The organism is Thetidibacter halocola, from assembly GCF_018224955.1.
GTDB classification, from domain to species: Bacteria; Pseudomonadota; Alphaproteobacteria; order Rhodobacterales; family Rhodobacteraceae; genus Thetidibacter; species Thetidibacter halocola.
Window position 1 is genome coordinate 113,208 of record NZ_JAGTUU010000005.1, and the last position, 110,597, is coordinate 223,804.

The window sequence follows — 110,597 nt, forward strand, 5'->3', positions numbered from 1 at the left end:
AAGAAACCGCTGCGCATGTGCGCTGGATCTTCGCCCGCTTCCTCGAGATCGGGTCGGGGACGGAACTGGCGCGCGAGGTCGCAAAGCGCGGCATCCGCACGCCGCGAGGCAACCGGATCGACAAGAAGTACCTCTACCGGATGCTGAACAACCGCGCCTATATCGGCGAGGCGGTCCACAAGGGCGAGAGCTATCCCGGCGAGCACGAGGCGATCATCGACCGCGAAACGTGGGGCCGGATCCACGCCATCCTGCAGGAGAGCCCGCGCAAGCGCGCTGCCCGCACCCGCTCCGAGACTCCCGCGCTCCTGAAGGGACTGCTCTTCGGGCCCGATGGTGCCGCGTTCTCACCGACCCATACGCGCAAGGGCAAAAGGCTCTACCGCTACTATGTCAGCCAGACCGTGCTGAAGCATGGCGCCGGGTCCTGTCCGGTCGGCCGCGTGCCAGCAGGCGAGATCGAGGCCGCAGTCATCGACCAACTCCGCGCCGTGTTCCGTCAGCCCGAGATCGTGGCGGGTACGTGGAAAGCGGTGCGCGCTCACGCCGACGACATCACCGAAGCCGATGCCCGCACCGCTCTGCAGCAGCTCGATCCGCTGTGGGACGAACTGTTCCCCGCCGAGCAGGCCCGCATCGTAGCGCTGCTTGTAGAGAGCGTTTACATCGGCAGCGACGGCCTGAACGTCCGCCTGCGCGTCGACGGGCTCAGCGGTCTGGCCCGCGAGGTGCTGGTCGGCGACATCGGAGAAGCTGCATGACACGCCGGGCTCCGATCCCCGAGACGGTCACGCTCCAAGTCCCTTTCCGCCTCGTGAAGCGAGGCGGGCGGAAGGAGATGCAGCTGCCGCAAGGCTCTACCCAGCCGCGGCGGACGGACAACACGCTGGTCAAGGCGCTGGCCCGTGCGTTCCGATGGAAGCGCATGCTGGAGTCGGGCGAGTTCGCCACCATCGCCGAACTGGCCGAGCGCGAGGGGATCGCACCGTCGTACATGACCCGCGTTTTGCGTCTGACCTTGCTCGCGCCCGACATCGTCGAGGCGATCCTGGACGGGCGACAGCCGGAGGCGATGACGCTGCAAGCGGTGATGACGGCCTTCTCAGTTGTGTGGCGTGAGCAGTCTGGCGAATCCGAACATCGCAGCGCTCCGCTCTTGTTTTCTAATCGGCAGCCGCGCCGCTGACCATCAGCACCTAACGGAAGCACTTCCGCACGTAGGGCTGGTACTGGAAGCGCCGAGGATATGCTTGCTACAGGAGTGACCCGGTCTGTGGCGCAGCTTTGCGACGCTTCTTGTCGAAAGCGGGGAGACGTCGCATTTCCTCTGAATGCAGCCACTCAACGGCTTCATCGAAGTCTTCGGTCCAGTGGTCAGAAGGCACTTGCGAGACAGGCTGCATGACCGCGATTAAACCAACGTCCTCGCGTCGCGGCAGTAGCCACTTCGCAACGGTATATACGAAATGGGACCAATCGCCCGAACTGGCATAGAGGTTGACCGCAAGAATGTCGAAGTTACCGAAGGCGTATGGCCGCGTTGACGCACCGTCGGAATCTTGCCCCGTACGAGTCTTCTGCACCTCGACGACCCATTGGGGTTGCCCGTTCGCGAACCTCTCCTTCGGCTGGCCGCGCTCGCGGCGCTGCATCTTGACCTGAACCGTCACTCTCGAACCGTTGTGCGAAAGGTCAGCGTCATAGGCGAGGTCGCCTACAATCGGGTTGGTAGTCCAGCCAGCGCGTTGAAGCCTTGGGACGACGATGCGGTGGAAAGCTCGATCTGCGATAACGCCCTTGACCCCGCGCTGCGTGAGGTCGCTACTCTGTGCGATGGCGTCTAAGATCACCTCTGCGGACGCATTCCACTCTCGCTCAAGAGGGTGGTTAACGCAGGAGGTTCTGAGGTGATCGAACACCTTTTGTTTCAGTTCTGGGTTCAGCTCATCGATGAGCTTCATGATTCTCTCGATCATATAGACTGTGGCCCCTTTCGAGCACTGCCTGTCAGATCGGAGCGGGTTTGCCTAGCCCCGCCGGACCCATCGCCTTGACTTTTACCGCGCGCGGTTGAAACAGTGTGGGTCCCAGCGTTCTACGGATGTTCTCATGACTGAAGCTTCGTCATCCCTCTTTTCAGCTCATCTGAGCGCCCCGACTACGCTGCTGCCCAGCTGGGATCCTGCCTATGAGACTGGACTCGGTGCCGCTTACATCGGCGACAGCTTGGAGGCTATGAAGACAATCCCCGACAACAGCGTGGATCTAGTCATTACCTCACCTCCGTACGCGCTCCATTCTAAGAAACCGTACGGTAACGTTGCAGCGTCGGAATACGTCGCTTGGTTCCTTCCTTTCGCGGCGGAGATTAGGCGGATTCTTAAGGACGATGGATCCTTCGTCCTCAATATCTCAGGAAGTTGGAACCGGGGCCATCCCACCCGCTCGATCAGTCAGTACAAACTTCTTATCGCGCTCGTAGAAGAAACGGGGTTTCACCTCGCTCAAGAGTCGTATTGGTATAACCCGGCAAAGATGCCGGTTCCCGCTGAGTGGGTCACGGTGCGCCGCATCCGCATCAAGGATGCCGTCGAACACATATGGTGGTTCGGCAAGACGGAATGGCCGAAAGCGAACAACCGTACAGTGCTAAAGCCCTACAGCAAGGACATGCTGCGTCTAAACGCCAGGGGACTGAAGGCCACTCGACGGCCTGGCGGTCATGCCATCAATGAGGGTTTCAGCAAGGTCGAGAGCGGCGGATCTATCCCGGCTAACGTCATTCAAGAGGCTCTTGAGAATCGCTTGCCCGATGATTTTCTGGTCTTCGGGAACAATAGCGCCAACGACAAATACACAAAGCGCTGCAAGGAAGCCGGCCTCACGATCCATCCGGCAAGGTTTCCCGCCGCGCTGCCGGAATTTTTCATCAAGCTGGTAACCGTGGAAGGCGACATCGTACTCGACCCCTTCGCTGGCTCAAATACAACGGGAGCCGTCTGCGAGAGACTGAGCCGCCGTTGGCTAGCATTCGATGAGGTCAAGAAATACGTTGAGGGCGGCAAGTTTCGTTTTGAGGCTTCAGAGCTGGCGCAGCGAGGTACCTAGGTGGATACGCCCTAGCGTCATTTAATGTTTGCCGCTCGCCAAGCACCCCACGCCTGCGGTACGGGGGGCTGGCACTGCTCCCTCAGATGTCCCATGCAGAGGCGCACCCGGAGAAACGGTCAAGCGGCCGCGTTCGCATCCTTCTCGGCCGTCTTGCAGTTGGCTTGGTGGTTTGCCAGCCAAACGACCTCCTTTGAGCGGCGGCCCGCCCGGGTAGTCTTGACGCTATCGAGCCGCTCAAACGGAAGCCAGTCCGCCCCCTCGTTTTCACAGACGATGACCTGTCCAGGGCGGCTCCGGCACCAGTTGGCGAGCTCGTTGTAGTCGATCTCTGCCGAACTGTAATGGTAATGCCTGCCAGCGGACTGATAGGGCGCATCTACAAACCAAGTAGCCTGCACTCCTCGTTTCTCGCAGGCCCTATAATCATCTTCGATAATGCGCCAGTGGCGAATAGCTTCGAGTTGGCTTGCAATGGTTGTTCGGACGCGCTCTCCCCAGAAGGAGCCCGGACGAATGCCGATGCGCATCCACTTGGAGGGGCTTCGTCGCGGCCGAGCGGCCGCTCTGTTTAGCCACAGGCCAACAAGCCATTTCGCTTCCTCGCAGATAAGGAGGTCGTCCACAGTGCCATCCAAGGGAACATCGGGGATCGCATGAATTTCGTCCGGCCTGACCCGCAAAAGAAACCGCCAAACCGCAGCGATCTGTGGATCACGCTCGCATAAGACTACCTTTCGGTCGGGATAGCGGAGGGAATAACCCGCTGAGCCGGCGAACGGCTCGAATATGGTGTCATGCTCTGGAGGCGGGTAATTCCGCACGGCGTCTCGCCATTTACCCCCATAGTATCCGAAGAACGGTCTAAGTCCCTGCGATCCCACTGCCCCTCCTGTCCCGCTTCGGCACTCTTCCGGTGCCTTCTCTACTAGCTTAGCTTGATGTCGCCGTGCGACTTGGGTACGCCCACCATTGTATCCTCATGCCTGCGTCTGACGGCAAGCGCAAGTGGCCTGCCCCGTCGGGTAGTCGGCGGGCAACCTCAATGCATGGTCGGCTGTAGAAGCTCCAAGGTGCACAGCTCTCATGCAGGTACTTGTTGAGCGGGTGGAGATCTCCGAACATGGTCTCTACATTCAGCTGCGCGGCTAGCGATAGCCCGACCAATCCGTTTCGGGGCTAATCGTGGCAACGACTGGACATGTTGCGACCGGCACTTCTTATCTTTCCAACAGCTATTTGGGCGCGCTGGGACAGACGCCCTAAGCAGCAGACTTTCGATTTCGGGTCCACCTCAATCGAAAGCGACCAGGGTCGAACTGTTCCGCCACACGAAAAGAAAAGATAGGCCTGCAAGCAGCCCCGCGCTCAAACCCGGCGGCCGGCTGATCCGGGAATGGAATGGCGTGACCCATGTCGTCGATATCGTCGAAGGCGGGTTCCTCTGGAACGGGCAACGCCATGCCTCGTTGTCGCCGATTGCCCGCGCCATCACCGGCGCCCGCTGGTCCGGGCCCCGGTTCTTCGGTCTGAAGAGAACGGCATGACCATGAGCAAGCCGAAGATCCGTTGCGCCATCTATACGCGCAAATCCTCCGACGAGGGACTCGACCAGGACTTCAACTCGCTCGATGCCCAGCACGAGGCCTGCGCCGCCTATATCGCCAGCCAGCGGCATGAAGGCTGGATCGCGAACAAGGCCCGTTACGACGATGGGGGCATCTCGGGCGGAACGCTCGACCGGCCCGCCCTGCAAGAGCTTCTCGGCGATATCGATGCAGGCCATGTCCAGATGGTGGTGGTCTACAAGATCGACCGCCTGACCCGGTCGCTCGCCGACTTCGCGAAGCTGGTCGAGCGCCTCGATGCGGCCGGCTGTTCCTTCGTCTCGGTCACGCAGGCCTTCAACACGGCGTCCTCGATGGGGCGGCTGACCCTCAACGTGCTCCTCTCCTTCGCACAATTCGAGCGGGAGGTGACTGCCGAGCGCATCCGCGACAAGATCGCGGCCTCGAAGAAGAAAGGGCTCTGGATGGGGGGCGTGCCACCTCTGGGCTACGATCCGCATCCCGACCCGAAGATCCGCGGTCTCGTCGTCAACGGTCCGGAGGCGGAAACGGTGCGCGCGATCTTCGCGCTCTATAACGAGCTTGGCTGCCTGAATGCGGTGATGCTCCGGGCAGAGGAGATGGGGCTACGGTCAAAGCGGCATAGCTTCAAGTCCGGGCGGGTGCAGGGCGGCATTCCCTTCTCGCGTGGCCAGGTCTACGCGGTGCTTCGCAACCCGATCTACATCGGCAAGATCCGGCACAAGTCCCGGGTGTGGGATGGTCAGCATGCTCCCATCATCGACGAAGGGCTCTGGGGATCCGTTCAGACCAAGCTGCAAGCGGCAAGCGCACGACCCCGCCGTCGCGTGGCCGCCGTCGGTCAACAGAACCGGAACGGCCTGACCCCGCTTGCGGGCAAGCTTCGCGACGAAACCGGCGATCGGCTGACCCCGACACATACGAACCGGCATGGACGGCAGGTGCGGTACTACGTCTCGAACCGGCTCATCTCGGGCGGGACCGATCCACAAGGCTGGCGCTTGCCCGCCGCGGGGCTGGAGAACGCTTGCGCCGACGTGGTCGCAAGGCATCTGGCGGAACTTGCGGACATGCATCGGCTCTGCGTCACGCCCGACCTCCTGCGTGGCGATGCCATCCGAAACAAAGTGCAGGAACTGTCGACGCAGCTTTCGGCGGGCGCGCCCGACCTGCTCGGTCAGCTCGTCTTGGAAGGGCAAGTCCAGAAGGCGTGCATCGAGCTGACGCTGAATGCCACGGCGCTGGCAGAAACGCTCGGCATCCGCCCCGAGGAGATCGATCCTTCGGCCTTGTCGATCGAAGCTTCCTTCGCCATGCGTCGGCGTGGCGTGGAAGGCAAGATCGTCGTTGGTGATCGCGAACCACAACCCGATCGAACCCTGATCCGCGGCCTTTCGCGGGCGCATTCCTGGGTGGCCGACCTGCGCAACGGCAAACTTCTGAGCGAGATCGCCGCGACAACGGGGCATTCCGAATCCTACATCCGGACCCGCGCTCAGCTGGCGTTTCTCTCGCCCGCGATCCAAGGCGCGATCCTCGACGGGCGCCAGCCGCCGGACCTGACGCTCGAACGGATCATCCGAAAGCCGATCCCGCTCGACTGGCATGCGCAAGCGATGCTGTACGGGTTCCAGCCTGGACCTGCATATCGCTGATACACGCTGGCGCGTCCCTGTTTCTGCAGCGTGGATCCCTGATCTCGCCGGAAGAATTCCCTGTTATCGAAAACAGGGAATTCGTTCGTAACCCGCTGACATCACGAGTGGATTCACGCTCGAAACGCATAGGAGCAGCCAGAATCCGAGGGAATTCCCTGTAAATTCCCTGTTAACAGCAAAACGCGCCTCAACCGAAGCGCGTGATGCAGCCTCCGGAGACTGCGCTGGGAATTCCGACTAACAGGGGAAGGTGGGGGCGTCTCTCATGCACATGCCAGCTGCCAAACCCCGGGAAAGTCGGGAGAAAACAGGCAAATGTGCACTGGGATCGCAGAGACCGGGGTGGCTGGCGGAGAGGAAGGGATTCGAACCCTCGAGACGGTTCCCCGCCTACACACTTTCCAGGCGTGCGCCTTCGACCACTCGGCCACCTCTCCGACGCCGCGTGTAGCAAGGGTGGGTAGGGGGCTGCAAGCGGTTTTCCGTCTTCCGGCGATGCGCAAGAGCGCGCGGTCAGGTGATCGCTTCCAGCCGTTCCTTCGACAGGTCCCCGGGAACAATCGTCACCGGGATCGGCAGCGAGCCCGAGTTGCGGGTCAGCTGGGTGACCAGCGGTCCGGGACCCTTCTTGTCGGCGGCGGCGCCCAGGACCAGAACGCCGATATCGGGGTCGTCGCGGACCTGGGCCAGGATCTCGACCACCGGATCGCCTTCGCGGATAACCAGTTCGGGGTCGACTCCCTGCTTGTCGCGCATCCACTTGGCGAAGACCTCGAAATGGGCGTGGATGCGTTCTCGGGCCTCTTCGCGCATGACTTCGCCGACGCCGATCCAGTGGTTGAACTCGTCCGGCGGGATCACCGACAGGATCGCCACGCCGCCCCCCGTGTTCGAGGCCCGCATCGCGGCAAAGCGCATGGCGTTCAGGCATTCGCGGCTGTCGTCGAGCACGACGAGAAACTTGCGCATGTCTCACTCCCTCTGCATTGCGATCATGGCGAAGGGGCAGGGCGCTGGCAAGCGTCGGCGATCAGGGGTCGCGAAACCGGCACCGTGGCGCTGCCGGCCCGTGCTTTGCGGCGACGCAAGAGTTGGCGCCGGTGCCTCTGCTGATCCCTGTGCATCGTCGTTGGCGGGCCGACGGACATCGCGGCGCGGTCGCAGGCGACGCCGTCAAGGAGTCCAACGTCGGACGACGAAAAGGAACGGGATCAACAACACGAACGGAACGCCGATCGCCCGGAAGACTGCAGCAACCGTGTCGAACCGAATGTCCGGGACATAGAAAGTGACCCGCAGGGCGAGAGTGTTGCGGAGGCTGCGAACCGGATGGGTTGGCATTTAATCGGCGATCCTGACAATGATGCGGGCTTATCTGTTCAATATCTCAAAAAAATTGCACGTCGGTAGCGGTCTCGTGGTTGGGGCCCGTGTCACGCGCTGGCGGCCCAGTCCCAATACAGCTCGCGCACCCGCCGCGTCACCGGGCCGGCCTGGTAGGCGGTGTCCTCGAACCCGGTCACGGCGGTGACCTTGTTCATGTTGCCCGACAGGAAGACCTCGTCGGCATCCGCGAAGTCCTCGAAGGTCAGCACGGTTTCGTGCACCTCCATCCCGTCGGCGCGCATGTTCAGGATGTGCCGCGCGCGGGTGATCCCGGCCAGGAAGGTGCCGTTGGCGATGGGGGTAAAGACCACGCCGTCGCGCACCATGAAGACATTGGCCGTGGCGCTTTCGGCGACATTGCCCATGGCGTCGGCGACCAGCGCATTCTGAAAGCCTCGGGCGCGCACCTCGGCCAGCATCCGGGCGTTGTTCGGGTAAAGGCAGCCGGCCTTGGCATTGACCACCGCATCCTCCATCACCGGGCGGCGGAACCGCGTGCGGCCAAGCTTGACCGAGGCGGTGGTGGGGGCCATCGGGATTTCCTCAAGGCAGATGGCGAAACCGGTCTCGTCCTGCTGCGGGACGATGGCCGTCGCGTCGCCGTTGATCCCCCAGTACATCGGGCGGATGTAGACGGCGGCCTCCGTCGGGTAGGCTTTTAGCCCCTCGTGCACGATCTGCACCATGTCCTCGGTCGGGACGGTGGGCTTCAGCATCAGCGCCACAGCCGAGCGGTTGACCCGCGCGCAATGGGCGTCGAGATCGGGCGCCATGCCGTTCACTGCGCGCGCCCCGTCGAACACGCCCGAACCCAGCCATGCACCGTGATCGGCGGCCCGCATGACCGGCACGTCGCCGTCATGCCAGCGCCCGTCGAAATAGGTGCGGATGTTCTTGCCTGTCGCCATGTCGGGCCTCCCTCGCTCAGGGTGCAGGCTAGGGGCCTGGGCGGGCAAGGTCCAGAGGGGCAGGACGCTCTCGTTCAATCTTGCGCGAAACCGCCTTTTCATCTTCTCCTGGCGGCATGGCGTATGCGGTCTTCCTCCACAAAGCAGAATCGATCTATGACGACGAACCGGACGTCCGGTACGACTTTCCAAAGTCTTATCTGCGTACAGTCATGGCCTCGGTAGGCGACTGGATCGTGTATTACGAACCGGTCAAGGCGGGGCCTCGCGGCTATTTCGCGGTGGCGAAGGTGGTGCAGGTGATCCCGAAACCCAACGCGCCAGGGCGATTCCTGGCGCTGATCGAGCCGGGCAGTTACCTGGAATTCGACGAGACCGTGCCGCGTCTGAAGGACGGCAGACCGTGGGAAACCCTGCTTGCAGATGCCGAGGGCAATCCGGTGAAGGGCGGACGCCAGCAACTGGCGGTGCGCAGCCTGCCGCCGGCAGACTTCGCGGCCATCGTGAATGCTGGCCTGCCCGAGGATCTGATCGAGCGCGAGGCGCGACGGTTTGATCCTCGGGGACCAGAGATCGACGACCCGCCGGCCATCTTCCAACGTCCGGTGGTCGAACGACTGATGCGCCGCCCCTATCGCGATGTCGCCTTCCGCAGGCGCGTGCGCGAGGCCTATGACTATCGCTGCGCCATGTCCGGCATGCAATTGCGCAATGGTGGCGGGCGACCCGAGGTGCAGGCCGCCCATATTGTTCCGGTCGAGGAGCGCGGCAGCGACAAGGTCAGCAACGGTCTGGCGCTGTCCGGCACGCTGCACTGGATGTTCGACCGGGGGCTTCTGTCGGTGGCGATCCCTGACGCAGCGCAACCGTCGCGGATGCAGATCCTCGCATCCGAGAACAAGGTGCCGCGCGACGTGATGGACCGCCTTCTGTTGCCCGACCGTATTCTGCACCTGCCGAAGGACCGTCGCGACTGGCCCAGCCCCGCGGCGCTGAAATGGCACCGCGAGAACCGGTTCGGCATGGGCGATTACATGCCGCCCGTCTAGGTTATGCGGCCTCGGCCAGCAGCGCGTTCAGGTCGAGCGGCGCGTTCACCATCTTGAGGTTCCCCGCCGCGTCGCGTGGCCAGTCCTCGGGGGCGCGGTCGCGGTAAAGTTCGATGCCATTGCCGTCGGGATCCGAGAAATAGATCGCTTCGGACACGCCGTGATCGGCCGCGCCCTCGATCTCGACCCCATGTTCCAGCGCGGTGCGCAGCGCCTGCGCCAGCGCCTGGCGATGGGGATAGAGAAAGGCGGTGTGATACAGGCCCGTCGCGTTGCGCGGCGGGCGCGGGCCGCCGGCGCTTTCCCAGGTGTTGAGGCCGATGTGGTGATGATAGCCCCCGGCCGACAGGAAGGCCGCCTGCGGTCCGTAGCGCTGCATCACCTCCAGCCCCAGAACGTCGCGGTAGAAGGCGATGGCGCGGTCGAGGTCGGACACCTTCAGGTGAACATGGCCGATGCGGGTTTCGGGATGGGCTGTCATGGTCTGTTTCCTTTTGGCGAAGAATTAGCGTTGTGCGCCAGTGCGCATAAGTGGCGAAAGACGCGTAACCGCTCTGCGAAAATTCACTGGGGGGCCGAGGGGCTGTGGTGGCGGCTTTCGCATCCCGAAAAACCTGTAGGCGCCATGTGCCTTTCGCGACCCGCGCGGCGCGGATCGGAAACCGCCACGGCGCAAATCGCGCCTGCGTGGTCGGGTTTGATCTGTGGACGCCGCCCGCGCTGTGGTTAAAACTGAACTGCAACAGGGAGGCGCGCATGGGCGAGACGGTGCGGTTCATTCTCGACGGAGAGCAGGTCGAGGCCGAGATGGGCGTGACGATCTGGGAGGTCGCCAACGGACGCGGCCTGAAGATCCCGCATCTCTGCCACAAGCCCGCGCCGGGCTATCGCCCCGACGGCAACTGCCGCGCCTGCATGGTCGAGATCGAGGGCGAGCGGACGCTGGCCGCCTCCTGCATCCGCGAGCCGTCCGAGGGAATGGTGGTGCGCACCGCCAATCCCCGGGCCACGCAGGCCCGCCGCATGGTGATGGAACTGCTGCTGGCCGACCAGCCCGACCGCGAGGCGGCGCATGACCGGTCTAGCCACCTGTGGGACATGGCCGGGGCGCAGGGCGTCAGCGACAGCCGCTTTCCGGCGCTGGAGAAAGAGCGCATCCCGCTGCTCGACGACAGCCACGTGGCGATGCGCGTCAACCTCGACGCCTGCATCCAGTGCGGTCTTTGCGTGCGTGCCTGCCGCGAAGTGCAGGTGAACGACGTGATCGGCATGTCGGGCCGGGGGCATGACGCCTATCCGACCTTCGATCTCGCCGACCCGATGGGCGACAGCACCTGCGTCGCCTGCGGCGAATGCGTGCAGGCCTGCCCGACCGGCGCCCTGATGCCCGCGAGCGTTCTGGACGAAGCCCAGCAGGGCGACAGCCGGGACTACGACAGCGAGACGAAATCGGTCTGCCCGTTCTGCGGTGTCGGCTGCCAGGTGTCGGTCAAGGTCAAGGATGGCCGCGTCAAGCATGTCGAGGGGGTCAACGGCCCCGCCAACGAGGGGCGGCTCTGCGTCAAGGGGCGCTTCGGTTTCGACTATATCCACCACCCGCACCGCCTGACCGTGCCTCTGATCCGGCGCGAGGACGCGCCCGAGAAGGGGCTGAACGTCGATCCTTCGAACCCCTGGACGCATTTCCGCGAGGCGACCTGGGAAGAGGCGCTGGACCGCGCCGCGCATGGGCTGGCCGATCTGCGCAGCTTTTACGGCGGGACGTCCGTGGCGGGTTTCGGCAGCGCGAAATGCACCAACGAGGAAGCCTACCTGTTCCAGAAGTTCATCCGGCAGGGCTTTGGCCACAACAACGTCGACCATTGCACGCGGCTGTGCCACGCGTCGTCCGTCGCGGCGCTGATGGAGAACGTCGGTAGTGGCGCGGTCACGGCCAGCTTCAACGAGATCGAGAATGCCGACCTCGCCATCGTGATCGGCGCCAATCCGACCGAGAACCACCCCGTCGCCGCGACCTTCTTCAAGCAGTTCACGAAACGCGGCGGGCAACTGGTGGTGATGGATCCGCGCGGCCAGGCACTGAAGCGGCATGCGGCCTTCATGCTGCAATTCCGCCCCGGCACCGACGTGGCACTGCTGAACGCGATCATGAACGTGATCGTCGAGGAAAAGCTGTATGACCGGCAGTATATCGAGGGGTTCACCGAGGGCTTCTTCGAGTTCCGCGAGCATATCCGCGCCTTCACGCCGGAGCGCATGAACGAGCTTTGCGGCATTTCCGCCGAGACGATCCGCGCCGTGGCGCGGGCCTATGCCGGGGCGAGCCGGGCGATGATCTTCTGGGGCATGGGGGTCAGCCAGCACGTCCATGGCACCGACAATGCGCGCTGCCTGATTTCTCTGGCGCTGCTGTGCGGCCATGTCGGGCGGCCGGGAACCGGCCTGCACCCGCTGCGCGGCCAGAACAACGTGCAGGGCGCCTCGGACGCGGGGCTCATCCCGCACGTGATGCCGGATTACCAGAGCGTGACCGACCCCGAGGTGCGGGCGCTGTTCCGGCACATCTGGCGTGGCACCGAGATTTCCGAAAACCCCGGGCTGACGGTCGTCGAGATCATGGACCGCGTCTATCGCGGCGAGATCAAGGGCATGTACATCCTGGGCGAGAACCCGGCCATGTCCGACCCCGACGTGGAACATGCCCGCAAGGCGCTGGCGCAACTGGATCACCTGGTGGTGCAGGACATCTTCCTGACCGAGACCGCGAACTTCGCCGACGTGATCCTGCCGGCGAGCGCCTTCCCGGAAAAGCGTGGCACTGTGACCAATACCAACCGGCAAGTCCAGATGGCGCGCAAGGCGTTGGATGCGCCGGGGCAGGCGCGCGAGGATTGGGAGATCCTGGTGCAGATGGCACGGCGTGTCGGCCTCGACTGGGATTACGACGATCCCCGCGAGGTCTTCGACGAGATGAAGATGAGCATGCGCTCGCTGCATCACATCACCTGGAAGCGGCTGGCCACCGAAAGCGCCGTTGCCTATCCGTGTTCCGGCCCGGACGATCCGGGTCGGTCGGTGGTCTTTGCCGATGGCTTCCCGCGGCGGGCGGGACGGGCGCGGTTTGCCCCGGCGCGGGTGACGCCGCCGGCCGAGATGCCCGATGATCGCTTTCCCATGGTGCTGACAACGGGCCGGCAGCTCGAGCATTGGCACACCGGCAGCATGACGCGCCGGGCCAGCGTACTGGATGCGATGGAGCCCGAGGCCAATTGCTCGCTGCACCCTTCGACGCTGCGGAGCCTGGGGGTGGAGCCGGGGGGGCTGGTGCGGTTGACGACGCGGCGCGGGTCGCTGGTGGTGATGGCGCGGGCGGACCGCGCTGTGGCGCCGGACATGGTCTTTCTGCCCTTCGCCTATGTCGAGGCGGCGGCCAATATCCTGACCAACCCGGCGCTCGACCCGTTCGGCAAGATCCCCGAGTTCAAGTATTCCGCGGTGCGGGTCGAAAAGGCCGACGCCGCGCCGGTAGCGGCGGAGTGATCCAGCGGTGCGCGCCCTGCGGGCGCGCGCAGCCTGTCTCGGCTTCGGGCTGCGCCCTGTGCCTCGGGTGCTTCTGGCTGGCGTGACGTTTCTTGCGGACGGTCGATCCGTTGCTGGCGTGGTGGAGCGGGGGCTGCGCACGGTCGGGGGCAACCCCTTACCCCCGCGCTTCCCGGAGTTTGCCGGGCAAGATGAAGGGATGACGATGATTGCCGTGAACGAAGAGCGGTTCCTGAAGTCTCTGCACGACCTGCGCCGTTTCGGCGCGTCGGGCGTGGGCAAGGGCGTCGTGCGACCGGCCTATTCCGAGGCAGACATCGCAGCGCGCGACTGGCTGGCGGGTGTGATGCGCGCGGCGGGGCTGGAGGCCGTGTTCGATCCGATGGGGTCGCTGTTCGGCCTCGCGCCCGGGCGGTCCATCCTGCTGGGCTCGCACAGCGACAGCCAGCCCGAAGGCGGCTGGCTGGACGGGGCGCTGGGAGTGATGGCGGGGTTGGAGATTGCGCGCGCCGCCGCCGAGTCGGGCGGGCCGCCCGTGTCGGTCGTGTCCTTCCAGGACGAAGAGGGGCGGTTCGGCGTGACCACGGGCAGCGCGGTCTGGGGCGGGGTGCTGGCGCAGGCCGAGGCCGACGGGCTGACGGACCGGGCCGGCGTGACCCTGGGCGACGCGCGGGCCGCGATGGGCGCGCGGTTGGAGGCGCCGGTCGACCCGGCACGGTTCTCGGCCTATCTCGAGATGCATATCGAGCAGGGGCCGGTGCTGGATGGTGCGGGCGAGGCGCTGGGCGTGGTCGATGCCATCGTGGGCATCCGTGACCGGATGATCACCTTCACCGGGCAGCAGAACCACGCGGGCACCACGCCCATGCATCTGAGGCGCGATGCCTTCCAGGCGCTGTCGGCCTTCAATGCGCGCATCAACGAGCGGTTCCGCAACATCGTCACCCCGGCCACGGTATGGACCATCGGCCATGTCCGCCTGCATCCCGACGCGCATTCCATCGTGCCGGGGCGGGCGGCCTTTTCGATGCAGTGGCGGGACGGCGATGCCGACCGGCTGGCGCGGATGGAGGCGGTGATCCGCGAGACCGCCGAGGAGGTCGCGCGCGAGAGGGGCATGGGGCTGGAAATGGGGCCGATGCTGGGGATCGAGCCGGTGGCGATGGACGCGGGCCTCGTCGCCGCGCTGGAGGGCGCATGCCAGGCCGAGGCGCCGGGGCGCTGGCGGCGGATGCCGTCGGGTGCTTTGCACGACGCGTCGAACGTGGCGCGGCTGATGCCCTCGGCCATGCTCTTCGTGCCCTCGATCGGCGGGATCAGCCACGATTTCGCCGAGGATACCGCCGAGGTCGACCTTGTCATCGGGTTGCGGGCGCTGGCCCGGGCGGTGACGACGATTTGAGCGCTGCGACGGATGGGTGCGACAGGACGGGAGGGTGCCGATGGACCCGATGACGCTGGTCTACTACGCCGCGATCTGCGGCCTGTTGAGCCTGGCCGGTCCGCGCCTGGGCGGACGCTGGGCGCGGTTCGGGGTCGGTGTGCTGGTGGGCTTGGGCGCGGCGGCGGCGTTGCCCGCGATCAGGGCCGTTCTGGGATAAGGCGTCATTCCCAGGCGACGTCGCCGAGAAAGATGTAGCCCGCGCCGTAGATCGTCTTGATCAGGCGCGGGTTCTTCGGGTCCTCGCGCAGCTTTGTGCGCAGGCGCGAGATGCGCACGTCCATCGCCCGGTCGAAACTGTCACCTGCCGTGCCGCCCAGGGCCTCCTGCATGGCAGCGCGGGTGATCAGGCGGTTGGGGCGTTCCAGGAACAGGCGCAGCACCGCGCCTTCGGCCTGGCTGAAGGGGGTTTCCTGGCCCTCGGCATCTTCCAGCGCGAAACGGTCGAAATGCGCGGTCCAGCCGCCGAAACGGGCGGTGTCGCCGGTCGCCGCCGTCTGACGCGGCGCGCGCAGGCGGGCGCGGACGCGCGCCACCACTTCGGCCGGATCGAAGGGCTTGATGATATAGTCGTCTGCGCCCAGTTCCAGCCCGGTCACTCGGTCCTGAACCTGCGCCCGGCCCGAGATGATGATGACACTGGCGCCCTGTTGCAGCGCCAGGCGGTGAACCAGCGTCAGCCCGTCGCGATCGGGCAGGCCCAGGTCGACAAGGCAGAGGTCGGGCGTGGTGCGGCGCAGCGCAGCCTCGAAGTCGGAGGCCCGCCCGAAGGCGAGCGTGCGGAACCCGGCCTCCTGCAAGGCTTCGGCCAGCATCTCGCGGATGGCCGGTTCGTCGTCGAGGATGGTGACAAGCGCGCTCATGCCCTTGGTCTAAGGGATCGCGGCGGCTGCGGAAAGGGGCCGTATCCTGTGCCCGGGACCATGAAATGGGTGCTGGTTCACGCTGGCTGCGGTTCGAGGAAGGCGGCGAGACCCGCCACGTCGAAGGGTTTGGCCAGGACCGGACCCAGCGCCCGGGCCGCTGCATGATACGGGTGGTCCGGCGGCAGCGAGGTCATCAGCCGGACGGGCAGGGGGGCAAGGCGTTCGATCAGGCTCAACCCCGTTTCCTCGCCTTCAAGCATGATGTCGCTCAGTACCAGGGCCAGGTCGGGCAGACCTTCGGCCAGCAGGGCGGCCTCGGCGACCGAGGCGGCCTCGACGACGGCGAAACCGAGACCGGTCAGCATCTCGCGGATCGTCTCGCGCAGGTCGGCGCCATCCTCGACCAGCAGGACCAGCCCACCATTCGGTGTGCCGATGGCCCGGCGCAGCGGCAGACGCAGGGTCACCAGCGCGCCGCCCTCTGCCCCGTTTCGCAGGCGCATCGATCCGCCGGCGAGCTTGACCATGTCATAGACCATGGCCAGCCCCAGCCCCGAACCCTCGCCTCCCTTGGTGGTGAAGAACGGGTCCAGCGCGTGGGCCAGAGCGGTATCGGAAAAGCCCGGCCCGGTATCGTTCACCGCCAGCTCCAGCCAGGTGTCCTGCACCTCACGCGCGGCCAGGGTGATGGTGCCCTGCGCCCCGCAGGCGTCGCGGGCGTTCAGGACCAGGTTCAGCGCGGCATCCTGCAACAGGCCCGGGTCCAGCAGCAGCGGTCCGGTCGTGTCGTCCCGCAACCGCAGCGCGATCCCCTCGGGCAGCGAAGCCGAAGCCAGCACGGACAGGTCGCCGAGGAAGCGCGACAGGCGCAGCGGTTCGGGCTGCCAGCGGCGCGGGCCGGTGATGTCGGCGATCCGGTTCAGCAGTTGCCCGCCGCGCCGCGCCGCCTGCAATGTGGCCGAGATCAGCGGCTCGGCCTCGGGCGTCAGGGGCAGGCGGGCCAGTTTCGACTGCATCCCGAGGATGATCGTCAGCAGGTTCGCGAAATCATGTGCCAGCCCCGAGGTCAGTTGCGCCGCCATCTCGCGGCGCCGGGTTTGTTGCAGGGCGGCGCGGGTCTGGGTTTCCTCGGTCACGTCCTGGCTGAGGATGTAGACGCCGGGCTCGATCGGGTCGGGGGTAAAGGCCGCACGGATACGGCGCGACGACATCTCGTCGGTGAACTCGAAGGTGCTGGGGCGCCCGGCCTGCGCGGCCTCCAGGTGCGGGTGCACCCGGTCGTAGGCCTGCTCGCCCAGCGTCTCTGAGATGTGCAGCCCGACGATCTCGGTCGGGCGGCCCGGCATGACCGCTGCCAGGCGACGGTTCGAGAAGGTGTAGCGCCCCGCCGCGTCCACGCGGGCGATATGGGCTGGCATCATCTCGGCCGTGGTGCGGGTGCGGGCCTCCATCTCGGCCAGGCCGCGCTGCGCCTCGGTTAGGGCGGCGTTGGTGGCGGCGAGGGCGCGGTTCGTCCGGCTGAGTTCCTCGGAGCGGCGCAGCACCTCTTCTGACAGGGTTTCCGAGCGGGCACGCAGCAGCGCCTCCTGCGTCTTGACCGCCGTGATGTCGGTATAGACCGTCACCCAGCCGCCCTGCGGCAGCGGCGCGCCCTCGACGCTGATGACCCGGCCGTTGGCGCGGGTGCGTTCCATGTAATGCGGCTCGAAGGCGCGGGCGAGGTCGACGCGGCTGTGGACGAAGGCCTCGATATCGTCGATCTCGCCGTATTCGCCCCGCTGGGCGAGGTGACGGATGATCGCCTCGAAGGGCGCGCCGGGGGTGACCAGCGGATCGGGCAGGTCGAACATGCGCTGCATCGGGCGGTTGACCAGCACAAGCCGCAGGTCGCTGTCGAAGATCGACAGCGCCTGCTGGATCAGGTTCAGCCCGGCGGTGATGAGCGGATCGCGTGACATCGTCCCCAGCGGTAGCGCGTCGCATGGCGCGGGGCAAATCCCATCGACAGGACCTGCCCGGCGCGGCCTGTTACAATTGGTTACATTCCGGAAATGTTGCGGAAAAAGTTGACCGCAAGGTTGGGAATGGACCTAATGGGCCACAGAATCGCACAAGCGGTCGTGGCCGGAACAGGCCCAGAGGAGAGTGCTGGCGCAGGCCGGCGCGGGGAGGAATAGATTTGGAACCGAAGTCCGAGGGCACGGAAGGCCTGCGGTCGATTCCCGCCTTGCTGTTGCGGAACGCCGCCCAGTTCGGCGACGCACCCGCCTATCGCGAGAAGGAATTCGGCATCTGGCAATGTTGGAGCTGGAAGCGGACGGCCGACGAGGTCGAGGCGCTGGCGCTGGGTCTGCTGAATCTGGGCGTGAATCCGGGCGATCACATCGCCATCATTGGCCGCAACCGCCCGTCCCTGTATTACTCGATGGTCGCGGCGCAGTCCGTGGGCGCAATCCCCGTGCCGCTCTACCAGGATGCGGTGGCCGAGGAGATGGTCTACGTGCTGGCCCATTGCGGCGCGCGGTTCGTCATCGCCAGCGACCAGGAACAGGTCGACAAGGTCATCGAGATCCAGGACGACCTGCACCAGTTCGAGCACATGATCTATCTCGATCCGCGTGGCCTGCGGAAATACGATCATTCCCACCTGCACCAGTTCAGCCATATCCTGGACCAGGGCCGCGCCGCGCGCGACGAATTCCTGCCCGAGCTGGAACGGCGGCGCTCGGCGCTGACCTATGACGACACCTGCGTGATGCTCTATACCTCGGGCACCACGGGCAAGCCCAAGGGCGTGGTGCTGTCGAACCGAAACATCATCGAAAGCGCCCGGGCCGCGTCGGAATTCGACAAGCTCAAGCGCACCGACGAGGTGCTGGCCTACCTGCCGATGGCCTGGGTGGGCGATTTCATCTTTTCGATCGGCCAGAGCTACTGGACGGGCTTCTGCGTGAACTGCCCCGAAAGCGCCGACACGCTGCTGACCGACCTGCGCGAGATCGCGCCGACCTATTACTTTGCCCCGCCGCGGGTCTTCGAGACGCAGCTGACGCAGATCACCATCCGGATGGAGGATGCCAGCCCGCTGAAACAGCGCATGTTCCGTCATTTCATGGCCCATGCGCGCAAGGTCGGGCCGAAGATACTCGACGGGAAATCCGTGGGCCTGCTGGACCGGCTGAAATACGCGCTGGGCGAATTGCTGGTCTACGGGCCGCTCAAGAACGCGATGGGGTTCAGCCGCGTGCGGGTGGGCTATACCGCGGGCGAGGCGATCGGGCCGGAGATCTTCGATTTCTATCGCTCGCTAGGGATCAACCTGAAACAGCTCTACGGCCAGACCGAGGCATCGGTCTTCATCACCGTGCAGCCGGATGGCGAGGTGCGCAGCGATACGGTGGGGGTTCCGGCTCCTGGCGTCGAGATCCGCATCGCCGAGAATGGCGAGGTCTACTACCGCTCGCCGGGCGTTTTCGTCGAATACTACAAGAACCCGGAAAGCACGGCGGACACCAAGGATGCCGAGGGCTGGGTCGCCACCGGCGACGCAGGCTTCATCGAGGAATCGACCGGCCACCTGCGCATCATCGACCGGGCCAAGGACGTGGGCCAGATGGCCGACGGCAGCATGTTCGCGCCCAAGTATGTCGAGAACAAGCTGAAGTTCTATCCGAACATCCTCGAGGCGGTGGTCTTTGGTGCCGGGCGCGACCGCTGTGTGGCCTTCATCAACATCGACCTGACGGCGGTCGGCAATTGGGCCGAGCGCAACAACATCGCCTACGCGAGTTACCAGGAACTGGCGCAGCACCCGCAGGTGCTGGAGACGATCAAGCGGCATATCGAGGAGGTCAACGCCTCGGTCGCGCAGGACGAGATTCTGTCGGGCTGCCAGGTGCACCGCTTCCTCGTGCTGCACAAGGAACTGGATGCCGACGACGGCGAGATGACCCGCACGCGCAAGGTGCGCCGCAAGGTGATCGGCGAGAAGTTCCACGACTTGGTGGACGCGCTCTATGACGGGTCGGACAGCGTCTACACCGAGACCGAGGTGACCTACGAGGACGGCCGCAAGGGCAAGATCAAGGCGACGCTGAAGATCCTCGACGCAAAGGTCGTGCCGGTGACGGGCAGGATGGCGGCGGAATGACGGATCGTCGCTCGTTGCAGGCGCAACATCGCCCCGCCCGCCATCCCGCATGGTGCCTTTGCCGTTGGGTGGAGCATGGGGCGAACCGGCCCTCCGGCCGGGTTTTTTCCGGCAAGATGATGATGATGGGGGTTCGCGCGTGAAGGACACCGAAGGCTATGTTACCGCCGATGGCCGCCAGATCGGTGGCGTGCTGATGGAGATGCGGAACATCACGCTGAAATTCGGCGGGGTGACGGCGATCTCGGACATTTCCTTCGACATCCGCGAGGGAGAGATCCGGGCGATCATCGGGCCGAACGGCGCGGGCAAGTCCTCCATGCTGAACATCATCTCGGGCTTCTACACGCCGACCATCGGCGAGGTCTGGTACAAGGGCGCCAAACGGCCCCCGATGAAGCCCTACGAGGTGGCACGCATGGGCGTGGCGCGGACCTTTCAGAACATCGCGTTGTTCGAGGGCATGACGGTGCTGGACAACGTCATGACGGGGCGGCTGACGCATATGCATGCCGGTATCCTCAGCCAGGCGATCTGGTGGGGCAAGGCGCGTGACGAGGAGATCGCCAACCGCGAGAAGGTGGAGCGGGTGATCGACTTTCTCGAGATCCAGAACATCCGCAAGACGCCGGTGGGCCGTCTGCCCTACGGCTTGAAGAAGCGGGTCGAACTGGCCCGCGCGCTGGCGGCGGAACCGTCGATCCTGCTGCTGGACGAGCCGATGGCCGGCATGAACGTCGAGGAGAAGGAGGACATGAGCCGCTTCATCCTGGACGTGAACGACGAGTTCGGCACCACCATCGCGCTGATCGAACACGACATGGGCGTGGTCATGGACCTGTCCGACCGGGTCGTCGTGATGGATTACGGCAAGAAGATCGGCGACGGCACGCCCGAGGAGGTGCGCAACAACCAGGACGTGATCGACGCCTACCTGGGGGTGCCGCATTGAGACCTGAGACCGACAGTGTTCCGGACCAGACCCGGAACCGCCACGCCAGCCAGGAGGCCCCGGATCAGGTCCGGGGCGGGGAGCGCCAGACATGCTGAACGACATCTTCATCAAGCCCTTCGTGGACATGGTTTCCGCTCCCGATTTCCTGCTGCAGGTGCTGTGGGAGGGGCTGGTGTCCGGCATCCTTTATGCCCTGATCGCGCTGGGGTTCGTGCTGATCTTCCGGTCCTCGCGCATCTTCAACTTCGCGCAGGGGATCATGGTGGTGTTCGCCGCGCTGACGCTGGTCGGCCTGCATGCCTATGGAATCCCGGCATGGATCGCGGTGGCGATGACGCTGGGGGTGATGTTCGTCCTCGCCGTCAGCATCGAGCGGATCGTGCTGCGGCCGCTGGTGGGCCAGCCCGACATCATCCTGTTCATGGCGACCATCGGCATCACGCTGTTCCTGATCGGCGGTGGCGAGATCATCTTTGGCGGCGAGAACAAGCAGATGATCACCGCCGAACTGGGCATTCCCACCGGCGACACGGTGCTGGAACCCTGGGGCGGGCTGCTGATCCTGCAACATCTCGACATCACCGTGGTCGTGGTGGCGACGCTGCTGGTGGCCGCGCTGCTGGCCTTCCTGAACTACACGCGGATGGGCCGGGCGATCCGGGCGCTGGGCGACGATCACCAGGCGGCGCTGTCGGTGGGCATCAGCCTGCAGACGATCTGGGTGCTGGTCTGGTTCATCGCGGGCATCATCGCGCTGGTCACGGGCATCGCCTGGGGCGCGCGGGCGGGCGTCAGCTTCGCGCTGGAGGTGATCGCCTACAAGGCGCTGCCGGTTCTCATGCTGGGGGGCCTTGAAAGCATCACCGGCGCGATCATCGGAGGGTTGATGATCGGCATCCTCGAAAAGCTGTTCGAGATCTACTGGGGCCAGCCGCTAATGGGCGGCAACACCGAGACCTGGTTCGCCTTCGTGCTGGCGCTGGTGGTGCTCTTGTTCCGTCCGCAGGGGCTGTTCGGAGAGCGCATCATCGAAAGGGTCTGACGCCGGTCCGGGTTCCGGCCCGGCAAACGCTCCGGTCGGGCGTTTGAGGCGACAAGGGACGAAGCCCCGGGCAACCGGTTGTATGCAAGGAGAGTATAGGATGTCCAAGGTCGTTGCGGTTCTGAACGTCATCGCCTGGTCCGGGTTCTGGGCCTTCGGCTTTATCGCGCTGTCGGCCGACCCCTCGGCGCCGGGCCAGATGACCATCGCCGTGGTGATGGCGGCCCTCGGCGCGGCGATGGGGCTCTGGGCCTGGTTCTGGATCGTGCGGCATTCCGAGCGCACGGGTTATGCCAGCAAGAGCCGCAGCCGGCCCCGCTTTGACGCGGATACGGAACTGGATCGCGACCTGGCGGGCTGAGCCGGCAACAGGGCAGGGGCGCCCCGCAGAGGCAGCGCCGGGCAAGGGACAAGGGCCGCGCCGCAGGGCGGGCAAAGGGGAACGGAACGGATGCTTTACAGGACCGCAGGACAGTTCAAGACCAGTTACCAGGCGGACCAGGCGCTGTTCCCGATCCGGCAGGATGCCTTCCTGCTGGGGATCATCCTGATCCTTGCCTGGGTCGTCTTTCCGATGACGGCCAGCGAGTTCACCTTTCAGACGCTGCTGATCCCGATCCTGATCTATTCGCTGGCGGCGCTGGGGCTGAACATCCTCACCGGCTATGCCGGGCAACTCAGCCTTGGCACAGCGGCTTTCATGGGCGTGGGCGCCTATGCCTGCTACAAGATGATCACCATCATGCCCTGGATGAACCCGATCGTGGCTATCCTGCTGTCGGGCGTGTTCAGCGCGGGCATCGGCGTGGCCTTCGGCATCCCTAGCCTGCGCATAAAGGGCTTCTACCTGGCCATCGCGACGCTGGCGGCGCAGTTCTTCCTGGTCTGGCTGTTCGAGAAATGGGCCTGGCTCTACAACTACAACGCCTCTGGCGCGATCCAGGTGCCGAACCTCGAGATGTTCGGCACCTATGTGGCCGGCCCGCAGGCGTCGAGCATCGTGCAGTATTACGTCGTGCTGTTCATCGTCAGCCTGCTGACCATGCTCTGCATCAACCTGACGCGCGGCAACCTGGGCCGGACGTGGAAGGCGACGCGCGACATGGACATCGCCGCCGAACTGATCGGCATCAACCTGATGAAGTCGAAACTGACCGCCTTCGCGGTGTCGTCCTACATCGTGGGGGTGGCCGGGGCTCTCTTTGTCTTCATGTGGCGCGGCGCGGCGGAACCGAACCTGTTCGACATCCCGCTGTCCTTCCGCATCCTCTTCATCGCGATCATCGGCGGGCTGGGCTCGATCATGGGGAACTACCTGGGCGCGATCCTGATCGTGGGCCTGCCGGTGGTGCTGAACCTCTTGCCGGCAGCGCTGGGCATCCCGATCGACAGTGCCACGGTCGAGCATCTGAACATCATGATCGTGGGCAGCCTGATCGTGTTCTTCCTGATCGTCGAACCGCACGGTCTGGCGCAACTCTGGCGGCTGATCCGCGAGAAACTCATCATCTGGCCGTTCCCGCACTGAGGCGGGACCGGTCGCACGGCACTAAGTCATTCGAAGTGAACCAGTTCTCAGGGAGGAGAAAGACATGAAACACTTCACGAAACTTGCCATCGCGGCAGTGGTCGCGGGCGTCACCGCCGGCGCAGCCTTGGCACAGGAACTCTACACACCGAACCTCGCCTACCGGACCGGCCCCTTTGCCGCCACCGGCATTCCGCTGATGAACGGACAGGCGGACTACCTTGCGATGCTGAACGCGCGCGACGGTGGTATCGGCGGCATCCCGGTCAACGCTGAGGAATGCGAGACCGGCTATTCCACCGAGAAGGGCGTGGAATGCTATGAAAAGACCAAGGGCAAGGCGATCGTGACCCAGCCCTGGTCGACCGGCATCACCCTTCAGGTGCTGCCCAAGACCAATATCGACATGATCCCGATCCTGGCGCCCGGCTATGGTTTCAGCCCGATGATGGACGGCGCCACCTTCCAGTGGGCCTTCAACATGCCGGCGGGCTACTGGGATGCGGCCGACATGATCGTGCAGTATCTCGAAAGCCAGGGGTCGCTCGACGGCAAGAAGATCGCCTTCCTGCATCTCGACCATCCCTTCGGCAAGGAGCCTATCCCGGTTCTGGAACAGCTCGCTGCCGCCAAGGGCTTTTCGATGGTTCCGATCCCGGTCGGTCTGAAGGAAATGCAGAACCAGTCGGCCCAGTGGCTTCAGATCCGCCGCGAACGTCCCGACTATGTCGTGATGTGGGGCTGGGGCGCGATGAATGCCGGCGCCATCACCGAAGCCGTGAAGACCAAGTTCCCGATGGAGAACTTCGTAGGCGTCTGGTGGTCGGGGCATGACGCCGACCTGCGGATCGCGGGCGCCGACGCCAAGGGCTACAAGTCGATCTCGTGGTCCTTCCCGAACCAGGACGCGCCGGTCATGGCCGCGATCAAGGAACATGTCGTCGACAAGGGCCTGTCCAAGTCCGACGCGGAGGAAATGTCGGGCGTGTTCTACGGCCGCGGCATCGTGATCTCGGCCATCCTCGCCGAGGGTATCGCGACGGCACAGGCGCATTTCGGCACCGCCGAGATCAACGCCGAACAGCTGCGCTGGGGCCTCGAGAACATCAACATGACCGCCGAGCGCATCTCCGAACTGGGCCTCGACGGCATGGTTCCGCCCTTCTCGACCTCCTGCGCCGACCATACCGGCCACTCGGGCGGCTGGATGCTGGAATGGGACGGCGAGAAGTTCGTCAAGGTCTCCGACCTGCTGACCGCCAACGTGGACGGCTACAAGGCGCTGGCGCAGACGAACGCGGCCGAATACGCCTCGGCCAACGCGCCCTGGCCGGTCAATGAAAACTGCTCGGCGACCAACTGATCGCCGTGGCCCCACCGGCGGCGCGACCCGTCGCCGGTGGACCCCGCAATTCCGACAAGACAGACAGGGCGCGCACGCCCCTGAGGAGGATCGTTCATGCTGGACGCCGCACGGACCGACGAGGCCCTTCTCGAGGTCAACAACATCGAGGTCATCTACAACCACGTGATCCTCGTGCTGAAGGGCGTCAGCCTCGGGGTCCGCAAGGGTGGCATCACCGCGCTGCTGGGCGGCAACGGGGCGGGCAAGACCACCACGCTCAAGGCGATCTCGAACCTGCTGCATTCCGAACGCGGCGAGGTCACCAAGGGCAGCATCCTCTACAAGGGCGAGCGGGTGCAGGACCTGGACCCGGCGGCACTGGTCAAGCGCGGCGTGATCCAGGTGATGGAGGGGCGGCATTGCTTCTCTCACCTGACGGTCGAGGAAAACCTGCTGACCGGCGCCTATACCCGCCGCGACGGCAAGGGCGCCGTCGAGGCCGATCTCGAGATGGTCTACACCTATTTCCCGCGCCTCAAGGAGCGGCGAAAGTCGCAGTCGGGCTATACCTCGGGAGGTGAACAGCAGATGACGGCGATCGGCCGCGCACTGATGTCCCGGCCCGAGACCGTGCTGCTGGACGAACCCAGCATGGGCCTTGCGCCGCAGCTGGTGGAACAGATCTTCGAGATCGTGAAATCGGTGAACGAGAACGAGGGCGTCTCGTTCCTGCTGGCCGAACAGAACACCAACGTCGCGCTGCGCTACGCGCATCAGGGCTACATCCTGGAAAACGGCCGCGTCGTGATGGAAGGCAGCGCCGCCGACCTGCGCGAGAACCCGGACGTCAAGGAATTCTACCTCGGCATGTCCGACGAGGGGCGCAAGTCCTTCCGCGACGTGCGCAGCTATCGCCGCCGCAAGCGCTGGCTGGCGTGAGCATCCCGAACAGACCCATGTCCCCTTCATCTTGCCAGAAAAACTCCGGGGAGCGCGAGGGGCTGGCCCCTCGCCTCCGACGCCGGACATGCGCGCCGGCGTCAGGCTGTCTCGTGCCGCATCTCGTCGATCCGCTCGAGCGCCTCGGCGCGGGTGTTGCGGATGTTGGGACGGAAATCCTGGCTTTCGGCCCGGGCGCGGATCTCTGCCTCGGTCTCGGACCCGGGGGCGTAGCGGACAGAGCCCATGGAATGCGCAATGTTCAGCAGCTTGCCGCGATGGGCGTACTGAACCCAGGCGGCGGGCTCGATCCGGCAACCGTCATAGTTGATCAGAAAGAACCACTTGTCCGAACCGCTCGCGGCGACGCGCGCCTCGATATGGTCGTAGAAGTCGTTCACGTCGCGCGAGTGGACGAAGGTGAAGTCCGAGAAATCGACATCCATGATCCGCGCCGCGGGGTCGAACGCGATGCGCGGGGCGAAATCGGCCTGGGTGTAATTCGGCTGATGCTCGATGCGCTTCCGCCGCTTGCTGCCGAAGCCGGCGATCCGGTCCAGCGCGTCGTCGCGGTTGGTGAAGAGGTTGGGATCGAAGGCCTCGGTATCGGCGGCGCGTCGGATCTGTGCCGCGGTTTCGGGCGAGGCGTCATAGCGGACAGAGCCCATGGAATGCGCGAGGTTCAGCTGTTTGCCGCGATGGGCATAGGCGACCCAGGCCGAGGAATCGATCCGCATGTTGTGCAGGTTCACGAGAAAGAACCATTTCTCCTCGCCGGTCCGCGCGATGCGCTCCTCGATCCGGTCGTAGAACCGGTTGACCGTCGCCGAACTGTCGAAGCTGAAACCGGAAAAATCGGCTTCCATGATCTGGCGCTCCTCGTCGAAGTGGATGCGCGGATCGATGGTGGAATAAGGCATGGCGTCTCCTCCTGCTGGCCCAGGCTGACTCAACGTAAACGGGAGGCGGCGCGCCTTCCTTGTTCCAGATCAAATCCCCGATGCGCAGGCCGATGGAGGGTCGCATGACCACCTATTACGACGAGTTGGAAACCCGCAGCCAGGACGCGCGCGAGACCGCGCAGCTGGCGGCCCTGAACGCCCAGCTGGCGAAGACCGGCAAGGACCCGGTGCAGGACCTCGCCGCGCTGGCGGGCCTGCCCGTGCTGCGCAAGTCCGATCTCTCGGCCCGGCAGAAGGCGCAGCCGCCCTTCGGCGGGCTGCCCGTGTCGAACCTCGCCCATGTCTTCCAGTCGCCCGGGCCGATCTACGAGCCGGGCGGCGTGACGCATGACTGGTGGCGCATGGGGCGGTTCCTGAACGCCTGCGGCATCGGGCCGGGCGACATCGTGCAGAACTGCTTCGGCTATCACCTGACGCCGGCCGGGCACATCTTTGAATCCGGTGCGCGGGCGGTGGGCGCGGCGGTGCTGCCGGCCGGCACGGGCCAGACCGAACTGCAAGTGCGCGCGGCGGTCGACGTGGGTGTAACTGCCTGGGCCGGCACGCCGGATTACCTGAAGGTGATCCTCGAAAAGGCCGACGAGATGGGCGAGAGCCTCAAGATTACCCGAGCGGGCGTGGGCGGCGGCGCGCTGTTCCCCAGCTTGCGCCAGTATTACGCCGATCGCGGCATCACCTGTCTGCAATGCTACGCCACCGCCGACCTGGGCAACATCGCCTATGAGAGCCCGGCGATGGAGGGGATGATCCTCGACGAGCACGTGATCGTCGAGATCGTCACGCCCGGCACCGGCGACCCGGTGGCGGCAGGCGAGGTGGGCGAGGTCGTGGTGACGACGCTGAACCCCGATTACCCGCTGATCCGCTTCGCCACGGGCGACCTGTCGGCGATCCTGCCCGGCACCTCGCCCTGCGGCCGGACCAACACCCGCATCAAAGGCTGGATGGGCCGCGCCGACCAGACGACCAAGATCAAGGGCATGTTCGTCCGTCCCGAGCAGGTGGCGCAACTGGTCGCCCGCCATGTCGAGATCGCCCGCGCCCGCGTCATCGCCAGCCGCGACGGCGAGATGGACGTGATGACCGTGCGAATCGAGACCGAGGCGCACGATCCGGCCCGCTTCGAGGCCTCCGTCGCCGATGTGCTCAAGCTGAAGGGGCGCGTGGAACTGGTGCCGCCGGGCGGCCTGCCGCGCGACGGGCTGGTGATCGAGGACGCGCGGAAATACGATTGACTGGTTCCGCCGCGCTCTCGCGCGGCGACCAACCAAGGGGGGCTTTGCCCCCCTTGGAACCCCCTGGGATCTTTATGGCCAGAAGAAGCGCGGAGGCGTTTCCAGAGCCTGCGCCTCAGAGGCCCGGATAGATCGGAAAACGCTTGCAGAGCGCCTCGACCTCGGCCTTCACCTTGGCCTCGACGGCGGCATTGCCTTCCTCGCCATTGGCAGCGAGGCCATCCACGACTTCGATGATCCAGTCGCCGATCTGGCGGAACTCGGCCTCGCCGAAGCCGCGCGTGGTGCCGGCGGGCGAGCCCAGGCGGATGCCCGAGGTCACGGTGGGCTTTTCGGGATCGAAGGGCACGCCGTTCTTGTTGCAGGTGATATGCGCGCGGCCCAGCGCTTTTTCGGTGGCGTTGCCCTTGACGCCCTTGGGCCGCAGGTCGACCAGCAGGACATGGCAGTCGGTGCCGTGGGTGACGGTGTCCAGCCCACCCTTGTGCAACTGGTCGGCCAGCGCCTGCGCGTTGGCGATCACCTGCTTCTGGTAGGTCTTGAAGCCCGGTTGCAGCGCCTCGCCAAAGGCCACGGCCTTGGCGGCGATCACATGCATCAGCGGACCGCCCTGGATGCCCGGGAAGATGGCGCTGTTGAACTTCTTGGCCAGCGCCTCGTCATTGGTCAGGATCATGCCGCCGCGCGGGCCGCGCAGGGTCTTGTGCGTGGTCGTGGTGACCGCGTGGCAATGCGGGAAGGGCGAGGGGTAGACGCCCGCCGCGATCAGGCCCGCGAAATGCGCGACGTCGGCCAGCACGTAGGCGCCAACGCTGTCGGCGATCTCGCGGAACTTGGCAAAGTCGAGCTGGCGCGGGATGGCCGAGCCACCGGCGATGATGAGTTTCGGCTTGTGCTCGGTCGCGAGGCGCTGGACCTCGTCATAGTCGATCAGGTTGTCCTGCTTGCGCACGCCATACTGGATCGCGTTGAACCACTTGCCCGACTGGTTGGGCGCGGCGCCATGCGTCAGGTGGCCGCCGGCATCGAGGCTCATGCCGAGGATCGTGTCGCCCGGTTGCAGCAGCGCCTGGAATACGCCCTGGTTGGCCTGGCTGCCCGAGTTGGGCTGGACGTTGGCGAAGGAGCAGCCGAACAGCTTGCAGGCGCGCTCGATGGCGAGGTTTTCCGCCACGTCGACCCAGTCGCAGCCGCCATAGTAGCGGCGGCCCGGGTAGCCCTCGGCGTACTTGTTGGTCATCACAGAGCCCTGCGCCTCCATCACGGCGCGGCTGACGATGTTCTCTGACGCGATCAGTTCGATCTCGTCGCGCTGGCGGTGGAGTTCGCCGGTGATGGCGGCGAAAAGCTCGGGGTCGCGGTCAGCAAGGGTTTCGCTGAAGAAGCCGTCGTCGCGATGGGGGGCGTTCATGGCCGGTCCTCCTGTCAGGGTTCGGATTTGGCGTTCTGGTAACGGAAAGTGGCGCGCCGTCAAAGCCTGTAAAGCGACGCAGCGTGGATTTCGCGCGGCATTGCTGGTCCTTCGGGGAAACTTGTGGTTGTCTCGCGGGAACCGACCGCGATCAGGAAACAGGCCATGTCGCTTCGCATCGCTTTCTGCGCCTCCGAGGCGCCCATCGCGCAGTCCTCGCGCGAGGCCTTGACGCGGCTCTATGGCGATCACACGGTCGAGGGCGCGGACGTGATCGTCGCGCTGGGCGGAGACGGGTTCATGTTGCAGACCCTGCATCGGACGGAACAGAACCCCGCCCCGGTCTACGGCATGAACCGGGGCACCGTGGGTTTCCTGATGAACGAGTATTCCGAGCACGGGCTGGAAGAGCGGCTGCGCGCTGCCGAGGAAACCGTCATCAACCCGCTGGCGATGCACGCCACGCGCCGCGACGGCACGACGCACGAGGCGCTGGCGATCAACGAGGTCTCGCTGCTTCGCGCAGGACCGCAGGCGGCGCGGCTGCGGATCAGCGTGGATGGCAAGCTGCGAATGCCGGAACTGGTCTGCGACGGGGCGCTGGTGGCGACGCCGGCGGGATCCACCGCCTACAACTACTCGGCGCATGGGCCGATCCTGCCCATCGGGTCCGACGTTCTGGCACTGACGGCGATGGCGGCCTTCCGGCCCCGGCGCTGGCGCGGCGCGCTCTTGCCAAAGACGGCCCAAGTGACGTTCGAGGTACTGGACCCGGACAAGCGCCCGGTCATGGCCGAGGCCGACAGCCGGGCGGTGCGCGACGTGGTGCGCGTCGATATCCGGTCAGAGCCGCGCGTGGTGCACCGGGTCATGTTCGATCCTGGCCACGGGCTGGAAGAACGCCTGATCCGCGAGCAATTTGTCTAGCGTGGCATCTCGGCCCAGAGGCCCGACAGGCTGACGCGGGCCGCATGGTCGCGCCCGTAGGCCACCAGCGCTACAGACCGCACCGCGCCGGCCCGGGGCGTGCCCGGCAGCATCCGGCCCGAGGGGCGAAAGTCGCTCAGCTTCAGGGTGATCTCTGTCCAGTCGCGCGGCGCGGTGAAGCTGGCCTGGTAATATTGCCAGGGCAGCAGCGTCGCCGAGGTGCGCAGGTGCAGGTAATAGGCCTGGCCGTTGCCCTTGACGCGGATGCGCAGCGCCTCGGTGCCTTCGGGCAGGGCCAGCGCCTCGCGCCGGACCTGTATGAAGCCGCCGTTGTTGGCGGTGGAGACGTCACCGGTCAGCTTCAGGTGTCCGTCTTCGAACACCGCCTGCCCGGTCGAGACGCCGCCCATCACCCCGTCGGTGAAGAACCGCCATTGCCGTGCCTCTGCCGGGTCCGACAGGTCGGACAGGCGGAGCGGATCGGCGGAAAGCGGCATGGCGGTCAGCAGCATGAGGGCGAGGATGAGGCGTTTCATGCTGAGCATATAGGGCGGTTGGCACCGTTTCCGAGGGGCTGGACCGCGAATTGACCGCCGGTCGGGAAACCGGCGGCCGCGTGATCGGACGGGTTGGACCGTCAGGCGGGTTCCTTGGCGAAGCCCAGCGCCTTCAGCGCCTCGCGGATCTCGTCCAGGATTGCGGGATCGTCGATTGTCGCGGGCATCTTGAACGTCTCGCTGTCGGCGATCTTGACCATCGTCGCGCGCAGGATCTTGCCCGAGCGGGTCTTGGGCAGGCGGTCGACCACGCAGGCCAGCTTGAACGCCGCGACCGGGCCGATCTGCTGGCGCACCAGCTTGACGCATTCCGAGACGATCTCGTCATGCGGGCGGTTCACCCCCGAGGACAGGCAGAGAAAGCCCAGCGGCAGCTGGCCCTTCAGCTCGTCCGCGACGCCGATCACCGCGCATTCCGCGACATCGGGGTGCGAGGCCAGCACCTCTTCCATCGCGCCGGTGGACAGGCGGTGGCCCGCCACGTTGATGACGTCGTCGGTGCGCGCCATGATGTAGAGGTATCCGTCCTCGTCGATCATGCCGGCATCTCCCGTCTCGTAGTAGCCGGGGAAGTGCTCCAGGTAACTCTTGCGGAACCGGCCTTCGGCGTTCCACAGCGTCGGCAGCGTGCCCGGGGGCAGCGGCAGCTTGACCGCGATGGCGCCCAGTTCGCCCGGCTTCATCGGATGGCCCGCCTCGTCGAGGATCTTCACGTCATAACCCGGCATCGGCACCGAGGGGCTGCCCAGCTTGATCGGCAGTTCCTCGATCCCCAGCGGGTTCGCGGCGATGGCCCAGCCGGTTTCGGTCTGCCACCAATGGTCGATCACCGGAACCTTCAACTGGTCCTGTGCCCACTTGATCGTGTCGGGGTCGGCGCGCTCGCCGGCCAGGTAGACCGCGCGTAGGCCGGACAGGTCGGATTTCTTCAAGAACTCGCCCTTGGGGTCCTCGCGTTTCACCGCGCGGAAGGCGGTCGGCGCGGTGAAGAAGGACTTTACCTTGTGTTCCGAGATCACCCGCCAGAACGTGCCCGCATCGGGGGTGCCTACGGGCTTGCCCTCGAAGACGATGGTGGTGTTGCCGTGGATCAGCGGGCCGTAGCAGATGTAGGAATGGCCCACGACCCAGCCGACGTCGGATGCCGCCCAGAAGACCTCTCCCGGTTCGACATTGTAGATGTTCTTCATCGACCAGTTCAGCGCCACGAGGTGCCCGGCGGTGTGCCGCACGACGCCCTTGGGCTGGCCGGTGGTGCCGGAGGTGTAGAGGATGTAGGCCGGGTGGTTGCCCTCGACGGGCACGCATTCGGCGGGCTCGACCCCATACTGGAACCCGTGCCAGTTGTAGTCGCGCCCCTCGATCAGCTTGGCGACTTCCTGCTCGCGCTGGAAGATCACGGTAAACTCGGGTTTGTGCGTCGCCTGCTCGATGGCGCCGTCGAGCAGCGGCTTGTAATGCACCACGCGGCCCGGCTCCATCCCGCAGGAGGCGGCGATGATCGCCTTGGGTTTCGCATCGTCGATGCGGACGGCCAGTTCATGCGCCGCGAAACCGCCGAAGACCACCGAGTGCACTGCGCCAAGACGGGCGCAGGCCAGCATCGCCTCCAGCGCCTCGGGGATCATCGGCATGTAGATGATGACGCGGTCGCCCTTCTCGATGCCCTTGGCCCGCAGCGCGCCGGCAAGGTTGGCGACACGGTTGCGCAACTCGACATAGGAGATCTCGCGCTTGGTATGGGTGACCGGGCTGTCGTAGATGATCGCGGTCTGCTCGCCCCGGCCGTTTTCCACGTGCCGGTCTACGGCGTTCCAGCAGGTGTTCACCTTGGCGTCGGCGAACCATTCATACAGGTGGTCGCCACGGTCGAACAAAGCCTGCTTCGGGGCCTCGACCCAATCGATGCCCTTGGCCTGCTCCATCCAGAAGGTTTCGGGATCGGCCTTCCAGCCCGCGTATACGTCTTTATAGCCCATGCGTCGTCCTCCTCCGAGCGATTGCATCCGGGATACGGCTGCGGGGGCGCATCGGGCAAGCGGGTTGCGCAAACAGGCGACGGCATGCCGCAGAATCTTTGCAGAAAGCCGGAAAAAACTTTGCAAACTCCGCGAGAGTTTGCGGATCATGCGCGAAGTCGGCACCGGTTTGCCAAGCTGCAAAGTCCGCCTGCAAAATCCACAGCCTCCCCGAGTCGCCAAAAGGCTTCCGGTCAGGGGCCGACCCGCTGCCAGATGTGTTGCATGGGCATGGCTTTCGCGCTGTGCACCGGCATCAAACAATATACATGCCCGCGCAGGTTTCTGCGTGGACAGTTCTCAACATGGGTATCCGCAATGCGGACCACGCGGCCTTTCCGCGCGCCGGATAATCTGACGTGGATTTATCAACCCTATGGCTTTGGCTTTGCATTGCCGTAAATTCCATGGACGGGGACGCACGATGAATGTGGTCTTTTCAATCCGGAGGGTTTGGAAATCTCGCTGTCGGATCCTGAAATTATGGCCCAGATCATCGGGGCGTTAGCCGTCGTGGCCTCTCTGATCTTTGTCGGACTGGAAATCAGGCACAGCACGATCACATCGGGAGCCGCGACGCTCCAGGCGAGCGCTGCCTATTGGCAGGATTTCTTCGCGATGGCGGGCGGCCCCCTTATGGCAAGAGCTATGCCAAGGGGGCAGCGGGACGGGAAGATCTGACCGGCGAAGAATTTGGCCAGTTCTTCTTCTTGTGCCGGGCGATCTTCATGGGATGTGAGAACCAGCACTACCCATACCGCCAGCGAATGATCGATGCGGACGCCTACAGGGGCTACGCCGCCACCATCCGGGAACAGATCGCATCCCAGCCCGGCGTCCGCGCCATGTGGTCTGTCGTGCGTCACACTTGTGGCGCCGGGTTTCAGGCTTTTCTCGACCAACAGATTGCCGGGTTTCCGGTTCTGGAAGCCTGTTCCATGCGAGAGAAATGGGCTTCTGAAGTCACCGCGCAGAAAACCGACCAACCGTGACGACTCTGGACATGATCGGCTGATCGATCAGCCATGAAACCACTGTGGGCTCGAAATGGCCCTTGCCCGGCGGCTGGTTTCGAAGGCAGTGACGCGCGACCGGCAACACATCTCGTAAGGGGCTTGGGTCGGGGACCGACTCCTCGCAGATTGACCATCCCGTGGTATGATGGGGCACTGACCCGGAGCAACGATCCTTCGTCTTGCCGCTCAACCCGGGCTTCACGACATCTGGCCTCCGGTAGAAAGACTAACTCGTCGCGCTCTGCACAAGCGCGGGTCGAGGGCTCTCAGCGTGGCGGCCGTACCATTGTCGTGACGGGTGGGTGTCCGCCGACGTCGATCACATGGTCGCGGGTGAAACCGAAGCGCTCGTAGAACGGAATGTTTTCGGGCTTGGTCGACTCCAGATAGGCGAGCGTTCCATCCCGGTCGCAGATGTCGAGCCCGTATGCCATGAGCGCCGCGCCAATCCCTTGGCCCCGGGCGACCGGGTCGACGCCCATGAGGGGCAGGAACCAATGCGGTTCTTTCGGATGCGCACGATCGAATTCCGCGTAGACTTCGAACAGTTCCGGCTTGGCGTCGTCGGCGACGCTGCGCGCCAGCAGATCGTCCAGCGCGGATTCGTCAGGATGCGCGTCGGGAGGAACCCAAAGCGTCGCACCAGCATTGTCCAGCAGATGCGTCCCGCCTTGGTGAAGGCCCGGCGTTCCATAGATACGAACGTAGTCGGGGAAGTGCCTCAGATACTGTCCCAGATCCGGATAGAGATAACGGCAGACGGGATCGTCCACGAAGGCAACCGTCAGCAAGCTCACGACCTGGTCAAATTGGTCCACGCGTGCCGGATGAATGTCCATCTTGTCTTCCCGGTTCCGAAAGCAATTCCGCAGCTCTGTCGATAGCGCCGACCTCACGGCAAGGGTCGCACGGTCAGGGTGCTGGCGAAAAGCCCTTTTTCGGCGCGTTTCCCGAATTACCGTCCTGCGCTTCTGCGAAGCGGCGGTATTGTCTGTGTCATGCTGTCCGAGTCCCGCCCCACGAAGGGCAAGGGGCCAGGATCAAGGGTGCCTCGCCCGGTCGGTCATTGGCCGGTCAGCCGTAATGCGTGACCGGCGTGCCGGCGATCGCCGCCATGTTCAGCAGCCCGCGCGCGGTGATGGCAGGGGTCACGATATGGGCGCGGTTTCCCATGCCCATCAGGATCGGCCCAACCTCCAGCCCGCCGGCCTTCATCTTGAGGATGTTGCGCGTGGCCGAGGCGGCGTCGGCATGGCCAAAGATCAGCACGTTGGCCGAGCCTTTCATCCGGTTGCCGGGGAACAGGCGCTCGCGCAGGTCCGGGTCCAGCGCGGCGTCCACGTTCATCTCGCCTTCATAGCAGAAATCCCGTTCGGTCGAATCCAGCAGCGCGATGGCATCCCGCAGGCGCTGGCCGGAGCCCTCGGACTGGTTGCCGAACTGCGATTGCGAACAGAAGGCGATGTTGGGTTGCAGGCCGAAGCGGCGCACGTGGCGGGCGGCGCCGATGGCCGTTTGCGCCAGCTCGGCAGGCGTGGGCAGGCTGCGCACATGGGTGTCGGCGATGAACAGCGGCCCGTCCTCGAGGATCATCATGGACAGCGCGCCGTGCGGGTGCAGAGTCTCGGTGCCCAGGACCTGCGTGACGTAGTTCAGATGCCAGCGGAATTCGCCGAACGTACCGCAGATCAGGCTTTCCGCCTCGCCGCGATGCACCATCACCGCGCCGATGGCCGTGGAGTTGGTGCGCATGATCGCGCGGGCCAGGTCGGGCGTCACGCCGCGCCGGGCCATCAGGTGGTGATAGGTTTCCCAATAGTCGCGATAGCGGGGGTCGTTTTCCGGGTTCACGATCTCGAAATCGCGCACTGGCCGCACCGTCAGGCCGTAGCGTTCGCAGCGCGCCTCGATCACCTCGGGGCGGCCGATCAGGATCGGCTTTTCGGTGGTCTCCTCGAGAATCGCCTGCGCCGCGCGCAGCACGCGCTCGTCCTCGCCCTCGGCAAAGACGATGCGGCGGCTGGCGGTGGCGGCGGCCTCGAAGACCGGGCGCATCAGCAGCGCGGACTTGTAGACGCTGGCATCCAGCTTGCGCTTGTAGGCGGCCAGGTCATCCAGCGGGCGCATCGCCACGCCACTCTCCATCGCGGCCTTGGCCACGGCGGTCGAGACGACGCCAGACAGGCGCGGGTCGAAAGGTTTCGGGATCAGGTAGTCGACGCCGAAGGTCAGCTGCTCGCCGCGATAGGCAGCGGCGGCCTCGGCGCTGGTGGTGGCGCGGGCGAGGGCGGCGATCCCCTCGACACAGGCGATTTCCATCTCGTCGTTGATCGTGGTCGCGCCCACATCCAGCGCGCCCCGGAAGATGAAAGGGAAACACAGGACGTTGTTGACCTGGTTTGGATAGTCGCTGCGCCCGGTGGCGATGATCGCGTCGGGCGAGACGGCGCGCGCCTCGTCCGGCATGATTTCCGGCGTCGGGTTGGCCAGCGCAAAGATGATCGGCCGCGCCGCCATCTTCTGCACCATGGCCGGCGTCAGCACCCTTGGGCCCGACAGGCCCAGGAACAGGTCCGCCCCGTCCATCACGTCATCCAGAGTGCGCAGGTCAGAGGGCTGGGCAAAGGCCGCCTTCTGCGGGTTCATGTCCTCGGCGCGGCCCTCGTAGACCAGCCCGTGGATGTCGCACAGCCAGATGTTCTCGCGCTTGACGCCCAGCTTGACCAGCATGTTGAGGCAGGCGATGCCCGCCGCGCCGCCGCCCGTCGAGACCACCTTGATGTCGCCCCAGTCCTTGCCCGCGACATGCAGCGCGTTCATCGCCGCCGCGCCCACCACGATCGCCGTGCCGTGCTGGTCGTCGTGGAAGACGGGGATGTTCATTCGCTCCCGGCACAGCTTTTCGACGATGAAACAGTCCGGCGCCTTGATGTCCTCGAGGTTGATCGCGCCGAATGTAGGCTCCAGCGCGCAGACGATGTCGGCCAGCTTTTCCGGGTCGGCCTCGTTCACCTCGATGTCGAAGCAGTCGATATTGGCGAATTTCTTGAACAGGACGGCCTTGCCCTCCATCACCGGCTTGGATGCCAGCGCGCCGATGTTGCCCAGCCCCAGCACCGCGGTGCCGTTGGAGACCACCGCCACCAGGTTGCCCTTGGCGGTGTAGCGGGCGGCGTTCGCGGGGTCGGCCTTGATCTCGAGGCAGGCTTCGGCGACGCCGGGACTGTAGGCACGGCTGAGGTCGCGGCCGTTTGCCAGCGGCTTGGTCGCCCGGATCTCGAGTTTCCCGGGCTTGGGATATTCGTGGTAGAACAGGGCTGCCTGGCGAAGCGTCTCGTTGGTTGAATCGGACATGGGCGGGCTCCTCCCCTGAGATGGTTTAGTGTTAAACTAACCGTGGGGCAGGCGTCAGCCCCGGGGGCGGCTTAGCAGCTTGCAGGGAAATTTGAAAATACCAATTTGGCCGGGCCGGGCGCATGACGGCCATGCGCCCGGCGGCAGGGATCAGTCCGCGATCTCCTCGAGGGCGGCGATCCGGCGCGCTGCCTGACGCTCGGACAGGCTGCCGTCGAACGGTTCGCCAAGCCGCTCGGAAAGGGCGCGCAGGTGCTCTGCCTGAGCCTCGGTCATCCGGGCCTGCGGGTCGAAGGTCCGGCCCCGTGCGGGACCGTTGATGTCATACGCGGTTTTCATGTCAGTTCTCCTTTGGGATGAAAAACGCTGTGGACAGGTCCCGGGTTCCGCTTGCAATCGGGATGCCACCCTTCCAGATTGAAGGCCCGGAGAAAGAGGGAGCCGCCATGTCACTCAGGGATGCCGCCCGCGCGGTCCGCGAGAACGCCTATGTTCCCTACTCGCATTACAAGGTGGGGGCGGCGCTGCGCACGCCTTCGGGCAATGTCTATGTCGGCTGCAACGTCGAGAACGTGGCCTATCCCGAGGGCACCTGCGCCGAGGCCGGGGCCATCGCCGCGATGGTGGCCGCCGGCGAGACCGAGATCGCCGAGGCCTATGTCATCGCCGATGCCGAACACCCGGTGCCGCCCTGCGGCGGATGCCGGCAGAAACTGGCGGAATTCGCCCGCCGCGACGTGGTGGTGACGCTGGCCACTGTGGACGGGGCCGAACAGCCCGTGACCGTGGCCGAGTTGCTGCCCGGCGCCTTCTCGAAATCCCACATGGAGCGCGTGTGATGGACGCACGCAGCGTCATCGCCTGCCTGCGCAAGGGCGAGGAACCCTCGCCAGAGGCGCTGGCGTGGTTCGCGCGCGGCCTTGCCGACGGCACCGTCAGCGATGCGCAGGCGGGGGCGTTCGCCATGGGCGTCTGCCTGCGCGGATTGTCCGAGGAGGGGCGCGTGGCGCTGACGCTGGCGATGCGCGACTCGGGACATGTCATGGGCTGGGACCTGCCCGGGCCGGTGGTCGACAAGCATTCGACCGGCGGGGTGGGGGATTGCACCAGCCTCGTTCTGGCCCCGGCGCTGGCCGCCTGTGGCGTCTACGTGCCGATGATCTCGGGGCGCGGGCTTGGCCACACCGGCGGCACCCTCGACAAGCTCGATGCCATTCCCGGCTATGCCACGGCGGCCGACGAACGCCTGTTCCGCAAGGTGGTGGCGGATGCCGGCTGCGCCATCGTCGGGGCCAGCGCCCAGGTCGCGCCCGCAGACAAGCGGCTTTATGCGGTGCGCGACGTCAGCGCCACGGTTGAAAGCCTCGACCTGATCTGCGCCTCGATCCTCTCCAAGAAACTGGCGGCGGGTCTTCAGGCGCTGGTGCTGGACGTCAAGGTGGGCTCGGGCGCCTTCATGAAGACACCCGAAGATGCCCGCGCCCTGAGCCGCGCGATGGTGGACACGGCAAACGCGGCCGGGTGCAGGACCTCGGTCCTGATGACGGCGATGGACCAGCCGCTGGCCTCCAACCTGGGCAACACGCTCGAGGTCGATTCCGCCATGCGCGTGCTGACCGGCCTCGACACCGGGCCGCTGCACGAGTTGTCCGTGGCGCTGGGCGCCGAGGTGCTGGCCAATGCCGGGATCAAGGATGGCGAAAAGGCGCTGCGCGAGGCGATCTCGTCTGGCGCGGCGGCAGAGCGGTTCGGCAAGATGGTCTTTGGCCTGGGCGGCCCGCGCGACTTCGTCGAGCACTGGCGCCGCTTCCTGCCCGAGGCACCGGTCATCCGCGAGGTGCCTGCGCCGCGCGCCGGCATCGTGGGCCGGATCGACGGCGAGGCGCTGGGCCTTGCCGTGGTGCGTCTGGGTGGCGGGCGGCAGGTGGAAACCGACCGCATCGACCCGATGGTGGGTCTGTCCGAGGTGGTGCGGCTGGGCGACCGGCTGGACAAGGGCGCGCCGCTGGTGCGCATCCACGCGGCCCGCGTCGCGCAGGCCGACGAGGCCGAGCGCGCCGTCCTGGCCGCCATCGCCATCGGCGAGACCGAGGCGCATCCCGCACCGCTGGTGCTGGAAAGGATCGGCTGATGCGCGCCTTCCTGGTGGTGATGGATTCGGTGGGCATCGGCGGTGCCCCGGATGCTGGGGCGTTCTTCAACGCCGGCCGCCCGGACACCGGCGCGAACACGCTGGGTCATATCGCGATGGCCTGCGCCGAGGGTCGGGCCGAGGACAGGCGCAGCGGGCCGCTGGCCGTGCCGAACCTGGACCGGCTAGGCCTGTTCCACGCGCTTCACCTCGCAAGCGGCCTTGCCCCGTCTGGCCATGAGCCGGCCGCCACAACCGGGCGCTGGGGCGCGGCGACGGAGATCTCGCCGGGCAAGGACACGCCCTCGGGACACTGGGAACTGGCGGGGCTGCCCGTGCCCTGGGACTGGACCTATTTCCCCGACACCGTGCCCGCCTTTCCTGACGATCTGGTGGCGAAAGTCTGCGAAATCGCGGGGGTGGACGGCATCCTTGGCAATTGCCACGGCTCCGGAACGGTCATGATCGAGCAGTTCGGCGAAGAGCACCTGAAGACGGGTCGCCCAATCTGCTACACCTCTGCTGACAGCGTATTCCAGATCGCCGCCCACGAAGAGGCGTTCGGCCTCGATCGGTTGCTGACCCTGTGCCAGACGCTGGCGCCGCACCTGCACACGATGCGCGTGGGCCGGGTGATCGCGCGGCCCTTCGTGGGCCAGCCGGGCGGGTTCACCCGCACGACCAACCGGCACGACTACGCGATCAGGCCGCCCGCGCCGGTGCTGACCAACTGGGTGCAGGATGCCGGACGGCGCGTCTATGCGGTGGGCAAGATCGGCGACATCTTTTCGATGACCGGCATCGACGAGGTGCGCAAGGGCGACGATGCAACGCTGATGAGGCACCTTGCCGACCTGGTCGACACGGCTGAGGACGGCAGCCTGATCTTCGCCAATTTCGTCGAGTTCGACAGTCTTTACGGCCATCGCCGCAACATCGCGGGCTATGCGCGGCACCTCGAATGGTTCGATGCCGAACTGGGTCGCCTGCTGGCGCGCCTGCGCGCGGGCGACATGCTGCTGTTGACCGCCGATCATGGCAACGATCCAAGCTGGAGCGGCACCGACCACACGCGAGAACGCGTGCCGGTGCTGGTGGCGGGCCTCGGTGCCGGCTGCCTGGGGCTGGTGGCATTCACTGACGTGGCGGCGAGCATCGCCGCGCATCTGGGGGTGCCGGCGCAGGGGCCGGGACACTCCTTTCTGTAAGGGAAGCCGATGGACGAGGAACGACGCGAGCGGATCGCCGCGCTGGACGAAGAGCGGCTGGAGCAGATCGCAGCGCTGCCCAAGACCGAACTGCACCTGCATTTCGAGGGCGCCGCGCCGCCCGGCTTCATCCGCGGCCTGGCCAAGGAAAAGCATGTCGACCTGTCGGGCATCTTCAATCGCGACGGCTCCTACGCCTATCGGGATTTTGTGCATTTCCTGTCGGTCTATGAGGCCGCGACATCGGTCCTGAAAACGCCCGACGACTATGCGCGGCTGACCACCGCTGTCCTCGAGGAATGCGCGAAGAACGGTGTGATCTATGCCGAAACCTTCCTGTCGCCGGATTTCTGTGGCGGCGGTGACGTTCCCGCGTGGCGCGAATACCTGCATGCCATCCGCGAGGCTGCGGACGCGGCAGAGCGCGACATGGGGATTACCCTGCGCGGCGTCGTCACCTGCATCCGCCATTTTGGCCCGGACAAGGCGAAACGCGCCGCGCTGTGTGCCGCCGAGACGGCGGGCGACTGGCTTTGCGGTTTCGGCATGGCGGGGGACGAGAACAGGGGCGAGCAAAAGGATTTCGCATACAGTTTCGACATGGCGCGCGAGGCCGGGCTGGGCCTGACCAGCCATGCTTGCGAATGGCGCGGCGCCTCCGAGGCGCGCAACGCGATCCGCGACCTGGGCGTGTCCCGCATTGGCCATGGCGTGCGCGCCATCGCCGATCCCGCCACGGTCGAGATGATCGCCGAGGAGGGCATCACGCTGGAGGTCTGCCCCGGATCGAACGTCTTTCTTGGCGTCTTCCCGTCTCTGAAGGATCACCCGATCGAGCGGCTGCGCAAGGCGGGTGTCAAGGTCACGGTCAGCACAGACGACCCGCCCTTCTTCCACACGACGATGCGCAAGGAATACACCGACTTGGCCAAGACCTTCGGCTGGGACGAGGCGGATTTCCTTGAAATCAACCGCAATGCGATGCATGCGGCCTTCTGCGACGACGCCACGCGCGACGCCATCCTCAAACGCCTGGAGCCCGAGACATGACCGACACGCTCACCGTGGTGAACCACCCGCTCGTGCAGCACAAGTTGACCCACATGCGCCGCAAGGAAACGCCCACCGGCGATTTCCGCCGCCTGCTGCGCGAGATCAGCCTGCTCCTGGCGTACGAGGTCACGCGCGACCTGCCCGTGACGACCGAGCGGATCGAGACACCGATGGGCCCGATGGACGCCCCCGTCCTGGAGGGCAAGAAACTGGTGCTGGTGTCCATCCTGCGGGCGGGCAACGGGTTGCTGGATGGGATACTCGAACTGGTTCCTTCCGCGCGGGTGGGCTTCATCGGGCTGTACCGGGACGAAAAGACGCTGCAACCGGTGCAGTATTACTGCAAGCTGCCCTCCGATCTCGAGGATCGCGTGGTGATCGTCGTCGACCCGATGCTGGCGACGGGCAACAGCTCGGCCGCGGCGGTGGACCTGGTGAAAAAGGCGGGCGCCAAGGACATCCGATTTCTCTGCCTGCTGGCCGCGCCCGAGGGCGTCGCCCACATGGCTGAGGCGCATCCCGACGTGCCTGTGGTCACGGCCTCGCTGGATGACCACCTGAACGAGCATGGATACATCGTCCCGGGTCTAGGGGATGCGGGCGACCGGATGTTCGGCACAAAATAAGCGAAATCCCGGGGATCGCCTCGCTTTACACGCGAAAGTTCCTCGGGCATGCTGACCCTGCATCTGTGGGGGCAGACATGGCTTTGAAAACACGCGCGTTTGCCGCGCTTTACGTGACAGCGTTGATATCCGCAACCCAGCCAGCTTCGGCGCAGGGTTTTTCCGAGGTCCCGGCGAATTTCCCGCCCGCCTCGTACACCGGGTTGCAATTCGTCGACAACAACGGCTGCATCTTTGTCCGAGCCGGGTTTGATGGTAACGTGACCTGGGTGCCGCGGGTCAACCGTAGCCGCCAGCCGATCTGCGGGCAGACGCCGACCTTCGGGGCGGCCGCCGCGGCCGCTCCGGCGCCAGCGCCCACCCGGCCGGCGCAGGCCACTGCGCCCCAGCAGATCACGATCGCGCCAGAGGCCACCACAGCGCCGCGCCCCACCGCGACTGCGCAGGCCGCGCCCGCCCGGATCGAAGCCGCACCGCGCGTCATGCGCGCGCCTGCCTCGAAACCCGCAGCGGCCCCGCCGCCTCGGATCGTCGCCGAGGTTCCGGCGATCGCCCCCGTGGCGTCGCCTGGCCCGGCCTTTGCGCTGCATCCCTGCGCCAATGGCGGCACGGCGACCACGCGCACCTGGCGCAACCGCACGCTCGAGGTGCGCTGCCACCCGCAGGACACGCCCCATGCCACCATCGTCAAACGTGTTGTGATCGTCGGGAAGGAGGGGCTTGCGCCCGAGACCCGGATCATGCCGCGCCACGTCTATGAACAGCTGAATGTCGTCGAACCCTCGGTGCCCGAGGGCTATCGCCCGGCCTGGGACGACGACCGGCTGAACCCGCATCGCGCCCTGCAGACGGTCGAGGGCTATTACGCGACCCAGCACGTCTGGACCAACACGGTCCCGCGCGAAAGCGTCGTGACAGCCAGGCGCCACACCATCAAGGACCCGGTGACCGTTGGCCGCGTCACGGCGCATTCCGGCGGCACGACGGTCTCGACCCAGGGCGCCGCCCCGCGAGAGGCGGTCGTCTCGACCCGGTCGACCCCGAAGGCCGCAACGCGCTACGTGCTGGTCGGCGCCTTCACCACCGAGGCCAAGGCCCGGGCCGCCGCGCAACGGCTCCGCTCTGCGGGCTTGCCGGTGCGCTTTGCCAAGGGACGCGGCATGACGATGGTCCTGGTCGGGCCCTATGGCGATGCGGCGGCGGCGGAAGGCGGTCTGCGGGCGACGCATGCAACGGGTTACGTGCAGGCCACCCTGCGCTGACCGCACATCCATCGGCGACGGGGGCCGTCCCGGCGGGGCGGCCCGTTTCGAGTCAGGCGCCGCAGATGCCCTGCAACCGGACCCAGTCGGAATCCGTCAGCACCGGGCGGCTGCCCTCGGCGGCGCGCGGGTCTGCCTCGATCAGGGGCAGGGTGCTTTCGCCGGTGATGTCGCGCGCATAGGCATAGGGCGTGCTGCGCAACTCGGCCGCGGCGAAGGCGCGCAACAGGGTGTCGTGCGGCAGCTCAGTCTGCGGCAGGGTCAGCAGGCGCTCGGCATAGGCCTCGAGAGTGGCATCGGGCAGCGAACCCGTGGTCAGCAGCACGAGGCTGGCGCGCAGCCCGGCGAAATCCAGCAGTTCCGCCAGTGGATCGCGCTCTGCCGCGCGCAGCGCCTCGGCGACGATATAGCCCGCCACCACGTCGGGATCCTCGTGATCCTCGATGATCGCGCGGTCGAGCAGGATGAAGCGACCGGGCAGGTGCGCGCTCTGCCCGTCCCAGTCGCGCAGAACGACCAGCCGCCCCGCCGCATCCGGCCCCAGCAGGCGCCGCGCCAGTCGGTCCAGTGGCGCGCGGGCCTGCGGGTTGATGCAGGGCGCCCCGGTGACGCGTTGCAGGTGGCCGATCAGGGTCTGGCCGATCTCGGTCCGCTTGACCGCCGGCACCACCTTGACCGTGTAGCGCTCCAGCGCCTCCGGCAGCCAGAACACCGCCGCCCCGGCGAAGGCCGCCACGGCCAGCGCCGTCAGCGTCATGCGCAGCTTGCCGGGCCGGGGGCGGCGCCGGTCGATGGCGCGCAGCAGCCGGTCGATGCCCTCGATCATCTCGCGCTCGTTCTCGGCCAGCTCCAGGGTCTGGCCGGGGTCGGTGTCGGGATGGAAAATCGCGGGCACTTTCGGCCCAGTGGCGCGGCGCACCGCGCCCAGCGACCAGTGTGCCAGGATTTCGCCCTTGATGTCGCTGATCGTCAGCGTCGCATCGCCGAGCGAGACCACGACATCGCGGCGCTGCGCGTCGGGCGCGGCCCGCCACAGCCCCGATGCCTCGAGCCGGTCGAATTGGGTGAGTGCTGTCATCCGGGCTGCTCTGCCTCTGTCCGGGGGCACGGTATCATGCACGTTCCGGGCCGACAATCGCGCAGGCCTGTCCCCCTGTGCGGCGTCGCGCGCCAGCAGGCTGCACCAAGGTTTGCGCGTCAGGAAGGGAGATGGAGGCGGGTACCGGAATCGAACCGGTCTACACGGATTTGCAATCCGCTGCGTAACCTCTCCGCCAACCCGCCAGAGTGACGGCGTGATAAGGGCAACCGGTTGCGGCGTCAAGCGTCGATCCGGCAAGCCCGGGTGCCCGTGCCGCCCGGCGCGGCAGACCGACGCCCTGCGGGGAATTCCCGGTGCGGGACATTGCTCCCTCGAGAGGAATATGGCACACTCTGCCGAACAATTCTGAACGGACGAGTTTAGTATATGACTGACTTCGCCACGCGCCGCCGGATGATGGTGGATACGCAGGTCCGCCCCTCTGACGTCACCGAGTTCCCGATCATCGATGCGATGCTGACGGTGCCACGCGAGGCCTTCGTGCCCCGCGACCGGATCGAGGCGGCCTATGTCTCGGACAATGTGCCTTTGGGTGGTGGGCGCGTGCTGCTCGAGCCACGCAGCTTTGCCAAGATGCTGGACGCGCTGGACCTGTCCAACAACGACCTCGTCCTGCATGTCGGCGCGGGCCTGGGCTATGGCCCGGCCGTCATAGCCCGCATCGCCGAGGCCGTCGTCGCGCTGGAGGACGATGCCGAGAGGGTGGAAGAGGCGCAGGCCATCCTGACCGAACAGGGGTCGGACAACGTGATCCTGCACGAGGGCGCGCTTGCCGACGGGGTGGCCGAGCACGGCCCCTATGACGCGATCCTTGTCGAGGGCGGGGTCGAACAGGTTCCCGCCGGGTTGGTCGCGCAGCTCAAGGATGGCGGCCGCATCGCCTGCATCTTTATGGACAATGCGCTTGGCACGGTTAGGATCGGGCACAAGCTGGACGGTCGGATGAGCTGGCGTTTCGCGTTCAACGCGGGGGCGCCGGTCCTTCCCGGCTTCGAGAAGGCAAGGGAATTCGCGCTCTAGAACGGCGCGAGGAAAAACAGGGTCACGAGCAGAGAGGACCGGGCAGTGTTCAGCAGGATCAAGCGAGTGGGCGCCGTGCTGGGCGCCGTAACAATGTTGGCGGCTTTGCCCGCCAAGGCGGAAACGCTGGCCTCGGCGCTGGAAGGCGCCTACCAGACCAGCGGCCTTCTTGAACAGAACCGGGCGGTGCTGCGCGCCGCCGACGAGGATGTCGCCGGCGCCGTCGCGGCCCTGCGCCCCGTCCTAAGCTGGAGCGGTGACGTCACCCGCCAGTTCGGAACCTCTGGCGGGTCCAACAGCTTTGGCGTCTACAGCGTCCGGCAGTCGGCCACGACGACCGCCACGATCTCGCTGATCGCCAGCCTGACCGTGTTCGACGGCGGCAACCGCAAGCTGCGTCTCGACGCCGCGAAAGAGGCCGTACTGGCCACGCGCGCCGGGCTCGTCGCGGTCGAGCAGCAGATCCTCTTCCGTGCGGTCGAGGCCTTCATGGAAGTCCGCCGCGCGATCGAGACGGTGGCGCTGCGCGAGAACAACGTGCGCGTCATCCAGCAGGAACTGCGCGCCGCGCAGGATCGGTTCGAGGTGGGCGAAGTGACCCGCACCGATGTCGCCCTGGCCGAGGCCCGTCTGGCCGCCGCCCGCAGTGCGCTGTCCGGGGCGCAGGGCTCGCTGCTGATCGCGGTCGAGGAATACCGCGCCGCCGTCGGCCGCAAGCCCGGCCAGCTGGTCGCGCCCTCCAGGTTGCCGGCCATCCCGGCCAGCGTCGACGCCGCCAAGGGCGAGGCGCTGCGGCTGCATCCGACGATGGGACAGGCCCAGCGCCTGGTCACTGCGCGCGAACTGGGCATTCTGATCGCCGAGGCGCAGATGAGCCCGACGGTCACGCTGCGCGGCCAGTATGGCAACACCCAGAACTTCGGCGAGCGTGACTTCTCGCGGGGCGGGTCGCTGTCGCTGAACGCCGAGGGGCCGATCTATTCCGGCGGTGCCCGCCTCGCCGCCGTCCGCAAGGCGATGGCCGAGCGCGACCAGGCCCGCGCCAACCTGCATGTTACCCGCTTCCAGGTGGAACAGGACGTGGGCAATGCCTATGCGCGGCTCGAAGTGGCGCGCGCCAGCCGGGACGCGTTCGAATCGCAGGTCCGAGCCGCCACCGTCGCCTTCCGCGGCGTGCGCGAAGAGGCCAAGCTTGGCGCACGCACCACGCTGGACGTGCTGGATGCCGAACAGGAACTGCTGGATGCGCGTGCCAGCCTCGTTTCCTCTCAGGTGGACGAGACCATCGCGGCCTATGCCGTGCTTGCCTCGCTCGGCCGTCTGACCTCGGAACAGTTGGGGTTGAACGTGCCGCGTTACGATCCGGCCGAGTATTACAACCTGGTCAAGACCGCCCCGACCAAGCTGAGCCGCGAGGGCGAGCAATTGGACCGCGTCCTGCGCGCCCTGGGAAAACAATAGGATTGTCGCGGTCTGTTGTGGGATGAGTCCTGCTCGGCTACACTCTCGAACGAGGTGAGAGTGGAACAAGAACAATGTCAGATCCCGTGACCTATTCGGATATCGAGGATGTGCTGTCGTCCATTCGGCGACTGGTATCCGAGGATTCCCGGCCCAAGTCAGGCAAGCCTGCGCAAACTGAAAAGCTGGTGCTGACACCAGCGCTGCGAATCGGAAACGGTTCGCGGGATCGGAAGGATGCGGAGCCCGAAGCTACGGACAAGACCAGTGCCAGTGCCGACGATGCGGCCAATGTCGGTTCTCGGGATGCTACCCAGATCTTGGTCGGCGAAGCTCACCGTCTGCTGGCCGAGCATGTCGACGACCTTTGCGACACGCTGGTCTTCAGCAAGCGTGAGGGTCCGCAGCAGGCTGAGAGCAAACCGCTCAAGGAGGATGTTCGTCATCGGGAGTTCGATCCGTCCGAGGAAGACGACACAGACTCGGCCGAGCGGAACGGCGAAGACACTCTCGAGCGCAAGATCGCTGCGCTGGAGCGGCTGGTATCCGAGACCGATGACCGCGCCGAGTGGGACGCAGAACCAGAGCCGGCCAACCGTCGTGCCCTGTTCCAGCATAGCCCGCCGCCGGCGCTTGCCTGGCAGACCGCGACTTCCCGGACCGAGCATGCCGAGAAATCGGACAAGGCTGCGGTCGCGGCCCGCCCGCCGGGTGACGGCGGTGCGCGGCCACCGTCGATTGCACGCGAGGTGACCGAGGACAAAGGACAGGCGCATCTCGGTGGCCCGGAATCGCCGCAGCCTGTCGTGGCCACAGAAAAGCGCGATACGATGGACACCGGGCCGGCCACAGCCCCGGAACAGCGCGCAACGCCGACAAGCCGTCGGGACGACGCCGCGACGACGATTGCCCCCCCGGCGCATGACCGGAAAAAGGATGACAGCGCCATAGACCTTCTGGCGGAGGACGGGCTCCTGTCCATCGACGAAGAGGCGTTGCGCGAGATGGTGGCCGATATCGTACGCCAGGAATTGCAGGGCGCGCTGGGCGAGCGGATCACCCGTAACGTGCGCAAGCTGGTTCGCCGCGAGATCCACCGCGTCCTGGTCAGCAAGGATTTCGACTAGGCGCGCGCGGCCCTTTCGGAAGGCCCAAACAAAACGAAACGCGCCCCGAGGGGCGCGTTTCGCTGTGCACGGGGCAGACGTGTCAGGCGGCTTCGGCACGCTCCGCCGCAAGCGCGGCATTGCGGCGCTCGGATTCCTCGCGCGACAGCGCGACCGAAGTGCGCACACCCTTGGCAACGAATTCCATCAGGCCCTTGACCACGCGCTCGTTCGGGTCGATCCCGGCGCAGGTCAGAACCTCGCGCCCGTCGCGCGACCGTGCCCAGCGGGCGATCTGCTCGGGGCCGTTGCCGTATTTCTTGTCGTCGGCGATCGCATCGTCCAGGGCAGCCAGCACCACCGCCGCAAAAAGCTTGCGGGCGCGGTTGCCTTGCTCGGCATTGAAGGCGGTGCCGTCAACGAAATCTTTCATGGTTCGACCTTTGTTTTTTGGCTCTTGTGTTTTTTGGCGTAGCGCGGCTTATGACCTATTCGCGGCGATTCGGATACCCCGCTTCTGCATAGCTCCTATGCAATTTACGCAAATCTCTCTGCATCGCGGCGCGAGATGTCGTTGGCTTGCCAGCCCACCAGACGCCAGATATAGGGGGCGAGGATAATTCATCAACCTTTTGTCAAGGTTTTGACACATGCCCAAGATCAACGGGAACGAAATCCGTCCCGGCAACGTTCTCGAACATGATGGCCACCTCTGGGCGGCGGTCAAGGTCGACCACGTCAAGCCCGGCAAGGGCGGCGCCTTTGCCCAGGTCGAGATGCGAAACCTGCGCACCGGCTCGAAGCTGAACGAACGCTTTCGCAGCGTCGACAAGGTCGAAATGGTCAAACTGGAAATGAAGGACATGCAGTTCCTCTACGAGGAGTCCGGCCAGCTGATCTTCATGGATACCGTGACCTATGAGCAGGTCCAGCTGCCCGCAGATATCCTGGGCGAGCGTCGCCCCTTCCTCCAGGACGGCATGACCATCCACGTCGAATTCCACGAGGACGAAGCGTTGAACGCGTCCCTGCCGGCCAAGGTGACCTGCACCGTCGAGGACACGCAGCCGGTGGTGCGGGGCCAGACCGCGGCCAACAGCTTCAAGCCAGCGGTGCTCGACAATGGCCTGCGCATCTCGGTGCCGCCCTTCATCGCGCCTGGCGAGGCGATCATCGTGAACACCGAGACGATGGAGTATTCGGAACGCGCATAACCCGCGCGGCCGTGTCCACCCCCGTGCAACCGCCGGGGGTGCCATACCCAGATCAGCCTCCCGGCCCCAGGGCCAGGAGGCTTTTTTTCATGATTACCGAGGCAACCCAGACCGACATCCCGGCGCTGGCGGACATGCTGCGCGACCTCAACGCCTGTCATCTACCCCACGCGCCGCACCGGCTGCATGGCGACGGCGACCCCGCCGCGCTTGAAGGCTTCTTCAACGAGGCGATGGAGCGGGGGGCGCGGGTGCTGGTCTACCGCACCGAGGGCGTGGCGCGCGGCTACCTCATGTGGCTGGTGCAGGACCGCCCCGGGGATGCCGTCACCCGGCCGCTGCGGCGCGCGTTGCTCGACCACGTCTGGGTCGAGCCGGTCTGGCGCCGGCGCGGCCTTGCGGCTCGGCTGATCGCCCGGTTCGAGCAGGACAGCCGTGCGGCGGGCTGCACCGGCTGGATTGCGCATGTCTTTGCGGTCAACGCGGGCTCGCAGGCGCTGATGCGCGGGCAGGGCGCGGGATGCGTGACGGAAACCTTCGAGAAACGCTATCGCCGATAGGCGCGGGCCAGGCGTTCGGGGTCGGCGCCGGACAGGTAGCGCGTCAGCGTCCACAAGTTGCGCGCCCCGCGCCGCAGCCAGCCCTGCCGCCGGTATTTCGCGGCCGAGGTGATGGCTGTGGCCTCCAGCCTGCGCAACCGCCCGCGCAGCGCCCGCGCCAGCGCCACGTCCTCCATCAGGGGGATGTCGGCAAAGCCGCCTGCCGCGTCATAGGTCGCCCGGTCGATCAGCAGTCCCTGGTCGCCATAGGGCAGGCCGAACAGGCGCGCGCGCAGGTTGGCCCAGCCCGCCACCACGCTTGGCGCCAGCCCCCCGGCGTCGAAGCGCAGGCGAAAATACCACGCGCCCTGCCGCGACAGGGCCGCAAGCGCGGCCTCGCTCCACCCCTCGGCCAGCACGGTGTCGGCATGAAGCACCAGCAGCCACGCGCCCTGCGCCGCCTGCGCGCCGCGCCGCAACTGTCCCCCGCGCGAGGGCACGCCGGTGACGATCTCGGCCCCCGCTGCCTCGGCCAAAGCCCGCGTCCCGTCGGTCGATCCGCCGTCGCTGACGATGACCTCGCGGATCAGCCCGGCTGCCAGCCCCTCGCCCAGAGAGGCAAGGCACAGCGGCAGGCTGGCCTCTGCCTGAAGCGTCGGAATGACGACGGAGATTGGCGCGCGCATCGCGTCCCTGTTCGCTTGGATCGGTCGCCCCTATATGGCAGCTAGGGGCAAAAGGGGAGAGCCATGTCACCGACCGACCGAACGGTTTTTCAGATCACCGGCCCGGATGCCCGGCATTTCCTGCAGGGCCTCGTCACGAACGACGTCAACCGGCTGGACCGGGGCATGGTCTATGCCGCGATCCTGACGCCGCAGGGCAAGTACCTGGCGGACTTCTTCCTCGTCCCGCAGGGCGAGGCGATCCTGCTGGACGTGGCCAGCGACCTTGCACCGGGTCTGATGCAGCGGCTGGGATTATACAAGCTGCGCTCGAAGGTCGAGATATCGCAGACCGACCGCGTGGTGACGCGCGGCCTCGGCACGCCGCCCGAGGGCGCCTTTGCCGACCCGCGCCACCCGTCGCTGGGATGGCGCGGCTATGACGGCCAGCCGGGCGAGGCCGCGGACTGGGACGCGCTGCGCGTCGCGGCCTGCGTGCCCGAAACCGGGGTCGAACTGACGCAAGACACCTTCATCCTCGAGGCGGGGTTCGAACGCCTGAACGGCGTCGATTTCCGCAAGGGCTGTTATGTCGGGCAGGAAGTGACCGCCCGGATGAAACACAAGACCGAGCTGCGCAAGGGCTTCGTCACCGTGTCGGTCGAGGGCGCGGCGCCCATCGGCACCGAGATACTGACGGCGGACGGAAAGCCTGCCGGCACGCTCTATACTCAGGCGGGGGGGCAGGGCATCGCCTATCTGCGTTTCGACCGCGCCGAGGGTCCGATGCAGGCCGAGGGCGCACACGTGGCCCTGGGGTCCTGACCCGGCCCGCATTGCCGGATCAGGCCGGGGTGCGGGTCTCCATCATCTGCCGCGCGATGGCATCCGGCGCGACACCGGCCTTGTAGGCCTTGAACAGCGCCACGTGCCGGTATTCGTGGCGGATCCACTCCTCGAAGGCGATGGCCCCGTGGGCCAGCCGCGCCTCGTAGACGTCGAGGACGTAATCCTGCACGCCGGTCTTCGTGAACTTCAGGTGCAGGAATTTCAGGCCCAGCTGCTTGCGCGCCTCCTGCACCGGCACGTCGTCGAACACCATCTGGTACATGGCCGCGACAAAGCCGGCGCGGTCGGCGCCCGACTTGCAGTGGAACATCATCGGCCGTTCGGCGTCGCGCAGCGCCTCGAGCACCTCGAGGATGGCGTCGCGAGGGGCGGCATGCCGCGCCCAGAGCTTGGCATCGACCAGGGTCAGGCCCAGCGCCTCGACGCTTTCCTTCTCGAACTTGTAATGGGCGTGCTTGTCGGGCCCGCGCAGGTTGATCACCGTGCGGATTCCCATCGCCTTGTAGCGCTCGAAACGCGCATGGGTGGGCTGGTTCGAGCGCCAGACGCCAGGCGCCACCGGCCAGAAATTGGTCCACAGGATGCGCAGGAAGGCGTGGTCGAACAGGTGATAATGCACCTTCGCCCAGAACCGCCCCGAAGGCGTCTCGACATCCTTTCCCCAGCTGCGGCGGAAGCGCCGTTCGGCGTTTTCCATGCGGGTCCAGAGTTTTCCGAGCATGCGCGTCCCTTTTTCGCAGACCCGCGCCACATAGGCGCTGGCGCGTCCATGCGCAAGCGCGCGGGCGATTGACGCTGCGCGTGCGAAGGCTAGTGTGACGCGCGCCGCATCAGTCAGGAGCCCGCCGCATGACCCTCTCAAACGGTCGCCCGTATCTCGCCATTCCCGGCCCCTCGGTCATGCCCGAGCGCGTCTTGCAGGAAATGCATCGCGCCGCGCCGAACATCTACGAGGGCGCCCTGGTCGAGATGGTGGCCGGGATCGTGCCCGACCTGCGCTATGTCGCCCGGACCGAGGGGCACGTGGCCATGTATATCTGCAACGGCCATGGCGCGTGGGAGGCGGCATTGGCCAATACCGTCGCGCCGGGCGAGACGGTGCTGGTGCCGGCCTGTGGGCGCTTCGGGTTCGGCTGGGCAGACATGGCGGCGGGCATGGGGATCGAGACGCAGGTCATCGACCACGGCCGCCGCACCCCCATCGACCCCGAGCGCGTGCGCGCCGCGCTGCTGGCTGACAGCGGGCAGAAGATCAAGGCGATCCTCGCCGTGCACGTGGACACGTCCAGTTCCGTGCGATCCGACGTCGCGGCGCTGCGGGCCGTGCTGGACGAAACCGGGCATCCGGCGCTGCTGATGGCCGATTGCATCGCCTCGCTGGGTTGCGACCGTTTCGAGATGGATGCCTGGGGCGTCGACGTGATAATCACCGGCTCGCAGAAGGGGCTGATGGTGCCGCCCGGCATGGGCTTTGTTTTCTTCAACGACCGGGCCGATGCAGCGCGCCAGCGCCTGCCGCTGGTCTCGCGCTACTGGGACTGGAGCCCGCGCGCCCACCCCGAGATGTTCTACCAGTATTTCGGTGGCACGGCGCCCACGCATCACCTGTTTGGCCTGCGCGCGGCGCTGGACATGATCCGGGCCGAGGGGATCGAGGCGGTCTGGGCGCGTCACGCGGCGCTGGCCCGCACCGTCTGGGCCGCCGTCGAACATTGGGGACAGGACGGGCCGCTGCGCCTCAACATCGAGGATCCGGCCCATCGCAGCCACGCGGTCTCGACCCTGCGGGTCGGTGCGCCGCTGGGGGCGCGCCTGCGGGAATGGACGGATCGCAAGGCGGGCGTGACGCTGGGCATCGGCCTTGGGATGTCGGAACCCGAGGATCCGAAGGGCGAGGGCTATTTCCGCTTCGGCCATATGGGCCATGTGAACGGTCACATGATCCTCGGCCTTCTTGGCGTGGTCGAGGCGGGGCTTTGCGCGCTGGAGATCCCGCACCGGGCGGGTGGGGCATCCGCCGCGGCGGCGCGCCTGGCGGAACTGGCCTGAGCGACACTCAGACCGGGTCGGGATCGTCCGGCGACAGGTTGCAGCCCTGCGCGTCGGGCTTTCCGAACCGGTCCATGGCGGCCTCGCGCCGTGCGCGCACCGCCTCCAGCCGGGCTATCATGTGGTTGATTACGGCGCCCGCGACCAGCACGGCACCGATGCCGAGCCATGACCACAGGATGCCGAACATCCACAGCAGGTTGACGAAGATCAGGATGAGATTCGCGGTCGTGTAGTCCTCGACCCGCTGAGGATGACGGTTCTCCATCGCGTGCTCCCGCATTCGGTACGCAGACATTCAAAATAGCGCTTCAAGCGCCCCCGTGGGTCACTTTTGCGGCAACCGCTCAAGATTCGGTTAATGTCGGCTGATTTCAGCCGCGCGCGGCGGCCAGCGCCTTGGGTAGCGCCTCGGCCAGCACGGCGAGGTCCTCGGCCCGGCCGGCGCTGATGCGGATGCAGCGGTCCTGCGGCGCGACAAAGGGCATCCTGACAAAGACGCCCTCTTCGGCCAGCGCCGCCAGCACGCGGCGCGCGAACGCGCCGTCCCGCCCGCAATCCACCGCGACGAAATTCGTGGCCGAGGGCAGGGGCGTCAGCCCGTTCGCCTCGGCGATGCGGCCGATCCCGGCCTTGGCCTCGGCCACCAGCTGCTGGACCTCTTCCAGCCAGTCCTGGTCCTGCAACGCGGCCAGCGCCCCGGCATAGGCCACCCGGTTCATCGAGAAATGGTTGCGAATCTTGTCGAAGGCCTTGATGAAGCGCGCATTGCCAAAGGCATAGCCCACCCGCGCCCCGGCCATGCCGTAGCCCTTGGAAAAGGTGCGGAACCGGATCACGCGGTCATCCTCGATGTCGATCTCGGGGATGGCACCATGTGGCGCGAACTCGACATAGGCCTCGTCCAGCGCCAGCACGCAGCCCTCGGGCAGGTGGGCCAGCGCCTTCTCGATGGCGTGGCCCGAGTGCCACGATCCCATCGGGTTGTCGGGATTGGCCAGGTAGACCAGCTTGGCGTCCACCTCAGCCGCCTTGGCGAACAGCGCCCCGAGATCCTCGGCATCGTCACGATAGGGCACCTTGTGGAGCACGCCACCATAGCCCGCGACATGGTAGTTGAACGTGGGATAGGCCCCGTCCGAGGTCACCACCGCATCCCCCGGCGCCACCAGCAGCCGCACGGTATAGCCCAGCAGCCCGTCGATCCCTTCGCCCAGGACGATGTTCTGCGGCCCGCAGCCAAGGCTGACGGCCAGCGCATCCTTCAGCTCGGCATGGCTGGGATCGGCATATTTCCAGATCTCGGCCGCCTCGTCCTGCATCGCCGCCACGGCAAAGGGCGAGGGGCCAAAGACCGACTCGTTCGCCCCCAGCCGCGCCCGGAACTTTTTGCCGCGCGCGCGCTCCTGCACCTCGGGCCCGACGAAGGGCACGGTTTCGGGCAGGGATTCGATCAGGGCGGGATATCTGGGTCCGGTCATGGAGCGAGTTATGCCAGACCGGGCGAGGCGTTCAAGGGCCGTGCGCAGGCTTCTTCTGGCCGAAAATATCCCGGGGGAGTCCCCGCAGGCGACGGGGGCAGAGCCCGCCGCGCGCTTACCGCAGGAACCGCCGCCTGGCATCGCGCGCGATCTCGTAGCGTGTCTGCAAGTCCGCGATCTTCGACATCAGGCGCTTCTTGTCCTCTGCGCCGGTGGCCGCCTGCCACTCGGTCCGCGCCGCGTCCAGCGCGACCTTCAGCGCGATTTCCTGGGGCAGCGCGCCGGCCTCGGCCATGATGCGGAATCCCACCGCGTCGCCCGGATCGATCAGCGCATCGCCGGGACGATAGGGCAGCGGCTTGCCCTCGCCCTCGAGGCCGCGCAGCTTGCCTTCGGCCTCGGCCTTCCTGATCTGTGCTTCGGTCAAACGGGTCCAGTTCGGCATGCGCCGATCCTACCTTATCGCGCCAGAACCGGCGCAGTCCCGATCGTCGCAGGGTCCTGCAGCGCACGGATCACGTAATCCGCCACGTCCGCCCGGCTGATCATGCCCATGCGCCAGTCCTTCGGCTCTACCATGACGCGGTAATCGCCCGAGGCGCGGTTGTTGGTCAGGATCGTCGGGCGCACCAGTGTCCAGTCGAGGCGCGAGGCGCGGATGATCTCCTCCTGCCGCGTCTTGTCGCGGTAGGGTTTCGAAAAGATGATCCGGTGTCCGCACCGTTCCGGCCCGGACAGCGCGGCGCGGCTGTCACCCGCGCCGATCCCGGTGACGGCGATCAGCCGCCTTGGCCCGTTTTTCTCCATCAGGGGCACCAGCGCGGCGGTGGCGGTCGAGAACAGCGTCACGTCCTGCCACAACATCGCGACGCTTTCGCGGATGCCCAGGGTCATCACCACCGCATCGACCCCGTCGATGGCCTGCCGCAGCACGGCCGCGTCCGTCGCGTCGCCCGCGAGGGTCTCCAGCCTGTCTCGGGGTTCGATCCGCTCGACGTGGCGCGCCAGCGCCCGCACCGAATGGCCTGCCTCCAGCGCCGCATCCACCACCGCGCGTCCGATCCCGCGCGATGCGCCGATCACCAGTATCCTCATCGCCTACCCCCTTTGCCCGTTCCCGCCGATGGCGAAAGACACCCATAACCATAGCTTGACCCGACCGGGTGGACAGGCCAGTTTCCGCCCGAACAAAAAGAGCAGATGCATGGCCCGCAGTCCCGCCCCTTTCGCGCCCTTCGAGTGGATGATCGCCTGGCGCTACCTGCGCGCCCGCCGGGCCGAGGGCGGCGTCAGCGTGATGACCTGGATCAGCCTGATCGGAATCACGCTGGCGGTCTTCGCCCTGATCGCCACGCTGGCCGTGCGCTCGGGCTTCCGGGCGGAATTCGTCGACACGATCCTGGGCGCCAACGCGCACGCCACGGTCTATCACACCCAGCGCAGCGACGAGTCCGGGCGCAGCACCCGCACCCTGCCGGACCACGATGCCATGGCCGAGCGCGTCCGCGAAGTGCCGGGCGTGATCCGCGTGGCGCCGCTGGTCAAGGGACAGGTCATGGCCACCGCGAACGGCCGCAACGCGGGCGTCGAGGTCTTCGGCATCGCCGCAGACGACCTTGCCGCGATCCCCCGCGTCGCCGACCCCGAGACCGGCCGCGGCGAGATTGCCCGGTTCGGTGATGGCGTCGCCATCGGCTCGGGCGTGGCGATGGAACTGGGCGTGGGACTGGGCGACAGCGTCAAGCTGATCTCGCCCGACGGGGTGCGCACCGCCTTTGGCGTGAGCCCACGGGTGAAGGCCTACGAGGTGACGTATATCTTCACCGCCGGGCGCTATGACATCGACCGCACCCGCATCTACATGCCCTTTGCCGAGGCGCAGCTCTATTTCAACCGCGAGGGCGTGGCGGACGAACTCGAGGTCATCGTGACCGACCCAGAGGCGATCGAAGACCTCGTCCGCCCCATCGCCCAGGCGGCGGGCCCCGGTACGCTGATCTGGACCTGGCAGGATTCCTCCAGCGGGTTCCTGCGCGCGCTGGACATCGAGGACAACGTGATGTTCGTCATCCTCTCTGTGCTTGTGCTGATCGCCACGATGAACATCGTCTCGGGCCTGATCATGCTGGTCAAGAACAAGGGACGCGACATCGGCATCCTGCGCACCATGGGCCTGACCGAGGGCTCGGTCATGCGGGTCTTCTTCATCTGCGGGGCCTTTACCGGCATCCTCGGCACACTTGCCGGCGTGGTGCTGGGCTGCGTGTTTGCGATCTATATCGACCCGATCTTCGCCACGGTGAACTATCTCTCGGGCGGCGGGGTGTGGGATCCGTCGATCCGCGGCATCTATGCGCTGCCCGCGAAACTCCAGGCGGGTGACGTGCTGTCGGCAGTCATGCTGTCGCTGGGCCTGTCCTTTGTCGTCACTATATTTCCGGCCCGCCGCGCAGCGCGAATGAACCCGGTCGAGGCACTGCGCTATGAGTGATCCGATCCTCCGCCTCTCAGGCATCGAAAAGGTCTACAAGCGTGGAAAACCCGGCGAGGTGCAGGTGCTGCGCGGCGCGAGCCTCTCCATCGCACGGGGCGAGGTGGTGGCGCTGGTCGCGCCCTCGGGTGCGGGCAAGTCAACGCTGCTGCATATCGCGGGCCTGCTGGACCAGCCCGATGCAGGGACTGTCGAGATCGGCGGCGAGGCGATGCAGGATCGCTCCGACCGCCGCCGCACCGCCGTGCGGCGCGCCGATGTGGGCTTTGTCTACCAGTTTCACCACCTGCTGCCCGAGTTCACCGCGCTGGAGAACATCGTGCTGCCGCAGCTTGCCAACGGTGCGTCCAGGGCCGAGGCCGAGGCGAGGGCCAAGGGTCTGCTGGACAGCGTGGGTCTGTCGGATCGTGCCGATCACCGCCCCGCAGCCCTGTCGGGGGGCGAGCAGCAACGCGTCGCCTTCTGCCGGGCGATGGCCAACGCGCCGCGCCTGCTGCTGGCGGACGAGCCCACCGGCAACCTCGACCCCGAAACCTCCGAACGGGTCTTTGCCGTGCTGCTGGACCTCGTGCGCGACACCGGGCTTTCGGCGGTCATCGCCACACACAATCTCGAACTGGCCGCGCGGATGGACCGCCGGGTGCGGCTTGAAGCAGGGAAACTGCACCCGGTCTGAGTGGCTTTCCTACAGAACCCGCGACAGAAACGCCCGCGTCCGCGCCTCGCGCGGATGGCCCAGCACCTGTTCCGGTGGTCCCATCTCGACGATGCGCCCGCCGTCGAGGAAACAGACCCGGTCCGCGACCTCTCGCGCAAAGGCCATCTCGTGCGTTGCCAGCACCATCGTCATGCCCTCGTCGCGCAAGGAGCGAAGCACGTCCAGCACCTCGCCCACCAGTTCGGGGTCGAGCGCGCTGGTGATCTCGTCGAACAGCATGATCTGCGGCTGCATCGCCAACGCCCGGATGATCGCCACCCGCTGCTGTTGCCCGCCGGACAGCTGGTCTGGATAATGCTCCATCCGATCGGCAAGGCCGAAGCGCGAAAACAGCGCCTCGGCGCTAGGGCGGGCCTGCTCGCGGCTCTGGCCCCGGACCCGGCGGGGCGCCAGCAGCACGTTCTCGACCGCCGTCATGTGCGGAAAGAGGTTGTATTGCTGGAACACGATGCCGATGCGCTGGCGGATCGGCTGCGGGTCGAGGCCGGGCTCGGAAATGTCGACCCCCTCCAGCCATATCCGGCCGTCATCGACCGGCTCCAGCAGGTTCATCAGCCGCAAGAGCGTGGATTTGCCCGAGCCCGAGGCGCCGATCAGGCAGACCATCTCTCCGGCGCCGATCTCGAGATCGACACCCCGGATCACCGCGTTGCCGCCGAACGCCTTCTGCACCTGTTCCAGCCGCAGCAGGCTCATGTCCGGCGCCGCCTTTCGCGGTTCATCAGGTGATCGGCGTAGCGCGTGGCCGGGATGGTGATGGCGAGAAAGATCAGCGCCGCGCCGACATAGGGCGTGAAATTGGCCAGCAGGGACTTGTAGACGCCGGCCTGGCGAAAGATCTCGACCGGGCCGATGAAGGACAGCAGCGCCACGTCCTTTTGCAAGGCGATGAACAGGTTCATGTTGGCCGGCACCACCCGGCGCAGCGCCTGCGGCAGGATCACGTAGCGCATCGTGTCGGACTGGCTGAGGCCCAGCGACAGGGCGGCGGCGCGCTGGCTGTCATGCACCGATTCGATGCCGGACCGGATCACCTCGGCCACGTAGGCGGCATAAACGAGAATCAGCGCGAGGCTGCCCCAGAGATAGGGCGAGTTCCATGGTCGCGGCAGGCCGAGACCTGGAATGCCGAAGCCGATCAGGTAGATCACCAGGATCACCGGCAGGCCCCGGAAAATGTCGGTATAGACCACTGCCGCCAGCCGCAGCGGGTAGAGCGCGGGGCTGCGCAGGTCGCGCAGCAGCGCCACCAGCAGGCCCAGCGCGGCGATCAGCGGCGCGCACCAGGCGAAGATCGCCACGTCGAGCAGGAAGGCCTCGAGCAGGCCGGGGAAGGTGCGGGCGAAGACCTCGGGGTTGAAGAAGCTGCGCTTGACCGCCTCCCAGCCAGGCGCCATCGGGATCAGCACGATCAATGCCAGCAGCACGCCCGCCGTCGATGCGGCGGCGATGGTGCTGGCCCGGCGGCGTTGACGCGCCTCGAAGATCTGGCGTCTGGTCTGGGTCATGGCGTGGTCGGGGCAGGGGGGCGCTGCCCCCTCTGCTCCTGCGGAGCAGTCACCCCCGGGATGGTTGCCGCCAGAAGAAGGCCCGGTCACTGGATCAGCGGAACGCCGGTAGTGGCCTGAAGCCATTCGGCCTCGATCTCGGCCAGCTTGCCGCTTTCCGTCAGGCTTGCCAGCGCCGCGTCGACACAGGGCTTCAGCGCGCTGCCCTCTTCCATCAGCATGCCGAACTGGTCCGGGTTCTGGCTGCGCTCGGGCGGGAACTGCCCCAGGATGACGCCGCCATCGACCACGACTGCCGCGAGGTAGAGCGCGGTGGGCAGGTCGAAGAGCGCCGCGTCGATCTGGCCCGCCTGCATCGCGGCCGTCACGTCGGCATTGTCGCCGTAGAGCAACGGATCGCTTGCGGGCTGGATCAGCTCGGCCAGCATGGGCACGGCGGTGGTGTTGGCATCCGCCCCCCATTTCAGCGCGCGCAGGGACTCGATCGTGGGCGTGGCGCCCGCGTCGACCACTCCCTGGGTGGTGAGGACGGCCATCGCGGAGGTGTAGTAGGGGGCCGAGAAATCGACCATCTTCTCGCGGTCCTCGGTGATCGAATATTGCTGAAGGTTGAAATCGAAATCCTTGGCGCCGGGCTGGATCGCCTGGTCGAAGCTGGTGCGCACCCAGTCGACCTGGTCGGCGGCAAAGCCCATCTCGGCCGCCACGGCATAGGCAACCGCGGCCTCGAAGCCCTGGCCGCTTTCGGGGGCGTCGTCCATCACCCATGGGTAATAGGCGGGGTTGCCGGTGGCGACGGTCAGGCGGCCTTCGGTCAGGGTCTTGCCGGAGGCGCAGTCGTCCTGTGCGGCGGCGGGCAGGGCCAGCGCGATCAGCGCGGCGGTCGTGGTCCAGAGTTTCATCGGGGTCTCCCTGTCTCCTGTTCTGCGGCAAGGATTAAGGCCCGCGCACGGCTTGTCCAGAGTGCGCGCGCGTGGCTGGGCGTTCTGCCTGCCGCAGGTGGTCACGGGGCGGGCGGTCTGCGCGTCCGGGTGCCGTTCAAAGGTGGTCGACCAGGGCCATGCGCTGCGCCAACACGCCGACCTCGCCCAGCCAGCGTTTGACCAGTCGGGGATCGTCGCTGGCCGCCTGAACGCCGGCGGGCAGGGCGCGCTCCAGCACCGCCTCCACCGCCAGCGAGACCGGCACCGACACCAGCCGCGCCATGGCAGAGCCGCGCGCGTCGCCCCAGGCGTCCAGCACCCAGGTCTTGTGCCAGACAGACCGCCCGTCGCGCTCGGCCTTGAGCGAGACGCAAAGAACCACGCGGTCCGGCTCTCCGGGCGCATAGGCGTTGTCGCGCAGCAGGTCCGCCGCCATCTCTGCGAGTCGCGCGTCCGAGGCCTCGCCCACCTCTGCGAAGATGTCTTTCCACGCCTCGGCCCAGCCGTTCAGGCGCAGCGTGCCGCGCACGAAATCCGACACCTTCCAGTCGGGGCCAAAGCCGTATTGCGCCATGAAAGGGATCGAATCGCGGTTCGGATAGACCTCGAAGGTCTCTGGCGGGTCCAGCGGCGCGTCGTGGCGTGACAGCGCGTCCCACGGGCGAGACACCTGCAACTCGCTGAAATGCCGGATCGACCGCGAGGGCGAGCGCAGCGCCTTCAGCACGCCGACCGGCGCCCAGCTGAACTTGTAGCGAAAGGCGTTGGCCTGTTTCGGCACGCCGCCGCAATAGGAGGTAAAGCTGACCGTGTTGGCCTTGTCGAATTCGGGCGCGGCCTTGTAGGCGGCGACCAGGTCATGCGCCATCAGGTGGTCGATGCCGGGGTCGAGCCCGACCTCGTTTACCAGCCGCAGATCCGCCGCGCGCGCGGTGCTGTCCAGCGCGCGCATCTCGGGCGCGATATAGCTGCTGGATACGAAATGCGCGCCCTTGCCGATGGCCATTTCGGCCAGCGGAACGTGCCAGTCACCGGGCAGCATCGACACGATCACGTCGCCGGGATGCAGTGCCGCCCGCAGCGCCTCGGGGTCGAAGGCCCGGATGTCGGATGCCAGGTCGCCCACGGCCGCGCGGGCCTTGTCCACCGTCCGGTTCCAAACCGTGACGGAATGCCCATCCGCGATCAGCCGCCGGAGGCCCGGGACAGAGGACAGGCCGGTGCCACACCAATGGATCGTCATGCGTTCACCTCGGGTCTGTGTTGCAGGTAGGTCTGCTGCGCCCGGCCCCAGACTCCCGCATCCAGCGCGTCCAGCGCCTCCAGGTGCGGCAGCAACTGGGATGCGAAATCGTCCGACGATTCGCGGGGCAGCAGCGAGGGCAGGTTGTCGATCGCCATCACGTCCAGCGGCGGCGCACTGGCCACGCGTATCACCGGCGCGTCCCATGTGGTGACGCGGTCATAGACCGGCACCGGGTTGAAGGCGCTGTCGGGGTCGCAGGCGATGTCGCCGATGGCGGTCAGGCGGCGCGGGCGGACCCCCGCATCGGCGGGGACAAAGACCGGGCAGCCGGGCCGCGCCAGGATGCAGTTGAAGAACAGGTCATGCGCCAGAACCTCGGGGAAGGGGCCGCCATGCGCGGTCTCGGCCATGTCCCAGCCGGTCACGTCCACGCCGACCGCCCGGCACAGGTCGGCGGCACCGGTGCCGACGCGGCCCAGCGCGCCGATGACCAGCGCGTCGGGGCGATTCGGGCCCAGCGCGGCGGCCACGTCGGCGCGCATCGCCGCCGCATCCTCCCAGACCGTCACCGGTGGGCAGGTGCCGCCCGCCTGCTGCGCCGCCCAGGCCAGCACCGTGACCGCCGCCCCGGCATAGCCCGCCCAATAGCCGAAGGCCGCCACGCGCCGCCCGGCCTCGTCCACGAGGTATTCGAGGTCATAAAGCGTGCCACCGCCGGCCGCAAAGCGCCGCAGCAGGCGTTGTCCGGCGGGCTGCCCCTTGAAGGCATGGCCGAACATGATGTGCCGGTGGCGCAGCGGAGTCCCGTCCTCGGGCAGTTCCTTGAGGCCGAATACGATGGCGTCGCCGGGCGCGTCGCGCCACGATCCCTCAGACGCGATCGCTGCGCCTGCGTGGGCGAAATCGGCGGCGGGGACGATCCGGGTCGCGCTGTCCTCGACCGTCACGGCAAAGCCTTTGGCCACCAGCCGCGCCGCGCCCTCGGGGGTGATGCCGACGCGGCGTTCGTTCGGGCGGGATTCGGCCCGGACCCAGAGATGCACCATGATCCTGTCCTCCTGTCCTCCGGCCAGGCTAGCGCGCCGGGGCGTGGGCTTAAAGATGGCTGCGCGCGTGCTGCCGGTCCGGCGTGTCCAGATGCGGCAGAGCGTTGAACTGCGTCATCGCCAGCCCCGTCGGCAGCGGTTGCAGCCGGTGGACAGAGCTGTTCTCGATCGCAAGGCAGAGATGCGCCATCGTCTGCAGGTCGAGCCCCATGACCAACCGCATCGCCATGCCGATCAACCCGCCGCTTGTCACCACCAGCGCGCGACCCTGTCCGGCGGCGATCTCGCGGATCGCATCGTCGACGCGGCGTTCGAATGAGTCGAAGCTTTCCGGCACCCCGTCCAGCCGCCCCTCCTGCCAGTGGCGGAACAGCATCGGCAGGTGCGAGACGAATCCCTCGCGGTCGACGGGAACAGGGATGCCGTGCTGCTCGGCCATGGCCTGGGCCATGGTGAAATATTCCAGCTCGTTCAGGCGCTCGTCGCGCACCGGCTCGGCCGCGCAATCGGCGGCGATGGCCTCGGTGGTCTCCAGGTGCCGGCGCAGCGTGCCGGTATGAACGCGGGCAAAGACATCGCCGGCAGAACGGAAATACGCGCCCAGCCAGCGCGATTGCTGCCAGCCAAGATCGCTCAGCCGGTCATAGCCGCCCTCGTCTCGGGCAGCGGAATTGGCCTGGCCGTGGCGGACGAGTGTGACGAATGACATGGACAGCCTCCCTTGCGCCGGTCCGGCCCTTAGCGGGCGTCTGGGAAAAAGGAAACCGCCCACGGGTTCTTCTGGCTGCAAATATCCCGGGGAAAGGCCCGGACAGCGTCCGGGACGTGGGGGCAGGGCCCCCGTCGACGGCCCGCCTGGCAGACCGCCGGGTCAGGCGCGGCCTTGGCGCTCGGCATACATCCGGTATTCCTCGGCCTCGCGACGGGCCTCGCGCAGGCCGTCCATGGCGGCAGACAGTTCGGCCTCTGTCTGGGCCAACTGGTTGGTCAGTTCGGCCTCGCGCTGTTGCAGGTAGGTGATCGCCTGGTCGCGGGTTTCCTCGGCCTCGTGCAATTCCTGGCTCATCCGCTCGAGCTGGTCCATGTCGGCCTGGCTCACGCGGGTGAAGCGGTGGATCAGCCAGTGGGCGAACCAGCCCAGGCAGAACGCCACAAAAAGGATGATCGCCGTGGTGACGATGAATTCAGTTCTGTTCATCCCCGCTTCCTTCCTGCGCGTCCGCGATCCCTGGCGGTGCGCCTTCCACCTCTTCCAGTGTCGTCGCGCCTTCTTCCACCGGCTCGGGGCGCAGCAGGCGGAATTCGATTCGCCGGTTGGCCTCGCGCCCGTCCTCGGTGCCGTTGTCGGCGATGGGCTGGCTTTCCCCATACCCCTTTACGGCGTAGGACCGCACCGGCACAAGCCGCAACCGCAGCGCGTCGAGCACGGATTGCGCGCGTTCCTGGCTCAGCTGCTCGTTCATGACCTCGCGGCCCTGGCTGTCGGTGTGGCCACCGATCTCCAGCGGGATCTCGCCGCAGGTCTTCAGCAACTCGGCCAGTTCGTCGAGAATGTCCTTGGCCGAGGAGTCCAGCGTGGCCGATCCCGGCTCGAAGGTGATCTTGCGGTCGCCGACCACGGTGATGATGCGCCGTTCGCATTCCTCGGGAGAGGGCAGCCCCAGCGTGGGGTCCAGTTGTTCGACATAGATCACGTCGATGTCGAACTCGTTGCCCTCACCCAGCTTGTCGCTGAGCAGGCGGGTGATCTCGGCCTGCGCGTCCTGGAGCCCGGTCTTGCCGGTCACGGCGATTCGGTCGGGCGTGACCGTGACAGAGCCGTTGGCCAGCATCGCCAGAACCTCGATTCCGGCCAGCGTGCGCACCGGCCAGTCGCGGGGCAGCCCCTCGACGACCCGCGCCGCGGTATAGACCTCGGCCGAGCCGAACTGGGCGCGGGCGAGGCTGTCGGCGGTCTGGCGGGCGATCTCGGAGGACAGACGGCCGCGCAGTTGCACCGCGCCCTCGGGCGACAGGGTGGCGACGAATTCCGGCGGGCCTTCGGCGGTCTGTTCCGGCGGCTTGGGCAGCACGGCGGTCAGGGCGAAGACCTGCGGCAGGCCGGCCTCGATCTCGCCGACGATGCGGTCGAACAGCGCCTCGTCGGTGCCTTCGACCGCGATCAGAGAGATATCGGCGTTCGAGAAGGTGACAGACCCCTGTCCCAGTTCGGCCAGCTTGCCGATGACCAGGTCGGCGGCGTCGGCCCAGCGGCGCGACGGCACGCCCAGGCCCAGCGTGCAGGTGGCGTCGCCAGTCATTCCGGCGCGGGCCGCGGCGGCCAGGATGCGGTCGCGGCTTTCCTCGGTATCGGCGGAACAGGCGTCGAACCGCGCGCCCGCCTCGTCGATGACGAAGCGCAGCGTGAAGGGGGTAATGACCGGGCGCGGCGCCGACAGGTCCAGTTCCAGTGCGACGCCCGTGGGCACGCGGCGGCGCAGGTCGCTTTCCAGCCGGCGCTTGGCCTCTGCGCTTTCGGTCATGGCCTTGATCGCCACCCGGTCGGCGCTGACCGAGATCTTCGACCGGGGCAGGTCGCGCAACGCACCGGAGGCAAAGCGCAGCGCCGCCTCCCAGCCGTCGGGCACCTCGAAATCGGCGGTCTCCAGCAGGTCCGACAGCGTGCCTTGGCCAACCAGTCCACCCAGCGTGTCCAGCAGCGCGTCACGGTCGGACTGCGCCGGGATCAGTCCGATGACCGAAATCCCGGCATCGTTTCGCAGGATCTCGACCGAGAAGTCAGGCGCGGTCAGTTCGGCGCCCTCAAGGACCAGCATGTTGTCGATGACCCGCGCCGCATCCACCGCGCGCCCCGCTGCCGACAGCGCCTGAAAACGCGTGGCCTCGTCCGGCGCGGTGCCGATCAGAAAGACCTGAAGCCCGTTGGTGTCGACCTCGGCCCAGGTCAGGCCTTCCATGTCCAGTTCGGTCAGGACGGCGGTGCGCGAGGCGCTTTCGACCAGCTGGGCCGAGAAGTAGGCGGCGACGACACTCACGACTCCGGCCGCGGCGAAACTGCCGGCAATGGTGGCGATCGAAGACAGGCGCATGTCGGAAATCGGTCCCTGTGGCTCGGTCTGACCCAGATAAGCCCCGCAGCCCGTCGATGCAATCAGGCGAGAAGGGCGGCGGCGAAAAACAGCACGGGGATAAGCCCGGCGTCGCGGTTCGACCGGAACAGGCTCAGCAGGCGGTCATTGTCGTCCAGTTTCACGCTCCGCAACTGCCACATCATGTGCCAGCCCATCGCCCAGGGACCGCACAGCAGGATCACCAGTTGCAGGATCTCGCCCTCGGGCACGGCAGCCACGATGGCCACGCCCATCAGCGCGACCGTCGCCACCATGAACCGCGCCAGCCATTTCGGCGTGTCCTCTCCGAACAGCCGCGCGGTGGATTTGACGCCGATAAGGGCGTCGTCCTCCTTGTCCTGGTGGGCATAGATCGTGTCGTAGAACAGCGTCCAGGCCATGCCCGCCAGATACAGCACCACCGCCGGGCTTTCCAGTCGCCCGGAATGGGCCGTCCACGCCAGCAGCGCGCCCCAGTTGAACGCTATGCCCAGGAAGACCTGCGGCCACCAGGTGAACCGCTTGGCAAAGGGATAGATGGCGACCGGCAGCAGCGCCAGCACGCCCAGCCCGATGGCGGCCAGCGGGAAGGTGATGAGGATGCAGAAAGCGACCAGGCACTGGATCACCGCCCAGGCCAGCGCCTGTTTCACCGTCACCTGTCCCGACGGGATCGGCCGCGATGCGGTGCGCGCCACCGAGCCGTCGATGTCCCGGTCGGTGATGTCGTTCCAGGTGCAGCCCGCGCCGCGCATCAGCACCGCGCCGATGCCGCAGCCGACGAAGATCCACAGGTCGAACCAGCGGGCCTGCCCATCCGCCACCATCGACAGCAGCAGCCCCCACCAGCAGGGCAGCAGCAACAGCCACGTCCCGATAGGACGGTCGGCGCGCGACAGGCGCAGGTAGGGCCGCGTCCAGGCGGGCGCGCGGGTGTCGACCCAGTTGCCCTTGACCGCGTCGCGGACCTGTCCCTCGGCCTCTGGCGTCTGGTTCGTGCCGGTCATATGGTGCGCCCCATGTCTGCAAAGGTTCGCCTCTGTGTTACGCACCCTCTGGCCGAGGGACAAGCCGTCGCCCTGACGAAGGAGCAGGCGCATTACCTGTTTGGCGTGATGCGGTTGGGTTCGGGCGACCGCGTGGCGCTGTTCAACGGCCAGCATGGCGAGTGGCAGGCCGAGGTCGTGGAGGCCGGCAAGCGCGGCGGCGTGCTGGACTGCCGCGAGCAAAGCGCGCCGCAGGCGATGCCGCCCGACCTCTGGCTGATCTTTGCGCCGATCAAGAAGGCGCGCACCGATTTCATCGTCGAGAAGGCGACAGAGATGGGCGCGCGGCGCATCCTGCCGGTGCAGACCGACTTCACCAATGCCGAACGGATCCGGCAGGACCGTCTCCAGGCCCATGCCGTCGAGGCGGCAGAACAATGCGGCGGCACCTTTGTCCCCGAGGTCGCAGACCTGCAACGGCTCGACCGGCTGCTGGCGGACTGGCCCGAGGGGCGCAGGCTCATGTTCTGCGACGAGGCGCTGGTGGGCGAGGCGCGCGGCCTGCCCGACGCGCCCGGCCCCTGGGCCATCCTGATCGGTCCCGAGGGCGGCTTTTCCCCATCCGAGCGCGACCGCCTGCGCGCGCTGCCCTTGGCGCATCCGGTGGCGCTGGGCCCGCGCATCCTGCGCGCCGACACCGCCGCCGTCGCCGCGCTGACGCTGTGGCAGACCAAGCTGGGAGACTGGACATGATCCGCAAGGCCAATGCCGGTGACATCGGCGCCATCGCCGAATTCCTCGACCGCCATGTCGAAAGCTCGATGTTCCTGCTTGGCAACCTCGAGGCGCATGGCATGGACAATGTCAGCCATCCCAACGGCACCGCTTTCTTCCTGCGCGAGACCGGCGACGGGATCACCGGCGTCTTCGGCTGCACCAATGGCGGCATGCTGATCTGCCAGTTGCCCGGCCTGAACACGACAGAGGCGCAGACCTATGCCCACCTGCTGCAAGGCTACACGCTGCGGGGCATGACCGGGGACGCAGTCCAGGCGGGGCTGATCCTTGACGCGCTGCGCATCCCGCCAGAGGCCTGGGCGCTGAACCGGGTCGAGCCGCTTTATCGCCTGGCGCTTCCCGCAGACCTGCCCGAGGCCGAGACGCGCGCCGCCACTCCGGCCGACCAGCCCCTGCTGACCGACTGGTTCCGCGCCTACCTGCTCGAAACCGGCACCGCCGGGCCCGACACCGCAGACGCGATGGCAGAGGCGCGGGCAGGGGCGGCCATCGGCTCGGCCGATCTGCGGCTGCTGATCGAGAACGGCGCGCCGGTGGCCATGGCCGGGATCAACGCGCGGGCCGGCACGGCGGTGCAACTGGGCGCGGTCTTTGTTCCCGAAGACCTGCGCGGGCAGGGGCGCGGAGGACGGGCGACCGCGGGGCTGCTGGGCGACGCGGCGGGCGACGCCACGGTGGCGATCCTCTTTGCCGCCTCGCCCGCGGCGGCGTCCGTCTATGAACGGCTGGGATTCGAGCGGGTCGGCGATTACCGTGTCGCCCTGCTGCGGACCCCCCGCATGTTGGGCCCGCTGACGTGATCCGCCCCGAGGCCGCCACTGCTCTGGCCCGCTTCCGCGATGCGTTGATCGGCGCGGCAGTGCTGGCGCTGGGCCTGTACTGGAGCTTCTTCACCGGCGGCGGCGTGCTGCACTGGATCGGCTATGCCGTTGCGCTGGCGGGCGGTGCGCTGACCTTTGCCGGGCTGCAACGGGCGCGCTTTGCCGCCGGGAAGGGCGGGCCGGGCGTGGTGCAGGTGGTCGAGGGGCGCATCGCCTATTTCGGCCCGCACGGTGGCGGTATCGCCGACGTGCAATCGCTCAGCCGGCTGATCCTCGACCCGCGCGCCGACCCGCCGCACTGGATCCTGCACCGCCCGGGAGAGCCGCCACTGGCGATTCCCCTGACCGCCGAGGGGGCGGACGGGCTGTTCGACGCCTTCGCCACGCTGCCGGGCCTGCACACCGAGGCGATGCTACGCCACATGCAGGCGCGCGGCGGCGATCCCCTTACCGTCTGGCAGCGCGCCTCTGCGCGGGAAAGCACACCGCGCCTGCATTGACACGGACCAGGTTTCCGCCCATGCCTGCCCGCGTTGCGGCAGGAACCAGAGCGAGGCGCAGGCCCATGTCCATCCCCCAGTCCGGCGGCGGCCCGATCGAGCGGCACGAACAGTTGGCCGAGTATCTCGAATCCGGCTGCAAGCCCAAGGATCAATGGCGTATCGGCACCGAGCACGAGAAGTTCGGCTATTGCAAGGACACGCTGCGGCCGCTGCCCTATGACGGGCCGCGTTCGATCATGGCCGTTCTTTCGGGCCTGCGTGACCGCCACGGCTGGTCGCCGGTCGAAGAGGGCGGCAACCTGATCGGGCTGGTCAAGGGCGGGGCCAACATCAGTCTTGAGCCGGGCGGGCAGCTGGAACTGTCGGGCGCGCCGCTGGAAACCATCCACCAGACCTGCGACGAGGTGAACGAACACCTGCGCGAGGTCAAGGACATCGCCGACGAGATCGGGGTGGGCTTCATCGGGCTGGGGGCTGCGCCGATCTGGTCGCATGACGACATGCCGCTAATGCCCAAGGGCCGTTACAAGCTGATGGACGGCTACATGCAGACAGTCGGCACCGCCGGCACAACCATGATGCGCCGCACCTGCACCGTGCAGGTGAACCTCGATTTCGCGTCCGAGGCAGACATGGTGCAGAAGCTGCGCGTGGCGTTGGCGCTGCAACCGGTCGCCACCGCTTTGTTTTCGAACTCGCCCTTCTTCGAGGGCAAGCCGAACGGTCACAAATCGTGGCGTTCGCGCGTCTGGCGGCACCTCGACGATGCCCGCACCGGCATGCTGCCCTTCGTCTTCGACGAGGGCTTCGGCTTTGAATCCTGGGTGCAATACGTGCTCGATGTGCCGATGTATTTCGTCTATCGCGACGGCAAGTACATCAACGCGCTGGGCATGTCCTTCCGCGACTTCCTGAAAGGCCGGCTGCCGGCCCTGCCGGGCGAGACGCCGACCCTGTCGGACTGGGCGGATCACCTGACCACCGTCTTCCCCGAGGCGCGCATCAAGAAATACATCGAGATGCGCGGCGCCGATGGTGGCCCGTGGCGGCGCCTCTGCGCGCTGCCGGCCTACTGGGTCGGCCTGATGTACGACCAGACCGCGCTGGACGCGGCATGGGACCTGGTCAAGGGCTGGGACGCCGAGACGCGCGAGGCGCTGCGAGTCGCGGCATCGGTCGACGGGCTGCACGCGCGGGTGGGCGACATCTCCATGCTGGAGCTTGCGCGCGAGACGGTCGCCATCGCCAAGGAAGGGCTGCGGGCGCGGGCCAGGACCGGTCTGAACGGCATGGTTCCGGACGAGCGGCACTTCCTGCACGCGCTTGAGGAAAGCGTCGAAAGCGGCAAGGCCCCGGCGGACGAGTTGCTGGACCATTACAACGGCGACTGGAACGGCGACCTGACCCGGATCTATTCCGAATATTCCTACTGACGCGGGCGGGGCGCTGCCCCGCCTCTCAGGCTCTGCGCACCCGGATCAGGCGGACGGACCGGCTTCGGCCGCCTCGTCGATCCAGACCGCGAAATCGGTCAGCTGGTGCTGGCCGAAACTGTGCGTCAGCGGCACGTCCGCCGCATCCCGGCCCCGCGCGATCAACACGCGGCCGAACCGCGTGTCGTTGTTGCGCGGATCGAACACCCACCATTGGTTGCCCAGGTAGACCTCCATCCAGGCGGCGAAATCCATCGGCGCGTAGGGCGGCGGCTGACCAACGTCGCTGACATAGCCGGTGCAATAGCGCGTCGGGATGTTCAGGCTGCGGCACAGCGCGATGGCGAGATGGGTGAAGTCGCGGCAGACGCCGACCCGCTCGCGGAACGCTTCGGCGGCGGTGCGGGTGGGGCGCGAGTGTTCATAGCCAAAGCGCACATGGTTGTGCACGAAATCGCAGACCGCCTGCACGCGCTGCCAGCCGCTCATCGGCCCAGAGAAATTTTTCCACGCAAACTCGCCCAGCAACTCGGTTTCGCAATAGCGGCTGGGCAGCAGGTAGGACAGCACCTCGGCGGGCAGGTGTTCGACCGGGTGTTGCACGGCATCGGTTTGCACCGGATCCGACAGGCCCGCGTCCCGCAGGATGCCGTCGGTCGAGACGGTGAAAGCACCGGTCGGTGCCACGAGGCGCGTGCACCAGTTGCCGAACCCGTCGCGATAGCTTTCCAGCGGCACGGACGGGGTCGAGACCAGCAGGTCGGGCCGTTCGATATCGCTGGCGCGCGAGTGGTGCACGGTCAGCAGCAGGATCATCGGGGTCGGTTGCGGCAGGCTGTAGGACAACCGGCATCCAAGGTGCAGGCGCATGATCTTTCCCCCGTCGGGCCCGGTACTCGGGCCCTCTGGCCGACTTTATCAGGGCCATTCGGCAATGTCTTTGCCTGTCGGGGCTGATCGGATGGAAACGGCAGGCACATGGGCGCATATGCCTGCCGTTGCAGCGTTTCCGTTGGTCAGTAGCCGATGGCGCAGCCGTCCTTGCGCGGGTCTGACGCCCCTTCGAGGACGCCGTTCTCGTGGATCAGGATCGCCTGCGCGCCGCCGATCGGCCCGTCGGCGGTGACCACGTCATGCCCAAGGCCCGCCAGTTCGGCGCGCACCGCGTCGGAATAGCCGCGTTCCAGCTTCAACTGGCCTTTCTCGGCAAAGCTGCGCGGGGCGTCCAGCGCCGCCTGTGGGTCCATCCCGAAATCGGTCATGTTGGTGATGACGCGGGCATGGCCGTTGGGCTGGTACTGCCCTCCCATCACGCCGAAGGGCATGGTCACGCGGCCATTGTCGCGCAGGATGCCGGGGATGATCGTGTGCATCGGGCGCTTGCCGCCCTTCATCTCGTTCGGATGCCCCTCGGCCAGGGTAAAGCCCGCGCCGCGGTTCTGGAACAGCACGCCGAACTTGTCCGATGCGATCCCCGACCCGAAATCGTTGAACACCGAGTAGATCAGCGACACCGCCATGCGATCCTTGTCGACCACGGTGATGTAGATCGTTTCCTTGTGCACCGTCTCGGAGACCTCGGCGGGCGAGGCCATCGCACGTTTCGGGTCGATCAGCGCGGCCAGTTTCGCCGCCGTCTCGGGCGCCATCAGGTGATCGAGCCGCTTCATGTGGTCGGCATCCGACAGGAAGCGGTTGCGCGCGTCATAGGCCAGTTTCGCCGCCTCGGCCTCGATATGGGTGCGCTGCGCGCCGAACGGGTCCATCGCGGCTATGTCGAAATGCGACAGGATGCCCAGCAGCAGGATCGCCGTCACGCCCTGGCCGTTCGGCGGATGCTCGAGCAGTTCGCGACCCTTGTAGAAGCCGCCGATGGGTTCGCCGATGGTGGTCCGGTTGGCGGCGAAATCCTCCAGCGTATGCACGCCGCCCACCGCGTTCAGCGCCGCGACCATGTCCTCGGCGACCTCGCCGGTATAGAACCCGTCGCGGCCCTGGCTGGCGATCCGGCGCAGCACCTCGGCATTGCCGGGCAGGGCAAAGATCTCGCCCAGGTGGTAGGGCTGGCCGCCCCTGGTGTAGTGCTTGACGCCGTGGCCTTGCAGGTCGCCGTGGTATTCGGACCAGTCCCAGGCCACGCGCGACGCGACGGGAATGCCGTCCTCCATATAGCGGATCGCCGGGGCGAGGCTGTCGGCAAGGCCGAGGCGGCCCCAGTTTTCCGACATGGTGCAAAAGGCGTCAATGGCGCCGGGGATCGTCACCGCATGGGCCGAACGCGGCGGCACCACGTCATGGCCCGCGGCGCGCAGGTTGGCCGCGTCCGCCGCCGCCGGTGCGCGGCCCGAGCCGTTCACCGCGATGACCTCTTCGCTGCCCGCGGGCGAGATCAGGGCGAAACAGTCGCCGCCGATGCCGGTCATGGCCGGTTCGGCCAGGCCCAGGATCACCGCGCCGGCGATGGCCGCGTCGACGGCGTTGCCGCCGGCTTTCAGGATGTCCACGGCGGCGCCTGCTGCCAGCGGATGCGATGTGGCACATAGGCCGTTGGTGGCCAGCACGGCCGACCGGCCGGGCAGATGGAAATCGCGCATAGTTCTTGTCTCCCTCGCTGGAGCGCGAGCATAGACCGGGGCGAGGGGGCGTCAACGGGTGGCATGCAGGGGGATGCGGCTGGAACGTCGATGCCGAGGCGATTGGCCGGGTCGGTGGCGTGTCCTTGCCGTGGTGTCGCGGTGCGCGACATGCAAAGACCCCGGCACCGCGCTAGGGTGGGGGCTGATTGCGCGCGATGCCGGGGGAAGCCATATGCAGCTACAGGATCAGGGATAGACGGTGTTTGCGGCGAATCTGGGCGGCAATTCGGGTCTTTTGTTGGCGGAGTCCGATCCGGCGATCCGTCAGGCCGGATCCAGCGGTATCGTCAGCGAAAGATGGTTGCACCCGCCCTCGCGCCGGTAGTCCAGGTGCGAGACCAGCGTGTGGATCAGACCCCAGCCAAAGCCGCCCTCGGGCAGGGTTTCGGTTCGGATGCGATCAAGTGTGTCGGTGTCGCCCGGAGGGGTCCCGCCGGGCATCGGGGTGCCGTCATCCACCAGGTCGGCCTGCATCTGTGTGTCGCTCCAGCGCAGGTCGACGCGGATCATGCCATCATCGCGCCCGGCATAGGCGTGCTCGACGATGTTGTTCAACGCCTCGGCGATCACCAGTTCCCATGCACCGCCCCGCGCCGCCGGATGGCCAGCCTTGGCCAGGTGGCGCCGCAGGTCCAGTAGCACGGCCCTGTTGCCGCTCAGCGTGGCCTCCGCGACCAGCGTCAGGCTGGTGCTTCCGGGGTCCGTCGGATCGGAGGTCATGGCGCGCAAATCGGTCTCGTCCAGCCTCAGGCGTTCGGAACGGCGGTGTCGATCGTCCGGTGGATGGTGAAGATCGAGTCCATCCGTGTCATGCGAAAGACCTTGTCCACGTTCTCCGTCAGGCCGGCCAGTTCCAGCTTGCGTCCGGTCGGCATCAGCTTCATCGCGGCGACGATGGCCCCGAGCCCGCTGGAATCGACAAAGCCGACCCTGGACAGATCCAGCACCACGCGACCATCCGAGTCCGCGATGGCGGCCCGCATCTGGTCCTTGAATTCGATCGCGACGGCGGCGTCGATCCTGTCCACGTCGACCGTCACGATGGCGGCGCGTGTATCCTGTCGTGTCGTCAGCATTGTCAGTGTCTCTTGTCATGAGTTCCCGGTCATGGACCCTAGACGGGATTCCTTACCATCCGGTATGCAGGGATGGGGCATCGGAGGAACGGATCATGCGGAACATCTTCATCACCGGCGCGGCGCGGACTCCGATGGGCGGGTTCCAGGGCATCCTGTCGGATGTCAGCGCGGCACAACTGGGCGGAACGGCGATCCGCGCAGCGCTGTCGCAGGCGGGCCGCCCCGCGGTGGACGAGTTGCTCATGGGCTGCGTGCTGCCCGCGGGGCAGGGCCAGGCGCCGGCGCGACAGGCGGGGTTCGCCGCGGGCCTCGGCGAAGAGGTGCCGGCCACCACGCTGAACAAGATGTGCGGATCGGGCATGAAGGCGGCGATGATGGCCTTCGACCGGCTGGTGCTGGGCGATGCCACCACCATCGTCGCGGGCGGTATGGAGAGCATGACCAACGCCCCCTACATGCTGCCCAAGATGCGCGGCGGTGCGCGGATCGGCCATGCCCAGGTCGTGGACCACATGTTCCTCGACGGGCTCGAGGATGCCTATGACAAGGGCCGCCTGATGGGCACCTTCGCCGAGGATTGCGCCTCGGCCTTCCAGTTCACCCGCGAGGCGCAGGACCAGTATGCGTTGGCCTCGCTGTCGAACGCCTTGGAGGCGGAACGCTCCCGCGCCTTCGAGGACGAGATCGCACCCGTGACGATCCACGCCCGCAACGGCGAGGAAATCATCACCCGCGACGAACAGCCCGCCCGCGCCCGGCCCGAGAAGATCCCGATGCTGAAGCCAGCATTCCGCAAGGACGGCACGGTGACGGCGGCGAATTCCTCGTCGATCTCGGATGGCGCGGCGGCGCTGGTCCTGTCGACCGAGGCCAACAATGCCCGCGCCCGCATCCGCGGTCATGCAAGCCACGCGCAGGCGCCCAAGGATTTCCCGACCGCGCCCGTGCCTGCCGCCCGCAAACTGCTGGAGAAACTCGGCTGGAAGGCATCGGACGTGGACCTCTGGGAGGTGAACGAGGCCTTTGCCGTGGTGCCCATGGCCTTCATGAAGGAGATGGGCCTGCCGCGCGACGTGGTGAACGTGAACGGCGGCGCTTGCGCGCTGGGCCACCCGATCGGGGCCTCGGGGGCGCGGATCATGGTGACGCTGCTCAACGCGCTGGAAAAGCGCAAGCTGCGCCGGGGTATCGCCGCGATCTGCATCGGTGGCGGCGAGGGCACCGCTATCGCCATCGAGCGGATTTGATCGCCGCAAGAAATTCCATCGGGGTCGTGAAATTTTCCTTGGATTTTTCACGGCCCTGCCGCACGGTGAAAATCATCGCCCGTTTTTCACCGATTCCATGCAGCAGACCCGACTCACGCCCAGCACCCTCGGTGCCGACATCCGCGCCCTTCGGCGGGCGCGCGGGCTGACGCTGCAACAGCTTTCGGCCACGCTCGACCGCTCGGTTGGCTGGCTCAGCCAGGTCGAGCGCGACCTCTCGGAGCCCTCTCTGACCGACCTGCGCCACCTGGCGCGGGCGCTGGACGTGTCTGTAGCCATGCTGTCCTGCCACCACCCGCAAACCCCGCAGGAGGCCGGTCGCATCGTCCGCGCCGACGCCCGCCGCCCCATCGGCGCGCGGGTCCCGGGGCTGGTCGAGGAACTGCTCTCGCCCGACCTGACGGACGATTTCGAGGTGGTGCATTCCACCTTCGAGGCCCGCACGGCCCTGCCCGAGCCGGTGACGCGCCCGACGCAGGAACTGGCCTTCCTCGTCTCGGGCAAGATGGACATCGAGATCGGCGAGGACCGTTTCACCATCCGCCCCGGCGACAGTTTCCGCATTCGCGGAGAGCCGTTCCGCTGGGACAACCCCTACGACAAGCCTGCGGTCGCGATCTGGGTGATCGCCCCGCCGGTCTATTGAGGTCCGCATGGAACCGCGCGACAGACAGCCGATGCGGGGCAGCTGTGCCTGCGGACAGGTCCGCTTCACCGTCAGTGCCACGCCGACGGGCGCCTCCGTCTGCCATTGCGGCCAGTGCCGCAAGATGAGCGGCTTTGCCTGGTCCTCGGCGCAGGTGGCGCAAGCGGCGCTGACCATCGACGGACCGGTGCGCTGGATCACGCTGTCAGAGCGGGCGAACCGCGGCATCTGCCCCGGCTGCGGCGCCTTCCTCTTCTGGCAGGGGCAGGGCGAGGACGCCGTCAGCATCGCCCTCGGCGCCATCGACGGCCCCACCGGCGTGACGCTGCAAAAGCACATCTTCACCGCCGACAAGGGCGACTATTACGCGATCACGGACGGAGTGCCGCAGACATGATCCTGTTCACCCTGCTCGACCCGGCGACGCTGGCGGTCTTCATGGCGGCGGGTGTCGCGCTGAACGTGACGCCCGGGTCGGACGTGATGTTCGCCACCGCCTGCGGCGCCTCGCAGGGCTGGAAGGCGGGAATCGCCGCCGCCGCGGGCATCTCGACGGGCTGCCTCGTGCATGTTGCGCTGACCGCTGGGGGCATGGCGGCGGTGATGCAGGCCCATCCCGGCGTGCTGGATATCGTCAAGTGGATCGGCGCGGCCTACCTGGTCTGGCTGGCGGTCCGCCTCTGGAACGCCGACCCGGCCCGGACGCGGCGCGCGGCGCAAGGCCTGCGCGCGGCCTTCGCCAAGGGCGCGCTGACCAACGTCCTCAACCCCAAGGTGGCGCTGTTCATCCTCGCCTTCCTGCCGCAGTTCACCGATCCCGCGCGCGGCCCCGTGGCCGCGCAGATGGTCGTGCTCGGCCTGCTCTTCGCCGCCAGCGGCCTTGTCATCAACGGCGCCTACGGCGCGGCGGCGGGTGCGCTGGCCGCGCCCATGCGCCGCCACGCCCGTGCGCTCAACCGCTTCTCCGCCCTCGTCTTTGGCGGCCTCGCCGCCCGCCTCGTCATCGACTGAAAGGAACGCCCATGTCCGACCTGCCCAGCCACACCCGTGTCGTCATCATCGGCGGCGGCGCCGTCGGGGCCTCCTGCGCCTATCACATCGCCAAGGCAGGCTGGGACGTGGTCCTGCTGGAAAAGAACGAACTGACTGCCGGGTCGACCTGGCACGCGGCGGGCAACTGCCCCTCGTTCAGCACAAGCTGGGCGGTGATGAACATGCAGCGCTACTCGCTCGATCTCTACCGCCGCCTCGCGGACGAGGTGGATTACCCGATGAACTACCACGTGACCGGCTCGATCCGCCTTGGCCACAGCCGCGAACGCATCCAGGAATTCGAACGCGCCGTCAGCATGGGCCGCTACCAGGGCATGGACCTCGAGATGATGCAGGTCGGCGACCTCAAGTCCCGCTACCCGTTCCTCGAAACGCATGACCTCGCCGGTGCGCTCTACGACCCCGACGACGGCGACATCGACCCCGCCCAGCTGACCCAGGCGCTGGCCAAGGGCGCGCGCATGGCGGGTGCCCGGATCGAACGCTTCTGCCCCGCTACGGGCGTGTCCCGCGACAAGGGCGAGTGGGTGATCCACACCCCCAAGGGCGACATCCGCTGCGAGAAGGTGGTGAACGCCGCCGGCTACTACGCGCAGCGCGTCGGCGAGTGGTTCAAGCCCTTCGGCGGCCGCACCGTGCCGATGGCGGTCATGTCGCACCAGTATTTCCTGACCGAGGAAATCCCCGCCATCCGCGAATGGTGCGAAAGCACGGGCAACCGCAAGCTGCCCCTACTGCGCGATGTCGACAGCTCCTACTACCTGCGACAGGAAAAGTACGGCCTGAATCTCGGCCCGTATGAGCGCAACTGCAAGGCGCACTGGGTCACGCCCGACGATCCCATGCCCGAGGATTTCAGCTTTCAGCTCTATCCCGACGATCTCGAGAGGCTGGAATGGTACATCGAGGACGCCATGGCGCGCGTGCCGCTGCTGGGCGAGGGCGGGGTGGGCCGCAACATCAACGGCCCGATCCCCTACGCCCCCGACGGTCTGCCGCTGATCGGCCCGATGCCGGGTGTGCCCAACGCCTTCGAGGCCTGCGTCTTCACCTTCGGCATCACCCAGTCCGGCGGCGCGGGCAAGGTGCTGGCGGAATGGGTCACAGAGGGCTGCACCGAGTGGGACATGTGGGCGGTCGATCCGCGCCGCTACACCGACTACACCGACCCGCAATACTGCATCGACAAGGCGCTCGAGACTTACGGCCACGAATACGCGATGCATTTCCCCTGGCACCGCTGGCCCGCCGCCCCCGACCGCCGCACCTCGGCCCTGCATGACCGGCTCAAGGCGGCAGGCGCGCAATTCGGCGTCTACAACGGCTGGGAACGCGCCAACTGGTTCGCGCAACCGGGCGACGACACGTCCGAGGAGGCGACCCACACCTGGGACCGCTCCGGCCCCTTCCAGCCCCGCATCGAGGAGGAGTGCGCGGCGGTTCGCGACCACGCGGGCGTCCTCGCCATCTCCGGCTTCACCCGCCTGCGGGTGCAGGGCCCCGGCGCGCGCGCGCATGTCGATGGCCTCACCTGCTCGCGCCTACCGAAACCGGGCCGCGTCGGCCTCGCCTATTTCCCCGACACGCGCGGCCGCATCCTGACCGAGATGTCGGTGATCCCCTCCTCCGACGAGGACCTGCTGCTCATCACCGCCGCCGTGGCGCAATGGCATGACCGCGACGTGCTGACGACCGGCCTGCCCGAGGGCGTCACCGTCACCGACGAAAGCGCGGATTTCGACTGTCTTCTCGTGACCGGCCCGCAATCCCGCGCCATCCTCGCCCCGCTCACCGACGCTGACCTGTCCCTGCCATGGCTCTCGGTCCAGCAGGCGACGGTCGCGGGCAAGCCAGTCACGCTGATGCGCGTCTCCTTCGCGGGCGAACTCGGCTGGGAAATCCACTGCGCCGCCGCTGATGCCCCCGCGATCTGGGATGCGGTCACGGGCGCGGGCGCGAAACCCTTCGGCATGTTCGCCCTCAACGCCCTGCGCGTCGAAAAGGCCTACCGCGCGTGGAAAGGCGACCTCTCGACCGATTACACCCTGCTGCAAGGCGGGCTGGACCGCTTCATCGACTGGTCGAAACCCTTCCCCGGCAAGGCGGCGCTGGAACAGGAACGCGCCACCGGCCCGACCAAGCGCTTCGCCGTGCTGAGGGTCGAGGCAGGCCCCGCCGACACCCCCTACATGGCGACGATCCGGCAGGGCGACACCATCGTGGGCGAGGCCACGGCGGGCGCCTGGGGCTACCGCGTCGGCCACTCCGTCGCGCTGGCCATGATCCGCACCGACCTGACCGCGCCGGGCACAGAACTCGAGATCGACATCTTCGGCGAGCGCCGCCCTGCCACCGTGCTGGGCGATGGCCCGATCTGGGATGCGCAGAACGAAAGGATCAAGGCATGACCGCCGCTTCATCTTGCCAGTCAAACTCCGGGGGAGTCTGCCGCAGGCAGACGGGGGCAGAGCCCCCCTGCACGCGAGGCAACGCATGACCGCGATCACGCTTCTCGACGGCGGCATGGGCCAGGAACTGATCCGCCGCGCCGGTGATGCACCCACGCCGCTCTGGTCGACCCAGGTGATGATGGACCGCCCCGGCCTCGTGCAGCAGGTGCACGAGGATTACTTCGCCGCGGGCGCCACCGTCGCCACGACGAACACCTACGCCATCCACCGCGACCGTCTCCGCCGCGCCGGCATCGAGGACAGGTTCGAGGCCCTTCACCACGCTGCCCTGGCCGAGGCGCAGGCCGCCCGTGGTGATCGTGAAAACCTCAGGATCGCGGGCTCCATCGGCCCGCTCGCCGCCTCCTACCGGCCCGACATCCATCCCGCCCACGCCGACGCCGTCCCCCTCTATGCCGAGGTGGCGCAGATCCTCGCCCCCGGCGTCGATCTCTTCATCTGCGAAACCGTCGCCTCGCTCGCCCATGCCCGCGCCGCCCTCGAAGGGGCGCGCACCACGGGCAAACCCGTCTGGCTCGCCCTCACCCTCGACGACGAGGACGGCACCCGCCTGCGCTCGGGCGAGCCGGTCGACGAGGCGCTCGCCATCGCGCAGGACGGCGCCACGGCGATCCTCGCCAACTGCTCCGCGCCCGAGGCGATGCCCGCCGCCCTCATGCGCTTCGCCCGCACCACATTGCCCTTCGGCGCCTATGCCAACGGCTTCACCCGCATCACCAAGGAGTTCCTGCAGGACGCCCCCACCGTCGACGCGCTCCAGCCGCGCCGCGACATGGGTCCCGAGATCTACGCCTCCCACGTCATGGCCTGGGTCCAGATGGGCGCCACCATCGTCGGCGGCTGCTGCGAGACCGGCCCCGCCCATATCGCCGAGATCGCCCGCCGCCTGCGCGTCGCAGGATACACCATCACCTGACGGCCCCTTCATCTTGCCCGATAAACTCCGGGGTAGCCGCCCTGCAAGGGCGGCAGGGGCAGAGCCCCCGTGCCTCCCCAACCCAAGGATCGCACCGCCATGACGAATATCCCCACCCACGCCCGCGTCGTCATCATCGGTGGCGGCGTCGTCGGTTGCTCCGTCGCCTACCACCTGACCCAGCTCGGCTGGACCGACGTCGTCCTCCTGGAACGCAAGCGCCTGACCTCCGGCACCACCTGGCACGCGGCGGGCCTCATCGCGCAACTGCGCGCCACCGCCAACATGACGCGGCTCGCGAAATACAGCCAGGAACTCTACGGACGGCTCGAGGAGGAAACCGGCCTCGCCACCGGCTTCCGCCGCGTGGGCTCGATCACCGTCGCGCTGACCCAGGAACGGCACGAGGAACTGCGCCGCTCCGCCGCCATGGCCCGCGCCTTCGGGGTCGAGATCGACGAGATCGGCGTGTCCGAGATCGCGGCGAAATACCCCCATCTCAACACCGACGGCGTGGTGGGCGGCGTCTACCTGCCCAAGGACGGGCAGGGCGATCCGGGCAACATCGCGCTGGCCATGGCCAAGGGCGCACGGATGCGCGGCGCCGTGGTGGCCGAAGGGGTAAAAGTTACTAAAGCATTAAAAACAAACGACAAGTTGACAGCTGTCAATTGGCAGTCTGAGGATGGCAGCACCGGAACCATCGCCTGCGAACAGGTCGTCAACTGCGCCGGCATGTGGGGCCGCGAGGTGGGCACGATGTTGGGCGCCCCCGTGCCGCTTCAGGCCTGCGAGCATTTCTACATAGTGTCGGAACCCATCGCGGGCCTGACCTCTCTGCCCGTCCTGCGCGTGCCGGATGAGTGTGCCTATTACAAGGAAGACGCGGGCAAGCTGATGCTTGGCGCCTTCGAGCCGAAATCGAAACCCTGGGGCCTGCAGGGCATCCCCGAGGCTTTCGAATTCGACCAGCTTCCCGAGGATTTCGACCATTTCGAGCCGATCCTCGAAGCCGCCGTCAACCGCATGCCGATCCTCGGGCAGGCCGGCATCCACACCTTCTTCAACGGGCCCGAAAGCTTCACCCCCGACAACGCCTATTACCTCGGCCAGGCGCCAGGCATGGCGAATGTCTGGGTCGCCGCCGGGTTCAACTCGATCGGCATCCAGTCGGCGGGCGGCGCGGGCATGGCGCTGGCGCAATGGATGGACGCGGGCGAAAAGCCCTTCGACCTGGGCGACGTTGACATCGCCCGCGCGCAGCCCTTCCAGCGCAACCGCCGCTACTTGGCCCAACGCGTCAGCGAAACGCTGGGCCTGCTCTATGCCGACCACTTCCCCTACCGGCAAAAGGCCACCGCGCGCGGCATCCGCCGCTCGCCCTTCCACGCCCATCTCGAGGCGCGCGGCGCGGTCTTCGGTGAGCTTGCCGGATGGGAACGCGCCAACTGGTATGCGAATCCCGGCCAGGCGCGGGAGTACGAATATTCCTGGGGCCGCCAGAACTGGTTCGACAACCGCGCCGCCGAGCACAAGGCGCTGCGCGAAGGCGTCGGCATGTACGACATGTCCAGCTTCGGCAAGCTGCGGGTCGAGGGCCCGGATGCGATGGCCTTCCTCAACCGCGTCTGCGGCAACCAGGTGGACGTCGAACCGGGCCGCATCGTCTACACCCAGTTCCTCAACGCGAGGGGCGGGATCGAGGCCGACGTCACCGTCACCCGCCTGTCCGAGACCGCCTACCTCGTGATCACCCCCGCCGCCACGCGCCTCGCCGACGAGACTTGGCTGCGCCGCCACCTGGGCGAGGCGCGGGCCACGATCACCGACATGACCGCGTCCGAGGGCTGCCTCGCGGTCATGGGGCCAAAGGCGCGCGCGCTTCTGGCGCAGGTCACGCCCGACCCGTTGGACAACGACGCCTTCCCCTTCGGCACCGCCCGCGAGGTGGAACTCGGCATGGGCCTCGCCCGGCTGCACCGCGTCACCTATGTCGGCGAACTGGGATGGGAGGTCTATGTCTCGTCCGACATGGCGGGCCATGTCTTCGAGACCATCGCCGAGGCGGGGCAGGACCACGGCCTGACACTCTGCGGCATGCACGCGATGGACAGCTGCCGGTCGGAAAAGGCCTTCCGCCATTTCGGCCACGACATCACCTGCGAGGATCACGTGCTTGAGGCGGGCCTCGGCTTTGCAGTGAAGACCGACAAGCCGGATTTCATAGGCCGCGAGGCGGTGCTGCGCAAGCGCGAGGCGGGTCTCGATCGCCGCCTCGTCCAGTTCCTTCTGAACGATCCCGAACCGCTGCTGTATCACAACGAGCCGATCCTGCGTGACGGCCGGATCGTGGGGCACCTGTCGTCGGGCTCTTACGGCCACCACCTCGGCGGGGCGGTGGGCCTTGGCTATGTTCCCTGCAAGGGCGAAAGCGCCGAAGCGTTGCTGGCCTCGTCCTTCGAGATCGACGTGGCGGGTCGGCGCGTCGCGGCGACGGCCTCGCTCAAGCCGCTCTACGACCCGAAGTCGGACCGGGTGAAGGCGTAAGGGGAAGGGGGCTTTGCCCCCGTCCGCCTGCGGCGGACTCCCCCAGGATATTTGAAGCCAGAAGAAGCCGGCAGCCTTTCGCAGCTTCGTCTTGCCCGATTAACTCCGGGGGAGGCTCGCCGCAGGCGAGACGGGGGCAGAGCCCCCACCTTGTCCGCGACCGCAACCCATGCGAAACGCCGGGCATGATCACACCCTACGACCCGCCCAAAGGAGAGATTCCCGTCCTGCACGAGGACAGCGACCTGCTGATCGTCGACAAGCCGGCCGGGCTGCTGTCGGTGCCGGGCAAGGGCGAGGACCTGGCCGACTGTTTGCTCACCCGGCTCGAAAAGGCGTTCCCGACCGTGCGGCTGGTGCACCGGCTGGACCGCGACACGTCCGGCGTCATGGTCTTTGCCCTGACCGCCCATGCGCAGAAATCGCTGGGCCAGCAGTTCGAGGCGCGCAAGGTGCGCAAGACCTATCTCGCGCGTCTCAAGGGACGGCTGGAGCCGAAGACCGGCACGGTCGATCTGCCGTTGATCGTCGATTGGCCCAACCGGCCGCTGCAAAAGGTCTGCCACGAGACCGGCAGGCCCGCGCTGACCGACTGGAAGGTGATGAGCGCAAGCGACGACGAGACCCGCGTGCGGCTTTTCCCGAAAACCGGGCGCAGTCATCAGTTGCGGGTGCACATGCTGGCGCTGGGGCACCCGATCCTCGGCGACCCGCTTTACGCGGTCGAGACGGCAGGGCAGTATCCGCGCCTGATGCTGCATGCCGAGGAACTGCGGTTGAATCATCCCGAAAATGGACGCGGGATGACATTCCGCGCCAAGGCCCCCTTCTGAGGAGACGTCATGCCCGGACCATTCCTGCTGGGCGGCAAGGCCATCGCGCCCGGGGCGCGCGCCACGGTCGACCTGCCGGTTTCGGTCCTGTCGGATCACACCCCCGTCACGCTGTCGGCGCATGTGATCCACGGCCGCCGTTCGGGCCCGGTGATGTTCGTCTCGGCGGCGGTGCATGGCGACGAGGTGATCGGGGTCGAAATCGTCCGCCGCCTGTTGCGCGCCGCGCCGCTGAAACACCTCGCGGGCACGCTGATCGCGGTGCCGATCGTCAACGCCTTCGGCTTTCTCAACCAGTCGCGCTACCTGCCCGACCGGCGCGACCTGAACCGGTCGTTCCCCGGCCACAACGAGGGGTCGCTGGCGGCACGGCTGGCTGACCTGTTCCTGACTCAGATCGTGCTGCGCTGCGATATCGGGATCGACCTGCATTCGGCGGCTGTGGGCCGGACCAACCTGCCGCAGCTTCGCCTGACGCCTGGTAATGACCGGCTGCGGGCGCTGGGCGATGCCTTTGCCGCGCCGGTCACGATGGTGTCGCGGACGCGCGATGGCTCGCTGCGGCTGGTGGCGGAACGGGCGGGGGTCGACGTGCTGCTTTACGAGGCGGGCGAGGGCTTGCGCTTTGACGAGTTCGCGGCGCGCGCCGGGGTGGCGGGGATCCTGCGCGTGATGGCGCAGCTGGGCATGATCGCCGGGCGGGGGGTGCCGCGCCCGCGCGGGCCCTCTGTCCTGTGCGAGCGGTCGTCCTGGGCGCGTGCGCCCTCTGGCGGCCTGTTGCGGACGTTGCGCGCCACCGGCGACTGGGTCGAGCCGGGCACCGTGCTGGGCGTCATCTCGGACCCGTTCGGCGAGCGCGAGATCGAGATCCGTGCCGAGGCGGCGGGGATCGTTGTGGGCCGCACCAACCTGCCCGTGGTGAACGAGGGCGACGCGCTGTTCCATATCGGCGAACCGGCGATGCCGCGCGCCGCGCGGGCCGCCGTCGAAGGCTTCGAATCGCACCTGGACGCGCCGCCGCTTTTCGACGAGGACGAGATCATCTAGGCCGCGTCGCGTTCCATCGCAGCCGGGTCTTCGATCTGCCCTGGGCCGTCGGGCGTGCAGGGCATGACGCCGTCCCATGGACAGGTCTGTTCCGCTTTGCGCGACGCGCCGTGACGGCGCGCATTCGGTTGCGTCCCCCGCCGGTCCGGTGCAGGTTGCGCCGCGCAGCCCGGACAGGAGACGCCCATGCCCTTCACCATCGCCACCTGGAACATCAACTCTGTCCGCCTGCGCGCGCCCATCGTGCGCAAGCTGCTGGAGGAGGAGGCGCCCGACGTGCTCTGCCTCCAGGAGATCAAGACGCCGGTCGAGAAGATGCCGGATTTCTCCGACCTCGGCTACGGCCATGTCGTGGCGCGCGGGCAGAAGGGCTACAACGGCGTGGCGATCCTGTCGAAACTGCCGCTGGAGGACCTGGGAGACCGGGATTTCGCCGACCTGGGTCATGCCCGCCATGTCGCGGCGCGGCTGGAGAACGGCGTTGCGATCCACAATTTCTACGTTCCGGCGGGCGGCGATGAGCCGGACCGGGCGAAGAACGTGAAATTCGGGCAGAAACTGGATTACCTGACCGAAATGCGCGACTGGTTCCGGGACTCGCGCCCCGAAAAGGCGATCCTGGTGGGCGACCTGAACATCGCGCCGCGCGAGGATGACGTTTGGTCGCACAAGCAGCTGCTCAAGATCGTCTCGCACACGCCGATCGAGGTCGATCACCTGGGCGCGGTGCAGGAGGCCGGGTCTTGGGTGGACGTGACGCGCAAGGACATCCCCGAGGGACTGCTCTATTCCTGGTGGTCCTACCGGGCCAAGGACTGGGACGCGGCGGACAAGGGGCGGCGTCTGGACCACGTCTGGGCCTCGTCCGACATCGCCAGATCCGGGCATTCCAGCCGAGTCCTGCGCGATGCGCGCGGCTGGACGCAGCCCTCGGACCATGCGCCGGTGTTCGCGACGTTCGACCTGTAGGGGAAAGCGAGGCACGATCCCGCGGGGCGATGCGCCCTGTTGGGCCGGCACCGTTTCAGGATTGGCCAAAATGGGCTAGTCTGCCGGACGTCGCCGTCGATCCGGGGGATGCCATGCTGGCCCGTCTTGCGCTTCTGGCCTTCACGCTGTCCATGCTTCCGGCGCGCATTGCCGCCCCGGCAGACGTCGAAAGTTGGCTGGCCGAGGGTCAACCGCCGCTTGTCATCGCGCACCGCAGCGCCGAAATCGGCCGGTTGCCCGACAACACGCTGGCATGGATCGAGGCGGCCATCGCGCTCGGCGTCGACGCGCTGCATGTCAATCCGCAGCAGACGGCGGATGATGGCTATGTGCTGATGCATGACAACACGCTGAACCGGACGACCGATGTCGAGGCAGTTTTTCCCGACGGCCCGCCGGGCGGGCCGACGCGGCAACAGCGCGGCGGGCGCGATTACGTTCGCGACTACACCGCTGCGGACATCGCGCGCCTGCGGATCACCGACTCCGCTGGAGTCGTCCATCCAGTGCCGACGCTGCACGAGGCGCTGGATCTCGTCGGCGGGCGGGTCGTTGTGCAACTGGGGCTCAAGACCTACGAGGCAGAGAGCCTTGCCGAGGCGTTACGCGGGCGGGATCCCGACGGATTGTTGCTGATGGAACTCTATTCCGCGGGCAGCGACCAGAGCCGGCTGCGCGCGCTGGCCGACAGGACGGGGATCGGCGTTGCGGCGTCACTTTATCGCTCGCGGGATTACCTTGCGGATTTCGAGGCGCTTCATGCCCAGATAGGGCCTGCCTTGCGGATGGTTTCCGTGCGCTCGGCGGGTGTGACGCCGGCGTTCCTGGCCACCGTGTCGGAACGCGGGGTCCGTGTTGCCATCAGCGGTTGGGATGGCGGCGAGGATTCGGCGCTGGTCTACAAGGACGATCCGGGGCCATGGCGTGCCGCGCTGGCGCACGGGTTCTCGGCGCTGACCGACCAGCCAGAGCGTCTGCTGACCGCATTGGGACGGTGACGGCCGCTAGCCGTCCAGGCGCCGCGCCTCGTCCACCAGCATGACCGGGATGCCGTCGCGGATCGGAAAGGCGAGGCCGGCGGACTTGCTGACCAGTTCCTGACGCTCGGCGTCATACTGCAGGCTGCCATGCGTCACCGGGCAGACAAGCGCCTCGAGCATGTGTCGGTCGAACAGGGGGGCGGGGCTCATTGCATCACGTCCTCTTCGCCGCCGCGCAGGGCATATTCCAGCAGCGTGACCAGGGTCTCGCGCCGGGTCGACAGCGAGGGCGCCTCGAGCAGGGCTTGCTTGTCCTCGGCGTTGAAGTCGAGCAGCATCGAAAGCGAGTTGATCAGCAGCTCGTCATCCGCTTCCTGGAGGGTCTGCCAGTCGGCCGACAGCTCGCGGCTGGTGAAATAGCGGTCGAGCAGGCGCATGAACGGCTTGCGGTCAAAGGCCATGTCCCGTTCCGCGCCGTCGCGGTCGCGCTCGAACCCGTCCCAGCTGACGCGGGCGCGGCGGTAGGGGGTGAAGCCATCGATCTCGGCGACCATGCGAAAGCGCGAGATGCCGGTCAGCGTGATCATGTAGCGCCCGTCCTCGGTCTCTGACATCTGCGTGACGCGCCCGGCGCAGCCGATGCGATGCAGCGCCTTCTCGTCGCGACCAGGCACGCTTTGCGGCGCGATCATCCCGATCAGCCGCGTGTCGGTCTTGAGCGCGTCATCCAGCATCTGGAGGTAACGCGGCTCGAAGATGTGCAGCGGCAGGCGGGCGCGCGGCAAGAGCAGCGCACCCGGCAGCGGGAACAGGGGGATGGTGTCGGGCAGGTCGGTTAGCCGTGTCATGATTGGCCAGATAGCCCGCCGCGCCCGTCAGGCAAAGATCAGCGACGAGAGTTTGCGACGGCCGGCCAGAACGACCGGATCGTTCGGTTTCAGCGCGTCGAAGATCGTCATCAACTGGGTCTTGGCGGCGCCCTCGTTCCACTCGCGGTCGCGGCGGAACAGGTCCAGCAGGTGGTCCACAGCGCCCTTGGCGTCGCCCTTGGCATAAAGCGCGCGCGCCAGGTCGAAACGCGCCTGTTGGTTCGCGGGGTCGGCCTCGACCGCAGCGGTCAGCTCGGCGATGGGGCCGGCATCGGCGGCCTGCTGGGCCAGCACCAGCTGGGCATGGGCGGCGTCGATCTCGGCGGCCTTGGAAATCTCGGCGGGCGCGCCGTTCAGGATCGCCTCGGCCTGATCCAGCTCGCCCATTGCCACATGCGCGCGCACCAGGCCGCCATAGGCCTTGGCATTGGCCGGGTCCTCTTCGAGGAGGGCGGAAAAGATCTGTGCTGCGTCGGTTGCCGCGCCCTGGTCGAGCATTTCCTCGGCGGCGGCCAGCGCCTCGGCCAGACCATCCGATGCCTCGCCGCCCGCGGCTTGCACCACGCGTTCGACAAAGGCCTTGATCTCGGATTGCGGCAGCGCGCCCTGGAAGCCGTCGACCGGCTGGCCCTGGTAGAAGGCATAGACGGTCGGGATCGACTGGATGCGCATCTGCTGGGCGATGCGCTGGGCCTGGTCCACGTTGACCTTGACCATGCGCACGGCACCCTTCGCGGCCTTCACCGCGTCCTCGAGCATCGGGCCGAGCGTCTTGCACGGGCCGCACCAAGGCGCCCAGAAATCCACGATGACGGGAACCTCGGCAGAGCCGTCCACGACCTCGGCCATGAACTCCTGCTCGGTGATGTCCTTGACGAGGTTGCCCGCCGCCTGCGTCTGCTTGCCGCCCAGTTCCAGCATCGATGCCTCCTTGATCGGGGTTGGCACACAGATGGCGCAGCGTGGGCCGCGATGCAAGGGGTGGGTCAGTCTGCACCGATGTAGTCGAGCACGTTCTCAAGCCAGCCAAGGCTGGATGGAAAGCGCAGCGCCAACCTGCGCAACGCCGGTCCCTGCCGTCTGAGGAATACGACTGCGAACCCACCCAGACGCCATTTCCACTTCGCCAATTCCTGATCGTGCACCGCGTCCATCGCGTCGATTTCGCGTCGAGCCGCAGTTCCGGAAGTTATCTCTTGTAGTGCCTTTTCGCCGATTGCGCGCCCGATTTCGCGCGTAGAGGCGTCAAGCCCGCTTGCCGCAATGTCGTCCGCATCCGGCCCGGTTGCGGCATCGACCGCGTCGCGATAGTCGCGGGCAAGCCCTGCCTCCACCTCCGGCGAGGTGCGCAGGGCTTCGGCCACGTCCAAGTAGTCGTCGCGCGCCGCGCGCACCGTCTCGGGTTTGGCGGCGTCGCGCCCGGCGGTGTCGCGGTCGGCCTTGTAGTCCAGCCAATCCTGGAACCGGTCGGCATACCGGTCAATCTCTTCGGCAAAGCCCTTCAGGTCGTCATCGGCACCAAGTGGCAATTCGCGCAGAAACGCGGCGTTGCGCGACAGCCGGACAAGCCGTTGCCCGGCCATGCCGATCTCGATGCTCCGACGGGGGTCGTAGGCCTCGCCCATCGCCGCCTCGAACTGGTCGAGGAACTTTAGCAGGGGCGCGTTGTTGCTGATCTCGAAAGCGTCGCGGAAGTTGCCGACATAGCGTTTCAGCGCCTGCCAGCCATCTTCGGCCCGTCGCTCTGCCTCTGCCGAGGACAGGGGAGCGCCGCCGCCCCGCACAAGCTGTCCGTCCTCGAACCTTGGCACAAGGGGGGCCGGGCGCTGTGGCGGCAGCGCGGGGAGCGGCGCCGTGGCGCGGCTGCCCTCGACCTGATCCGGGGTCTCCGGCGCCGCTGCCCCGGTTCCCGGCGGCACCCAATCCTCGAGGTAGGCGAACAGGGTGCGGGCGCGCTCGGCGGCGTCCTTGATCTGGGCGATCTCCGCGATGCGGGGATCGGCGCGTGTTGCGCCGCTGTTGGTGAAGGTCAAGCCTTTTGCAAAAGGTTTGTCGATCAATTGCGACAGTCCGCGCTAAGGGCGCAGGTCGAGGGCGGCGCAGCCGTCGAGCGCCAGATCTCGCAGCGCGGAGAGGCCCTGCAGCGGGGTCAGGTCGGTGACGGCGGTGCCCTCGAGAGTCAGCCACTGCAGCGCGGAGAGGCCCTGCAGCGGAGTCAGGTCGGTCACGCCTGTTTTGTTGAAAGACAGCGCCCGCAGCGCGGAGAGGCCTTGCAGCGGGGTCAGGTCGGTGACAAAGGTTCCGTCCAGAGATATGCTTTCGAGTGATTTAAATTCCGCGATCTGTTCCGGAATGACACGCAAATTCCAATGCGCATTATTGCTCGCGCTCAAATTTAGAGTGGTCTGTCTGGATTTCTTTGCGAATTCAATAAGCTCTGACGCACCTGAGTAAGCCATTCCGGCCGAATTTGACTGTCTCAACTGATGTTCATCATTACTGGCCATCTTCAGTCTCCGCTCACCGCACTCACCCCTCCAGCGCCCGCAGGAACACGCCCGGGTCGACGTTGCCGCCCGAGATCGTGACGATCACTGCGTCGCCCTCAAAGGCCTGCGCGTGGAACAGGGCGGCGGCCAGCGCCACGGCGCCGCCGGGCTCAGACACCACCTTGAGATGGGCAAAGGCCAGCGCCATGGCGCGCAGCACTTCGTCGTCGGTCACGACAAGCCCGGGACCGGCGAGGCGGTGCAGGATCGGAAAGGTCAGCGCCCCGGGCATCGGCGTCAGGATCGCATCGCACAGGCCCGCTTCGGGCCCTTCGTTCCGGACGCGCGACCCGACGGCGAGGCTGCGCGCCGTATCGTCGAAGCCCTGCGGTTCCGCCGTGCGCACGCGCAGGCCGGGCGCGCGGGCCTCCAGCGCCAGCGCGATCCCCGCCGACAGCCCGCCGCCGCCGCAGCAGACCACGACGTCGGCCTGCGTCACGCCCTCGTCGGCGGCCTGCTCGGCGATCTCCAGCCCGCAGGTGCCTTGCCCGGCGATCACCTGCGGGTCGTCGAAGGGCTTGATGAGGGTCAGGCCACGGCTTTCCGACAGCGCCGCGCCGATGGCGTCGCGGTCGTCCTTGAGCCGGTCATACAGCACCACCTCGGCCCCCAGCGCCTTCGTCCCCTCGATCTTGGCCACGGGCGCGGTGGAGGGCATGATGATGACCGCCGGAACCCCGTGCATCTGCGCAGCCCGGGCCACGCCCTGCGCGTGGTTGCCGGAGGAGAAGGCGACCACGCCGTTGCTCCGGGTCTCTTCCGGCAGGGCCGAGACCGCCGCCCAGCCGCCGCGTGCCTTGAAGCTGCCGGTGTGCTGGAGGCATTCGCATTTCACCATCACCCGCCGCCCGGAGATGGCATCGAGCCTGGGCGAGGAGAGCAGCGGCGTGCGCCGGATATGGCCTTGTGCCCGCCCTGCCGCGGCCTCGATCATCGCGATGTCCATGCGCTTGCCTTTCGTTTTCCTGGGGGTCAAACCGGGGTCATGATCGAACGCCGCGCGACGAAGGACAATGTGGAAAGCGCCGCTTTCTACTCGCCCTGCATGGCCTATCGCCTGGGGCTGGAGCGGCGCTGGGCGCCAGGGCCAAGCCTGCTCTACGTCATGCTGAATCCCTCGACCGCCACCGAGGATCGCAACGACCCGACCATCGAGCGCTGCCAGCGCCGGGCGGTGGCGCTGGGTTTTGGCGCGATGCGGATCGCCAACCTGTTCGGGTTTCGCGCCACGCGGCCGCAGGACCTGCGCCGCGCCACCGATCCCGTGGGGCCGGAAAACGACGCGCTGCTCTGGCAATGGGCGGCGCAGGCCGATATGACGCTGGCGGCCTGGGGCGTGCATGGCGCGCACCTGGGCCGCGGCCCACAGGTGGCCGCAAGGCTGGACGGCGACGTGCGGCACCTCGGGTTGACCCGGGCCGGCCATCCGCGCCACCCTTTGTACGTGTCCTACGATACGGCACCGATTTCCTGGCCGAAGGAGGCCCGTCATGCGCGATGACAGCAAGACCGATGAAAGCATGGCGCGGCTGGCGCAGGCGGTGGAGACGCTGAACCGGCACAAGTTCATGCGGATGCACGATTCGACCCTACGGATGATGTGGACGCAGTTCCTTCGCGGCCTCGCGCTGGGCCTTGGCACGGCGCTGGGCGCCTCGGTTCTGGTCTCGGGCATCGTGCTGGTGCTGACACAGTTCGAATGGGTGCCGTTCCTCGGCGAGTTCGCCACGCAGATCATCGACGAAATCCAGATCGAGCGGTGACGCGCTAACTGTTTCTTATCTGGAAACGGTCAGACTGCCCACATCGCGCGAGAGGCCAGTCGCCCGGCGCATGGACCGGAGTCGTGGCATGTATCTTCTGGCCGGCCTGCTGGGCATGATGGTTCTGGGGTCGCTGGTGATCATCGGCACCCGGGGGATGGAGGCCCGCGTGCCCGTCCTGCCGCCCGCGCCGCCGGATCGCGGTGACGGGCCAAGGCCGTCGCTCTTTGCGCGGCTGGGGCTGGCCGGGGCCGGGGCCGCGGCGCGACAGGCATCTTTCCTTGCGGATTACGACCCGGCCGAGGATCAGCTTGTCATCATCTACGACGACAGCTTGGGCGGCGAGCCTGGCTTCGAGATGCGGCTGAATCCCGACGATCCGACGGTGACGGATTTCCTCGTCGACGGCGTGCTGGTCCTGTCCATGCCTACAGCGCAGGTGCCGATGCCGCGCGCCATCGCCCTGCTGGGCGAAAGCGCCGCCGCGGCCCTGGGCCTGGGCTGAGGGCGCCACGGCAGAAAGGGCTTTGCTTTCGCACGGCAATCGTCTAAACGCGCGCATCCCCGCCGGACGATCCTGCGGGGCTTTCTCCACGGGCCTTGCTGGACGACATCCCGGCTTGTGCCATAACCCTTTGACCCGAAAGGAGACCCCGATGTCGATCACGGCTGAGGAAAAGACCCGCCTGATGAAGGAATACGCCACCAAGGAAGGCGACACCGGTTCGCCCGAAGTGCAGGTGGCCATCCTGACCTCGCGCATCTCGACGCTGACCGAGCATTTCAAGACCCACAAGAAGGACAACCACTCGCGTCGTGGCCTTCTGATGATGGTCGCCCAGCGCCGCAAGCTGCTGGACTATCTCAAGGGCAAGGACGAGGGCCGCTATACCTCGCTCATCCAGAGCCTCGGCATCCGCCGCTGAACCCAGCGCACCGGACCGGAATGCGAACCGCGCCTGCGAGGGCGCGGTTTTTCTTTTTCACCCGCCGCCGGGACGGGCGGGCGAGGCCGGGGACGCGTATCGCGGGCGAACCCGATGCGGGTCGGGCCTTGGGCTTGCCTTCGCGTGACGCTGGCACGATGCTGACGCGGACCCGGGAAGGCGTTGCGCCTATCCATTGCAAGTAGCCCGGAAGGAGATTGGACAGTGACCGGCACGACAGACCAGCCGCTGCGCTTCCGGCGCGCCCTTCGCGCCGACCTGCCTGCGATCGTCGCCCTGCTTGCGGATGACGACTTGGGCCGGGCGCGGGAAAGCGCCGCGCAGGCGGTGGACCCGGTGTATGTCGCGGCCTTCGAGGTCATCGCCGCCGATGCCAACCAGATCCTGGCCGTGGCGGACCTTGGCGGAGAGGTGATCGGCTGCATGCAGATCACCTTCATCCCCGGCCTGTCCCGCCGGGGTGCGTGGCGGGGGCAACTGGAAAGCGTGCGCGTGGCCTCGCATCTGCGCGGGCGCGGGATAGGCGAGCAGTTCCTGGACTGGGCCATCGGGCAATGCCGTGAGCGCGGATGCGGGCTGGTGCAATTGACGACCGACCGGCAGCGGCTGGATGCGCTGCGTTTCTACGAGAGGCTCGGCTTTGTGCCGAGCCACAACGGGATGAAGCGCCAGCTTTGACGCCTTGGGCCGGGCGTGGGCGTGCGGACCAGGGATCAGCCCTTGCGCGCGGCCTTTTCCGCGAGGCCCGACTGTCCCTGCCGCCTCGCAAGTTCGGCCATCACGTCCGACAGGGCCACGCCGCGCGATTCCAACATCACCAGCAGGTGGAACAGCACGTCTGCCGCCTCTGACTTCAGCCCGTCGCGGTCGCCCTTGACCGCCTCGATCACCGCCTCGATGGCTTCCTCGCCGAATTTCTCGGCCACCTTCTCGGGGCCCTTGGCCAGCAGCTTGGCCGTCCAGGACTCGTCGGGTGCGGCCTGTGCGCGTTCGGCCACGATGGCGGCGAGGTCTTCGAGCGTGAAGTCGGTCATCAGAGCCTCACGGGGATGCCGGCGGCGGCCATGTGGGCCTTGGCCTCGGCGATGGTGTATTCGCCGAAATGGAAGATCGACGCGGCGAGGACGGCGCTGGCGTGGCCTTCTGTCACGCCTTCGACGAGGTGATCCAGCGTGCCGACGCCCCCGCTCGCGATGACCGGGATGTTCACCGCGTCGGCGATGGTGCGAGTGAGGGGCAGGTTGAAGCCCGCCTTGGTCCCGTCGCGGTCCATTGAGGTCAGCAGGATCTCTCCAGCGCCCTTTGCGGCGATGGTGATGGCGAAGTCCACGGCGTCGATGCCGGTGGGCTTGCGGCCGCCATGGGTGAAGATCTCCCACCGACCGGGTTCGACCGTCTTGGCGTCGATGGCGCAGACGATGCACTGGCTGCCGAACTGGTCGGCGGCCTCGGCCACCACGTCGGGGTTGGCTACGGCGGCAGAGTTGAAGCTGACCTTGTCGGCGCCGGCCAGCAGCAGGGCGCGGACATCCGCGACCGTGCGCACGCCACCGCCCACCGTCAGCGGGATGAAGCATTGCTCGGCGGTGCGCGTCACAACGTCGAACATGGTGCCGCGATTCTCGTGCGTGGCGTGGATGTCGAGAAAGCAGATCTCGTCCGCGCCCGCGGCGTCATAGGCGCGCGCAGCGTCGACCGGGTCGCCGGCGTCGCGCAGGTCGACGAAATTCACGCCCTTGACCACGCGGCCATCGGCGACATCGAGACAGGGGATGATGCGGGTCTTCAGCATGGCTTGCGCTTAGCGCGAAAGCGCGCGCGACGCAAAGCGGTTTCAGGGAGTGCGGCGCCGGGCGAGGGCGGTCAGGGCCAGGCCGATCAGTGCGACCAGCGCCAGCGCCACCACCGGCAGCGTCACCAGCAAAAACCAGCCCGAGACGAACCCGCCATAAAGCGCCTCGCCCCAGTCGCGTCCGCCGATGAGGCAGGGATTGGCATGGCCCTCGTGCAGGACGCAGCCATGCGCGGCCGCGATCCAGCCAGAGCCGAACGCCGCCGCCAGCGGCAGCAGGCAGACGAGAATCAGCACGGCCAGCAGGATAAAGGCAAGGCGCATGCCGCAGCCTGCGCCCGCCGAAAGACGCGCGCAAGGCTTGCGGTTGCGGCCATCCTGCGCGACCAATCGCAGAACAGCGGAGGAGAGAGGACAGATCATGACGGAATGGGCACGCTATCCCAGCCTTGCGGGAAAGACGGTGATCGTCAGCGGGGGCGCTTCGGGGATCGGCGCCGAGATCGTCCGGGGCTTTGCCGCGAACGGTGCCAGGGTCGGCTTCGTCGATCTCGATGCGACGGGGTCGCAGGCGCTGGTGGATCAGACCGACGGGGAGGTGGCCTTTGCCATCGCCGACCTGCGCGACATCGACGCGCTGCGCGCCGCGCTGGCATCGCTGAAAGAGCGCCTCGGCCCGGCCTCGGTGCTGGTGAACAACGCGGCGCGCGACGACCGGCACGACTGGCGCGAGGTGACACCGGACTACTGGGACGAGCGCCAGGCCACCAACCTGCGGCACATGTTCTTCGCCATCCAGGCGGTGGCACCCGACATGATCGCATTGGGCGGCGGGTCGATCGTCAACATGGGCTCGAACAGCTGGTGGGAGGCGGGCGGCAATTTCCCGGCCTACACCACGGCCAAGGCGGCGGTGCACGGTCTGACCCGCACAATGGCGCGCGACCTGGGCGGCCACCGGATCCGGGTCAACACGGTGGTGCCGGGCTGGATCATGACCGAGCGGCAAAAGCAGCTCTGGGTCACCGAGGACGCGATAGAAAAACACCGCGCCCGGCAATGCCTGCCCGACCTGATCGCGCCGCATTACGTCGCGCGGATGGTGCTGTTCCTGGCGTCCGACGACGCCGCGATGTGCACGGCCAACAACTACATGGTCGAGGCCGGCTCTATCTGAGCGCCTATTCCGCGGCCAGCGCCTGGTCGCGGGCGCCGATGATGGCGATCTCGGCCACCACGCCGCGCAGGATGCGCCGGATCTCGTCAAAGCGCGCATTGGGTGTGATCGTCGCCTCGTCCATGTAGAGCGCGCGGTCGATTTCCACCTGCACGGCATGCTGTTGCCGCGAGGGGCGGCCATAATGCTGGGTCGAGAAGGCCCCGGCGAAAGGCGCGTTGCGCGCGACGCGGAACCCGTGCGCGGCAAAGGCCGCCTCGACCCGATCGACGATCTCGGCCGTGGCCGAGGCGCCGAACCGGTCGCCGATCACGATCTCGGGCTTGTGCCCGCCGCGCGGCACGGTGTTCTCCACCGCCTCGTGCGGCATCGAGTGGCAATCGATCAGGATGGCCTCGCCAAAGGCGCCATGCGCCTCGTGCAGCAGGGTTTGCAGCCTCGCGTGATACGGATGCCAGATCCGTGCCAGCCGCGAATCGGCCTCGTCCCGGGTGATCTTGCCGCGATAGATCGCGCGCCCGCCAGCCACCACCCGCGGCACCACGCCGAGGCCCGAGGCCACGCGCGGGTTGTGACCGCCGCGGCGCACGCCCTCGATCAGCGCGGGGTCCAGTTCGTCGGCGGCGCGGTTGAGATCGACATAGGCGCGCGGCGCCCCGGCACACAGCAGCGGGGCCCCGAAATCCGGCGCGCAGCCAAAGAGATCGTCGACAAACGCATCTTCGGACGACCGGATCGCCTGTTCGTCCAGCATCGTGTGGCGCAGGAAGCTCCAGGGGTAGTCGCGGCTGCTGTGCGGCGAGGCGAAGACGACGCAGGACGACCGGCGTTCGGGACGGTGCAGATGGTAGGCGACTTTCGGCATGCGCGCTCCTGTTTGGGGCAAAGATAGACCGATTTTTTTCCTTGCCAAAAGCCCTTGATCCCGGTTTCGACTCCTTTTATAGACCGCTCCACCGGCGCGGAACCCCGCGCCCTTTTGTTTCCCGGCAACGTGGCCGGGTGGACGCAAGGGCAGGGAGACCAAGACGGAACATAGGGGTGATTAGCTCAGCGGTAGAGCACTTCGTTGACATCGAAGGGGTCACTGGTTCGATCCCAGTATCGCCCACCATTTTTCACCGCTCCGGGCCTGCTCCGGGGTAAACGCAACGCAGGCGCTCGCGCGCCGAGACAAGGGGAAAGCGATCATGAAAGTCGCGAACTCGCTCCGCTCGCTCAAGAACCGCCATCGCGATTGCCGCGTTGTGCGCCGCAAGGGCCGCGTCTACGTCATCAACAAGACCCAGCGCCGCTACAAGGCCCGCCAGGGCTGAGCCGCCGGTCGGTTGACCAGGTTGCAGAGGCCACCCATCCGGGTGGCCTTTTGCTTTTGTGCGCCACCCATTTGGGTGGCCTTTTTGCTTTACCGGGACACGTCGTGACCCTTGCGGCGCGACCGGATTCAGCCCGCCAGAACCGCCAGCGCCTCGCGCAGGTCGATCGCCCCGTCATACAGCGCCCGGCCAGAGATCGCGCCGTTCAGCGCCGCGCCGCAGTCGCGCAGCGCGATCAGGTCGGCGATTGACGAGACCCCGCCCGAGGCGATGACCGGGATCGTCACAGCTCGCGCCAGCGCCGCCGTCGCCTCGACATTCGGACCCTGCATCGCGCCGTCGCGGTTGATGTCGGTATAGATGATCGCCGCCACGCCGGCGTCCTCGAAGCTGCGGGCAAGCTCGGTCGCGTCGACATCCGTCACCTCGGCCCAGCCCTTGGTCGCCACGCGCCCGTCGCGCGCATCGATGCCGACGGCGATCTGGCCCGGAAAGGCCGCCGCCGCCTCGCGCACCAGGCCCGGATTCTCGACCGCGACGGTGCCTAGGATCACCCGCGCCAGGCCCTTGGACAGCCACATCTCGATGGTGGCCATGTCGCGTATGCCGCCGCCCAGCTGCGCAGGTGTCTTCGTGCGGGCAAGGATCGCCTCGACCGCCGCCGCGTTGACCGGCTGGCCGGCAAAGGCGCCGTTCAGGTCCACCAGGTGCAGCCAGTCGCAGCCCGCCGCCACGAATTCCATCGCCTGGGCGGCGGGGTCGTCGTTGAACACGGTCGCCTTGTCCATGTCGCCACGCAGCAGCCGCACGGCCTTGCCGTCCTTCAGGTCGATGGCAGGATAGAGGATCATGGGTCAGGCCTTCCGCAATTGTCGGCCCCCGGTTAATTCGACGCAACGGCAGATGCAAGGCGACCTCGCGTCAGGCTTGATCGGCGGGCCCACCCTGCGGAATGCTCTGCGCATCGGAATGGGAGGAACACCGACATGAAGATTCTGTCTCTCGCGGCAGGGCTGATCCTGGCGGCAGGCGCGGCGCTGGCCGACCCGGTCGAGGGCATCTGGAAGACCGAGGTGGACGATGGCGCCTATGCCCATGTCACCATCAGCCCCTGCGGCCCGGCGATCTGCGGCGTGATCTCGCGCACGTTCAACGCGCAGGGCGAATACAACTCGGAAAACAAGGGCAAGCAGCTGGTCTGGGACATGCAGCCCGGCGGCAATGGCAGCTATGCGAACGGCAAGATCTGGCAGCCGTCGACGGGCAAGGTCTTCAAGTCCAAGATGGCGCTGTCGGGTAACACGCTGAACGTGTCGGGCTGCGTCGGTCCGTTCTGCAAGAAGCAGACCTGGAGCCGCGTGAAGTGAGGTCAGGGGCGGGGCGCAACCCCGCCCTTCCGCCTGTCCCGCGTCATGGCGCCCAGGACAGGAAATTCGCGATCATCCGCAGGCCCGCCGCGCTGCTCTTTTCCGGGTGAAACTGGAACCCGATGCGATTGTCGCGCGCCACGATGGCGGTCACGTCGCCGCCATAGTCCACATGCGCGATGCGCTGCGACAGGTCGGCCATGCGCATCTGGTAGGAATGTACGAAATAGGCGTGATCGCCGGTTTTCACGCCTTCCAGCACCGGGTGGGGCGTGTCGATCACCAGGTCGTTCCAGCCCATGTGCGGCACCTTCAGCGCCGGGTCGGTCGGTGCGATATGCATCACCTCGCCGTCGATCCAGCCCAGCCCCTCTGTCTCGGCATATTCGTGGCCCTTGCGCGCCATCAGCTGCATGCCGACGCAGATCCCAAGGAAGGGTCGCCCCTTGCGCTCGACCGCCTCGACCAGCGCCTCGAAACAGCCCGAGGCGCGCAAAGCCGCCGCGCAGGCCGGGAAGGCCCCGTCGCCCGGCAGCACCAGCCGGTCGGCCCGCGCCACCGTCTCGGCGTCCGACGTCACCACCACGTCCCCGGCACCCGTCTCGGCCGCCATGCGCTGAAACGCCTTTTCGGCCGAATGCAGGTTGCCGCTTTCATAGTCGATGATCGCCGTCAGCATGCGCACAGTCCTGTTTTCATCTTGCCAGATAAACTCCGGGGGTCCGGGGGCTGGCCCCCGGTCCTGCCGTCGAAATCAGAGCGACCCCTTTGTCGAGGGGATCGCGTCGCCCTTGCGCGGGTCGGTCTCGACCGCCTCGCGCAGGGCGCGGGCGACGGCCTTGAACGCGGCCTCGGCGATGTGGTGGCTGTTCAGCCCATGCAGCATGTCCACGTGCAGCGTGATCCCGCCATGGGTGCTGAACGCCTGGAAGAACTCGCGCACCAGCTCGGTGTCGAAGCTGCCGATCTTCGGTGTCGGCAGGGCCACGTTCCACACCAGGAAGGGCCGCCCCGACAGGTCCAGGGCCGCTCGCACCAGCGCGTCGTCCATCGGCAACAGGCACGCGCCATAACGCCGGATGCCGCGCTTGTCGCCCAGTGCCCTGCCCAAAGCCTGGCCCAGCGCGATGCCCACGTCCTCGACCGTGTGGTGGTCGTCGATATGCAGGTCGCCCGCGCAGCGCACGGTCATGTCGATCAGTGCATGCCGGGCCAGCTGGTCCAGCATGTGATCGAAGAACCCAACGCCGGTCTGGTTGTCATAGGTTCCGCTGCCGTCGAGGTCGATCTCGACGCGGATGTCGGTCTCGGCGGTCTTGCGGCTGATCTCTGCACGCCTCATGGGCCATTCTCCCCTGATCCGCGCGACTTATAGGCGGGGCGAAGGCCAAGGCCAAGGGCGCGCGATTGTCGATTGCGCGGCCGTGTCCGCCATGCAAGCCTGATACGCGAAAGGACCGCCCATGTTCCGCCCGACCGTCGCCTTTGGCCTGCTCCTTTGCCTTGCAATGCCTGCGGCCGCGCTGGAACGCCGCGTCTACGAAGGCGACGAGGCAAAGGCGCTGAAATGCGTCTGGATCATCTCGCGCACCGCCGCCGTCATGGAGGATATGGGGATCATCTCACCTCTTCAGATGGAGGTCTCCATTGCGATCAGCGCGCGCATCCTCGCGCTGCATGTCAGCGGCACCGAGGCACAGAAACTGGCCGCCTTGCAGGCGGTGGGCGAGCGCCGGAATACTGGCGAGACCATCGTGGAATTCCGTGACCAGGCGATGGCCTGCCTGCGCAAGTTCCCGGTCGAATGAGCGAGGGCGCCGCCTCGGCGGCCTGTCATCATGGAGCGGGCGAGGCGATTCGAACGCCCGACCCTTACCTTGGCAAGGTAATGCTCTACCCCTGAGCTACGCCCGCGCGCCATGATATCCGCCTTCCGATCCTGCCGAAGCATGAGGCCGAAGGCCTGACCATTTGGAGCGGGCGATGAGATTCGAACTCACGACCCTAACCTTGGCAAGGTTATGCTCTACCCCTGAGCTACGCCCGCGCGCCAAATGGTGAGCGCGGATTTATCGCCGCCTGCCGGGGCGCGCAAGAGAAAATTTGTGCGAAGGCAGGTATTTTGCCGCCCGCCGCAAGGGCAGGCTGTGGTGGCTGCTGCGCGGCGTGGCTCTTCCTTGAAGGTCGCGCCTGCGGCGGCCAGCGCCGCGTGGTCGCGGTCGAAATCGTCGCTGCGCAGGAACAGCCAGACGCGCCCGCCGCCCTGATGTCCGATCACATCCCGCTGCGCCCCCACGGCGCGGGCCAGCAGGAATTCGGTCTGCGCCCCCGAAGGCGCGACTCGAATCCAGCGCTTGCCCTGGCCGAGATCGGTATCCTCGCGCAACTCGAACCCCAGCACGCCGCAGAAGAAGGCCAGACCCTCGTCATACTCGGGCACCAGAACGGCGACGAGGGCAAGGTGGGTCATGACGACCGTGCCGGCCTGTCACTCGAACTCCACCAGCAGGTCCTTGGCGTCGATCTGGCTGCCGGGATGGACATGGACGGCCTTCACCACCCCGTCGCGTTCGGCATGCAGGCCGGTTTCCATCTTCATCGCCTCAATGGTCAGCAGCAGGTCGCCCTCCTTGACCGTCTGGCCCGCCGTCACCACGACCGAGGCCACGACGCCGGGCATCGGCGCGCCGACGTGGTCGGGATTGCCCAGCGTCGCCTTGGGCCGCGCGGCAAAGCTGGCCTTTGCCTTGCGGTCGGGCACGCGGACGGTGCGGGGCTGGCCGTTCAGTTCGAAGAAGACGCGGACCTCGCCGTCGTCTTGCGTCTCGCCCACCGCCTGAAGCCGCACCTCCAGCGTCTTGCCCGGGTCGATCTCGGCGCTGATCTCCTCTCCCGGCTCCATGCCGTAGAAGAAGGTTCGCGTCGGCAGGGTGCGCACCGGGCCATACATCTCATGCCGGGCGGCGTATTCGGTATAGACCTTGGGATACATCAGGTAGCCGTTCAGATCCTCGTCATCCACCGCGGCCCCGCCCAGCTGCTCGGACAGGGTCTTGCGGGTGGCCTCGATATCGACGGGTGCGGCGTGCAGGCCGGGGCGGTCGGTGAAGGGCGCCTCTTCCTTCAGGATCTTCTTCTGGATCGCCTTGGGCCAGCCGCCCGGAGGTTGGCCGAGATTGCCGCGCATCATGTCGATGACGCTGTCGGGAAAGCTGACGTCCTTCTTGGGGTCTTCCACGTCGGCGCGGGTCAGGCCCTGGCTGACCATCATCAGCGCCATGTCGCCCACCACCTTGGACGAGGGCGTGACCTTGACGATGTCGCCGAACATCCGGTTCACGTCGGCATAGGTCTGGGCGACCTCGTGCCAGCGTTCCTCCAGCCCCATCGACCGCGCCTGCGCCTTGAGGTTGGTGAACTGCCCGCCGGGCATCTCGTGCAGGTAGACCTCGGAGGCGGGCGCCTGCATGCCGGACTCGAACGCCGCATACTGGCCGCGCACGGCCTCCCAGTAGTTGCTGATCTCGCGGATCGCGGCCACATCCAGCCCGGTGTCGCGGTCGGTGTGGCGCAGCGCCTCGACCACGGATCCCAGCGTCGGCTGGCTGGTATTGCCCGACAGCGCATCCATCGCGGCGTCCACCGCGTCGACTCCGGCCTTTGACGCCTCCATGATCGTTGCGATGGCCGCGCCCGACGTGTCGTGCGTGTGGAAATGCACTGGCAGGCCGACCTCGTCCTTCAGCGTCTTGATCAGGCGATAGGCGGCGTTGGGCTTCAGCAGCCCTGCCATGTCCTTGAGGCCGAGGATGTGGGAGCCCGCGTCGCGCAGCTCCTTGCCCATCGCGACATAGTATTTCAAGTCATACTTGGCGCGGTCCGGGTCCAGCACGTCGCCGGTGTAGCAGATCGTGCCCTCAAGCACGCGGCCCGTGTCCAGCACGGCGTCCATCGCGACGCGCATGTTCTCGACCCAGTTCAGGCTGTCGAAGACGCGGAACACGTCGACGCCGGTTTCGGCCGCCTGTTTCACGAAGAACTGCACCACGTTGTCGGGATAGTTGGTGTAGCCCACGCCGTTGGCGCCGCGCAGCAGCATCTGCGTCATCAGGTTGGGCATGGCGGCGCGCAGGTCACGCAGGCGCTGCCACGGGCATTCCTGCAAGAAACGATAGGCCACGTCGAAGGTCGCGCCGCCCCAGCATTCCACCGAGAAAAGCTGCGGCAGCTTGTGGGCGTAGGCGGGCGCGACCTTGATCATGTCGAGGCTGCGCATCCGCGTGGCCAGCAGAGATTGGTGCCCGTCGCGCATCGTCGTGTCAGTGATTAGCACCTGTTTCTGCGTCGCCAGCCAGTCGGCCACGGCCTGCGGCCCCTCGCGATCCAGCAGCGTCTTGGTGCCGTCGGGCGCGGTCGCGTCCCACGGGACCTGCGGCGCGCGCGCCGGTTTCAGGTCGGGATGCGGGCGGGCGCGGCCCGCGACCTCGGGGTGGCCGTTCACCGTGATGTCGGCGATGTAGGTCAGCACCTTGGTGCCGCGGTCGCGGCGGCGCTGGAAATCGAACAGTTCGGGTGTCGTGTCGATGAACTTGGTCGAATACTGGTTGTTCAGGAAGGTCGGGTGCTTGAGCAGGTTGATGACGAACTCGATATTCGTTGTCACGCCCCGGATGCGGAATTCGCGCAGAGCGCGGTCCATTCGCTTGATCGCCTTTTCCGGGGTCTGCGCCTTGGCCGTCACCTTGACCAGAAGCGAGTCGTAATAGCGCGTGATGACCCCGCCCGCATAGGCCGTGCCGCCATCGAGGCGGATGCCCATGCCGGTCGCCGACCGGAAGGCAGTGATGCGCCCGTAATCGGGGATGAAGTTGTTCTGCGGATCCTCGGTGGTGATCCGGGTCTGCAGCGCGTGACCGGTGAGGCGCACGTCATACTGGCTGGCCTTGCCCGTCGCCTCGGCGAGGCTTTTGCCCTCGGCGATCAGGATCTGCGCCTGCACGATGTCGATGCCGGTCACTTCCTCGGTGACGGTGTGTTCCACCTGCACGCGGGGGTTGACCTCGATGAAGTAGAACTTGCCCGTGTCCATATCCATCAGGAATTCGACGGTGCCGGCGCATTCGTAATTCACGTGCGCGCAGATCTTGCGGCCCAGCTCGCAGATTTCCTCGCGCTGCGCCTCGCTCAGATACGGCGCGGGGGCGCGTTCGACGACCTTCTGGTTGCGGCGCTGGACCGAGCAATCCCGTTCGTAGAGGTGATAGATGGTGCCCATCTTGTCGCCGAGGATCTGCACCTCGACATGGCGGGCGCGGATGATCATCTTCTCCAGGTAGCCCTCGCCGTTGCCGAACGCGGCCTCGGCCTCGCGCCGGCCCTCCAGCACCTTGTCCTTCAGCTCCTTCGGGCCGTTGATCGGGCGCATGCCGCGCCCGCCGCCGCCCCAGGATGCCTTGAGCATCAGGGGATAGCCGATTTCCTCGGCTTCCTTCGCGATGGCGTCCCAGTCGCTGCCCAGCACCTCGGTCGCGGGAATGACGGGCACGCCGGCCGCCACTGCGACCTTGCGGGCGCTGGCCTTGTCGCCAAGGGCGCGCATCGTCTCGGCCCGCGGCCCGATGAAGGTGATACCGGCCGCGTCGCAGGCGTCTACGAAATCCGGGTTCTCGGACAGCAGGCCATAGCCGGGGTGGATCGCATCGGCGCCGGATTGCTTGGCCACGCGGATGATCTCGGGGATCGACAGGTAGGCCTGCACCGGCCCCAGCCCCTCGCCGATCCTGTAGGCCTCGTCCGCCTTGAAACGATGCAGGCCCAGCTTGTCTTCTTCGGCGTAGACCGCGACGGTCTTCTTTCCCATCTCGTTGGCGGCCCGCATGATGCGGATGGCAATCTCGCCTCGGTTGGCGACGAGGATCTTGGAAAAGGTCGTCATGTCGGTGCGGTCCCCCGGACTGGTCGGTTCATGCGCGATCCCTGTGCGCACCGCCGGTTTGGCGGGCGGGCAATGCCGCGCTGCGGCGATGCTAGCAGCAATCGCCCCCGGTGCAAGTCGGGGCGCGACGTTGCGTCAGGGTCTGGTCAGCAGCCGCGACGGCAGGTCGGACAGGCGATGCGCGCCCATCTGCGCCATGTTCAGCCGCATGTCGTCGGTCAGGATATGCGCCAGGTGCGGCGGGCCCTTTTCCGCCAGCGCGGCCACGGCATAGTGCCAGGCCCGGCCCAGCATGACGAAATCCGCCCCCAGCGCCAGCGCGCGCAAGATGTCGAGACCCGAGGACACGCCGCTGTCGAAAATCAGCGGCACGTCCGGGCCGACCGCCGCGCGGACCCGGGGCAGGGCGTCGATGGCGGCGGGGCCGGCCTCGAACTGGCGGCCCGAATGGTTCGAGACCCAGATCGCGTCGGCCCCCGCCGCGACCAGCCGTTTCGCGGCCTCTGGATCCATCACGCCCTTGATAAGAAGGTGCCCCTGCCATTCCTCGCGCAGCGCGGCCAGCGTGTCCCAGTCGGGCGCGCCGCGGATGATGTGCCCGGCATGGGCGAGCGAGGACAGCGCCTTGGCCTTGTCCAGGTAGCTTTCCGGCAGGCGCAGGCGCGGCTGGCCGACCTGCGCCGTCCGTAGCGACCATTCCGGATGGGTCAGCAACTCCCACACCACTCGGGGTGTGATTCGCGGCGGCAGGGTCAGCTTGGCCCGGCGCTGGCGTTCGCGGCGCGAATCGTCCGGCACGTCGACCGTCAGGATCAGCTTGGTGAAACCCGACTCGCGCGCGCGGCGCAGCATGTCGCGGCGAATCCCGGGGTCGGCCGGGCAATAGAGCTGGAACCAGCCACGCCCCTTTGTCAACGGGCCGATGTCCTCGGGCAGGCGGGTGGCGACGGTGGACAGGCCGTAGGGAATGCCGAGTTTCGCGGCAAAGCGCGCAAGGATCGCCTCGGCACCCGGCCACATCAGGCCCGACATGCCCAGCGGCGCGATGCCGAAGGGGCGGGCGAACTCCTCGCCCATGAAGCGGGTGGTGAAATCGGGCGCCACCTTGCCCGGCAGGATCTCGGGCATGAACAGCACCGAATCGAGCCGCTCGCGGTTGCGCACGGCCTGCAATTCGCGGCCAGTCGCGCTGTCGAGATACTCGAAGGCGAAATGCGGGATGCGGCGGCGCGCGCGGGCGCGCAGATCGGAGACGGCGGGAAAGTCGAGATCGAGGTCCATGCGCGCATTTGCGCGAGCCTCGGCGGCGCTGTCCAGAGTCTGCGCGCACGTTCAGGCTTTTTTAAGCGCGTTCGGCCTACGGTAAGCCCGTCTTCAGAACGGAGGTGATGGCATGCAGGTGCTTCTGCTCGACAGGAATGGCGATCGTCTGGATCGTGGCATGATCGGTTTCATGGAGGCGGGGGTGCTGACCACCGGCACCGGCTCGGTGTCCGTGGCAGAGGCCTGCTTGCGGCGGACCTGCGTCGATCTCTTGGTCATCACCGCCGACAGCGCCGGGGCGCAGACCCGCGCGCTGATCCACCTGGCCGAACAGCGCAACCCGGACGTGGCGACGATCCTGATGGCCGCCGACGTGGCCCGCGCGACCGACATCGCGGCGCAAAGCCTGCCTTCGGTGCATTGCATCCTGTCCGCCGATTCGTCGGCCCAGCAGGTCCTGCGGTTCGGCCTTGCCTCGCTGCGCGGCGGCCGGATCGTGGCCGACCGCGTGCCGCAGCCCGAGCCCGAGCCCGAGCTTTGGGAAGAGGCCATGATGCCGGTGGAACCGGCGCCCGTGGCGCCCCCGGTGGAAGCCGAATCCGTCACCCCCGCCATGGCCGAACACCCAGCAGAGCCCGCCACGCCGGTCTTTGCCACCGCCCGTCGGCGGGGCCGTCTGCCGCCCACCGCCTTCGCTGCCTGACAAAAGGGCAGAACAGAGCGCGAACAACCCCTTTCCGAAACCGGCCTCAACCGCTAGATTGGCGGCATGAGCAGTTTCGACGACATGGACGCCTTCGAGGGCGCGGGGCTGGCGGCGCGCGCGATGGCCGCGCGGCCCACACCCTACATGGATGGCCTCAACCCCGCGCAGCGCGAGGCGGTGGAGCGGCTGGACGGCCCCGTTCTGATGCTGGCCGGGGCCGGCACCGGCAAGACCAAGGCGCTGACCACGCGCATCGCCCACCTGCTGAATACCGGCCGCGCCCGCCCGAACGAGATCCTCGCCGTCACCTTCACCAACAAGGCCGCGCGCGAGATGAAGCTGCGCGTGTCCTCATTGATGGGTCACGCGGTCGAGGGGATGCCCTGGCTCGGCACCTTCCACTCGATCTGCGTGAAACTGCTGCGCCGGCATGCCGAACTCGCCGGGCTTAAATCGAACTTCACGATCCTCGACACCGACGACCAGCTGCGCCTGCTGAAACAACTGATCCAGGCGGCGAATATCGACGACAAGCGCTGGCCCGCGCGGATGTTGGCCGGGATCATCGACGACTGGAAGAACCGCGCGCTGACACCCGACCAGGTTCCTGCCGCCGATGCCGGCCACTACAACCACCAGGGCCCGCGGCTCTACGCCGAATACCAGGCCCGGCTGAAAGAGCTGAACGCGGTCGATTTCGGCGACCTGCTGCTGCACGTGGTGACGATCTTCCGCACCCATGACGATGTTTTGGCGCAGTATCAGCGCTGGTTCCGCTACATCCTGGTGGACGAGTACCAGGACACGAACGTGGCGCAGTACCTCTGGCTGCGCCTGCTGGCCTCTGGGCATCGCAACATCTGCTGCGTCGGCGACGACGACCAGTCGATTTATGGCTGGCGCGGTGCCGAGGTGGGCAACATCCTGCGCTTCGAAAAGGATTTTCCTGGCGCGCACGTGGTGCGTCTGGAACAGAACTACCGCTCGACCCCGCATATCCTCGCCGCCGCCTCGGGCGTGATCCGGGGCAACGCGAACCGTCTGGGCAAGGAACTCTGGACCGAGGCGCAGGAGGGTGAAAAGGTTCGCCTGATCGGCCACTGGGACGGCGAGGAAGAGGCGCGCTGGGTCGGCGAGGAAATCGAGGCGATGCAGCGCAGCACGCGCGGCATGCGCCCCTTCGGCCTCGACCAGATGGCGATCCTTGTCCGCGCCAGCCACCAGATGCGCGCCTTCGAAGACCGCTTTCTGACCATCGGCCTGCCTTACCGCGTGATCGGTGGCCCGCGCTTCTACGAGCGGCTCGAGATTCGCGATGCGATGGCCTATTTCCGGCTGGTCGTTTCGCCGACGGATGATCTGGCTTTCGAGCGGATCGTGAACACGCCCAAGCGCGGCTTGGGCGACAAGGCGCAGCAGACGATCCAGAAATTGGCTCGTCAGCACGGGATTTCGCTGCTCGACGCCGCCGCGCTGGCCGTCGAACAGGGAGAGATCCGCGGCAAGGGCGCCGCGGCGCTGGGGCAGTTGGTTGTCGACCTCGCACGCTGGGGCCGCATGGCCCGCGCCACCGTGCCGGTCGAGACCGACTCGCTGCTCGACGACGAAACGCAGCCGCTGCGCGGCCGGCCCGAGATCAGCCATGTCGAACTGGCCCAGATCGTGCTGGATGAATCCGGCTACACGGCGATGTGGCAGAACGACAAGACCCCCGAGGCGCCAGGGCGCCTCGAGAACCTCAAGGAACTGGTCAAGGCGCTGGAGAATTTCGACAACCTTCAGGGCTTTCTCGAACATGTCAGCCTCGTGATGGACAACGAGTCCGACGATGGCGGCGCCAAGGTCAGCATCATGACGCTGCACGCGGCCAAGGGGCTGGAGTTTCCCGCCGTCTTCCTGCCTGGCTGGGAGGATGGCCTGTTCCCCTCGCAGCGCAGCATGGACGAAAGCGGCGTGCAGGGGCTCGAGGAGGAACGCCGCCTCGCCTATGTCGGCATCACCCGCGCCGAAGAGGTCTGCACGATCAGCTTTGCCGGCAACCGCCGGGTCTTTGGCCAGTGGCAAAGCCAGATGCCCTCGCGCTTTATCGACGAGTTGCCCGAGAGCCATGTCGATGTCCTGACTCCTCCGGGGCTTTACGGGGGTGGCTTTGGCGCGGCCGCGCCCGCCGGCGTCTCTTCCAGCCTGGAAACCCGCGCGGCCGAGGCGAATGTCTACAACTCGCCCGGCTGGCGTCGCCTCCAGGCCCGCGCGGCCGAGCGCCCGGTCAGCCAGCCGCGCGAAAGCAAGGCGCAGGTGATCGACCTGTCGGCGGTCAGTGCCTACACGCTGGGCGAGCGCGTCTTTCACCAGAAATTCGGCTATGGCACCGTCGAGGCGATCGAGGGAGACAAGCTGGAAATCGCCTTCGAGAAGGCGGGGACAAAGAAGGTCGTGGCGCGCTTCATCTGCGCGGCGGATGACGTGCCTTTCTGACGTCGGGCGTCTACCCGATGGGAAGCGGTGCGTCGGCCTTGGGCTGGTCCATGACGATCTGCGAATGGACCCGCGCGACGACCGGATGTGCCAGCAGCACCTCGTGGATCAGGCGGTTCAGCGCGGGCAGGTCCGGGCACCAGACGCGCAACAGGTAATCGGCCTCGCCGGTCATGGTCCAGGCCGAGGTGATCTCGGGCCGGGTGCGCAGCAGGCGGGCAAAGGCCGTGCCCTGTTCGACGCCGTGGCTGGCCAGTTGCACCTGAACGAAGGCCTGCACATGCAGGCCGAGCCGGGCGGGATCGATGCGGGCGCGATAACCTTCGATCACGCCGCTTTCCTCCAGCCGCTGCCGCCTGCGTCCCGCCTGGCTGGGCGACAGGTGCAGCACCTCGGCAAGGTCCTGAGCTGTGGCTGTGCCGTGCTTTTGCAGGTGGGACAGCAGGGCGATATCCGTTGGATCTAGGCTCATGCGGATTTCCGGCATTGTGCGCAAATTATGTGCGTATTTTGTGTGCAAATCGGGCGAAAGTCCAGATGAATGCGCGAAAGCCGCGTCCGGGAACCGCTATGATGCATGCATCTTTTCCGCGTGACAGGAGATCGACCATGGGCCCGTTCCCGCATGACGCCCCGCAAGCCCGCATCACTGCCGAGAATCCCGCCGGCACGGACGGGTTCGAGTTCGTCGAATTCGCCCATCCCGAGCCGCAGCAGCTGCGCGACCTGTTCACCATGATGGGCTACACCCACGTGGCGAACCACCGGACGAAGCAGGTCGAACTCTGGCAGCAGGGCGACATCACCTACGTGCTGAACGCCGAACCCGGCAGCTTTGCCTCTCGCTTCGTTGAGGAGCATGGCCCCTGCGCGCCGTCGATGGCTTGGCGGGTGGTCGACGCGCAGCACGCGTTCGAGCGCGCCGTGGCGCGCGGCGCCGAGCCCTACGAGGGAGCGAACAAGACCGTGGACTGGCCCGCGATCAAGGGGATCGGTGGCAGCCTGATCTATTTCACCGACCGCTACTACGACACCTCGCCCTATAACGAGGAATTCACCTGGATCGAACAGTCGAAGCCGCGCGGCGTCGGGTTCCACTATCTCGATCACCTGACGCACAACGTGTTCAAGGGCAACATGGACACGTGGTTCCGGTTCTACGGCGACCTGTTCAACTTCCGCGAGATCCGCTTTTTCGACATCGAGGGCAAGTTCACCGGGCTTTTCAGCCGCGCGCTGACCTCGCCCTGCGGCCGCATCCGCATCCCGATCAACGAGGACCGGGGCGAGACAGGCCAGATCGTCGCCTACCTGAAGAAATACAAGGGCGAGGGCATCCAGCACATCGCCGTGGGCGCGCGCGACATCTACGACGCGACCGACGCGATCGCGGCGAACGGGTTGAAATTCATGCCCGGCCCGCCGGATTCCTATTACGATCTCAGCTTTGACCGGGTCACTGGCCACCAGGAACCCGTCGACCGCATGAAGAAGCACGGCATCCTGATCGACGGCGAGGGCGTGGTCGATGGCGGCGAGACGAAGATCCTGCTTCAGATCTTCTCGAAGACCGTGATCGGGCCGATCTTCTTCGAGTTTATCCAGCGCAAGGGCGATGACGGCTTTGGCGAGGGCAACT

The 110,597-nt window shown here is 66.9% G+C and carries 112 protein-coding genes, 5 tRNA genes and 1 pseudogene (2 of these 118 cut by a window edge); 62 read left to right on the forward strand and 56 right to left on the reverse strand.

Annotation, left to right across the window (positions count from 1 at the left end):
* Positions 1–761: pseudogene (locus KB874_RS13265) on the forward strand (recombinase family protein); its annotated part reaches 424 nt to the left of the window's first position; the annotation flags it as partial.
* Positions 758–1,186, forward strand: a complete 429-nt coding sequence (locus KB874_RS13270) for a hypothetical protein (protein WP_249200478.1) — start codon at positions 758–760, stop codon at positions 1,184–1,186. The pseudogene KB874_RS13265 and the gene KB874_RS13270, both read left to right, overlap by 4 nt.
* A 67-nt stretch (positions 1,187–1,253) precedes the next feature.
* Here KB874_RS13270 and KB874_RS13275 read toward each other — a convergent pair whose 3' ends face one another.
* Positions 1,254–1,961 carry a hypothetical protein gene (locus KB874_RS13275; RefSeq protein WP_212537033.1) on the reverse strand — a complete coding sequence of 236 codons (708 nt, stop codon included), beginning with the start codon at positions 1,959–1,961 and terminating at the stop codon, positions 1,254–1,256.
* 148 nt (positions 1,962–2,109) lie between these two features.
* Here KB874_RS13275 and KB874_RS13280 point away from each other — a divergent pair, with 148 nt between their 5' ends.
* Positions 2,110–3,108 (forward strand): DNA-methyltransferase, encoded by a 999-nt coding sequence (locus KB874_RS13280; protein WP_212537034.1) that lies wholly within the window; start codon positions 2,110–2,112, stop codon positions 3,106–3,108.
* A gap of 119 nt (positions 3,109–3,227) precedes the next feature.
* On the opposite strand, the gene KB874_RS13285 is transcribed toward KB874_RS13280, so the two are convergent.
* The gene (locus KB874_RS13285; RefSeq protein WP_212537035.1) at positions 3,228–3,932 is read right to left on the reverse strand and encodes a DNA adenine methylase; all 705 of its coding nucleotides are present in this window, start codon (positions 3,930–3,932) and stop codon (positions 3,228–3,230) included.
* Positions 3,933–4,427: 495 nt separating this feature from the next.
* Here KB874_RS13285 and KB874_RS22940 point away from each other — a divergent pair, with 495 nt between their 5' ends.
* A complete protein-coding gene (locus KB874_RS22940) occupies positions 4,428–4,655 on the forward strand; it encodes a DUF2924 domain-containing protein (protein ID WP_283054676.1) in 228 nt (75 codons plus the stop codon).
* A complete protein-coding gene (locus KB874_RS13295) occupies positions 4,652–6,352 on the forward strand; it encodes a recombinase family protein (RefSeq protein WP_249200479.1) in 1,701 nt (566 codons plus the stop codon). Before KB874_RS22940 ends, KB874_RS13295 begins: the two co-directional genes overlap by 4 nt.
* Positions 6,353–6,702: 350 nt before the next feature.
* Here KB874_RS13295 and KB874_RS13300 read toward each other — a convergent pair.
* From KB874_RS13300 to KB874_RS13310, 3 genes are all read right to left on the reverse strand, one after another.
* Positions 6,703–6,792 (reverse strand) — tRNA-Ser (locus KB874_RS13300).
* A gap of 76 nt (positions 6,793–6,868) precedes the next feature.
* Entirely contained in the window at positions 6,869–7,324 is a 456-nt protein-coding gene (locus tag KB874_RS13305) for a universal stress protein (RefSeq protein ID WP_212537036.1), read from the reverse strand.
* 464 nt (positions 7,325–7,788) lie between these two features.
* On the reverse strand, positions 7,789–8,649 hold the full coding sequence (locus KB874_RS13310; protein ID WP_212537037.1) for a branched-chain amino acid aminotransferase: 861 nt from the start codon (positions 8,647–8,649) through the stop codon (positions 7,789–7,791).
* 236 nt (positions 8,650–8,885) lie between these two features.
* Here KB874_RS13310 and KB874_RS13315 point away from each other — a divergent pair, with 236 nt between their 5' ends.
* On the forward strand, positions 8,886–9,698 hold the full coding sequence (locus KB874_RS13315; RefSeq protein WP_346346550.1) for an HNH endonuclease: 813 nt from the start codon (positions 8,886–8,888) through the stop codon (positions 9,696–9,698).
* A 1-nt stretch (position 9,699) separates the two neighbouring features.
* Here the strand turns inward: KB874_RS13315 and KB874_RS13320 are convergent, their stop codons facing one another.
* Entirely contained in the window at positions 9,700–10,179 is a 480-nt protein-coding gene (locus tag KB874_RS13320; RefSeq protein ID WP_212537039.1) for a VOC family protein, read from the reverse strand.
* A 275-nt stretch (positions 10,180–10,454) separates the two neighbouring features.
* Here KB874_RS13320 and fdhF point away from each other — a divergent pair, with 275 nt between their 5' ends.
* The 3 genes from fdhF (at position 10,455) to KB874_RS13335 (ending at position 14,839) form a co-directional block, all read left to right on the forward strand.
* Entirely contained in the window at positions 10,455–13,238 is a 2,784-nt protein-coding gene (fdhF, locus tag KB874_RS13325; RefSeq protein ID WP_212537040.1) for a formate dehydrogenase subunit alpha, read from the forward strand.
* Between the two features lie 205 nt (positions 13,239–13,443).
* Positions 13,444–14,640, forward strand: coding sequence for a hydantoinase/carbamoylase family amidase (locus KB874_RS13330; protein ID WP_212537317.1), 1,197 nt, complete (start codon positions 13,444–13,446; stop codon positions 14,638–14,640).
* Between the two features lie 40 nt (positions 14,641–14,680).
* A complete protein-coding gene (locus tag KB874_RS13335) occupies positions 14,681–14,839 on the forward strand; it encodes a hypothetical protein (protein ID WP_212537041.1) in 159 nt (52 codons plus the stop codon).
* 4 nt (positions 14,840–14,843) lie between these two features.
* On the opposite strand, the gene KB874_RS13340 is transcribed toward KB874_RS13335, so the two are convergent.
* Together KB874_RS13340 and KB874_RS13345 are read right to left on the reverse strand one after the other, a co-directional pair.
* Positions 14,844–15,542, reverse strand: a complete 699-nt coding sequence (locus KB874_RS13340) for a response regulator transcription factor (protein ID WP_212537042.1) — start codon at positions 15,540–15,542, stop codon at positions 14,844–14,846.
* Positions 15,543–15,619: 77 nt separating this feature from the next.
* Positions 15,620–17,503, reverse strand: coding sequence for a hybrid sensor histidine kinase/response regulator (locus tag KB874_RS13345; RefSeq protein ID WP_212537043.1), 1,884 nt, complete (start codon positions 17,501–17,503; stop codon positions 15,620–15,622).
* 221 nt (positions 17,504–17,724) lie between these two features.
* Between KB874_RS13345 and KB874_RS13350 the strand changes: the two genes are divergently transcribed.
* The 7 genes from KB874_RS13350 (at position 17,725) to KB874_RS13380 (ending at position 25,504) form a co-directional block, all read left to right on the forward strand.
* Positions 17,725–19,695 (forward strand): AMP-binding protein, encoded by a 1,971-nt coding sequence (locus KB874_RS13350; RefSeq protein WP_249200481.1) that lies wholly within the window; start codon positions 17,725–17,727, stop codon positions 19,693–19,695.
* Positions 19,696–19,891: 196 nt separating this feature from the next.
* Positions 19,892–20,647: an ABC transporter ATP-binding protein gene (locus KB874_RS13355; protein WP_249200502.1), complete on the forward strand. Its 756-nt coding sequence runs from the start codon at positions 19,892–19,894 to the stop codon at positions 20,645–20,647.
* Positions 20,648–20,738: 91 nt separating this feature from the next.
* Positions 20,739–21,692, forward strand: a complete 954-nt coding sequence (locus KB874_RS13360) for a branched-chain amino acid ABC transporter permease (protein WP_212537045.1) — start codon at positions 20,739–20,741, stop codon at positions 21,690–21,692.
* Positions 21,693–21,792: 100 nt separating this feature from the next.
* Positions 21,793–22,053 carry a hypothetical protein gene (locus KB874_RS13365; protein ID WP_212537046.1) on the forward strand — a complete coding sequence of 87 codons (261 nt, stop codon included), beginning with the start codon at positions 21,793–21,795 and terminating at the stop codon, positions 22,051–22,053.
* Positions 22,054–22,143: 90 nt separating this feature from the next.
* A complete protein-coding gene (locus KB874_RS13370; RefSeq protein ID WP_212537047.1) occupies positions 22,144–23,220 on the forward strand; it encodes a branched-chain amino acid ABC transporter permease in 1,077 nt (358 codons plus the stop codon).
* Positions 23,221–23,284: 64 nt separating this feature from the next.
* Entirely contained in the window at positions 23,285–24,583 is a 1,299-nt protein-coding gene (locus KB874_RS13375) for an ABC transporter substrate-binding protein (RefSeq protein WP_212537048.1), read from the forward strand.
* A gap of 96 nt (positions 24,584–24,679) precedes the next feature.
* Entirely contained in the window at positions 24,680–25,504 is an 825-nt protein-coding gene (locus KB874_RS13380; protein WP_212537049.1) for an ABC transporter ATP-binding protein, read from the forward strand.
* Between the two features lie 101 nt (positions 25,505–25,605).
* On the opposite strand, the gene KB874_RS13385 is transcribed toward KB874_RS13380, so the two are convergent.
* On the reverse strand, positions 25,606–26,424 hold the full coding sequence (locus tag KB874_RS13385) for a hypothetical protein (RefSeq protein WP_212537050.1): 819 nt from the start codon (positions 26,422–26,424) through the stop codon (positions 25,606–25,608).
* 104 nt (positions 26,425–26,528) lie between these two features.
* On the opposite strand from KB874_RS13385, the gene KB874_RS13390 reads away from it, so the two are divergent.
* A complete protein-coding gene (locus KB874_RS13390; protein ID WP_212537051.1) occupies positions 26,529–27,701 on the forward strand; it encodes a phenylacetate--CoA ligase family protein in 1,173 nt (390 codons plus the stop codon).
* Positions 27,702–27,816: 115 nt separating this feature from the next.
* On the opposite strand, the gene glyA is transcribed toward KB874_RS13390, so the two are convergent.
* A complete protein-coding gene (glyA, locus tag KB874_RS13395; protein ID WP_212537052.1) occupies positions 27,817–29,112 on the reverse strand; it encodes a serine hydroxymethyltransferase in 1,296 nt (431 codons plus the stop codon).
* Positions 29,113–29,277: 165 nt separating this feature from the next.
* On the opposite strand from glyA, the gene KB874_RS13400 reads away from it, so the two are divergent.
* The gene (locus KB874_RS13400) at positions 29,278–30,039 is read left to right on the forward strand and encodes an NAD kinase (RefSeq protein ID WP_212537053.1); all 762 of its coding nucleotides are present in this window, start codon (positions 29,278–29,280) and stop codon (positions 30,037–30,039) included.
* On the opposite strand, the gene KB874_RS13405 is transcribed toward KB874_RS13400, so the two are convergent.
* Together KB874_RS13405 and prpE are read right to left on the reverse strand one after the other, a co-directional pair.
* Positions 30,036–30,575, reverse strand: coding sequence for a CIA30 family protein (locus tag KB874_RS13405; protein ID WP_212537054.1), 540 nt, complete (start codon positions 30,573–30,575; stop codon positions 30,036–30,038). The genes KB874_RS13400 and KB874_RS13405 overlap by 4 nt on opposite strands.
* Positions 30,576–30,676: 101 nt before the next feature.
* Positions 30,677–32,575, reverse strand: coding sequence for a propionate-CoA ligase PrpE (gene prpE / locus KB874_RS13410; protein WP_212537055.1), 1,899 nt, complete (start codon positions 32,573–32,575; stop codon positions 30,677–30,679).
* Positions 32,576–33,213: 638 nt separating this feature from the next.
* Between prpE and KB874_RS13415 the strand changes: the two genes are divergently transcribed.
* The gene (locus KB874_RS13415; protein WP_212537056.1) at positions 33,214–33,606 is read left to right on the forward strand and encodes a hypothetical protein; all 393 of its coding nucleotides are present in this window, start codon (positions 33,214–33,216) and stop codon (positions 33,604–33,606) included.
* 290 nt (positions 33,607–33,896) lie between these two features.
* Here the strand turns inward: KB874_RS13415 and KB874_RS13420 are convergent, their stop codons facing one another.
* The 3 genes from KB874_RS13420 to KB874_RS13430 form a co-directional block, all read right to left on the reverse strand.
* Positions 33,897–34,469, reverse strand: a complete 573-nt coding sequence (locus KB874_RS13420; RefSeq protein ID WP_212537057.1) for a GNAT family N-acetyltransferase — start codon at positions 34,467–34,469, stop codon at positions 33,897–33,899.
* 235 nt (positions 34,470–34,704) lie between these two features.
* Positions 34,705–36,984: an NADP-dependent malic enzyme gene (locus KB874_RS13425; RefSeq protein ID WP_212537058.1), complete on the reverse strand. Its 2,280-nt coding sequence runs from the start codon at positions 36,982–36,984 to the stop codon at positions 34,705–34,707.
* A 150-nt stretch (positions 36,985–37,134) separates the two neighbouring features.
* Complete coding sequence (locus KB874_RS13430) at positions 37,135–37,323, reverse strand: DUF3072 domain-containing protein (protein WP_212537059.1); 189 nt, start codon at positions 37,321–37,323, stop codon at positions 37,135–37,137.
* 107 nt (positions 37,324–37,430) lie between these two features.
* On the opposite strand from KB874_RS13430, the gene KB874_RS13435 reads away from it, so the two are divergent.
* From KB874_RS13435 to KB874_RS13460, 6 genes are all read left to right on the forward strand, one after another.
* Entirely contained in the window at positions 37,431–37,823 is a 393-nt protein-coding gene (locus KB874_RS13435; protein WP_212537060.1) for a cytidine deaminase, read from the forward strand.
* The gene (locus tag KB874_RS13440; protein ID WP_212537061.1) at positions 37,823–39,115 is read left to right on the forward strand and encodes a thymidine phosphorylase; all 1,293 of its coding nucleotides are present in this window, start codon (positions 37,823–37,825) and stop codon (positions 39,113–39,115) included. The genes KB874_RS13435 and KB874_RS13440 overlap by 1 nt, the downstream gene beginning before the upstream one ends.
* Positions 39,112–40,323 carry a phosphopentomutase gene (locus KB874_RS13445; RefSeq protein ID WP_212537319.1) on the forward strand — a complete coding sequence of 404 codons (1,212 nt, stop codon included), beginning with the start codon at positions 39,112–39,114 and terminating at the stop codon, positions 40,321–40,323. Before KB874_RS13440 ends, KB874_RS13445 begins: the two co-directional genes overlap by 4 nt.
* A 9-nt stretch (positions 40,324–40,332) precedes the next feature.
* Positions 40,333–41,373 (forward strand): adenosine deaminase, encoded by a 1,041-nt coding sequence (locus KB874_RS13450; RefSeq protein WP_212537062.1) that lies wholly within the window; start codon positions 40,333–40,335, stop codon positions 41,371–41,373.
* Positions 41,370–42,002: a uracil phosphoribosyltransferase gene (upp, locus tag KB874_RS13455; protein WP_212537063.1), complete on the forward strand. Its 633-nt coding sequence runs from the start codon at positions 41,370–41,372 to the stop codon at positions 42,000–42,002. Before KB874_RS13450 ends, upp begins: the two co-directional genes overlap by 4 nt.
* A 77-nt stretch (positions 42,003–42,079) precedes the next feature.
* Positions 42,080–43,264: an SPOR domain-containing protein gene (locus KB874_RS13460; protein WP_212537064.1), complete on the forward strand. Its 1,185-nt coding sequence runs from the start codon at positions 42,080–42,082 to the stop codon at positions 43,262–43,264.
* Between the two features lie 52 nt (positions 43,265–43,316).
* Here KB874_RS13460 and KB874_RS13465 read toward each other — a convergent pair whose 3' ends face one another.
* Entirely contained in the window at positions 43,317–44,342 is a 1,026-nt protein-coding gene (locus tag KB874_RS13465; RefSeq protein ID WP_212537065.1) for a hypothetical protein, read from the reverse strand.
* Positions 44,343–44,474: 132 nt separating this feature from the next.
* Positions 44,475–44,548: transfer RNA gene (locus tag KB874_RS13470), tRNA-Cys, on the reverse strand.
* Positions 44,549–44,732: 184 nt separating this feature from the next.
* On the opposite strand from KB874_RS13470, the gene KB874_RS13475 reads away from it, so the two are divergent.
* The 3 genes from KB874_RS13475 to KB874_RS13485 all read left to right on the forward strand — a co-directional run bounded on the left by KB874_RS13475 (position 44,733) and on the right by KB874_RS13485 (position 47,974).
* The gene (locus KB874_RS13475; RefSeq protein WP_212537066.1) at positions 44,733–45,386 is read left to right on the forward strand and encodes a protein-L-isoaspartate O-methyltransferase family protein; all 654 of its coding nucleotides are present in this window, start codon (positions 44,733–44,735) and stop codon (positions 45,384–45,386) included.
* Positions 45,387–45,431: 45 nt separating this feature from the next.
* Positions 45,432–46,847 (forward strand): TolC family outer membrane protein, encoded by a 1,416-nt coding sequence (locus KB874_RS13480; protein ID WP_346346551.1) that lies wholly within the window; start codon positions 45,432–45,434, stop codon positions 46,845–46,847.
* A gap of 86 nt (positions 46,848–46,933) precedes the next feature.
* Positions 46,934–47,974 carry a hypothetical protein gene (locus KB874_RS13485; RefSeq protein ID WP_212537337.1) on the forward strand — a complete coding sequence of 347 codons (1,041 nt, stop codon included), beginning with the start codon at positions 46,934–46,936 and terminating at the stop codon, positions 47,972–47,974.
* Between the two features lie 82 nt (positions 47,975–48,056).
* On the opposite strand, the gene KB874_RS13490 is transcribed toward KB874_RS13485, so the two are convergent.
* On the reverse strand, positions 48,057–48,386 hold the full coding sequence (locus KB874_RS13490; protein WP_212537067.1) for a DUF6280 family protein: 330 nt from the start codon (positions 48,384–48,386) through the stop codon (positions 48,057–48,059).
* Positions 48,387–48,603: 217 nt separating this feature from the next.
* Between KB874_RS13490 and efp the strand changes: the two genes are divergently transcribed.
* Both efp and KB874_RS13500 read left to right on the forward strand, forming a co-directional pair.
* Complete coding sequence (efp, locus tag KB874_RS13495; protein WP_212537068.1) at positions 48,604–49,167, forward strand: elongation factor P; 564 nt, start codon at positions 48,604–48,606, stop codon at positions 49,165–49,167.
* An 89-nt stretch (positions 49,168–49,256) separates the two neighbouring features.
* The gene (locus KB874_RS13500) at positions 49,257–49,727 is read left to right on the forward strand and encodes a GNAT family N-acetyltransferase (RefSeq protein WP_212537069.1); all 471 of its coding nucleotides are present in this window, start codon (positions 49,257–49,259) and stop codon (positions 49,725–49,727) included.
* Here KB874_RS13500 and KB874_RS13505 read toward each other — a convergent pair.
* Positions 49,715–50,392 carry a TIGR04283 family arsenosugar biosynthesis glycosyltransferase gene (locus KB874_RS13505; RefSeq protein WP_212537070.1) on the reverse strand — a complete coding sequence of 226 codons (678 nt, stop codon included), beginning with the start codon at positions 50,390–50,392 and terminating at the stop codon, positions 49,715–49,717. The two genes, KB874_RS13500 and KB874_RS13505, sit on opposite strands and share 13 nt — an antisense overlap.
* A gap of 63 nt (positions 50,393–50,455) precedes the next feature.
* On the opposite strand from KB874_RS13505, the gene ygfZ reads away from it, so the two are divergent.
* On the forward strand, positions 50,456–51,196 hold the full coding sequence (ygfZ, locus tag KB874_RS13510) for a CAF17-like 4Fe-4S cluster assembly/insertion protein YgfZ (RefSeq protein WP_212537071.1): 741 nt from the start codon (positions 50,456–50,458) through the stop codon (positions 51,194–51,196).
* 19 nt (positions 51,197–51,215) lie between these two features.
* Here ygfZ and KB874_RS13515 read toward each other — a convergent pair whose 3' ends face one another.
* The gene (locus KB874_RS13515) at positions 51,216–51,941 is read right to left on the reverse strand and encodes a fused DSP-PTPase phosphatase/NAD kinase-like protein (protein WP_212537072.1); all 726 of its coding nucleotides are present in this window, start codon (positions 51,939–51,941) and stop codon (positions 51,216–51,218) included.
* 128 nt (positions 51,942–52,069) lie between these two features.
* Between KB874_RS13515 and KB874_RS13520 the strand changes: the two genes are divergently transcribed.
* The gene (locus KB874_RS13520) at positions 52,070–53,269 is read left to right on the forward strand and encodes a pyridoxal-phosphate-dependent aminotransferase family protein (RefSeq protein WP_212537073.1); all 1,200 of its coding nucleotides are present in this window, start codon (positions 52,070–52,072) and stop codon (positions 53,267–53,269) included.
* A gap of 7 nt (positions 53,270–53,276) precedes the next feature.
* On the opposite strand, the gene KB874_RS13525 is transcribed toward KB874_RS13520, so the two are convergent.
* From KB874_RS13525 to KB874_RS13540, 4 genes are all read right to left on the reverse strand, one after another.
* On the reverse strand, positions 53,277–53,537 hold the full coding sequence (locus tag KB874_RS13525; protein WP_212537074.1) for a histidinol phosphate aminotransferase: 261 nt from the start codon (positions 53,535–53,537) through the stop codon (positions 53,277–53,279).
* 106 nt (positions 53,538–53,643) lie between these two features.
* Positions 53,644–54,750, reverse strand: coding sequence for a pyridoxal phosphate-dependent aminotransferase (locus KB874_RS13530; protein WP_212537075.1), 1,107 nt, complete (start codon positions 54,748–54,750; stop codon positions 53,644–53,646).
* A gap of 115 nt (positions 54,751–54,865) precedes the next feature.
* Entirely contained in the window at positions 54,866–55,195 is a 330-nt protein-coding gene (locus KB874_RS13535) for a DnaJ family domain-containing protein (RefSeq protein ID WP_212537076.1), read from the reverse strand.
* Between the two features lie 14 nt (positions 55,196–55,209).
* Positions 55,210–55,845, reverse strand: a complete 636-nt coding sequence (locus tag KB874_RS13540) for an NAD(P)-dependent oxidoreductase (protein ID WP_212537077.1) — start codon at positions 55,843–55,845, stop codon at positions 55,210–55,212.
* 109 nt (positions 55,846–55,954) lie between these two features.
* Between KB874_RS13540 and KB874_RS13545 the strand changes: the two genes are divergently transcribed.
* Together KB874_RS13545 and KB874_RS13550 are read left to right on the forward strand one after the other, a co-directional pair.
* Positions 55,955–57,241, forward strand: a complete 1,287-nt coding sequence (locus KB874_RS13545) for a lipoprotein-releasing ABC transporter permease subunit (RefSeq protein WP_212537078.1) — start codon at positions 55,955–55,957, stop codon at positions 57,239–57,241.
* The gene (locus KB874_RS13550) at positions 57,234–57,917 is read left to right on the forward strand and encodes an ABC transporter ATP-binding protein (RefSeq protein ID WP_212537079.1); all 684 of its coding nucleotides are present in this window, start codon (positions 57,234–57,236) and stop codon (positions 57,915–57,917) included. The genes KB874_RS13545 and KB874_RS13550 overlap by 8 nt, the downstream gene beginning before the upstream one ends.
* 9 nt (positions 57,918–57,926) lie before the next feature.
* Here KB874_RS13550 and KB874_RS13555 read toward each other — a convergent pair whose 3' ends face one another.
* From KB874_RS13555 to ubiA, 9 genes are all read right to left on the reverse strand, one after another.
* Positions 57,927–58,655 carry an amino acid ABC transporter ATP-binding protein gene (locus KB874_RS13555; protein WP_249200482.1) on the reverse strand — a complete coding sequence of 243 codons (729 nt, stop codon included), beginning with the start codon at positions 58,653–58,655 and terminating at the stop codon, positions 57,927–57,929.
* A complete protein-coding gene (locus KB874_RS13560) occupies positions 58,652–59,467 on the reverse strand; it encodes an amino acid ABC transporter permease (RefSeq protein ID WP_249200483.1) in 816 nt (271 codons plus the stop codon). Before KB874_RS13560 ends, KB874_RS13555 begins: the two co-directional genes overlap by 4 nt.
* Before the next feature lie 86 nt (positions 59,468–59,553).
* Positions 59,554–60,369, reverse strand: a complete 816-nt coding sequence (locus KB874_RS13565; protein ID WP_212537081.1) for an ABC transporter substrate-binding protein — start codon at positions 60,367–60,369, stop codon at positions 59,554–59,556.
* Between the two features lie 136 nt (positions 60,370–60,505).
* Complete coding sequence (locus KB874_RS13570; protein ID WP_212537082.1) at positions 60,506–61,633, reverse strand: saccharopine dehydrogenase C-terminal domain-containing protein; 1,128 nt, start codon at positions 61,631–61,633, stop codon at positions 60,506–60,508.
* Positions 61,630–62,682 (reverse strand): saccharopine dehydrogenase, encoded by a 1,053-nt coding sequence (locus tag KB874_RS13575; RefSeq protein WP_212537083.1) that lies wholly within the window; start codon positions 62,680–62,682, stop codon positions 61,630–61,632. The genes KB874_RS13570 and KB874_RS13575 overlap by 4 nt, the downstream gene beginning before the upstream one ends.
* Before the next feature lie 49 nt (positions 62,683–62,731).
* The gene (locus tag KB874_RS13580) at positions 62,732–63,391 is read right to left on the reverse strand and encodes a histidine phosphatase family protein (protein WP_212537084.1); all 660 of its coding nucleotides are present in this window, start codon (positions 63,389–63,391) and stop codon (positions 62,732–62,734) included.
* Between the two features lie 162 nt (positions 63,392–63,553).
* A complete protein-coding gene (locus KB874_RS13585) occupies positions 63,554–63,880 on the reverse strand; it encodes a hypothetical protein (RefSeq protein WP_212537085.1) in 327 nt (108 codons plus the stop codon).
* Positions 63,867–65,771 (reverse strand): OmpA family protein, encoded by a 1,905-nt coding sequence (locus tag KB874_RS13590; protein ID WP_212537086.1) that lies wholly within the window; start codon positions 65,769–65,771, stop codon positions 63,867–63,869. Before KB874_RS13590 ends, KB874_RS13585 begins: the two co-directional genes overlap by 14 nt.
* 62 nt (positions 65,772–65,833) lie before the next feature.
* A complete protein-coding gene (ubiA, locus tag KB874_RS13595; RefSeq protein ID WP_212537087.1) occupies positions 65,834–66,799 on the reverse strand; it encodes a 4-hydroxybenzoate octaprenyltransferase in 966 nt (321 codons plus the stop codon).
* Positions 66,800–66,811: 12 nt separating this feature from the next.
* Between ubiA and KB874_RS13600 the strand changes: the two genes are divergently transcribed.
* The 4 genes from KB874_RS13600 to KB874_RS13615 all read left to right on the forward strand — a co-directional run bounded on the left by KB874_RS13600 (position 66,812) and on the right by KB874_RS13615 (position 70,333).
* Complete coding sequence (locus KB874_RS13600) at positions 66,812–67,531, forward strand: 16S rRNA (uracil(1498)-N(3))-methyltransferase (RefSeq protein WP_212537088.1); 720 nt, start codon at positions 66,812–66,814, stop codon at positions 67,529–67,531.
* A complete protein-coding gene (locus KB874_RS13605) occupies positions 67,528–68,376 on the forward strand; it encodes a GNAT family N-acetyltransferase (protein WP_212537089.1) in 849 nt (282 codons plus the stop codon). Before KB874_RS13600 ends, KB874_RS13605 begins: the two co-directional genes overlap by 4 nt.
* Complete coding sequence (locus tag KB874_RS13610) at positions 68,373–68,897, forward strand: hypothetical protein (protein ID WP_212537090.1); 525 nt, start codon at positions 68,373–68,375, stop codon at positions 68,895–68,897. The genes KB874_RS13605 and KB874_RS13610 overlap by 4 nt, the downstream gene beginning before the upstream one ends.
* Positions 68,898–68,962: 65 nt before the next feature.
* Positions 68,963–70,333 carry a glutamate--cysteine ligase gene (locus KB874_RS13615; RefSeq protein WP_212537091.1) on the forward strand — a complete coding sequence of 457 codons (1,371 nt, stop codon included), beginning with the start codon at positions 68,963–68,965 and terminating at the stop codon, positions 70,331–70,333.
* Positions 70,334–70,378: 45 nt separating this feature from the next.
* On the opposite strand, the gene KB874_RS13620 is transcribed toward KB874_RS13615, so the two are convergent.
* The 4 genes from KB874_RS13620 to KB874_RS13635 form a co-directional block, all read right to left on the reverse strand.
* Positions 70,379–71,203, reverse strand: coding sequence for a transglutaminase-like domain-containing protein (locus KB874_RS13620; protein ID WP_249200484.1), 825 nt, complete (start codon positions 71,201–71,203; stop codon positions 70,379–70,381).
* 146 nt (positions 71,204–71,349) lie between these two features.
* Complete coding sequence (locus KB874_RS13625) at positions 71,350–72,927, reverse strand: gamma-glutamyltransferase family protein (protein ID WP_212537092.1); 1,578 nt, start codon at positions 72,925–72,927, stop codon at positions 71,350–71,352.
* A gap of 306 nt (positions 72,928–73,233) precedes the next feature.
* Positions 73,234–73,689 carry an ATP-binding protein gene (locus KB874_RS13630; protein WP_212537093.1) on the reverse strand — a complete coding sequence of 152 codons (456 nt, stop codon included), beginning with the start codon at positions 73,687–73,689 and terminating at the stop codon, positions 73,234–73,236.
* Positions 73,690–73,715: 26 nt separating this feature from the next.
* Complete coding sequence (locus KB874_RS13635; protein ID WP_212537094.1) at positions 73,716–74,045, reverse strand: STAS domain-containing protein; 330 nt, start codon at positions 74,043–74,045, stop codon at positions 73,716–73,718.
* 95 nt (positions 74,046–74,140) lie between these two features.
* On the opposite strand from KB874_RS13635, the gene KB874_RS13640 reads away from it, so the two are divergent.
* The 11 genes from KB874_RS13640 to KB874_RS13690 all read left to right on the forward strand — a co-directional run bounded on the left by KB874_RS13640 (position 74,141) and on the right by KB874_RS13690 (position 86,817).
* On the forward strand, positions 74,141–75,295 hold the full coding sequence (locus tag KB874_RS13640) for an acetyl-CoA C-acyltransferase (RefSeq protein WP_212537095.1): 1,155 nt from the start codon (positions 74,141–74,143) through the stop codon (positions 75,293–75,295).
* Between the two features lie 97 nt (positions 75,296–75,392).
* On the forward strand, positions 75,393–75,962 hold the full coding sequence (locus KB874_RS13645; protein ID WP_212537096.1) for a helix-turn-helix domain-containing protein: 570 nt from the start codon (positions 75,393–75,395) through the stop codon (positions 75,960–75,962).
* 7 nt (positions 75,963–75,969) lie between these two features.
* Positions 75,970–76,359, forward strand: coding sequence for a GFA family protein (locus KB874_RS13650; RefSeq protein ID WP_249200486.1), 390 nt, complete (start codon positions 75,970–75,972; stop codon positions 76,357–76,359).
* Positions 76,356–76,973, forward strand: coding sequence for a LysE family translocator (locus KB874_RS13655; protein WP_212537097.1), 618 nt, complete (start codon positions 76,356–76,358; stop codon positions 76,971–76,973). The genes KB874_RS13650 and KB874_RS13655 overlap by 4 nt, the downstream gene beginning before the upstream one ends.
* Before the next feature lie 11 nt (positions 76,974–76,984).
* Positions 76,985–79,423, forward strand: a complete 2,439-nt coding sequence (locus tag KB874_RS13660) for a GcvT family protein (protein WP_212537098.1) — start codon at positions 76,985–76,987, stop codon at positions 79,421–79,423.
* Between the two features lie 85 nt (positions 79,424–79,508).
* Complete coding sequence (locus KB874_RS13665) at positions 79,509–80,402, forward strand: homocysteine S-methyltransferase family protein (RefSeq protein WP_212537099.1); 894 nt, start codon at positions 79,509–79,511, stop codon at positions 80,400–80,402.
* Positions 80,403–80,501: 99 nt separating this feature from the next.
* Entirely contained in the window at positions 80,502–82,949 is a 2,448-nt protein-coding gene (locus tag KB874_RS13670) for a GcvT family protein (RefSeq protein WP_212537100.1), read from the forward strand.
* Between the two features lie 185 nt (positions 82,950–83,134).
* Positions 83,135–83,782, forward strand: coding sequence for an RluA family pseudouridine synthase (locus KB874_RS13675; protein WP_212537101.1), 648 nt, complete (start codon positions 83,135–83,137; stop codon positions 83,780–83,782).
* 9 nt (positions 83,783–83,791) lie between these two features.
* Complete coding sequence (locus KB874_RS13680) at positions 83,792–84,829, forward strand: succinylglutamate desuccinylase/aspartoacylase family protein (RefSeq protein WP_212537102.1); 1,038 nt, start codon at positions 83,792–83,794, stop codon at positions 84,827–84,829.
* A 186-nt stretch (positions 84,830–85,015) separates the two neighbouring features.
* Positions 85,016–85,798 carry an exodeoxyribonuclease III gene (locus tag KB874_RS13685; protein WP_212537103.1) on the forward strand — a complete coding sequence of 261 codons (783 nt, stop codon included), beginning with the start codon at positions 85,016–85,018 and terminating at the stop codon, positions 85,796–85,798.
* Between the two features lie 113 nt (positions 85,799–85,911).
* On the forward strand, positions 85,912–86,817 hold the full coding sequence (locus tag KB874_RS13690; RefSeq protein ID WP_212537104.1) for a glycerophosphodiester phosphodiesterase family protein: 906 nt from the start codon (positions 85,912–85,914) through the stop codon (positions 86,815–86,817).
* 6 nt (positions 86,818–86,823) lie between these two features.
* On the opposite strand, the gene KB874_RS13695 is transcribed toward KB874_RS13690, so the two are convergent.
* From KB874_RS13695 to KB874_RS13720, 6 genes are all read right to left on the reverse strand, one after another.
* Complete coding sequence (locus KB874_RS13695; protein ID WP_212537105.1) at positions 86,824–87,009, reverse strand: Trm112 family protein; 186 nt, start codon at positions 87,007–87,009, stop codon at positions 86,824–86,826.
* Positions 87,006–87,647 carry an LON peptidase substrate-binding domain-containing protein gene (locus KB874_RS13700; protein WP_212537106.1) on the reverse strand — a complete coding sequence of 214 codons (642 nt, stop codon included), beginning with the start codon at positions 87,645–87,647 and terminating at the stop codon, positions 87,006–87,008. Before KB874_RS13700 ends, KB874_RS13695 begins: the two co-directional genes overlap by 4 nt.
* A gap of 27 nt (positions 87,648–87,674) precedes the next feature.
* Entirely contained in the window at positions 87,675–88,589 is a 915-nt protein-coding gene (trxA, locus tag KB874_RS13705) for a thioredoxin (RefSeq protein ID WP_212537107.1), read from the reverse strand.
* Between the two features lie 65 nt (positions 88,590–88,654).
* Positions 88,655–89,701: a hypothetical protein gene (locus KB874_RS13710; protein WP_212537108.1), complete on the reverse strand. Its 1,047-nt coding sequence runs from the start codon at positions 89,699–89,701 to the stop codon at positions 88,655–88,657.
* A 42-nt stretch (positions 89,702–89,743) separates the two neighbouring features.
* Complete coding sequence (locus KB874_RS13715; RefSeq protein ID WP_212537109.1) at positions 89,744–90,175, reverse strand: leucine-rich repeat domain-containing protein; 432 nt, start codon at positions 90,173–90,175, stop codon at positions 89,744–89,746.
* A 22-nt stretch (positions 90,176–90,197) separates the two neighbouring features.
* The gene (locus KB874_RS13720; RefSeq protein WP_212537110.1) at positions 90,198–91,163 is read right to left on the reverse strand and encodes a threonine ammonia-lyase; all 966 of its coding nucleotides are present in this window, start codon (positions 91,161–91,163) and stop codon (positions 90,198–90,200) included.
* 39 nt (positions 91,164–91,202) lie between these two features.
* Here KB874_RS13720 and KB874_RS13725 point away from each other — a divergent pair, with 39 nt between their 5' ends.
* From KB874_RS13725 to KB874_RS13745, 5 genes are all read left to right on the forward strand, one after another.
* Positions 91,203–91,718 (forward strand): DUF1643 domain-containing protein, encoded by a 516-nt coding sequence (locus tag KB874_RS13725; protein WP_212537111.1) that lies wholly within the window; start codon positions 91,203–91,205, stop codon positions 91,716–91,718.
* Positions 91,708–91,980: a DUF5665 domain-containing protein gene (locus KB874_RS13730; RefSeq protein WP_212537112.1), complete on the forward strand. Its 273-nt coding sequence runs from the start codon at positions 91,708–91,710 to the stop codon at positions 91,978–91,980. The genes KB874_RS13725 and KB874_RS13730 overlap by 11 nt, the downstream gene beginning before the upstream one ends.
* A gap of 88 nt (positions 91,981–92,068) precedes the next feature.
* Positions 92,069–92,485: a hypothetical protein gene (locus tag KB874_RS13735; RefSeq protein WP_212537113.1), complete on the forward strand. Its 417-nt coding sequence runs from the start codon at positions 92,069–92,071 to the stop codon at positions 92,483–92,485.
* Between the two features lie 151 nt (positions 92,486–92,636).
* Entirely contained in the window at positions 92,637–92,906 is a 270-nt protein-coding gene (rpsO, locus tag KB874_RS13740) for a 30S ribosomal protein S15 (protein WP_212537114.1), read from the forward strand.
* Positions 92,907–93,131: 225 nt separating this feature from the next.
* On the forward strand, positions 93,132–93,605 hold the full coding sequence (locus KB874_RS13745; RefSeq protein WP_346346553.1) for a GNAT family N-acetyltransferase: 474 nt from the start codon (positions 93,132–93,134) through the stop codon (positions 93,603–93,605).
* A 35-nt stretch (positions 93,606–93,640) separates the two neighbouring features.
* On the opposite strand, the gene KB874_RS13750 is transcribed toward KB874_RS13745, so the two are convergent.
* From KB874_RS13750 to KB874_RS13760, 3 genes are read right to left on the reverse strand one after another with little or no spacing between them, the layout of a single operon-like run.
* A complete protein-coding gene (locus KB874_RS13750; protein ID WP_212537115.1) occupies positions 93,641–93,961 on the reverse strand; it encodes a phosphoribosyl-ATP diphosphatase in 321 nt (106 codons plus the stop codon).
* Complete coding sequence (gene hisF, locus KB874_RS13755) at positions 93,961–94,719, reverse strand: imidazole glycerol phosphate synthase subunit HisF (protein ID WP_212537116.1); 759 nt, start codon at positions 94,717–94,719, stop codon at positions 93,961–93,963. The genes KB874_RS13750 and hisF overlap by 1 nt, the downstream gene beginning before the upstream one ends.
* 42 nt (positions 94,720–94,761) lie before the next feature.
* Complete coding sequence (locus KB874_RS13760; protein WP_212537117.1) at positions 94,762–95,043, reverse strand: hypothetical protein; 282 nt, start codon at positions 95,041–95,043, stop codon at positions 94,762–94,764.
* Positions 95,044–95,140: 97 nt separating this feature from the next.
* On the opposite strand from KB874_RS13760, the gene KB874_RS13765 reads away from it, so the two are divergent.
* Complete coding sequence (locus KB874_RS13765) at positions 95,141–95,896, forward strand: SDR family NAD(P)-dependent oxidoreductase (RefSeq protein WP_212537118.1); 756 nt, start codon at positions 95,141–95,143, stop codon at positions 95,894–95,896.
* A gap of 4 nt (positions 95,897–95,900) precedes the next feature.
* Here the strand turns inward: KB874_RS13765 and KB874_RS13770 are convergent, their stop codons facing one another.
* On the reverse strand, positions 95,901–96,761 hold the full coding sequence (locus KB874_RS13770) for an N-formylglutamate amidohydrolase (RefSeq protein WP_212537119.1): 861 nt from the start codon (positions 96,759–96,761) through the stop codon (positions 95,901–95,903).
* Between the two features lie 174 nt (positions 96,762–96,935).
* Between KB874_RS13770 and KB874_RS13775 the strand changes: the two genes are divergently transcribed.
* Positions 96,936–97,010: transfer RNA gene (locus KB874_RS13775), tRNA-Val, on the forward strand.
* Between the two features lie 76 nt (positions 97,011–97,086).
* Positions 97,087–97,212 carry a type B 50S ribosomal protein L36 gene (gene ykgO, locus KB874_RS13780; protein WP_212537120.1) on the forward strand — a complete coding sequence of 42 codons (126 nt, stop codon included), beginning with the start codon at positions 97,087–97,089 and terminating at the stop codon, positions 97,210–97,212.
* Positions 97,213–97,340: 128 nt separating this feature from the next.
* Here ykgO and hisA read toward each other — a convergent pair whose 3' ends face one another.
* Positions 97,341–98,063, reverse strand: a complete 723-nt coding sequence (gene hisA, locus KB874_RS13785; RefSeq protein ID WP_212537121.1) for a 1-(5-phosphoribosyl)-5-[(5-phosphoribosylamino)methylideneamino]imidazole-4-carboxamide isomerase — start codon at positions 98,061–98,063, stop codon at positions 97,341–97,343.
* Between the two features lie 135 nt (positions 98,064–98,198).
* Here hisA and KB874_RS13790 point away from each other — a divergent pair, with 135 nt between their 5' ends.
* Positions 98,199–98,579 carry a DUF2147 domain-containing protein gene (locus tag KB874_RS13790; RefSeq protein ID WP_212537122.1) on the forward strand — a complete coding sequence of 127 codons (381 nt, stop codon included), beginning with the start codon at positions 98,199–98,201 and terminating at the stop codon, positions 98,577–98,579.
* A 43-nt stretch (positions 98,580–98,622) separates the two neighbouring features.
* Here KB874_RS13790 and hisH read toward each other — a convergent pair whose 3' ends face one another.
* Together hisH and hisB are read right to left on the reverse strand one after the other, a co-directional pair.
* Positions 98,623–99,258: an imidazole glycerol phosphate synthase subunit HisH gene (gene hisH, locus KB874_RS13795; RefSeq protein WP_212537123.1), complete on the reverse strand. Its 636-nt coding sequence runs from the start codon at positions 99,256–99,258 to the stop codon at positions 98,623–98,625.
* Positions 99,259–99,333: 75 nt separating this feature from the next.
* Complete coding sequence (hisB, locus tag KB874_RS13800) at positions 99,334–99,921, reverse strand: imidazoleglycerol-phosphate dehydratase HisB (protein ID WP_212537124.1); 588 nt, start codon at positions 99,919–99,921, stop codon at positions 99,334–99,336.
* Between the two features lie 121 nt (positions 99,922–100,042).
* On the opposite strand from hisB, the gene KB874_RS13805 reads away from it, so the two are divergent.
* Positions 100,043–100,387, forward strand: a complete 345-nt coding sequence (locus tag KB874_RS13805) for a hypothetical protein (protein ID WP_212537125.1) — start codon at positions 100,043–100,045, stop codon at positions 100,385–100,387.
* A gap of 31 nt (positions 100,388–100,418) precedes the next feature.
* Here the strand turns inward: KB874_RS13805 and KB874_RS13810 are convergent.
* From KB874_RS13810 to KB874_RS13830, 5 genes are all read right to left on the reverse strand, one after another.
* A tRNA-Gly gene (locus tag KB874_RS13810) sits at positions 100,419–100,493 on the reverse strand.
* A gap of 58 nt (positions 100,494–100,551) precedes the next feature.
* Positions 100,552–100,626 (reverse strand) — tRNA-Gly (locus tag KB874_RS13815).
* A complete protein-coding gene (locus tag KB874_RS13820; protein ID WP_212537126.1) occupies positions 100,606–101,049 on the reverse strand; it encodes a VOC family protein in 444 nt (147 codons plus the stop codon). The genes KB874_RS13815 and KB874_RS13820 overlap by 21 nt, the downstream gene beginning before the upstream one ends.
* Positions 101,050–101,067: 18 nt before the next feature.
* Positions 101,068–104,514: a pyruvate carboxylase gene (locus KB874_RS13825; protein WP_212537127.1), complete on the reverse strand. Its 3,447-nt coding sequence runs from the start codon at positions 104,512–104,514 to the stop codon at positions 101,068–101,070.
* Positions 104,515–104,649: 135 nt separating this feature from the next.
* The gene (locus tag KB874_RS13830; RefSeq protein WP_212537128.1) at positions 104,650–105,795 is read right to left on the reverse strand and encodes an alpha-hydroxy acid oxidase; all 1,146 of its coding nucleotides are present in this window, start codon (positions 105,793–105,795) and stop codon (positions 104,650–104,652) included.
* A 112-nt stretch (positions 105,796–105,907) separates the two neighbouring features.
* Here KB874_RS13830 and KB874_RS13835 point away from each other — a divergent pair, with 112 nt between their 5' ends.
* Entirely contained in the window at positions 105,908–106,480 is a 573-nt protein-coding gene (locus KB874_RS13835) for a hypothetical protein (protein ID WP_212537129.1), read from the forward strand.
* 66 nt (positions 106,481–106,546) lie between these two features.
* Positions 106,547–108,958, forward strand: coding sequence for an ATP-dependent helicase (locus KB874_RS13840; protein ID WP_212537130.1), 2,412 nt, complete (start codon positions 106,547–106,549; stop codon positions 108,956–108,958).
* A gap of 10 nt (positions 108,959–108,968) precedes the next feature.
* Here the strand turns inward: KB874_RS13840 and KB874_RS13845 are convergent, their stop codons facing one another.
* Positions 108,969–109,430 carry an Lrp/AsnC family transcriptional regulator gene (locus KB874_RS13845; protein WP_212537131.1) on the reverse strand — a complete coding sequence of 154 codons (462 nt, stop codon included), beginning with the start codon at positions 109,428–109,430 and terminating at the stop codon, positions 108,969–108,971.
* Positions 109,431–109,567: 137 nt separating this feature from the next.
* On the opposite strand from KB874_RS13845, the gene hppD reads away from it, so the two are divergent.
* On the forward strand, positions 109,568–110,597 hold the 5' portion of the coding sequence (hppD, locus tag KB874_RS13850) for a 4-hydroxyphenylpyruvate dioxygenase (protein WP_212537132.1). The gene runs 68 nt beyond the window's last position; 1,030 of the gene's 1,098 nt are visible here — the first part of the coding sequence; its start codon is at positions 109,568–109,570; the stop codon falls past the right edge of the window.

Excerpts from the sequence above, each read along its gene's own strand:
- trxA (WP_212537107.1), bottom strand. The coding sequence starts at position 88,589 with ATGCTGGAACTGGGCGGCAAGCAGACGCAGGCGGCGGGCAACCTCGTC.
- KB874_RS13475 (WP_212537066.1), top strand. The coding sequence starts at position 44,733 with ATGACTGACTTCGCCACGCGCCGCCGGATGATGGTGGATACGCAGGTC.
- KB874_RS13500 (WP_212537069.1), top strand. The coding sequence starts at position 49,257 with ATGATTACCGAGGCAACCCAGACCGACATCCCGGCGCTGGCGGACATG.
- KB874_RS13505 (WP_212537070.1), bottom strand. The coding sequence starts at position 50,392 with ATGCGCGCGCCAATCTCCGTCGTCATTCCGACGCTTCAGGCAGAGGCC.
- KB874_RS13820 (WP_212537126.1), bottom strand. The coding sequence starts at position 101,049 with ATGACCCACCTTGCCCTCGTCGCCGTTCTGGTGCCCGAGTATGACGAG.
- KB874_RS13655 (WP_212537097.1), top strand. The coding sequence starts at position 76,356 with ATGATCCTGTTCACCCTGCTCGACCCGGCGACGCTGGCGGTCTTCATG.
- KB874_RS13400 (WP_212537053.1), top strand. The coding sequence starts at position 29,278 with ATGTCGCTTCGCATCGCTTTCTGCGCCTCCGAGGCGCCCATCGCGCAG.
- KB874_RS13305 (WP_212537036.1), bottom strand. The coding sequence starts at position 7,324 with ATGCGCAAGTTTCTCGTCGTGCTCGACGACAGCCGCGAATGCCTGAAC.
- KB874_RS13340 (WP_212537042.1), bottom strand. The coding sequence starts at position 15,542 with ATGAGCGCGCTTGTCACCATCCTCGACGACGAACCGGCCATCCGCGAG.
- KB874_RS13385 (WP_212537050.1), bottom strand. The coding sequence starts at position 26,424 with ATGCCTTATTCCACCATCGATCCGCGCATCCACTTCGACGAGGAGCGC.
- KB874_RS13760 (WP_212537117.1), bottom strand. The coding sequence starts at position 95,043 with ATGCGCCTTGCCTTTATCCTGCTGGCCGTGCTGATTCTCGTCTGCCTG.
- KB874_RS13560 (WP_249200483.1), bottom strand. The coding sequence starts at position 59,467 with ATGACCCAGACCAGACGCCAGATCTTCGAGGCGCGTCAACGCCGCCGG.
- KB874_RS13540 (WP_212537077.1), bottom strand. The coding sequence starts at position 55,845 with ATGAGGATACTGGTGATCGGCGCATCGCGCGGGATCGGACGCGCGGTG.
- KB874_RS13425 (WP_212537058.1), bottom strand. The coding sequence starts at position 36,984 with ATGTCCGATTCAACCAACGAGACGCTTCGCCAGGCAGCCCTGTTCTAC.
- KB874_RS13700 (WP_212537106.1), bottom strand. The coding sequence starts at position 87,647 with ATGACACGGCTAACCGACCTGCCCGACACCATCCCCCTGTTCCCGCTG.
- hisA (WP_212537121.1), bottom strand. The coding sequence starts at position 98,063 with ATGATCCTCTATCCTGCCATCGACCTGAAGGACGGCAAGGCCGTGCGG.
- KB874_RS13845 (WP_212537131.1), bottom strand. The coding sequence starts at position 109,430 with ATGAGCCTAGATCCAACGGATATCGCCCTGCTGTCCCACCTGCAAAAG.
- KB874_RS13830 (WP_212537128.1), bottom strand. The coding sequence starts at position 105,795 with ATGGACCTCGATCTCGACTTTCCCGCCGTCTCCGATCTGCGCGCCCGC.
- efp (WP_212537068.1), top strand. The coding sequence starts at position 48,604 with ATGCCCAAGATCAACGGGAACGAAATCCGTCCCGGCAACGTTCTCGAA.
- KB874_RS13605 (WP_212537089.1), top strand. The coding sequence starts at position 67,528 with ATGATCCGCAAGGCCAATGCCGGTGACATCGGCGCCATCGCCGAATTC.
- KB874_RS13645 (WP_212537096.1), top strand. The coding sequence starts at position 75,393 with ATGCAGCAGACCCGACTCACGCCCAGCACCCTCGGTGCCGACATCCGC.
- rpsO (WP_212537114.1), top strand. The coding sequence starts at position 92,637 with ATGTCGATCACGGCTGAGGAAAAGACCCGCCTGATGAAGGAATACGCC.
- KB874_RS13660 (WP_212537098.1), top strand. The coding sequence starts at position 76,985 with ATGTCCGACCTGCCCAGCCACACCCGTGTCGTCATCATCGGCGGCGGC.
- KB874_RS13835 (WP_212537129.1), top strand. The coding sequence starts at position 105,908 with ATGCAGGTGCTTCTGCTCGACAGGAATGGCGATCGTCTGGATCGTGGC.
- fdhF (WP_212537040.1), top strand. The coding sequence starts at position 10,455 with ATGGGCGAGACGGTGCGGTTCATTCTCGACGGAGAGCAGGTCGAGGCC.
- KB874_RS13765 (WP_212537118.1), top strand. The coding sequence starts at position 95,141 with ATGACGGAATGGGCACGCTATCCCAGCCTTGCGGGAAAGACGGTGATC.
- KB874_RS13465 (WP_212537065.1), bottom strand. The coding sequence starts at position 44,342 with ATGACAGCACTCACCCAATTCGACCGGCTCGAGGCATCGGGGCTGTGG.
- ykgO (WP_212537120.1), top strand. The coding sequence starts at position 97,087 with ATGAAAGTCGCGAACTCGCTCCGCTCGCTCAAGAACCGCCATCGCGAT.
- KB874_RS13365 (WP_212537046.1), top strand. The coding sequence starts at position 21,793 with ATGTCCAAGGTCGTTGCGGTTCTGAACGTCATCGCCTGGTCCGGGTTC.
- KB874_RS13380 (WP_212537049.1), top strand. The coding sequence starts at position 24,680 with ATGCTGGACGCCGCACGGACCGACGAGGCCCTTCTCGAGGTCAACAAC.
- KB874_RS13390 (WP_212537051.1), top strand. The coding sequence starts at position 26,529 with ATGACCACCTATTACGACGAGTTGGAAACCCGCAGCCAGGACGCGCGC.
- KB874_RS13430 (WP_212537059.1), bottom strand. The coding sequence starts at position 37,323 with ATGAAAACCGCGTATGACATCAACGGTCCCGCACGGGGCCGGACCTTC.
- KB874_RS13620 (WP_249200484.1), bottom strand. The coding sequence starts at position 71,203 with ATGCGCCTGCACCTTGGATGCCGGTTGTCCTACAGCCTGCCGCAACCG.
- KB874_RS13640 (WP_212537095.1), top strand. The coding sequence starts at position 74,141 with ATGCGGAACATCTTCATCACCGGCGCGGCGCGGACTCCGATGGGCGGG.
- KB874_RS13405 (WP_212537054.1), bottom strand. The coding sequence starts at position 30,575 with ATGAAACGCCTCATCCTCGCCCTCATGCTGCTGACCGCCATGCCGCTT.
- KB874_RS13625 (WP_212537092.1), bottom strand. The coding sequence starts at position 72,927 with ATGCGCGATTTCCATCTGCCCGGCCGGTCGGCCGTGCTGGCCACCAAC.
- KB874_RS13535 (WP_212537076.1), bottom strand. The coding sequence starts at position 55,195 with ATGCCGAACTGGACCCGTTTGACCGAAGCACAGATCAGGAAGGCCGAG.
- KB874_RS13295 (WP_249200479.1), top strand. The coding sequence starts at position 4,652 with ATGACCATGAGCAAGCCGAAGATCCGTTGCGCCATCTATACGCGCAAA.
- KB874_RS13635 (WP_212537094.1), bottom strand. The coding sequence starts at position 74,045 with ATGCTGACGACACGACAGGATACACGCGCCGCCATCGTGACGGTCGAC.
- KB874_RS13270 (WP_249200478.1), top strand. The coding sequence starts at position 758 with ATGACACGCCGGGCTCCGATCCCCGAGACGGTCACGCTCCAAGTCCCT.
- KB874_RS13550 (WP_212537079.1), top strand. The coding sequence starts at position 57,234 with ATGAGTGATCCGATCCTCCGCCTCTCAGGCATCGAAAAGGTCTACAAG.
- KB874_RS13735 (WP_212537113.1), top strand. The coding sequence starts at position 92,069 with ATGTATCTTCTGGCCGGCCTGCTGGGCATGATGGTTCTGGGGTCGCTG.
- KB874_RS13585 (WP_212537085.1), bottom strand. The coding sequence starts at position 63,880 with ATGAACAGAACTGAATTCATCGTCACCACGGCGATCATCCTTTTTGTG.
- KB874_RS13435 (WP_212537060.1), top strand. The coding sequence starts at position 37,431 with ATGTCACTCAGGGATGCCGCCCGCGCGGTCCGCGAGAACGCCTATGTT.
- KB874_RS13280 (WP_212537034.1), top strand. The coding sequence starts at position 2,110 with ATGACTGAAGCTTCGTCATCCCTCTTTTCAGCTCATCTGAGCGCCCCG.
- KB874_RS13525 (WP_212537074.1), bottom strand. The coding sequence starts at position 53,537 with ATGGAGAACCGTCATCCTCAGCGGGTCGAGGACTACACGACCGCGAAT.
- KB874_RS13750 (WP_212537115.1), bottom strand. The coding sequence starts at position 93,961 with ATGACCGACTTCACGCTCGAAGACCTCGCCGCCATCGTGGCCGAACGC.
- KB874_RS13345 (WP_212537043.1), bottom strand. The coding sequence starts at position 17,503 with ATGTCACGCGATCCGCTCATCACCGCCGGGCTGAACCTGATCCAGCAG.
- KB874_RS13690 (WP_212537104.1), top strand. The coding sequence starts at position 85,912 with ATGCTGGCCCGTCTTGCGCTTCTGGCCTTCACGCTGTCCATGCTTCCG.
- KB874_RS13695 (WP_212537105.1), bottom strand. The coding sequence starts at position 87,009 with ATGAGCCCCGCCCCCCTGTTCGACCGACACATGCTCGAGGCGCTTGTC.
- KB874_RS13715 (WP_212537109.1), bottom strand. The coding sequence starts at position 90,175 with ATGGCCAGTAATGATGAACATCAGTTGAGACAGTCAAATTCGGCCGGA.
- KB874_RS13330 (WP_212537317.1), top strand. The coding sequence starts at position 13,444 with ATGATTGCCGTGAACGAAGAGCGGTTCCTGAAGTCTCTGCACGACCTG.
- KB874_RS13320 (WP_212537039.1), bottom strand. The coding sequence starts at position 10,179 with ATGACAGCCCATCCCGAAACCCGCATCGGCCATGTTCACCTGAAGGTG.
- KB874_RS13450 (WP_212537062.1), top strand. The coding sequence starts at position 40,333 with ATGGACGAGGAACGACGCGAGCGGATCGCCGCGCTGGACGAAGAGCGG.
- hisB (WP_212537124.1), bottom strand. The coding sequence starts at position 99,921 with ATGAGGCGTGCAGAGATCAGCCGCAAGACCGCCGAGACCGACATCCGC.
- KB874_RS13515 (WP_212537072.1), bottom strand. The coding sequence starts at position 51,941 with ATGCTCGGAAAACTCTGGACCCGCATGGAAAACGCCGAACGGCGCTTC.
- KB874_RS13460 (WP_212537064.1), top strand. The coding sequence starts at position 42,080 with ATGGCTTTGAAAACACGCGCGTTTGCCGCGCTTTACGTGACAGCGTTG.
- KB874_RS13570 (WP_212537082.1), bottom strand. The coding sequence starts at position 61,633 with ATGACGATCCATTGGTGTGGCACCGGCCTGTCCTCTGTCCCGGGCCTC.
- KB874_RS13310 (WP_212537037.1), bottom strand. The coding sequence starts at position 8,649 with ATGGCGACAGGCAAGAACATCCGCACCTATTTCGACGGGCGCTGGCAT.
- KB874_RS13650 (WP_249200486.1), top strand. The coding sequence starts at position 75,970 with ATGGAACCGCGCGACAGACAGCCGATGCGGGGCAGCTGTGCCTGCGGA.
- KB874_RS13555 (WP_249200482.1), bottom strand. The coding sequence starts at position 58,655 with ATGAGCCTGCTGCGGCTGGAACAGGTGCAGAAGGCGTTCGGCGGCAAC.
- KB874_RS13545 (WP_212537078.1), top strand. The coding sequence starts at position 55,955 with ATGGCCCGCAGTCCCGCCCCTTTCGCGCCCTTCGAGTGGATGATCGCC.
- KB874_RS13825 (WP_212537127.1), bottom strand. The coding sequence starts at position 104,514 with ATGACGACCTTTTCCAAGATCCTCGTCGCCAACCGAGGCGAGATTGCC.
- KB874_RS13600 (WP_212537088.1), top strand. The coding sequence starts at position 66,812 with ATGTCTGCAAAGGTTCGCCTCTGTGTTACGCACCCTCTGGCCGAGGGA.
- KB874_RS13790 (WP_212537122.1), top strand. The coding sequence starts at position 98,199 with ATGAAGATTCTGTCTCTCGCGGCAGGGCTGATCCTGGCGGCAGGCGCG.
- KB874_RS13520 (WP_212537073.1), top strand. The coding sequence starts at position 52,070 with ATGACCCTCTCAAACGGTCGCCCGTATCTCGCCATTCCCGGCCCCTCG.
- KB874_RS13490 (WP_212537067.1), bottom strand. The coding sequence starts at position 48,386 with ATGAAAGATTTCGTTGACGGCACCGCCTTCAATGCCGAGCAAGGCAAC.
- KB874_RS13615 (WP_212537091.1), top strand. The coding sequence starts at position 68,963 with ATGTCCATCCCCCAGTCCGGCGGCGGCCCGATCGAGCGGCACGAACAG.
- KB874_RS13665 (WP_212537099.1), top strand. The coding sequence starts at position 79,509 with ATGACCGCGATCACGCTTCTCGACGGCGGCATGGGCCAGGAACTGATC.
- KB874_RS13680 (WP_212537102.1), top strand. The coding sequence starts at position 83,792 with ATGCCCGGACCATTCCTGCTGGGCGGCAAGGCCATCGCGCCCGGGGCG.
- KB874_RS13565 (WP_212537081.1), bottom strand. The coding sequence starts at position 60,369 with ATGAAACTCTGGACCACGACCGCCGCGCTGATCGCGCTGGCCCTGCCC.
- KB874_RS13575 (WP_212537083.1), bottom strand. The coding sequence starts at position 62,682 with ATGGTGCATCTCTGGGTCCGGGCCGAATCCCGCCCGAACGAACGCCGC.
- KB874_RS13770 (WP_212537119.1), bottom strand. The coding sequence starts at position 96,761 with ATGCCGAAAGTCGCCTACCATCTGCACCGTCCCGAACGCCGGTCGTCC.
- KB874_RS13630 (WP_212537093.1), bottom strand. The coding sequence starts at position 73,689 with ATGACCTCCGATCCGACGGACCCCGGAAGCACCAGCCTGACGCTGGTC.
- upp (WP_212537063.1), top strand. The coding sequence starts at position 41,370 with ATGACCGACACGCTCACCGTGGTGAACCACCCGCTCGTGCAGCACAAG.
- KB874_RS13675 (WP_212537101.1), top strand. The coding sequence starts at position 83,135 with ATGATCACACCCTACGACCCGCCCAAAGGAGAGATTCCCGTCCTGCAC.
- KB874_RS13720 (WP_212537110.1), bottom strand. The coding sequence starts at position 91,163 with ATGGACATCGCGATGATCGAGGCCGCGGCAGGGCGGGCACAAGGCCAT.
- KB874_RS13275 (WP_212537033.1), bottom strand. The coding sequence starts at position 1,961 with ATGAAGCTCATCGATGAGCTGAACCCAGAACTGAAACAAAAGGTGTTC.
- KB874_RS13370 (WP_212537047.1), top strand. The coding sequence starts at position 22,144 with ATGCTTTACAGGACCGCAGGACAGTTCAAGACCAGTTACCAGGCGGAC.
- KB874_RS13730 (WP_212537112.1), top strand. The coding sequence starts at position 91,708 with ATGCGCGATGACAGCAAGACCGATGAAAGCATGGCGCGGCTGGCGCAG.
- KB874_RS13360 (WP_212537045.1), top strand. The coding sequence starts at position 20,739 with ATGCTGAACGACATCTTCATCAAGCCCTTCGTGGACATGGTTTCCGCT.
- ubiA (WP_212537087.1), bottom strand. The coding sequence starts at position 66,799 with ATGACCGGCACGAACCAGACGCCAGAGGCCGAGGGACAGGTCCGCGAC.
- KB874_RS13590 (WP_212537086.1), bottom strand. The coding sequence starts at position 65,771 with ATGCGCCTGTCTTCGATCGCCACCATTGCCGGCAGTTTCGCCGCGGCC.
- KB874_RS13530 (WP_212537075.1), bottom strand. The coding sequence starts at position 54,750 with ATGACCGGACCCAGATATCCCGCCCTGATCGAATCCCTGCCCGAAACC.
- hisH (WP_212537123.1), bottom strand. The coding sequence starts at position 99,258 with ATGCTGACGGCGATCATCGACTATGAAAGCGGCAACCTGCATTCGGCC.
- KB874_RS13805 (WP_212537125.1), top strand. The coding sequence starts at position 100,043 with ATGTTCCGCCCGACCGTCGCCTTTGGCCTGCTCCTTTGCCTTGCAATG.
- prpE (WP_212537055.1), bottom strand. The coding sequence starts at position 32,575 with ATGGGCTATAAAGACGTATACGCGGGCTGGAAGGCCGATCCCGAAACC.
- KB874_RS13355 (WP_249200502.1), top strand. The coding sequence starts at position 19,892 with ATGGAGATGCGGAACATCACGCTGAAATTCGGCGGGGTGACGGCGATC.
- KB874_RS13440 (WP_212537061.1), top strand. The coding sequence starts at position 37,823 with ATGGACGCACGCAGCGTCATCGCCTGCCTGCGCAAGGGCGAGGAACCC.
- KB874_RS13375 (WP_212537048.1), top strand. The coding sequence starts at position 23,285 with ATGAAACACTTCACGAAACTTGCCATCGCGGCAGTGGTCGCGGGCGTC.
- KB874_RS13840 (WP_212537130.1), top strand. The coding sequence starts at position 106,547 with ATGAGCAGTTTCGACGACATGGACGCCTTCGAGGGCGCGGGGCTGGCG.
- KB874_RS13685 (WP_212537103.1), top strand. The coding sequence starts at position 85,016 with ATGCCCTTCACCATCGCCACCTGGAACATCAACTCTGTCCGCCTGCGC.
- KB874_RS13670 (WP_212537100.1), top strand. The coding sequence starts at position 80,502 with ATGACGAATATCCCCACCCACGCCCGCGTCGTCATCATCGGTGGCGGC.
- KB874_RS13725 (WP_212537111.1), top strand. The coding sequence starts at position 91,203 with ATGATCGAACGCCGCGCGACGAAGGACAATGTGGAAAGCGCCGCTTTC.
- KB874_RS13335 (WP_212537041.1), top strand. The coding sequence starts at position 14,681 with ATGGACCCGATGACGCTGGTCTACTACGCCGCGATCTGCGGCCTGTTG.
- KB874_RS13580 (WP_212537084.1), bottom strand. The coding sequence starts at position 63,391 with ATGTCATTCGTCACACTCGTCCGCCACGGCCAGGCCAATTCCGCTGCC.
- ygfZ (WP_212537071.1), top strand. The coding sequence starts at position 50,456 with ATGTCACCGACCGACCGAACGGTTTTTCAGATCACCGGCCCGGATGCC.
- KB874_RS13420 (WP_212537057.1), bottom strand. The coding sequence starts at position 34,469 with ATGGACATTCATCCGGCACGCGTGGACCAATTTGACCAGGTCGTGAGC.
- hisF (WP_212537116.1), bottom strand. The coding sequence starts at position 94,719 with ATGCTGAAGACCCGCATCATCCCCTGTCTCGATGTCGCCGATGGCCGC.
- glyA (WP_212537052.1), bottom strand. The coding sequence starts at position 29,112 with ATGAACGCCCCCCATCGCGACGACGGCTTCTTCAGCGAAACCCTTGCT.